This window comes from Streptomyces sp. NPDC031340 (genome assembly GCF_055569945.1).
In genome coordinates, this window is sequence record NZ_JBVIIE010000020.1 from 1 (window position 1) to 111,976 (window position 111,976).

The following is a 111,976-nucleotide window of genomic DNA, read 5'->3' on the forward strand; positions in this document are numbered from 1 at the left end:
CCCCCCCCCCCCCCCCCCCCCCCCCCCCCCCCCCCCCCCCCCCCCCCCCCCCCCCCCCCCCCCCCCCCCCCCCCCCCCCCCCCCCCCCCCCGCGGTGCGTCTCAGCAGGAATCGACGATCGCGGGTAGCAGACAGGAAGGCAAGGTGGGCGGTGTCGAGCCCGATCGAACCGACGGCCGTGAAGGAACGCGAGGAGTCCGATTCCGGTCCGCCGCGGGAACGCCATGGTGAATCCGGTCCGCCCGGGAAAGGGCTCATGCGTGTCCGCGTGCTGAAATCCGCGCTGCACACGACCGTGATCCTTTGTCTGGCAGCGACTTTGACCCACATCGTTCTCGTGTTTCTCCACGTGGCGCCCTCCAACCCCGTCTCGAGGAGGTACAAGCCGCAAGTCGACGCATGGGTTTATCCGTTTTTCGAGCAGAATTGGCGGCTCTTCGCCCCCAACCCCGATTCCGTCAACCGGCAGATCCTGGCGAGAACCGCGCACACCGGCCCTCATGACTCGATGCAGGTCAGCCCGTGGTTCGACCTGACCGCCGTGGACGATGCCGCGGTCGAACACCAGGTGTTTCCGAGCCACACGGCCCAGAACCTCCTACGCCGGGCCTGGACCTCTTACGTCGAAACGCACGGGGAGAACGACACGGCGCGCTCGGAACGGGCCGTGATGATGCAGGAGTATCTGAGCAATATCGCCGCGGACCGTGTCGTCGGACATCGCAACGGCCGCAAGATCGACTTCATTCAGCTTCGGGTCGTCACGCTGCCTGTCACCGCGCCCGGCGCCGACGCCGGAGACCGCCCGCCCACACCGGTCGAGAACCGGCTCCTGCCCTGGTGGAAGGTGAGTCGTCATGGCGCATGAGCGGACACGCACGGAACGACGCCGACTCCGCGTGCGCGGCGATTCTCCGTGGTCCCCCTGGTCACCCGGGTCCTTCTGGTCGCTCGTCACCGACCGGCCGGTTGCCCTGTACGCCACATCGGTGCTGCGCATCGGCTACGGGCTGCTCTATCTGGTCTTCCTTCTGCGCGAGTTCCCGCACCGCGGCGAGATCTGGGGTCCGGACGCCGCGTGGACCCCCGCCTTGGCGGCGCGGCTCTTCGATCAGACGGGCTGGTACAGCTTCCTGATCCTGTCGGACAGCCGCGCCTACTTCGAACTGTGCTATGCGGGTGCTCTCGTAACGTCTGCCCTGTTCATGCTGGGCTGGCGGACGCGGGCCACATCCGTGCTGTTCGCGGTCGTGGTGACCTCGTTCCATGCGCGATCGATCTTCATGACGGACGGGGGCGACAACCTGGTCCTGCTGATGTCCCTCTATCTCGTACTCACCGCGTGCGGTCGCCGCTGGTCCCTGGACGCACGCAGGACGCGGCGCAGGACGGCTCACGCGGCTGACGCGCCGGAGCGGTTGCAGAGCTCTTCTCTGATGGAGATCCGCGCCGCCCGCGACACCCTGACGACGGTGGTGCACAACTGCGGGGTGTTCGTCATCGCGGCCCAGGTCTGCTTCCTGTACGGATCGGCCGGCCTGTACAAGGTCCAGGGCTCGTTGTGGGCCGACGGCACTGCACTGCACTACGTCCTGAACCTCGAACTCTTCCAGCCCTGGCCCGCGCTCTCCCACTTCTTGGACCGGTTCCCGATCGGGATCGCGGTCATCAGCTACCTGACCGTCCTCACACAGGTCGCTTTCCCGTTCGTGCTGTTCGGCAGGCTCAAGTACCCAGTCCTCGTCATGCTGCTGAGCATGCACGCAGGCATCGCGGTGCTTCTGGGGCTGCCGGTGTTCTCGGGCGCGATGATCATTGCGGACGCCGTGTTCCTGCCCGACCGCTTCTACACCCGCCTGCCCCGTCTGGGACGCCGTACGGCACGGCGGTTCGGTGTGCGGCTGCCGACGCCCCGCGAAGGATCGGGAGCCGGATCGGTACCCCCGCAGCTTCAGGCCGGAGGCCTCCGGTCTGAAGCTGCGCAATTTCGTTCCCGGCGGTGACGCGTCGTCTGGGCCGGCTCATGACGGCGGGCCGGGAGACGAGGACGCTCGATGCGGAGATGGGGACGCCGGACCGGGAGACTTCGCGCGTCTCCCGGTCCGGCGGGCGGTTCGGTGGGGTCGTGAGCGGGGCTACGACGACGTGGCGAGCGCCTCGCGCTTGCTGCTCAGCCGCTGGCGGACCAGGGCCACCGCCACGACGCCCGCCGCCACCGCCGTGGACAGCACCACCTGGTCGCGGCCGCCGCCCTCCGCGGTGTCGGTCAGCATGTAGACCAGGACGAAGGTGATCAGGGCGATGGTGGCCCAGGTCAGGTAGGGGTACAGCCACATCCTGACGACCAGCTTCTCCGGCGACTCACGCTGGATGATCTTCCGCATCCGCAGCTGCGAGAAGCAGATCACCAGCCACACGAACAGGGCGATCGCACCGGAGGAGTTGAGCAGGAACTGGAAGACGGTGTCCGGCCACAGGTAGTTGAAGGCGACCGCGACGAAGCCGAAGACCACCGAGGCCAGGATGGCCGTGCGCGGCACGCCGCGGCCCGTGGTCCGCCCGAAGGAGGCCGGGGCGTCGTTGCGGGCGCCGAGCGAGAAGGCCATGCGCGAGGCCGTGTAGAGGCCGGAGTTGAGACAGGACAGCACCGAGGTCAGCACGATGGCGTTCATGATCTGCGCGGCGTGCGGGATGCCGATGGAGCTCAGGGCCGCGACGTAGGAGCCGTCCTTGAGGATCGCCGGGTCGTCCCAGCGCAGCAGGGACACCACGATCAGGATCGAGCCCAGGTAGAACACCGCGATCCGCCAGATCACGCTGTTGGTGGCCTTGGTCACCGCGCCCCGCGGATCGGCGGACTCGCCGGCCGCCAGGGTGACGATCTCGCTGCCCATGAAGGAGAAGACCACCATCAGCACGCCGGTGAGGATCGCTCCCGGCCCGTGCGGCAGGAAACCGCCGTGTGCGGTGAGGTACGAGAAGCCGGACGCCGGGTGGTCGGAGCCGGGCAGCAGGCCGAAGATCGCGAGGCCGCCCAGCACGATGAACGCGGCGATGGCGACGACCTTGATGCCGGCGAACCAGAACTCGAACTCGCCGTAGGAGCTGACCGAGGCCAGGTTGCTGGCGGTCAGGACCAGCATGACGATCAGGGCCCAGCCCCACTGCGGGACCGCGGGCACCCAGCCGGTGAGGATCTTGGCGCCGGCGGTGGCCTCGACGGCGAGCACCACGACCCAGAAGAACCAGTACAGCCAGCCGATGCTGAACCCGGCCCAGCGGCCCAGCGCGCGGTCCGCGTAGGCGGAGAACGAACCGGAGGTCGGGTTGGCGGCGGCCATCTCGCCCAGCATCCGCATGACCAGGACGACGAGGACGCCGACGAGCGCGTAGGAGATCAGGATGCCGGGGCCCGCGGCGGCGATGCCGGAGCCGGAGCCGACGAACAGGCCGGCGCCGATGACACCGCCGATGGCGATCATCGACAGGTGGCGGTTCTTCAGGCCCGCCTGCAGGCCCGAGCCGCCGGCCGGGGCCCCCTCGGCGGTGGTCGCGCTGGTGGTCGCGGTGGCGGTGGCGGTGGTCTCGGGGGGTGCGGCGGAGACCGGAGGACGTGTGGTCATTCGACATCCAGGAGGGGAGTGCGGAAGAGGACATGCATCGGCGAGCACGGGTGCACGGGCCGCCCGGTGGTCACCGAAGGGGGACGAGCCTCGCGTCCCGGAAATTAGTTCAGTACGATCTAAAAGAACAAGACTTGTTTAAGTGTTCACCATGCTCTATTTTACGTGCCACGCGGAGACCCCCCTTCCGTGATGACGGTCACCGCGCCGTCACCACGGCCTCCTCCTCCGTCTTCTGTCTTCCGCCCCCGTGGGAGCCCCCCATGAACCACCGCGCCGCATGGTCGCGGCAGCCACCGGTGCGGGCGGCGTCGCCGCGGACCGTGACGCCGTTCAGCAGGCCGTTAGGGTGGCGTCGTGGTGAATCCAGGGGGCAAGTTCGGGCCCTACAGCCAGCCGGGGCCGACGCGTCCCGGCCAGGTCGCCGCGGTGCGGGACGTGCGTGTCCTGCCCGGCAGCGGTCAGACGGGGGCGGAACTCGTCCGCTCGCGGATCGCGCTGCGGGTGCGCCTGACGTCCGTCTCGCCGGGGGACCGACTGCCGGACGCCGGCGTGCTGGCCGAGGAGCTGGGGATCAGTGAGATCACCGTGCGCCGCGCGCTGGAGGCGATGTGCCAGGACGGCCTGCTCGACCGCCGGCGCGGCCGGGCGGGCGGCACCTTCGTCGCGCCGGAGTGGCACACGGTCGTCGCCGTGCTGCACGACCCCGAGGAGGCGGACTCGCTCGAGGCGTTCCACCAACTGCTCGAGTGCGGGCTCGTGGCGCGCGGCGTCGGCGAGGTCCCGGCCGACGGCCTCGACGGGCTGCGGGCGCTGGTCGACGAGATGGACCTGGCCGGCGATCCGGAACGGCTGCTGGAGCTTGAGGCCCGTTTCCACCTCGGTCTCGCGGAGGTGCTCGGCGGCGCCGGGATCCGCGAGTTCGCCGCAGACCTGCTCGGCCGCCTGTGCCTGCTGATGCCCGCCCCGACGGCCGACGCGGTACGGGCGCGGAACCGCTGCCACGCCGACCTGCTCGCCGAGCTGGAACGCGGCGCGATGGACCCGGCGGTACGGGCGGTGAAGGCGCACCGCCTGGCCCACACCGGCCGCATGCACCACGAAGACCACACCGGCCGCGCCCACCACGAAACCCACACCGACCGCGCCCTCTGACTCCCCTTCTCCGTCCTGCAATCCGCCGTTCCCCCCGTCCCCCGTCACCGACTGCCAGCACCCCGCTCGTCCCGCGTCATCGCACCGCAGAAGGAGTCGCCGTCATGCCCGATCACGGAGCGGCCGGTCCCCAGCCGACGTCGGGTCCCGTCCGCGGCGCCCCCCAGCGGCTGCGCGGCGGGGTGCTCGGCATGGCGGACATCGCCGCCGCCACGATGGCCAACGTCGGCCCGGCCATGAGCTTCTTCTTCGGCTTCGCCTTCCTGGGCACCACCGCGGGCATCGCCTCCCCGCTCACGATCGTGGCGGCGGGCGTCGCGGTCGCGCTGCTGGGCAACACGCTCGCCGAGTTCTCCCGCGCGCACCCGTCGGCGGGCAGCTTCATCACCTTCGTCGGCAAGTCCTTCGGGCCGGTCAGCGCGGTGACCACGGCGCTGCTGGCCGGGCTGGGCTACATCATCGGGATGGCCGCCGTGATCGCCATCTCGGGCGGGTTCGTGCAGATCACCCTGGAGCACTACACGGGTGTCGAGCTGCCGTGGATCATCTGGACACTGGTGCTGACCGGCGTATCGGTGGGGCTGATGCTGCGCGGGGTGGTGGTCTCCACGAAGTGGGCGGGCTACTTCTTCGGCGTGGAGATGCTGGTGCTGGTCGTCGTCTCGGTCGCGGCGATCGTCGAGCACCACGGCAGCCTGTCCGCCGCCCCGTTCCTGCCGGGCCGTATCAGTCACGGCCTGAGCGGTCTGGCGGCCGGTTTCCCGCTGGCGGTGTACCTGTTCATCGGCTGGGAGAACTCGGCGGCGCTCGCGGAGGAGACGGAGAATCCGCGGCGCAACGTCGGCCGCGCCGTGTTCTTCTCCATCGCGGTCATGACGGTGAGCTACATCCTCTTCTCCTACGCCACCGTGACCGGCTTCGACTACGACATGGCCAAGCTCGGCGAGGCCGGCATCCCCTTCATCGACATCGCCCAGCAGACGCTCGGGGCGCTCGCGTTCGTGGCCTACATCGGGGGCCTCACCTCGACCCTCGGCGTGCTGATCGCCGGCATCAACTCCCAGGCCCGCCTGATCTTCAACGCCGGGCGCGAGGGGCTGCTGCCGGCGTTCTTCGGGTACGTGCACCCGATCCGCCGTACGCCCAACAACGCGATCGTCACCTTCACCGCCACCGCGCTGGTGATCATCGGCGGCTGGGGGCTGGGGCATCTGCTCGGCTCCGGCGGCTCGATGGACCCCGTGGTCTTCTTCACCGAGTCCTCCAGCCTGGGCTCCATCCTGATCCTGCTGGTCTACCTGGCGTCCAACATCGCCCTGCCGCTGTACTACCGCCGGTACCGTCCGCAGGAGTTCCGCACCGTCCGGCACCTGGTGCTGCCCGGCATCGGCGTCCTGGCCATCCTGGTGCCGCTCTACTACCTGGCCAAGCCCGGACAGCCGGCGCCCTACAGCTGGTTCCCGTACGCGGCGCTGGCCGCCCTGCTCGCCGCCGTCGCCTACGCCACCCTCCTGGTCCGCCGCGACCCGGGCCTCGCCGAGCGGGTCGGCTCCGTGGTCGCCGACGCGGAGTGAGTCCGCGGTCGGCGGGAGCCGGGCCCTGCCGTTCGGACCACCCCGGCGCCGCGGGCGCTACGCCGGCTGCGGCCGCGGGACGCGCCGACGGGCGGACGACGCCAGCGCCAGGGTCGTCGCGGCCGACGCCGTCGCCGTGAGGGTCATCGCCGTGGCGGGGGAGGTGAGCTGGGCCAGGGTGCCTGCCAGGGCCGCGCCCACGCCCTGGAGGGTGAGCATGCCCGACGAGTGCAGGCCGAGCGCGTGGCCGGAGAGTCCGTCCGGGGTCAGCGCCAGCAGGCGTTCCTGCTGGACCAGGCTCGCGCCGAAGCCGACCGAGGCCACGGCGACCGCGACGGCGCCGACCGGGACGGCCGGGCGGAGGGCGAACAGCAGGTACGGCGCGGCCAGCAGCAGGAGCAGCGGGGTGGCCAGTCGTTGCCGGACCGGGGCCGGCACCAGCCGGCCGATCGTCACGTCGCCGGCCAGCATGCCCAGCGCCGCGCAGGCGAACAGGGTGCCGGCCGCGTCGGGGGCGTAGGACACGTAGAGCGATTCGCAGCCGACGACCAGGCCGTTGGGAATCCACAGGCCGAGGTAGGTGAGGCGGCGCGGGCGGTCGGCGAGCAGCAGCCGGTTGGCGCGCCAGGTGGCGGAGACGGACGGGCGCCCGGCGGACCGGGGCGGGCGGCGGGTCAGGCCCAGCCGCGTGCCGGCGGCCGCCGACAGGTACAGCGCCGTCGCCAGGAGCAGGCAGGCGCGCGGGGACAGCGCCGCGGTGAGGACGCCGCCGGTCGCGTAACCGCCGATCTGCGTCAGCCCGTTGCTCATGTTGAAGACCGAACGCCCCGGCAGGTAGCCGTCCTCGGGGAGGATCTCGTTCAGCAGTCCCCAGCGCGTTCCGCCGCCCAGCGAGGCGGCCAGGCCCTGCACCAGGACGACGGCGAAGACGCCCCACATCGGCAGTCCGGGCAGCGCCAGTACGGCCGTGCCGGCCGCGAAGACCAGGGCGACGCCGGTCAGCGTCCGCCGCGGCGGCAGCCGGTCGGCGCCGGACAGCAGGACGGTCGCGCCCAGCACCTGGGCCAGCGACGGGCCGAACATGCTCAGCGCCGACAGCAACGGGGAGCCGCTCGCCCGGTACACGAGCGTGCCGAGCGCGAGTCCGCCCACCGTCTGGGCCGCGGTGTGGGCGGCGGCGGTCAGGAAGAGGGGCGTGAACTCCGGGGTGCGGAAAAGGTCCTGGTAGCTGCGCATGCACGGAGTCTGGGAAGGCCGCGGGAGCCCCGGTTATTGTTTCGCGCGAGAGCGAAAGGTCGCGGGGGCGGAAGGCCGCGAGAGCGAAAGGCCGCAGGAGCGGAAGACCGCAGGACGACGAAACGTCGCGGGGGCGGACGACCGCCGTGGCGAGAGGCCGCGGGGGCGGAAGGGCACGGCGGGAAGGTTCGCGGGGGCGCATGGGCTGGTGGCAGATCAACGCCGACACGCTCGCCCGCAGCCGCTTCGTCCTCTCCCCCTTCGCCGAGACCCTCGCCGCCCTGAAGCTGCTGCACGCAGCGACGCCGGCCCACCCCGGCGAGCTGGCCTGGCTGCGGGCCCACCTGCCCGGCTACCGCGGGCTGCTGGCCGCCGACCCGGTCACCGCGCGGCTGGTGCGCACCGGGGTGGGCACCATCTGGAACGCCGACTTCCTCACCCCCACCCCGCTGGACGGGGAGAGCTTCGAGCAGGCCGTCGCACGGGTGCGCGCGACCGGCGCCGACCGGGCCCGCGCCGACCTCGCCGTCTCCCTGACCGGCGAACCGCTCCCGGCCGAGCTGCACCGCGACGACCTGCCCGAACGTGCGGCGCGGGTGCTGGAGTACGTGTGGTCCGAGACCGTACGGCCGTACTGGGACCGGCGCCGGCGCGTCCTGGAGGCCGATGTCGTCGCGCGCACCGCGCAGGTCAGCCGGGGCGGCTGGGCGGCGGTGCTGGACGAGCTGCGGCCGGGGCGGACCCGGTGGCTCGGCGAGAACCGGCTGCAGGTCAATCCGCTGGAGTTCCCGCCGCGCGACCTGTCCGGCGCCGAGCTGGTCTTCGTGCCGGTCACCCCGCAGCGCGTGGGCTGGGTGTCCTGGCAGGAGCACGAGCGGTACGCCGTCGTCTACGCGTGCCGGGGCGCCCTGGCCGGCGGTCCGCGCGGGGTCGTGCCGGAGCCGCTCGGCGCGCTGCTCGGCACCGCGCGCGCCGCGGTCCTCGTCCTGCTCGGCAGCCCCCTGAGCACGACCCAGCTGACCGCCGTCACCGGGCAGGGGCTCGGCTCGGTCGGACGGCACCTGAAGGTGCTGCTCCAGGCGGGCCTGGTGGAGCGGCGGCGGGCCGGGCGGTCGGTGCTGTACTCGCGCACCGCGGCGGGGGACGTCCTCGTGCGGGCGGGAAACACGGCGTCCGCGGACGGGAGTTAGGCTCCGGTCATGACGACTGCAGACAGCAACGGCGCCGCTCCCCTCGACGTGGAGATCGGCGCCCTCCAGGGCGGCAGCGCAGACCTGGCCCGGTACAAGGGCCAGGTGGTGCTGATCGTGAACGTGGCCTCCAAGTGCGGGCTGACCCCGCAGTACGGCGGTCTTGAGCGCCTCCACGAGCGCTACGCCGGGCAGGGCTTCACCGTTCTCGGCGTGCCGTGCAACCAGTTCCTGGGCCAGGAGCCCGGCAGCGCCGACGAGATCGCCGAGTTCTGCTCCGCCACCTACGGCGTGACCTTCCCGATGACGGAGAAGGTCGAGGTGAACGGCGAGGGCCGGCACACGCTGTACGACCGCCTGGTCGGCTTCGCCGACGCCGAGGGGCACAGCGGCGACATCCGCTGGAACTTCGAGAAGTTCCTGGTCGGCCGGGACGGCGAGGTCGTCGCCCGCTTCTCCCCGCGCACCGAGCCGGACGCGGCGGAGGTCGTGACGGCGATCGAGGCCCAGCTGGCCGGTTGACCTTGCCCGTGGGCCAGGCCCGGCCTCGGCCCGCGGCCCTCACCGGGGGCCGCGGGCCTCACCGGGGGCCGCGGGCCTCACCGGGGGCCGCGGGGCTCACTTGAGTTCGTCCGGGCAGGGCGTCCCCCGCGGCAGCTGGTAGGGGGCGCCCAGCCGGTAGGTGCCCGCCTTCGGGGCGACCAGGATCGTCCACTTGTCGCCCTTGTCGTCCTCCTCGGTCTGCATCAGGCAGCCGTTGACGTTGTCGAACGTCTTCGGCGTGCCGTCGGCGCGGTGCTTGGAGGCGTCCGTCTCCTGCGGGGGCTTGACGCCCTTGCCCTCGGCGTCGACCAGGCCGAGCCACGGCGAGTAGGGGACGCGGATCAGGACGCGGCCGGGCTGTTTCACCTCGATGGTCAGCTCGCCCTGGTCGGCGCGGTCGACGGTGGCGGGCGGGTCGGCGAGCGGGGTGGGGTCGGTGACGCGGAACAGCTGCCAGTTGGCGTCGCCCCAGATCTGCTTCAGGTACGGCATGCCCCGCTGGACGAGTTCGCGCTCGCGTTCGCCGCCGTCGCCGTCGGGCTCGTCCTTGGGCAGCACGACGAAGTGGACCGCCCAGCGCTGCAGCCACTCGTGGTAGTTGGCCGAGTTGAGGGTGTCGTCGTAGAAGAGCGGGTTGCGTTCCATGTCGGCCTGGCGGTTCCAGCCGCGGGCCAGGTTGACGTACGGGGCGAGCGCGGAGGCCTCGCGGTGGGAGCGGGCGGGGACCACCTCGACCCGGCCCTTCTCGGCGCCGACCTTCTGCAGCTCGTTCACCAGCGGGGCCAGCTCGCGGGCCCAGGACGCGGTGGGGGTGGTGTGGACGACGTCGTCGACCGACTTGAAGCCGATCCAGAGGACGAAGCCGCAGGCGGCCAGCACGGTCAGGTACCAGGTGCGCGTGCGGGGGGTGTGGAAGGGCAGGGCCGCCACCAGCACCACGCCCGCGAACAGCATCGCCAGCCGGGTGATGTTGGAGCCGATCTGCGAGCTGACCAGCCACACCCCGACGACGGCGAGGCCGTACACCGCGGACGTCAGGCGGACCGTCATCCACTCCCTGGGGACGAGGGCGAAGACCAGGACGGCGTACAGCAGGGGCAGGACGACCGAGCCGAAGGTCATCGGCTGGGTCCCGGAGAACGGGAACAGCCACGCCGACACGGCCACCACCGCGGCCGGGGCCAGGCCGAGCGCCCACGCGCCGGGGCGGCGCTTCTGCAGGAACAGCGCGACCGCCACCAGCCCCACGAACAGGCCGGCCACCGGCGACGACATGGTGGCCAGGGCGGCCAGCGGCGCCGCGCACAGGGCCTTCGCCCAACGCGCGTAGCGCCAGCGGTGGGGCCAGCAGTGCACGACGGCGACCGCGCCCAGCGCGAACACCGTGCCCAGTCCGAAGGTCACGCGTCCGGAGGCGGCGTTGCACAGGAACGCGAAGACGCCCGCCAGCGACGCCCACAGCGGGTTGCGGACGGACCTGCTGCGGATGAGGATCATCGTGAGCAGCCCGGCGGACACGGTTCCCGCGATCATCATGGTCGTCCGGACGCCGAGGACCGACATCAGGTACGGCGAGACCACGCTGTAGGACACCGGGTGCATGCCGCCGTACCAGGCCAGGTTGTACGCCGAGTCGGGGTGCCGGCCGACGAACTCCGCCCAGGCGTCCTGCGCCGCGAGATCACCGCCGCTGTTCGCGAACGTGAAGAACCAGACGACGTGCAGGATGCCCGACAGGGCGGTGAACGACAGCGCCGGGTGGCGCAGGACACGCTCGCGCAGGACGAGGACGGCGCGCATCAGGCGGCCCGTCTCCTCCCGGCGACGACCGTCACCGGGCGCGTCGGCGCGCGGCGCGGGTACGCGTATTCGCGGGCCGGTCCCCGGTCCCTGATCGGCGTCGTCGGCGCGTGTCGGCTCCGCAGTGGCCACCTGAAGGCACTCCCCGTGGTGTCCCGTCCTGTGTTCCGGGGCACGTGCCGTCGCCCGCCCGTTCCCGGCCGCGTTCCCGGGGGTTTCCCGGCCGCGCCCCGCCGGCGGCGGCCTGCCCCGTCTCGTGACGCTAGCACGCACCCCGTCGGCAGGCGCCCGGGCGGGCGGCGCCGACGGGGCGCGGACGTGCGTCTCCGGCGTGGTTCAGGCGATGCGGGTCAGCTTGTCCGTGAAGCCGGGTTCGGTGAGGTCCTTCTGCAGGGCGACGGGCACCTTGACCGCGCCGGCCGTTCCGCCGTCGCCCACGGTGAGCGTGCCCACCTTGGTGCCGGCCTTCGCGGTGCGCGGCAGGTCGTCGGCGGCGAAGGACAGCTTCACCTCCAGGCCGGACCAGCCGACCGCGGTGACGTCCTTGGTGATGACGACCGGCGTGTGGCCGCCGAGACCGTCGTCCACGTACCCGACGACGTCGCCCTTCTTCAGGATCGTGGCCGACTTCAGCGCGCCCTGGGCGGCCCTGATCAGTTTGTCGCCCGCGTCGAGAGCGCCGCTGATGATGGTGTTGTCCGAACCGCCGGGCCCCTGGCTGAGGACGGCACCGACGATGGTCCGGGTCTCGCCGCCGACCTGCTTGACCGCGGCGAAGACGAGGTTGCCGCCGGCCGCCGTGGTGGTGCCGGTCTTGATGCCGATGACGTTGTTGTAGCCGACCAGACGGTTCCAGTTGCTGTGCTTGGTGCCCTTGTAGTCGGTGTACTCCATCATCCTGGCGATCTCCCGGAAGGACGCGTCCTTCATCGCGGCCTTCGCCAGTTTCACCTGGTCCACGGCGGTGGACACCGTCGTCTTCTGCAGGCCGGACGGGTCGGTGTACGTCGTGTTGGTCATGCCGAGGTCCTTGGCGGTGGCGTTCATCTTGCTCACGAACGCCTTCTCCGAGCCTGCGTCCCAGCGGGCCAGGAGGCGGGCGACGTTGTTGGCGGACGCGAGGAGTACGCCTTCCAGGGCCTCCTTCTCGGTGATGGTGTCGTTCGCCTTGACCTCGACCGTCGACTCGCCGTCGGCGGTGGCCTGGTCCTGGGCCGTCTGGTCCACCTTGATCTTCTCGCCGTCACCGCTCTTGAGCGGATGGTCCCGGAGGATCAGGTAGGCCGTCATGACCTTGGCGACGCTCGCGATGGGCACCGGCTTCTGCTGCCCCGACGAGCCGAACGACCCGATCCCCTGCACGTCGAGCGCGCCCTGGCCGTCGGCAGGCCAGGGGATGTCGGTCTTGGCCCCGTCGAAGGTGTACGACTCGTCGGCGGTCAGGGTGAGGGCGGGCGTCGGCAGCGGGCGTACAGCCTGCACGATCGCAAAGACGATCACCAGGAGCAGGACCAGCGGAGTCCAGATCTTGACCCGGCGCACGACCGTCCGGACCGGGGTCTGCGGCGGCGGCGGGGTGTTCGTCAGTTCCGCGAGCAGGTCGAGCGGGGGCTTCGGCGGCAGCGGCTGCTGGGTGGTGCGCTCGGGGCCGACCTGGGGGACGAACGCGGTGGCGTCCGCCGGGGACGTCGGCTTCCTCGTCGCGGGGTCGTCGAGGGGCTTGAGCGCGACGAACCTGCTGGTGCGCTCGGGGTCGCCCGCAGGGGCCTCGGGCCGGGGGGTCTCGGGGGCCTTGGGGGGCTCCGGGGTTCCGGTCGGGGCGGCCTTGGCGGCGCCGCCCAGCTTCAGCATGGTGGTGGGCTGGTCGACCTGGAACTTGGGGCGCTTGAAGATGGCGGTCGGCTGGTCCACGGGCTCGGCCTGGGCCTCGCCCTGACCGTCGCCGTCGCTCTCGTCCTCGCCGTCGCTCTCGGCGTCGTCACCGGCGGGCTCGGACGCGTCGGCGGGGGCGGGGGACTCGGCGCGTGCCGGCGCTTCGCCGTCGGCCGCCGGACCGTCCGGCTCCTCGTCGGCGGCGGCCTCGGACGCGTCGGTCGCCGCGGGCTCGTCGTCCTCGGCGCCGGCGTCGGCCGCGTCGGTCGCCCCGTCCGCGTCGGTCACCTCGTCCGCGTTCGCGTCGGATTCCGGCTCCGCGGCCTCGGCGCGGTCCTCAGCGGCCTCGGGGGCGTCTTCCGGGGCCGTGGAGGCGTCCTCCGCGCGGTCCGGGGCGTCCGAGGCTTCCTGGGCGCCCTGGGCGCTTCCGGAGCCCGCCGGCCGGACCCAGGCAGCCACGGCCGCTCGCACCCCCGCGTCGCCTCCCGTCCGGCCGTCGCCCGCGTCGGCGTCGGCTACGCCCTCGGTGTCGGTGTCGGCGCGGCTGTCGCCGCCCTCGTCCGCCCCGGTCTCCTCACGCTCCCCGCTCTTCCCGGTCTCCGCGGCGCCCGCGCCCCGGTCCCGGGCCGGTACCGAGAACGTCCGGGTCGCCGTGTCCGCGTCGGCACGGGAGGCCGCCCCGTCCTGAGCCGGCCCCTCGTCGGTCTCCTCGGCCGCCCCGGCCTCCCCGGCGTCCGTCGCCACGTCCCGTACCGAGAACACCCGAGTGGCCGTGTCCACGCCGCCGCGGGGCTCGGACGGCGTCTCCCTGTCGCGGGACACCGCCAGCCGCGGGTCACGCTCGGCGCGCTCCCCCGACCTGGCTTCGGGAACCGGACCCGCGCTCCCCGACGTCGGTTCTGCCGACGACTCGCGCTGCTTCGACCTGTCGGGGGACTCGCCCGCCACCGATGCCTCCTCCATCTGCCGCACGCCCCGCGTGCTGCTGCCGAACCGTGAACCGCCGCCCCGAACACCGCTCCTGCGCGCTGTCCGAACCATGTACCAGTGTCCTGTGTGCGGGCTTGGCCCCCGTGGTAGACGAGAACGACATACCTGCCGGTTCCCTTACAAAGAGGTCACGCACCCTCGACAGACCAATGTGAGAGGGGTCACCCTGTCATTCATCCACGCGGGGAGGCATGGATGGGCAGGAGCCGCAGAACACTTCCGGAGGAGCTTCTGCTGCTGGCATTGGACCCGGCCACGGGTACCACTGCACAGCCGCAGTCGCTCGACCTCGGTCTGGCCGGAGCACAGCTAGTGGAGCTGGCGCTGGCCGGACGGATAGCCCCAGACGGGGATCGTATCGCCGTGGTGGTCCCACGGCCGACAGGAGATCCAACACTGGACTGCGCGTTGGAGTTGCTGCGAAGGCGCGGCGCTCCGGTGCGTGCCGTCCACTGGATCGGCGGGCCGCGTCTCGGGCTCCGCCAGGTCTACCTCTCGCATCTGGAGCGGTGCGGCATGGTCGCCGCCGTGCCGGGTCAGATGTGCGGGGTGCTGCCGACAACTCGCTACCAGGCGACGGACAACGAGATCAGCCGGGAGATCAGAGCCCGGCTGGATTCCGCGATCCGCACCGGTGTGCCGCCGGACCCGCGGACCGCGGCGCTCGCCGCACTGGCGCACGCGGTGGGCCTCGGCAAGCACCTGTACCCGGGCAACGAGGGACGCTCCTCTCGCTCCCGGCTCAGGGACCTGATCCGGCACGACCCCATGGGCGGACTCGTGGCGCACGCCGTGATGGACGTCCAGAACGGCGTGGGCGCCCAGCCGCGCCGCAGTCCGGCCCCGGCGCCGGCGCCGGCCGGCCGTCAGCCGGCCGGTCCCGTCAGGGCCGCGCCGGAACCCGCCCGCGGTGTGCCGATGCAGCCGCGCCACGGTTCCATGGCGCGCGTCGTGGCGCACTGAGCTCCGCCCCTCACCGGGCACACGCGCCGCACCGACGCACGACCGACCGCACGACCGACCGCTCGACACCGCAGCACCCACCGCACCGCCGCAGCACTCGCAGGCCCCACAGCCGCACCTGAGTCCCCAGACCCGGTCCGGGAGCCGCTGGTTCGCGCGGGGCCGCGGGACCGTGCGCCGTCCGTCCGCCCGGACGCCGGCGCCACGGTTCCGCGGCCCCGCGCGGCCGTCTTCCCGGCCGCCCTGGCGGCCCGGCCGCGCGAACCCGCGGGCGCCGCGCCGCGAACTGGCGTGCGTCCTGCGCATATCCGCGGTTCGCCAGCGGTAGAAAGCACCTTGGTGGCAGTCTGCTCAACAGCAGATACGCAAAGTGGCTAGTCGAAGCACGCAGCCGGAGGTGCACGTCCGTGGCGTCCAATGTCAATCCCACCGTCCGGCGACGCCGGCTGGGCCAGGAACTGCGCCGGCTCCGCGAGCTCAAGGGCATGACGGCCGAGGAAGTGGCGGAGCGGCTGCTGGTGTCGCAGTCGAAGATCAGCCGGCTGGAGAACGGGCGGCGCAGCATCAGCCAGCGCGACGTCCGCGACCTGTGCGGGGTCTACGAGGTCGAGGACCACCGGATCGTCGACTCGCTGATGCAGATGGCCAAGGACTCCCGCCAGCAGGGCTGGTGGCACTCCTTCGGCGACATCCCCTACAGCGTCTACATCGGGCTGGAGACCGACGCGGCCAGCCTGCGGGTGTACGACCCCCAGGTCGTCCCCGGCCTGCTGCAGACCCGGCAGTACGCCGAGTCGCTGATCGCGGGCGCGCTGCCGGAGACCGCGGCCGCCGACGTCGAGAAGCGCGTGCAGGTGCGGCTGCGCCGGCAGGATCGCATCACCGCCCCGGAGAACCCGTTGCGGCTGTGGACGGTGATGGACGAGGGCGCGCTGCGCCGGGTGGTCGGCAACCGCTCGGTGATGCGGGACCAGTTGGAGCACCTCGTCGAGCAGTCCCGGCTGCCGCACGTCACCGTGCAGGTCATCCCCTTCGAAATGGGCGCCCACCCGGGTCTGAACGGCCAGTACGCGATCCTGGAGTTCCCGGACGCGGCCGACTCCAGCGTCGTCTACATCGAGGGCGTCACCAGCGACCTGTACCTGGAGAAGGCGAACGACGTCCAGAAGTACAGCGTGATGTACGAGCACCTCAGGGCGCAGGCCCTGAACCCGGACCAGTCACGCCAGTTGATCGCGGACATCGCGAAGGAGTACGCCCGCTGACACCGGTTCTGGACGAAAGCCGCCGCACAGTACACCGGTCCTGGGGCATATCGGAAGACCGCGTGGAATATGCCATCCAGTCGAGTGAATAGTCTCCTCGGATGCCGGAATGGGCGAGTAGCGTCGATCACGCCAACCGAGCAATGAGGCTGGCGCAAGCCGCGCTGCGGTTCACCGATGGACACGTCGTGCGGTGACAGCAACTCAACAACTGGCATTGCGGAGCAGAAATGGCAATTCGACAGGGCGCCACGGACACGTGGACCAAGTCCTCGTACTCCACGGGAAACGGCGCATGCGTCGAGATCAAGTCACCGGTTCTCGCGGCGATGGCCGTGCGGGACTCCAAGATTCCCGACGGCCCCGTCCTGGGCTTCCCGGCCGACGTGTGGAACGCCTTCGTCACGTCGATCAAGGCGTAGGGGGAGGATCTTTCTGATCCTCCGCCGACTCACCGAACACAACTTCACAAGCACCACACTCAGCACCACAGGCACCAAAAGCAGTACGAGCAGCACCTGAAAGAGCCCTCTCGACCAGTTCGCCGTCCTTGCCGAGGGGGCTCGGCTGGTGACCGGAGAGCCTCCGGGCCCCTCCGACGCCCTCAGCGCAGCCGGTCGACGTACGTGTCCGTCCCCGGCACCGTCGGGACGAACGGCGCCACCAGCCCGCACCCCTCTTCCGATCTGACGGTACGTCAGCTACACCGGCCCCATGGCAGACGACACGACGCACGCAGACGAGAGCCACAGCCGCCGGTACGCCGAACTGGCAGCCGTCGGCCCCTACGGAGCCGACCTCGGGCATGCGCTCATCACCATGGTCGAGCCGCACCCCGGCCGGGAGCGCGAATACAATCGCTGGTACGAAGACGACCACTTCATCTCCGGCGCGATGGCCATGCCGTGGATGTACGCCGGGCGCCGCTGGGTCGCCACGCGGGACCTGCAGCTACTGCGCTATCCCCAGACCTCCGCCGTCGCCCAGCCGGTGACAGCCGGGTGCTACATATCCGTCTACTGGATGACCGCCGGCCGGTACGCCGACCACATGCGGTGGACCGTCGGCATCAACAAGCGCCTCAACCGCGACCACCGCGTCTTCCAGGACCGCACGCATGTCTTCACGGCCTTCCAGGACCACGCGACGACGGTCTACCGCGACGGTGATGAGGGCCCGCGTGACATCCACGCCCTCGACCACCCCTACGCCGGGCTGGTCCTCCAGGTCATCGACGCCGGCTCCCCCGCCGGGCGCGAGGACCTGCTCGCGTGGCTTCGTGACGACCACCTTCCGAAACGGCTGGCGGGCTCACCCGCGGCCATGGTGACTCTCTTCACGCCGACGCCCCTCCCCCTGGACCGCATGACCTACGTCAGACAGGTCGAGGGCATCGGAACCCGGCTGACCCTGCTGTGGTTCCTCCAGCACGACCCCCGCGACACCTGGCGCGAGCACTTCGCGGACCTGGATACGGCAGTGGCCGCTTCGGGGCTGGGCGCTGTGCAACTCGTCGCACCGTTCATCCCCACGGTGCCCGGAACGGACCGGTACGTGGACGAGCTGCGGTGAGCCATCCGTAGCCAGGCGCCCCCGCGCCCGTCGGCGGGCCAGGCAGGGGCGACCGTCGTGCTCGGCGAGTCGCCCGGCGGCCTCCTCGCGGACCTGGTGGGGCGTCCATGACGCCACGGCACAGCACCCCATCATGCCGGCGGCCCGCGAGCGGCGACGCCTCCCTCCGCAGGAGGGCGGGAACGGAACCGGACGAGATCGTGGACGGCCCGCACCGCGCCGGCGAGGTCCAGGGCGGGCCGCCGCCGCACCCTTGGCGTCGTGCCCCACCTGCCCGGCCCGGATGCGCAGCGGCCTGTGTCGGCTGTCAGGCGGAGCCGTCTCCGGTGCCGGGTCCGGATTCCAGACGCTTCAACCAGGCGTCGAGGTGGGGACAGGTGACGCGCAAGGCGTCCAGGCCGAGAAGCCCGATGGCATCGGGGCCGTCCACGACCTTGCGGTAGGCGGGATGGGCTCTCAGGATCCGCTTGGACGGCGCTGTGTCGGGACCGTCGTTGACGAGTTCCGGGCCGCCCGCCGCATCGACATGGGAGCGCAGAACGTCCGCCAGCCTGGGCGACGTGACCAGCTCGGCGAGCTCGTTCGCGGCGGCGAGCACCCACGCTTCCGTCTCGTGCAGGACGAGGAAGGGCAGGAACCGCTGGTCACCGATGACCCGCGCCATCGCCTCCTCGACATGACCGACCCGGGCGTACGCGTCACCGGCCGGGGCGTCGGAAAGTCCGGGGGTGTCGGAGGGCAGCCCGTACAGGTCGAGCATCGTGGTCACAGTGTCGACGGCCGAGTTCCGCAGCAGCGCCCGGATATCGTGCTCGATCTTGGGCCATCTGCTCACCCCTCCCTTGTCGTGCGGCCGGCCGGCGGCTCGCCGGGTCTTGAGCGCGACCGGGGTGACCCAGACGTCACGCACGATCAGTTCCGGTTGGAGGACCTGCTGCACCAGGCGCTCCTCCGTCGCACCCTCCACCAGTACGTGAACCTGACGCATCGCCTCGACCTCACCGCTCCCGCTCGGGCCGGGGACGACCGCCCAGCAGGTTCTTCAGCCACAGGTCACCGAGCGAGTAGCTGTCGAGCCAGGCTGCCAGTGCCTCAGGATCGGGCCGGTGCAGCCTCGTCGAGCCGTCCACGCGTTCCGCTACGACGAGTTCGTCCAGCCCGAACTGGTCGACCAGGGTGACGGACTGGGTGGCGGCGAGGATCTGGCTGTGGGTGGAGGCCGACCGGAACAGTTCCGCCAGAACGGTGATCGCGAAGGGGTGCAGGCCCAGCTCGGGTTCGTCGAGCACGAGCAACGCGGGCGGTCTCGGCTGGAGCAGGAGGACGACAAGGCAGATGAAACGCAGCGTGCCGTCGGACAACGCGTCGGCCGGGAACACCGTGTCGGACCCGAACTGCTTCCAGCGCAGCAACACGCGTGCCGCCGCGTCCTCGGTGAGGACGAATTCGCGGAAGAAGGGCGCGACAGAACGGACCGTACGCACGATCTGCTTGTACTCCGCCGGGTGCTCCTCACGCAGGCGCAGCAGGAACGCGGCGAGGTTGCGTGCGTCCGGGTGCAGGACCTCCGTGTCGGAGGAGTAACCCGGCTGCTTCACCGGAGCGCCGGGAGTCGTGTCATGGAAGTGGTAGACGCGGCAGCCCCGCAGTATCTCCAGCGTGTGACGGGCCACGTCGGCGGGACCGGACGGTCCTTCTTCCGCGACCTGGGCGAGTTTCGACTCGCTGTGGCCCCGCCCGATCTCCTGCTTCAGTGGCTGCTCATGACGCGCCGTGTCGTCGAACTCCACCAGCTCACGGCCGAAGACCAGTTCCCCCCGATGCGAGGGGACCAGGGTCGCCTCGTAGGCGTTCACGAGATCACTGTCGTCGGCCTCCACCCGCAGCCCGATCCCCGCGGATCCCTTTGCCACGTCGTGAAGCATGGCCACGGCTCCGCCACGCAGCCCGACCTCCATGCCCAGCTCGCCCTCGGCGATGCGCCCGAGCAACTCGACGGCTTCGATGAAGTTGGTCTTGCCCGCGCCGTTGGGGCCGACGAGCACAGTGACCGGCCCCAGGGCCAGCTCGACCTGTTGGATCGACTTGTAGCCGCTGACGGAGATGCGCCGAACCCTGCGTGACATGGTCATCAATGTATCGAGCCATCGGGGTCGGACACCGGCGCGTGGGTTCGACGCCCGGTGTGGTGGGCGGGTGGCGATCAGCGGTCCGCCCAGGGCAGTACCGACCTGACCCACGCGGCCGCCTGCTGCGGCGACGCGTGCGTGTCGACACCGAGGACGTGGATGCTCCCGAGCAGGCCCCGCACTCCACTGACCTGGAGGACTCGGCGGGAGTGCCCGCCGGGAGACGGATGGACGATCACTGCACGTGGGTCGGTGCCCGGGGTGTAGCCGGCGCCGTAGGTGAGGAGTTGGTGGATGTCTCCGGCACCGACGCCGTAGCGGTCGTAGCGCTTGTACTTGGCGTCCACCGGAAGCAGGGTGCGCGCGGCCGGGTCAGGCCCGGGGAGGCTGAGCAGGACATCCGGCCGGAAGGCCGAGGTACTGCCGTGGTCACCCCGCACGGTGATGCCCGTGGCGCCGCTACTGGGGACGGCCCGTCCGCCGTGCGGGGCGGCGGCCTCGATGGCCAGACGCCGGACGACGGCCTCCCAGAGAGCGGGCATGGCCAGCAGCAGGCCGTCCGCCGTCATGCCGTCGTCGGTGAGGAGATCGGTCACGCCTCCTCCTCGTAGCAGCAGGCGGGCCCAGGTGTGTGCTGCGCGGTAGCGGGCGTTCACGATCCCGACGGTCGCGTCGGCCTTGAGCCGCCACCCGGCCGGGGTCTGGTCCAGGCTGAGGCAACCGCGCGCCTGGAGGGCGCGCAGCCGCTCGACGTCCCGGGGGGTGAGCTGGTCGGCGCCCAGCAGTTCGGCTCCGTACTCCGCGAGCCGGACTTCGGTGCGGTCAGGCATCGGGGCCCGGTGCGCCGCTGGTGAACTCGGTCGCGAGCGCAGCGGCGAGGTCCTGGGGCGACATCAGCGCGGGGCGTCCGGTGTCGGCGTCGACGAGGCTGCCGAGGATGCGGTGCAGCAGGTCGGCACGGCCGAGGCAGTAGTCCTCCAGGAGCGGGATCACCTCATGGTGGAAGGCGGCGGCCAGGTCGTCCTCGGTGGCGATCGGTTCACCGCCCCGCAGCAGGTAGGCGTGCCCTATCTGGTGGTCGGCGTCGAGGTGACGGGCGATACGGGTGTTGAGGGACTCGAAGAACTCCGCCAGGTCCAGGGGGCCGACAGTGCCGGAGACGGCGTCCGGGTCGGGGCCGACCGGGAGGAAGGCGAAGCGGCGGCGTACGGCGGCGTCCAGGTGGCTGATACTGCGGTCCGCCGTGTTCATGGTCCCGATGACCCGCACGTTCGGCGGCACGGAGAAGGTGCGCCTGCTGACGGACAGCGCGAGGGGCAGTCCGCGCTTGTCGAGTTCGAGCAGCGTGACCAACTCACCGAAGATGCGGGGCAGATCACCCCGATTGATCTCGTCGATGATCAGCAGGAACTTCTCGTCCGGGCGTTCGGTGGCCTGGGCGCACAGGGTGTGGAACACGCCGTCGGCGAGGGCAAGGGTCAGCCCGGGGCCGGTGGCACTCAGGTCCGGCTTGAAGCCCTCTACGAAGTCCTCGTAACCGTAGGACGGATGGAAGGTCACCAGCTGGATGCGGTCGTCGTCCCGCAGCATCTCGGTCTGAGCCTCGGCTCGCTGGTCCGGCGTCGAGTTGAGCGCGTCCGCACGACCGGCGAGGGCGAGGGCGGCACCGAGTGCGAGCCGGGTCTTGCCGGTGCCGGGAGGGCCGTGCAGGATCACCTGGCCCTTGCGCTGCAGCGCATCCAGTACGCCCGTGACATCCTCCGGCAAGGGGCCGGGGCCATCGGTGTACGACTCCTCGGAGTCCGTGCCGGGCTCGGCTGGGCCGGTGGCGAGCCGGGCGAAGAACGTCGGCTGCACCTTGGCGAACGTGGACCGCCAGCCGGGCTGGGGCTCCGGCAGCTTCCGTGTGTGGGAGACGTCCCAGGAGACCGGGACGACATGCCGGTATTCGGGGCGGTCGGCGTCGAAGCGGTAACTCCCGCTGACGGTCCCGGTGGCGAGGACCTCGTCCATACCGCGGTTGGCCACGATCCGGTCCCCCGCCTCCAGGTCCCGGAACGCCAGCAGCCGCCGGGCCAGCGTCAGGCTGCCGCCGCTGCTGCGCGGCCAGGCGCTCGCCGCGGTGATCCAGGCGCTGGGCGGCACCTGGGACACCGAACGTGCCGTACTGGCCCTACGAGTCGCCGGGTACCGGCCGACGGACCATGAAGCCGCGGCCAAGGAGGCCCGCCGCAACCTGCGCGAGCTCGCCCAGGACGGTGTGATCGTGAGGCCGGACCCGGATCAGGCCGTGTATCGGCCGGCGTAGTCGCAGCCGCAGGGCTTCGACACTGACACGTCAAGGGAGGGCGGGCTCCCGGAAGCCGTTCGCGGTGGCCGGTCAGCCACTCGCCGCACACCCGCCGACGGGGAGAGGCGCGTACACGTCGCTGCGGGTGTCCTCGGCCATGGGCGCTCCCCTTCCGTCCTTCTGCCGACGCCCCTACTCTGACGCTCCGTCAGATAAGGCGCCAGACCCGGGAGGCACCGGATGTCACTGCTCGCGGGCAAGACCGTCGTCGTGTCGGGAGTCGGCGCCGGGCTCGGCCGTCAGGTCGCGGCGGCGGTCGTGCGCGACGGCGGGAACGCCGTGCTCGGCGCGCGCACCGAGGCGAACCTCGCCGAGAGCGCCGCGGACGTGGACCCGGGCGGGACGCACACGGCGTACCGGGCGGCCGACATCACCGACGAGGCGCAGTGCGCGGCGCTGGCGGCGCTCGCGCGGGAGCGGTTCGGCCGGATCGACGCGGTGATCCATGTGGCCGCCCTCGACCGCCACTTCGGCGGGCTGGAGGACGCGGACTTCGCGGCCTGGCAGGCCGTCCTGGACGTGAACCTGCTGGGGACGCTGCGGATGACGCGGGCGTGTCTGCCGGCCCTGAAGGAGCGCGGCGGCGCGGTGGTGTTCATCGGGACCCAGTCGTCGGTGGCCGCGCCGACGCAGGTGCGGCAGGCGGCGTACGCGGCCTCGAAGGGGGCGCTGACGAGTGCGATGTACTCGCTGGCCCGCGAGCTCGGCCCGCACCGGATCCGGGTCAACACCGTGCTGCCGGGCTGGATGTGGGGGCCGCCGGTGCGGGCGTTCGTGCGGTCGACGGCGCGGGCCGAAGGGGTGCCGGACGACGAGGTGCTGGCCCGGCTGACGGAGCGGACGGCGCTGCCCGACCTCGCGACGGACGGGGACGTGGCGGACGCGGCGGTGTTCCTGGCCTCGGACCGGGCGCGGGCGATCACCGGGCAGTCGCTGCTCGTCAACGCCGGGGAGCTGATGCGCTGACGCCGGGGAGCCGATGCGCCGAGCACCCTCCCCCCGTCGGGATCCAGCCAAGATCAACGTTCATATAGATGAACTCAGGTCAACTCGCAGAACATTTTTGCCTGCTCTTGACCTGCTGCTCGCTTGTCGTGTCCGCGTGACCGAACCCACGATGAGCGGGCACTTCGCGGCCTCTCGCGGCCTGCCACGCCCCTACCCCGCTCAGGCGAAGTGCCAACCAGCTGAGCGGAGTTCACAAGGCGGACCCTGGAAGGGGGCACATGAACAGTCTCGACTGGGCCGTGCTCATCGGCTACTTCGGCGTGATGGTGGCCATCGGCGTCTGGTCGCACAAACGCGTGGACAGCGTCGGCGACTTCTTCACCGCGGGCGGGAAGATGCCGTGGTGGCTGTCCGGCATCTCGCACCACATGTCGGGCTACAGCGCGGTGATGTTCACCGGCTACGCGGGCATCGCCTACACCTACGGCGTGACGTCCTTCGTGACGTGGTCCTTCCCGATCGCGCTGGGCATCGCCATCGGCTCGAAACTGTTCGCGCCACGGATCAACCGGCTGCGCTCAAGGCTGCACGTCGCCTCGCCGCTGGAGTACCTGAAGAACCGCTACGACCTCAAGACGCAGCAGGCGCTGGCCTGGTCCGGGATGCTGCTGAAGATCGTGGACGTCGGCGCGAAGTGGGCGGCCATCGCTACGCTGCTGTCGGTCTTCACGGGCATCAGCCTGAACCAGGGCATCCTGATCACGGGCGCGATCACCGCCGTGTACTGCACGATCGGCGGCCTGTGGGCGGACGCGCTGACCGAACTGGGCCAGTTCATCATCCAGTTGCTGGCCGGCATCTCGATGTTCGTCGCGGTCGTGCTGAAGCTGAACGACAAGGGCATCGGCTTCCTCGGCGCCTGGGACGAACCCGCCCTGCACGGGCACGGGAAGCCGCTGGTCGGCCCGTACGGCACGGTGTTCCTGCTGGCCTTCCTGTTCATCAAGCTCTTCGAGTACAACGGCGGCATGCTCAACCAGGCCCAGCGCTACATGGCGACGGGCAGCGCACGCGAGGCCGAGCGGTCGGCGCGGCTGTCGGCGGTGCTGTGGCTGGTCTGGCCGGTCGTGCTGTTCTTCCCGATGTGGATGTCGCCGCTGCTGGTGCACGCGCAGAAGCCGGACGGCTCCGACTCCTACGGCCTGATGACCGAACAGCTCCTGCCGCACGGCCTGTTGGGCCTGGTCATCGTCGGCTTCTTCTCGCACACCATGGCCATGTGCTCCTCCGACGCCAACGCGATCGCGGCCGTGTTCACCCGGGACTGCGCGCCCGTGCTGTCGGCCAGGGCCCGGCAGTGGAGCGAGCGGTCGGGCCTGATCGCGGCCCGCGTGGCCACGGTCGTCTTCCTCGGACTGTCGATGGCGGCCGCCACACAGGTCAACTCGCCGACGTTCAAGGACATCATCACGGTCGTCATCAAGTGGGTCGCGGGCCTGATGGGCCCGATGGCCATCCCGATGATGCTCGGCCTGCTGCGGCCCTTCCGGCGCTCCGGGCCGACCGCCGCGCTCACCAGCTGGGCGATGGGCCTGCTGGCGTTCTGGCTGGTCAACTACCCGATCAACTGGAACGTCGACGGCGGCGTGCCGCTCCAGTACCAGGTCTCGATCCCGCTCGCGGTCTCCCTGGTCCTGTACATCCTCATCGGCTACCTGAAACCGGAGGACACCCCGGCCCGGCTCGCGATCATCGACCGGGTCAACTCGGACGGGGACGCGGCCGCCGCGGCCGTACCGGCGCCGGTGGGCGCGGGCGAGGGCGAGGACGCGGTGAGCAGGACGGCGGTGAAGGACTGAGCGGGGCCGGACCCGGCTGACGGGCCTACGCCCGCGGGTACCGGGCCAGCCAGCCGGGGGACGAGCCGGCCGGGCCGTGCAGGGCGGGGCCCTGGGTCATCTCCATGGCGAAGTCGTCCGCCAGCTCCAGGATCGTGGGACGGCCCTCCAGCTCGGCCAGCCAGGCCGGCGGGAGGGCCGTCTCGCCGTGCAGGGCGCCCAGCAGTCCGCCGGTCATGGCGCCGGTCGCCCCGGAGGGGCCGTCGTGGTTGACCGCCAGGCACAGGCCGTGCCGGACGTCCTCCCCGACCAGCGCGCAGTACACGGAGGCGGACAGCACCCCCTCCGCCGTACCGTCCGCGGCCAGTTCGGCCACCCGCGCCGGGGCGGGCATGCCCTGGCGGACCGCGCCGAGCGCGTGCTGCAGCGCGTCGGACACCGGCTGGTGCCCGGGCCGCACGGACAGCAGCGCGAGCGCCCGCTGCACCGCCCCGTCGAGGCTGTCGCCGCGGGCCAGCCCGTGCACGATCACGGCGTAGGCGCCGGCCGCCAGGACGGCCGTCGGATGGCCGTGGGTGTGCGCGGCGCACTCCACGGCGAGCTGCACGACCAGTTGCGGCTCCCAGCCCACGAGCAGCCCGAACGGCGCGGAACGCGCGGCCGCCTCGGGTCCCGGCGAGTCCGGGTTCTTCGGCGCCTCCAGCGTGCCCATCCGGTCGTCGCCGAGCCCCATCAGCAGCGTCCGGGTCGGCGCCCGGCGCGCGTACAGCCACTCCTCCCGCGCCAGCCAGCCGTCCTCCGCGCGGCGCAGGTCGGGCCCCCAGTCGCGCTGGGTGGCCGCCCAGCGCAGGTACGCCCGGTGCAGGTCGGTCGGCGGGTGCCAGGCGCCGGTGTCGCGGCGCACCTGGGCGCGGATCAGCCCGTCGACGGAGAACAGGGTCAGCTGCGTGAGGTGGGTGACGGTGCCGCGCCGCCCGTGGCCGGGGGCGAGGTCGAAGAGGCCGTCCGGCCCGAACGCCGCACGGATCTCCTCGATGCCGAGCCGGTCGACGGGCGAGCCCAGCGCGTCGCCGACCGCCACCCCGAGCAGCGCCCCGCGCACCCGGCTGCGGAAGTCCTGCTGCTCGGTACGGCCCCAGACGGCGCCGGCTGTAGCACCCACCAAGACCTCCCCGCCCGTTACCCGCCCGTACGGCTCGTCACTGTAATCGAACGGGAACGGTCGGTTGAGGTCGCGCGGCGGTCCGCGCACCGCCGTACCGGGAGCGGCCGGGGCGGCCGGGGCGGTCCCTGGTGGAGTGCTTCCGCGGCGCGCGGCGTCCGCGTGCACGCCGAGCCGGGCCGGGACGGCCGCCCGCCGCCGTTCTGGCTCGATGTGTACGGGAGACGGCGGGCGCGGGTGGGAAGGAGACCCGCATGTCCGCAACCGCAAGCGCAACCCCCGCCGCACGGGCGCTCACCCTCACCGCCGCTCTCCTCACCGGGACGGTGGCGCTCTGCACGGCGCTCGTCGCGTTCGGCAACATCACGGACTTCGGCACCAACCGGCAGTTCGTGCGGCACGTGCTGGCCATGGACACCACGTTCAAGGACGACGACCTGATGTGGCGGGCGATCACCGGCCACGGGGTCCAGGACGCCGTGTACGTCGCGATCATCGTGTGGGAGACCGCCGCCGCGCTGGTCCTGATCGTCGGCACGTGGTTCTGGGCGCGGCGGGACCACGACCGTGCGCGGCGGATCTCCACCTACGGTCTGCTGATGCTGATGCTGCTGTTCGGCGCCGGGTTCGTCGCGGTCGGCGGGGAGTGGTTCGCGATGTGGCAGTCGGAGGACTGGAACGGGCTGACGGCCGCGACCCGGGTGTTCCTGATCAGCGGGGTCGTGCTGCTGGTGATCCACCTGCCGTCCGGCGGCCGGGAGGCTACTCGACGACCGTGACCCTGGTGCCCGCCGAGCCGAACGTCCAGAGGGCCGCGCCGTCCGCCGTGCGCATCCGGATGCCGCCGGTCTGCGCGCCCGACGCGGGCGGCGGCGAGGAACCGTCCACCGCGTTGGAGAAGGCGATGTCGACGCCGGACTCGACGGCGAAGTACATGATGTGCTCGATCTTCACGCCGTCCGAGCCGGTGATGACGCCCCGGGTGCGCAGACCGACCGTGTAGCTGCCGGGTTCGGGGCTCACCGTGCCGGGCCACACCGCGAACGTGCGGCGCGGCGCGTCGCTCGCGTCGACCAGCCAGACCCGCTTGTCGCCGAGGGAGTAGACGATCCGGCGGCCGGTGCCGGAGCCGTCCGGCACCGCGGTCGGCGCCGCGGAGGCGGTCGGGGTGGCGGTGGGGTGCGCCTTGGCCGACGCCGAGGCGGTCGGCCGTGCGTCCGCCGCGGCCGACGGATGCGCGCCGCGGTCCGCCTGTACGGTCAGGGCGGCGACCACGGCTATCGCTCCCACCGTCAGACCGGTCACCCAGACCTTCGGGGCTGGCACGGGCACGCATCTCCTCAGCTACGGATCCCCCCTCGCACGAGGGTCGGATCATCGTACCGGCCCCTTCGGTGCCCGCTGTTCAGTCCAGCACCGGCAGCAGTTCGGGCAGGTGGCCGTCCGAGGCGGCGGCCGCCCGCTGCCGCTCCTCCGGGACCTCCCCGTACAGCGTGGTGCGGGGACGGGCCGGGCGGCCCGCCGCCTCCGCCACCGCGATCAGGTCCCGCACCGACTTGTAGGAGCCGTACGACGAGCCCGCCATGCGCGAGATGGTCTCCTCCATCAGGGTGCCGCCCAGGTCGTTCGCGCCGGAGCGGAGCATCTCCGCCGCGCCCTCGGCGCCGAGCTTCACCCAGCTGGTCTGGATGTTGGGGATCCAGGGGTGGAGCAGGAGGCGGGCCATGGCGTTCACCGCGCGGTTGTCCCGCATCGACGGGCCGGGGCGGGCGATGCCCGCCAGGTACACCGGCGCGTTGGTGTGGATGAAGGGGAGCGTCACGAACTCCGTGAAGCCGCCGGTGCGCTGCTGGATGCCGGCCAGGGTGCGCAGGTGGCCGAGCCAGTGCCGCGGCTGGTCCACGTGCCCGTACATCATCGTCGAGGACGAGCGGATGCCCAGCTCGTGCGCGGTGGTGATCACCTCGATCCAGGTCGCCGTCGGCAGCTTGCCCTTGGTGAGCACCCAGCGGACCTCGTCGTCGAGGATCTCCGCCGCGGTGCCGGGGATCGAGTCGAGGCCGGCCTCCTTCGCGGCCGTGAGCCACTCGCGGATCGACAGGCCCGTCCGGGTCGCTCCGTTGACGACCTCCATCGGGGAGAAGGCGTGCACGTGCATGCCCGGGACGCGTTCCTTGACCGCCTTCGCGATGTCGAAGTACGCGGTGCCGGGCAGGTCGGGGTGGATGCCGCCCTGCATGCAGACCTCCACCGCGCCCACCTCCCACGCCTGCTGCGCCCGGTCCGCGACCTGCTGGAGGGAGAGCGTGTAGGCGTCGGCGTCCGTGCGGCGCTGCGCGAAGGCGCAGAAGCGGCAGCCGGTGTAGCAGACGTTGGTGAAGTTGATGTTGCGGGTGACGATGTACGTCACCTCGTCGCCGACCGCCGAGGCGCGCACGTCGTCCGCGACCCGGCACAGCGCGTCCAGCGCGGGGCCGTCCGCGTGCAGCAGGGCGAGGGCCTCCGTGTCCGTCAGCCGCGTCGGGTCGTCGGCCGCCGTCGCCAGCGCCGCCCGCACGTCGGTGTCGATGCGCTCCGGCACCATCCCGGGCGCGGCCGCCTCGCGCAGGGCGCCCCAGTCGCCGTACACCTCGTCGAAGTCCTCGCGGCGGTCGGCGCTGCGGCCCTCGGTGTCGATGGACGCGTGCAGGTCGGTGCGCCCGGAGGAGACGAACGCCTCCTCCGGCTCCTGCCACGGCAGTCCCGCCGGGAGTGCCTCCGGGCGGGCCAGACCGGTCTCCGGGTCGGCCAGCGCCCGCACGTGCGGGAGCAGCCGCGGGTCCAGCCAGGGCTCGCCGCGCCGCACGAACTCCGGGTAGACGCAGAGCCGTTCCCGCAGCTCGAAACCGGCCGCCGCGGAGCGCCGGGTCAGCTCCTCGATCTGCGGCCAGGGGCGTTCGGGGTTGACGTGGTCGATGGTGAGCGGGCTGACCCCGCCCCAGTCGTCGATGCCGGCGGCGATGAGGCGCTCGTACTCGCCGTCGACCAGGTTGGGCGGCGCCTGCAGGCAGGCCGCCGGGCCCATGATGTGCCGGGCCACGGCGACCGTGGCGACCAGTTCGTCCAGCTCGGCGTCGGGCATGCCGCGCATCGCGGTGTCCGGCTTGGCACGGAAGTTCTGGATGATCAGTTCCTGGATGCCGTGGTAGGCGCGGGAGACCTTCCGCAGCGCGAACAGCGACTCGGCCCGCTCCTCGTACGTCTCGCCGATGCCGATGAGGACGCCGGAGGTGAAGGGGACCGAGGAGCGGCCGGCGTCCTCCAGGACGCGCAGCCGCACGGCCGGCTCCTTGTCCGGGGAGCCGTGGTGGGGGCCGCCGGGCTCGGACCACAGGCGGGTCGCCGTGGTCTCCAGCATCATGCCCATGCTCGGCGCGACGGGCTTCAGGCGCTGGAGGTCGGTCCACGACATGACGCCGGGGTTGAGGTGGGGCAGCAGGCCCGTCTCCTCCAGGATGCGGATGGAGATCGCGCGGACGTAGGCGATGGTGTCGTCGTAGCCGTGCGCGTCGAGCCACTCGCGCGCCTCGGGCCAGCGGTCCTCGGGCTTGTCGCCGAGGGTGATCAGGGCTTCCTTGCAGCCGAGGGCGGCGCCCTTGCGGGCGACGTCGAGCACCTCGTCCGGGGACATGAACATCCCGTGCCCGGCGCGCCGCAGCTTGCCGGGCACGGTGACGAACGTGCAGTAGTGGCACTTGTCCCGGCACAGCCGGGTGAGGGGCACGAAGACGCTCTTCGAGTACGTGATGACGCCGGGCCGGCCCGCCGCCTCGAGCCCCGCGTCGCGGACCCGGCCGGCCGACGCGGCCAGGTCCTCGAGGGCCTCGCCGCGGGCCTGGAGCAGCACGGCCGCCTCGGAGACGTCCAGGGCGACACCGTCCCGGGCGCGTTTCAGGGCGCGCCGCATGGAGTTCTCGGTGGGGCCGCCGGTTCCGGTCGCGGAAGTCGTCATCCCCCGAGGATACGGAGGGGCCTCCGCTGTTCAGCGGGGGCGGGGGCAGTACCCGTCGGTCACAAATGCGCCGCGTACCCGTCCAGCGCCCGGAGGACCTCCGCCTCCCCCGCCGGCGGCAGCTGCACCACCACCTCCTCGATGCCGAGGTCCGCGTAGTGCGCGAGCTTGCCCGGGGTGGGGTGGACGACGTACGGGACGACCTGGAGGGCGGCCGGGTCGCGGCCGGCGTCGGCCCAGGCGGACCGCAGCGCGGGCAGTGACTCGGACAGGCCGCGCCCGCCGATGGGCAGCCACCCGTCGGCGTACTCGCAGATGTGCGCGAAGAGCTTCGGGCCGGCCGCCCCGCCGACGAGCGTACGCGGGCCGGTGACCGGGCCGCGCGGCTCCCGCACCGGCTTGGGGTACGCGAAGGAGGCCCGCACGCTGCCGAACTCCCCCTCGTACGCGGTCGGTTCGGGCGCCCACAGGGCCCGCATCAGGGCCATCCGGTCGCGCACCAGCTCCCGCCGCGTACGCCACTCCACCCCGTGGTCGGCGGCCTCCTCGACGTTCCAGCCGAAGCCGAGACCGAGGGTGAACCGGCCGCCGGACAGGTGGTCCAGGGTCGCGATCCGCTTGGCCAGGTCGATGGGGTCGTGCTGGGCGACCAGCGTGATGCCGGTGCCCAGGCCCAGGCGCTCGGTCACCGCCGCCGCCTGGCCCAGGGCGACGAACGGGTCGAGGGTGCGGCCGTACTCGGGCGGCAGCTCGCCACCCGCCGGGTAGGGGGTGGTCCGCTCTACGGGGATGTGGGTGTGCTCGGGCAGGTACAGCCCGGCGAACCCGCGCTGCTCGAGCTCGCGGGCGAGCCGGACGGGGGCGATGGTCTCGTCGGTGAGGAAGATCGTGACGGCGATACGCATGCGGTATCTGTACCGGCGCACGACCCGGATGTCGATACCGACCGGTCGGCTTCGGCGGGGCGCGGGTCGCGGGGCGCGGGTCGCGAGTCGCGGGTCGCGAGTCGCGGGTCGCGGGTCACGGGTCACGGGTCACGGAGGTGGGCGGCCTGCGGTGGACATACATCGTCTGCGAGCACGACCAGGCGCTGCCGCCACAGGCCCAAGAGGCACTGGCCACCCGCTCCGGCGAGGTACACCGGCTCGCGAGCAGCCACTCCCCGTTCCTGTCCAGGCCGCAAGAGCTGGGCCGCCCTCCTCGCGGGAATCGCCCTCGGATCGGCAGGCTGAGCCCCGATCGCCGCCCGGCCCGGCCACCGCCTGCGCCGCAGGGAATGCCGCCCGCTGGTCCGCCAGGCCTCATCGAGGGCCGTGGACCGACGGGCTGTCTCCGCGCACGGCCTCCACCAGCCGCGCGTGCAGTCCCACCGGTGCCGTGAGGAAGCTGTCGGAACTCGCAGTCCAGGGACGGCCCTCGGCGTCCGTGACCAGGGCACCCGCCTCGCGGGCCACCAGCGCGCCCGGCAGGAGATTGGCGGCGTCGCGGCCGAACTGCCAGAAGGCGTCGAGGCGTCCGGCCGCTGTATCGGCGATCTGCCACGAGGTGGGACCCAGATTGCGTACCGCACCCACGTACGGCAGCACGGCGGCGAGCGACCGTCCGGCCTCCCTGGCGGCCTTGGGCTGCCGGGTGATGAACGGCGGATGGCTGGTCGCCACGACGGCGACGGCCGGGTCGGTCTTGGCCGACGGCGTGATCGGCCGCCCGTTGCGGGTGGCGCCGGCTCCGAGGGCGGCGAGGTAGGTCTCTCCCAGCAACGGCGCGTGCAGGGCGGCCGCCACCGGCTCGCTGTCCCGGACCAGCGCCAGGCTCACGCAGAACTGCGGCAGGTCCTGCAGGAACTGCACCGCGCCGTCCACGACGTCGACGACCCACAGCTCGCCGTCGGGCAGTACGGCGAGGCCGTCCAGTTCGTCCGCCCAGGCGACTCCGGGCCGCAGTGCGTCCAGGTGCCGCCGCATCACGGCGGCCGTCGGCGCCTCCAACGCCCCATAGGTGGAGGCCAGTTCGTCGAGTGAGGTAACGGGCGCCGGGCGTGGGGTGGCCAACAGCAGCTCACCCACCTCCTGCGCGGCGGCGGCCATGGGCGCGAGCAGGTTCTCGTAGGTCATCTTCGGCTCCAGTGCGTGAATCGGTCGACACGTCGATCCTCCGTCGCGCCGGCGCCGTACCTCCCTCCAGAGAGTCTGTGTGAGCGATACTGCCAATCATGGCCCTCCGAACGGCGGATTCCGCCCTCGACGAGCGCGATCAGCTGCTGATCGCGGCGCTGCAGTGCGACGGACGCCTGACCGCCGAGCGGGCCGGTGAGGTCCTCGGAATGAGCCCGCGCACGGTGCACCGGCGCTGGCAGGCGCTGATCGCCGACGGGACCTGCCGGGTGATCGCCCCGCGCGCCAGACACGACTCGGTCGGCGCGCTGTTTCTGCGGATCCGAGTGCTCGGCGGCAAGCTCGACGCGCTCACGGCGGCCCTGGCAGCCCGTTCCGATGTCCCGTTCATCGATGTGTCGGCGTCCGGCGACGAGATCCTCGCCGTCTCGTGGACGCTGCCGGGAACCCGGGACAATTTGGTGTTCCGAGACCTGCCCGCGACCCGGGCCGTGACGTCCGTGGCGGCGGACACCGTCCTGCATGTGTTCGCCGAGGCCTCCGACTGGCGGCACGCGGTCCTCAGCGACGCCGAACGCGCCGCGCTGACACCGGTACGCCCGTCAGGAGCCGCCCCGGCGGGAACGCCGGACGACATCGACCGCGGCATCCTCGCCGTGCTGGAGGAGGACGCCAGGACACCGGCGGCGGCCGTCGCCCTGCGCACCGGCCACCCGGACTCCACCGTCCGGCGCCGCATCGCCCGGCTCACCGAGACCGGCCGACTCCTCACCCAGGTCGTGGTCGACCCGAAGCGGCTGGGACTCCTCATCGACGCCAACGTCATGGTGCGCGTCGCCCCCTCCCGCCTCGACACGGTGGGGCGCGCCCTGGCGGAACACCCCGCCGTGCACGGCGCGTTCGCCACCACGGGCCCGTCCAACCTGCACATCGCGATCTGGGTACGCGACCTGGAGCACCTCTACCGGTTCATCACCCAGGACCTCGGCAGTCTGGGAGTTGACGGCGCGGAGACCGTCATCGTCGGCCACGCGGTCAAACGCCCGGGGAAGGGGCCAGGCGGCCGGGTCGGATGAGCCAGGCGGTGGCAATCAGCACGCCGGAGCGCTTCCTGGTGCCGCACGCCCAGGAAGACAGGTCGCCGAACATCCACGGTCCGGATCTCCGGCAGCGGCATCGCTCCGTCTCCCGGTACGGCACCGGTCACCATGCCGCCGTCCCGGCTCCGCACTCGGCCCACAGCAGCTTGCCGGCGCTCGACGCGTCCGGCCTGCGCAGCACCGTCGCGCCCCACGCGTCCGCGCAGGCCCGCACCAGGGGCAGGCCGCGGCCGTGCTCGGCGTCCGGTGCGGGTAGTGGGGCGCCCGGGTTCGAGAAGCCGGGCGGGACACGGGGGTCGGTGTCCCATACGGCCACGCGGAGGCGACCGGGCTCGGCGCAGCGGAGCCGGAGGGCGTACGGGCCCTTGGTGTGGCAGTGGGAGTTGGCCAGCAGTTCCGCCGCCACCAGCTCGGCGGTGGGGGTGAGTTCGGGCATCTCGTGCGCGGCCAGAATCAGCCTGAGCGCGCCCCGCGCGATTCCCGGTGCGCGCGGATCGTGCGGAAGATGCAGGGTGTAGTTCCAGGACGGGGATACGGTGGCCAACGGAATTCTCCGGTCTCTGAGGGGAGTTGAACGGGTGCCTGGTGTCTCTGCCGCGGCGTCCCGCGGTGCGCTTCCGGGCGGGCTCCTGAGGATCAAAATAGAGGCTCGGCAAATGTCATTTGCGGGATCCGGAGATACCCCGCACTACTTCCCTCGCGTGAGTGACCCGCTAATGGAACACACGTTCAGGAGGAGCGCACATGCCCGCAAGACCGCCGATGACGGCCCGCCGTCTCCGGCTCGCCGTGGAGCTGCGCAAGATGCGCGAGCGCGCGGGCATGACCGCCACGGAGGCCGCTCGCGCGCTCGGCACGAGCCAAGGGCAGCTCAGCAACGTGGAGTCGGGCAGATTCGGAGTCAGTCCGCAGCGCATCCGGGCCCTGGCCCACATCTACTCCTGCCCTGACCAGGCGTTCATCGCCGCCCTGATCGACCTGGCGACCGACAGGACACCCGGCTGGTGGGAGTCGTACCGCGAGGTCCTGCCCTGCGGCTTCCTGGATCTCGCCGAACTGGAGCACCACGCCATCGCCGTACGCACCGCGTACACGTCGCACATGCCGGGGCTGCTCCAGACCGCCGACCACGCGCGTGAGATCTTCCGGCACGTCATCCCCGCACCCACCCCACCCGAGGTCGAGCACCGCGTCTCACACCGGATCAAACGGCAGGGTGTGCTGTACGGCGCCGACCCGACCCCGTACCGCACCACCGTGCACGAGGCCGCCCTGCACATGCGCGTCGGCGGCCGGAGCGTGGCTCGCGCCCAACTGCGTCATCTGCTCGACATGAGCGAGCGGGAGCACATCACCCTCCGCGTACTCCCCTTCGACGTCGGGGCGTTCCCGGGATCAGGCCAGTCCATCAACTACCTGTACGGTGCCGTCCCGCAGCTCGACACCGCTCAACTCGACCAGTTCCACGGGCCGGTCCTCCTCGACGCCGAAGCTCTTCTGGACAAGTACCGGAACCTGCTCGACATCGTGGAAGCCATCGCCCTCACTCCAGAGAAGTCCCGGGATCTGATCCATTCGATCGCCCAGAACCTGTGAAGGAGCCGAGACATGTCCCCGTACCGCTGGCAGAAGTCGTCCTACTGCCAGGAAGGCGATGCCTGTGTCCATATATCCGCCACCCCGGCTGCCATACACCTCACCGACCGCGCCGCCCCGCCCCGCCCCGTGCTCACCACCAGCCCCGCCGCCTTCGCCGCGCTGCTCCGGGCGGTGAAGACCCGCGCGCCCCTGATACCCGTCACCGGGCGGTGATGTCGGCGACGACCGCCGCGTGGTCGGAGGGCCAGACGCCGTCGACCGGGGCGTGGCCGGCCCGCCGCGCGTGCCGTACGGCGCCGATGCCGTCGGGGCCGGCGGGCGCGCCGACGTGGACGTAGTCGATACGGATGCCGGGGCTGGACTCGACGTACGGGTTGCCCGCGCCCCAGGTCACGCACGGGGCGGCGGGGTCGGCGTGGTCCCAGGCGTCGGTGAAGACCTGGCCGGGCACGGCGGGCGCTGCGCCGCGGCCGGTGAAGCGGCGGATCTCGGCGGAGTCGGACGGGGCATTGAAGTCGCCGGTGACGACGGGCGGGAAGCCGGTGCCTGCGCGGTGGTCGGCGACGAAGCGGGCCAGGGCGGTGACCTGGTCGCCGCGCACGGCCGAGGCGTCCCGGCCGGACGTCAGGTGCACGGTGAAGAAGGGCACCTCGTGGCCGGGGGCGGCCAGCCGGGCGTACAGGGCGAGTCGGCCGTCGTCGACCTCCTCGGGGGCCGGCAGGCGCAGCACCGCGCGGTCCACGACCGGCCAGCGGCTGAGCACCGCGTTGCCGACCTCGACGCCGGTTCGGCCGATGCGCCGCTGCCAGCGGTCGGAGGCGGGCGAGGCGGCCCAGGTCCAGTGCAGGCCGAGTTCGCCGGCCAGCCACTCGGCGAGGTTCTCGCCGTCGGCGGCCCACACCTCCTGGAGTCCCACCACGTCCGGCCGCAGTTCCCGCAGCACCGTGCGGATCGCCTTCCGCCGCTCCGCCCAGGGGCCGAAGCGCCACCACAGGTTCCAGGTCACGACCCGCATGGGCGCACCGTCTCTCGTACAGGAACGTTCGCGGTGCCGCGAACCGTTCGAGTGTTCGTCGAGAGACATTGAAGAACACCGTCGCCGCCGCACGAGAGGAGATCCGAAAACCATGCCCCGCGACGCCGAGACGAAGTACCGGACCGTCCGCGCCTTCCAGCGCAGGCTCAACGCCGTGATGCGCCGGATGCCGGGCCAGACCCTGCTGGAGACCACGGGCCGCGTCTCCGGCCTGCCCCGCCACACCCCGGTCGGCGGCCGCCGGGTCGGTGACGCGTTCTGGCTGGTGTCGGAGTTCGGGGAGCGGTCCCAGTACGTGCGCAACATCAAGGCCGATCCGCGGGTGCGGGTGCGTATCCGAGGCCGCTGGCACACCGGCACCGCCCACCTCCTGCCCGACGACGACACCGCCGCCCGCCTGCGCGCCCTGCCCCGGCTCAACAGCGCGGTGGTGAGCACGGTCGGGGTGGGGCAGCTGACTGTGCGAGTCGATCTGGACGGGTGAACGGCGGAGGCGGGGCACGCCTTCCCGCCCTGTCGGCCTGAGCCTGACCAGCGAACCGGGCACGTCGGCGTCGTCGGCCAGGCACCTCACCGAGGCGCGGTCAGCGGACGTCGAACGAGTGGGTGGAGTACCCGTTGGTGGCATTGCAGGCGACGAGCCTGGCGTATGCGTTGGCTCCGGTGCCGTAGGGGTTCAGGCACTTGTTGTGCGCCTGGTTCTTCAGCAGGCACCGGCTGGGCTTGCTGGAGTCCTCCAGGGAGAAGACCTGCGAGAACTCCTTCTGGCAGCTCATCGGCGACTGCACACCGTCCATACCCGACCCCGACGCCGAGCAACTAGCGGCAGCACTGACGAACCGTCTGGCCGCAGGGATACTGGCGACGGTGATTGAATTTGCCGAACAGCTGTCGTGGGCGCTCTATCGACTGGATCGCAAGGAGTACGGGCACGACCTGTCGAGCGACGCCTTCCTCTACACACGGGCAGCCGTCGTGGCCGCCGGCCGTGAAACCTACGAAGCAGTGCTCCGCGATCCGCAGCTTTTCGTCCCCTAAAAAATAGACGCCTTACCTGCAGCAGGCCGCCGAGGAGAAATGCCCAGAGCAAGCTGGTCGACACCACTCATCCCCAGGCCTCCGCCCACGCGGTCGAAGCGGCCCGGAAGATCACGGTGTGCTTCTGAAGCGGGACGTCGCAGATGTGGCGGCCAGGTGTTCGCCCGCTGACGGGCCGGGGATCTTCGACGACTGATCTCACATGGAGCACGACACCGGCGCAGCACTGCGCGACGCCGTCACCCCATGCCCGGATCTTCGCCTTCGCTCCCGGCAAGTCCACTGCCATGGAGCATGGTTGACGGGCAAACAGCTGACGTCGGCAGTCGCATATGTGGTCTACTCGGCTCTTGTGATGAACGTTGGGGAACAACGACTGTTCCACTTCACGCACGTGCGCAACCTGCCTGACATCCTCGCCGAGAAGCAGTTGGTCTCGGACACCGTCATGCAGAGCCGAGGGGGCGTGCTGAAGGAGTGCGGAGACAGGGCGGTCAAAGCCGAACGGCGGTCGCGACAGATCACTGTCCCGCCGTACGGCTGTCCAGCTGACTACGTCCCGTTCTACTTCGCCCCGCGCTCTCCCATGCTCTACGTGATCAGCCGGGGCGGCGTGGACACCTACCAGGACGGGCAGCCTCCACTCGTCTACCTGGTCACGTCCGTCGACGGTGTCATGGAGTCCCACAGGCCCTACGTGTTCAGCGACGGCAACTGTGCAAACGCGATCACCAGGCACTTCACCGACTTGAGCATGATGCCGAGCGTTGTCGACTGGGAGATCATGGCCGCGCGGTACTGGAACAACACGGCCGACGACGGAGATCGCATGCGCCGGCGCATGGCGGAGCTACTGGTGCATGAGTATCTGCCCGTGACTGCTGTGCATGAGGTGGCGACTTACGATCATGACCACGCTCAGCAAGTGCGACACCTGCTGCGGGAGGCAGGGGCGGAGCTTCCGGTGAGTGTCAGACCTGAGTGGTACTACTGACCTAGCGGTAACGAACGAGCCCCGAGGAAGGACAGCGATGATCACGCGCGGCACCGGCAACCTGCTTCTGGCGGATGTCGATGCCCTTGTTAACACGGTCAATACCGTGGGCGTCATGGGCAAGGGCATCGCCTTGCAGTTCAAGCGGGCCTATCCGGAGAACTTCAAGGACTACAAGGCGTCCTGCGATCGTGGCGACGTCATGGTCGGCCGGATGCACGTACACGAGGTCGAGCAAGTGGGCGGCCCAAGGTTCATCGTCAACTTCCCGACCAAGCGCCACTGGCGCGCACCGTCGCGGATCGAGGACATTGCCTCGGGGCTCGTAGCACTGCGGGACGAAATCGTTGAGCGTGGGATCAAATCCATCGCAGTGCCACCCCTGGGTTGCGGAAATGGCGGACTTTCCTGGCGTGACGTCGAGCCAATGATCCGTCAAACCCTGGGGACTATTCCCGGGGTCGAAGTCCGTATTTACGAGCCATCTGGAGCACCTAACGCTTCATCGATGCCGAACGCCACTCAGGCACCCGCGATGACGCGTGAACGCGCAGCTTTTCTCGCTGCGCTCGATCGGTACATCAGAAGTGGGATTTCACGCGGCCTCGCTTTTGAACCACGAGTTTCCCTCCTGGAAGCGCACAAAGTCGCCTACCTTCTGCAGAAGCTTCACCTGACACTGGGGCTTCAGTTCGAGAAGGGTATCTACGGCCCGTACTCGCAGCCTCTCGACAGGGCAGTCTCCGCGATGGAAGGTCACTTCGTCACGGGTTTCGGCGACGGCACCAGCGGAGCCCAGGCAGTTCTGGAGCTCAACAAGGACTCCGTCAACGAAGCTGAGCAGTTCTTGAAACAGTACCCAGAGTTCGAAGCAATCGCGACCAGGTTCGCAACTCTGACAGCGGGCTTCGAAGACGCATTCGGCATGGAACTCTTGAGCACCGTTCTCTTCGCTGCGGAAGAACTGGTGACGCCGCCGCCAAGCCCCGAATCGGTAACGGCATGCATCAGGGCGTGGAATCACCGGAAAGAGCGCCTATTCACGGAGACCCATGTCCAGACGGCGTGGCAACGCCTGTCCGAGGCCGGACTGGTGTAAAGGCTTGGGGCGTCCCGGGCACGGGCGCACGGCTGTGGCGCCCGCTCAGCGCGGCCAGACGATGGTCTGCACCTCCCCGTAGGCGTGCAGGGCGTAGGAGCCGACGTCGCGGCCTACACCGCTCTTCGGCCGCCGGGCCGGTGACGCGTTCTGGCTGGTGTCGGAGTTCGGGGAGCGGTCCCAGTACGTGCGCAACATCAAGGCCGATCCGCGGGTCCGGGTGCGCGTCCGAGGCCGCTGGCACACCGGGACCGCCCACCTCCTGCCCGACGACGACACCACCGCCCGCCTGCGGGCCCTGCCCCGGCTCAACAGCGCGGTGGTGAGCACGGTCGGGGTGGGGCAGCTGACGGTGCGGGTCGACCTGGACTGATGAACAGCGGCAGTAGGACGAGACTCCGGGTGCGCCGGCACCCCGGGACGTTGAGCTGACGCAGCAGATCAGGGTTGTGCGCGAGCGGTCCCACGGAACCTACGGGCCCCCCGCGTCCACGCCGTTCATCAGCGCGAGGGCGGCGGCTGCAGACGCCGCAGGATGGCCCGGCTCATGCACCTGGCCGGTCTGGCCGACCGGCACCAACCCGACCCTATGGCGGTCGCACCCGCTGGTGCGACGAGGCCACCCTCATGGCCTGACCACCACACCGATGGTGTCCGTCAAAACGGAACGAGCTCAGTACCTCAGCTTGGGAAGCTGCGATCACTCGAGGGCGAATAGGGCGCTGACCCGGGCGGTCCGCCGGTCCCCGGCTGCTGCGGGCTCGGCTGCTCTCACCGTGGATCCCTGTCGTTCCCCGCTCGAGCTGGTGCGCTTGTGGTGCGGCCGTGGTGCGTAGTCACGGCCGCGACCTTTTGATCCGTAGGCTCTGGAAAGGTCGGCCAAGCGGGGTGCTTCGTGGCTACTGGGGCTGAGGCCTCCCGACAGCACTGCCGTGAGGCCCCCTGCTCTGGCCTCATATGGCGTCGATCTGCCAAGCGACCACGCCGGTCGCTCCCTCGGCACCGTCAACGTCGACGCGGACCACCTTGTCCACCCTGATCCGCTGCTGAACCACCGACCCATCACACGGCACGTCGGCCGCAGTCCCGATGCTCGGGGGCTCGAACCTCAGCTTCGCGCTGCCGTGGCCCACGCACACCAAGTTGAGCCTGTAGCTCTTGCCCTTGGTCAGGACAGGCTCGGTGTGGATACCGTCGGTCACACGTTCGACGCCAGCCTCAACCAGCTTCCCGTCATGAACGGCGGCGAGAGCGGCCTGGGCCTGCTCGGTCAGTGTCTTCTGAGACGGCTCGGTTGCCGTTCGTGTCGAGCTCGGCGCAGACGACGGTGGAGAATTCGCATCCTTGTCCCCATTGCCGCCGGACGCCGTGCACGCCGCGAGCAGGAACGCTGCCATCAAGACGACGCCCCCGCCGAGCCGTGTCGTCCGTGGGCTCGAATGAGTCATGTCGCGGTTTCCCAGTACTTCCAACCGGTCTCGGACGTGGGCAGGGTTGCCGTGCCGTGGCCGATCTCGACGCCGTTGCAGCCATTACCAGAGGATCGGTACTTCTTCCACGTCACCTTGTAACCCCACGAACCGTACTGCAAATGACCGTACTTGTTCCGGGAAATTTCGTGGGTGTAGGTGTGCCCCGTCGAGACCGAGACACTCCCAGCGATCTTGTAGGTGATGGACGACTTGGCCGCCGCGATGACCAGATTGGCCTCGCCCGAGATCGTGCCCGACACCTCGGCTGTGATCGTCCCCGACTTGGTCACGCTGACACTCATGGTTCCCCCCGGACCGTCCTTGTACTTGGTCCCGTTCCACCATGACGGCACGTGGTAGTTCTTTTTCGACGTGATGCTGACCCATGTCGACGGGCCGTCACATCGCTGTGGCGTTACCGTGTGAACCGGCTGCTCCGTGTCCTCCTCCCAGCCCTGCCTGTCGTTGATGTCCGTCGTCTGATCAGCAGATACGGCTGTGTCGTCAGCTGGTACTTCCGTAGCGGCAGCAGCGCCTGCAGCTCCGAAGCAGAGAAGCAGCGCAGCGATGGCAACGCTGGTCGAAGCGCGCCTTAAGCTGATGCCCATGTGACACCTTTCCGGTGGACCGCCCCCGTGGCGATCAAGTTCTTGGACACTACGTTTAGGCATGCACGCGACAAGCGGGTAATCGATGTTCTGAGCGAGATTTGAGATCCAAATCGTTGCTCCGCCGGCCTCCACCCCGAGACAGCGCCGCGGAGCCGACCGCCCCAACCGCGACGCACACCCTTCTATGGTCGGGCGGACGAGGAGTGGCGCGTACGGGTGGAGTGGTTCCGGGAGGGCACCTCCCTGCGCGTGGCGGTGCACAATTCCTGATTCTCGGCGGGGGTTCGCCTGCGTCGGCAGGATGTCACCGGCGCGCACGGGCGGGGGCTGCTGTCGGGGCGCGTTGCGGCTGCACAGCACCCACGAACCTCCGGCGCCAGGCCCCTCCATCGTCCGGTCAGAGCCTCGTAGCGCACTTGCCACCCACTATGCCATTTTTAATGGCATAATCGGGGTGTGGCTGATGACGACGTTGACTTCCCGCCCGGCGACGGCCCCACCAGTGGCATCTCCGTCACACTGACCGCGGGAACCCTGCAGGCGATCCGTGAGCGGGTCGGCAAGCGGGGCGTCTCGGCGTACCTGGAGAAGGCGGCCCAGCGGCAGATCGAGCGGGACAACCTGGACGAGCTGATCGCGGACTTCGACAGGATGCATGGCCCGGCCGACCCCGAGGCCGTAGCGGCCAAGCGTGCCCGGCTGACCGGCAGTGCTTCACATGCCGGGGCGGCTGCGTGAGCGGTGTCCTGGTCCTGGACAGCGAGGGGCTGGCGAAGGCCGTACAGCGTGATCGGGAAATCCACGAGTGGCTGACGGCGGCTCGCGACGCGGACCTGCCCGTGATCACCTCGGCAGCGGTGCTGGTCGAGGTGATCCACCCGAAGATCAACGAAGCCGCACTGAAGTGGACCCTGTCCCGCCTGAGTGTCGAGCCGGTGACCCAGGCCGTCGCGCAATCCGCTGCCGCTTTGCTGCGTGCAGCGGGACTGCACGGCCACAAATACGCAATCGACGCCATGCTGTGCGCGACCGCCTTGCAGCATCCCGGCCGAGTGACGATCCTGACTTCCGATGTGGAAGACATCGGGCTGCTCACTGCCGGGCATCCACGTGTGAGTTCGGAGAAGGTCTGAGCCAAGGCGCCGTCATGGCGTGGGTGTCTGTGGCTCCAGCGGACGCCCAAGTCGGTACGCGGTGTCAGCTCCGTTGAGGTGCGCGTACGTGACCACCGCGCGGCACGGTTCTCTTGATCCACTCCCCGCTCACTCCTCGGGGGCTCAGCCGAACAGCTCCAGTCCGTTCCAGCTGCGTTCGCCGCCCGTCGCCCACGCATCGAGTAGACGCCGGGCCTCGGTCTCGGGGGCGGCCAGCCAGACAGTCTGTGAGCCGCCGTGTGTCGGAGCGCCGGCCTCGTCCCAGTCGACCCGGCCCTCGCTGCAGCATGCGCACAGCATGTGGAAGCTGCTCGCCGGCTCGGCGCCGAAGTCCTGTGCGAAGAACGAGGCCACCAGGGCGTCGACGTCGGATGCATCCGCTGCGTGCACGGTCGCATGCAGCGTCGGCAGAGAAGAAGCCTCGAAGAGCAGCAACTCGTCGAAGACAGCGACGCTCTGGCCGTCGTACGTCCGCTCGCCGGTCGGCTCACCATCGTGCACGACGATCTCGCCGAAGCGACGGCCTTTCGTGGCGGGCACGTTCATCACGCGTCCTCGCGTCGGGCAGAGTCGCTGGATCCAGACCACCTCGCGCTCGCCGCCCGTGTCCAGTCGCACGCACGCCGGGCCGAAGGAGCCGTCGATCTCTCCCTCGCCCTCCGGCATCGGGATCCCGAAGCCCTCCCAAGCGTCACGGGCGGTCGCCCAATCACGCTGGATCGTGGCAGCGATCCCCAGGTTCCAGAACGCCGGGTCCTGCTCGCCGCGCGGCGAGCGGGCGGCAGCCTCACGGCCGAGTTCGTAAGCCTTTGCCCAGTTACGCAGAAACTTGTACGCCAGCGCCGCGTCGTACCACCACACCGCGCTGGGGCCCTCGTCCGGATAGTGAGCAAGGATCCGCTCGTACAGCTCGGCGGAACGCAGCCACTCCTCCGCATCCCACATCTCACGAGCCCGTTCCAGCAACTGCTTCGCCTCGGACTTCTCCACGCCCCTGCCCCTCCCTCTGACCAGGGAGGGAGTTTCGCACGACGACTGAAGGGTGCTGGAAAGGGGTGTCGAAACGGTTGCGTCCAGGGGAGTGGTGTACGGGTTCGGCCTGATCCGGAGCCATCGAGTGAGTACGGGGAGGTTCAGGCTGGGACTGAGGGAGTAGTCATGCCCAAGAAGGCTGCGCAGGACTGGGGGCCCTGGAGCAGGAGCTGTACGCGGCCGGCGTGGAACCTGCCGAGGTGGAAGCAGGGTCTCGCCGGTTTCTCGCCGAGGCACGTGGCCACCGGCTCGCCGAGGCACGCAAACGCTTGGGGCTGACCCAGCCGGATGGGGCGTCCCGGATGGGGGTCAGCGTCGCCCGCGTCTCCCAGATCGAACACGGCGAGGTCGCCACCATGGACGTCATCGCCCGCTACGCGGAGGCGCTCGGCGGAGACTGGATCTGGTCCCGGACCAGGGGGTCGTTCATCTGCGGACACCCCCGTGTCGGCTCGAAGGCTGTGAGTGGGCAGGTGGTAACCCGTAGCCTGGGATGAGCAGCAGTACGGAGCCTGACCCCAGCGGAGGGGATGCCGATGACCACAGCCTCCAGTGGTGTGCCGCACTCGTCGCCGCCCCCGGCGTCGCACCCACTGCGGACCATCCGCGACATCCGGGAGTCCTTGCCCGAGGACCAGCGTCAGCACTTTGACGCAGAGCTCGCTGATACGGAGCTCGAGGCGCTGCCAGAAATGCTGCAACGCTGGGTGACCTTGAGCAACGACGGGTTCGAGGAATTCTTGCTCTCCCGGCCCTTCGAGGATCTGGAGTTCGGTGCCCGTTCCTACGACGAGCACGCGGATGCCGAGTGATACCTGTTCGACACCAATGTCGTGGCTGAGCTCACGACCCGGGCGCATCCTGATCCTCGCGTACTGGCCTGGTTTCGGTCCACAGCCCGTCCCAACCGCTTCCTGAGCGTGATCACCGTGGCTGAGATCGAGGCCGGAGTCGCCGCCACCCCCGATCCTGTACGGCAGGCCCGCTACGCCCGTGCGCTTGCTGCCGTACGGCACGAGTACAGCGACCGGATCGCGCCGATCGGCGAGCGGGAAGCGGCCGCCTACCTCGCCATCCACAAGACGCTCAAGGCCGCCGGTACCAGCATCGACCCGCCGGACGCACTGATCGCCGCCACAGCCTTGGCCAATGGCTGGACGGTAGCCACCCGCAACATCAAACACATGGCCAGAACCGGGGCCCTGGTGGTCAACCCATGGGAGCAGCGACTGTAGGCGACAGCCTCTGTCGTTCGCCGACGTTGATGTCGACGATGCCCCTCGCCGCCGGGTGCGGTCTGGGCCAGCCCGCATGCGGGTAGCTCAGCGTCCGGCGGCGATCCGCGTGCGGGCTGTGGCACCCGGTTCACCCCGGCCAGACGATCGTCTGTACCTCCCCGTAGGCGTGCAGGGCGTAGGGGCCGACGTCGCGGCCGATGCCGCTCTTCCTGAAGCCGCCGAAGGGGGCCTCCATGTTGCGGGCGACGGTGTTCACGCCGACGCCGCCCGCGCGCAGGCGTGCGGCCACCCGGAAGGCCCTCGCGACGTCGCCGGACCAGACGTAGTCGATCAGGCCGTAGTCGCTGTCGTCGGCGAGGGCGACGGCCTCGTCCTCGTCGTCGAAGGGGACGACCACGACGACCGGGCCGAAGATCTCCTCGCGGGCCACCCGCATGTCGTTGGTGCAGTCGGCCAGGAGGGTGGGGGCTACGTAGAAACCCCGGTCGAGTGGGGGGCGTTGGCCGCCGGTGAGGAGTGCCGCGCCTTCCTTGCGGCCGAGTTCGATGTACGACTCCACTCGGTCCCGGTGGGCCGCCGAGATGACCGGGCCGACGACCGTGTCCGGCTGCCTCGGGTCGCCGATCTTCAAGCGGCGGGCGTAGGAGGCGAGTTGCTCGACCAGTCGGTCGTAGATGCCGCGCTGCGCCAGTACTCGCGTCGGGGCCGTGCAGATCTGGCCGGTGTAGAAGGAGAAGGTGGTGCCGATGCCGGCGACCGCCGAGCGGAGGTCCGCGTCGTCGAAGACGAGGGCCGCGCCCTTGCCGCCCAGTTCCATCAACTGGCGTTTCATGTCACGGCCGCACACCTCGGCGATGCGCTGTCCGACGGCGGTGGAGCCGGTGAAGCTCACCATGTCGACGTCGGGCGACTCCACCGCCGCCTCGCCGACCGAGACCGACCGGCCGGAGACCACGTTCACCACCCCGCGCGGCACGCCCGCCGCCTGAAGCGCCTCCGCCATCCGGTACACCGACAGCGGGTCCTGCGGGGCCGGTTTCACCACCACCGTGTTGCCCATGGCGAGGGCCGGGGCGACCTTGCCGGCCGGGTTGGCCCAGGGGTTGTTGTACGAGGTGATGCAGGTGACGACGCCGACGGGCCGGCGTGCCGCGAGCGCGCCGGTGACGCCCGCCCTGCCCAGCGGGCCGGCCTCGTCGATCTGCGGCGGGATCGCCCACTCGTGGGGTTCCACGCGCGCGTACCGGCGGAAGCGGGCGGCGGCGACGCCGACCTGCATGGCCCGCGCCGTCGCGGTCGTCGCCCCGGTCTCCGCCTGCGCCAGCCGCGCGTACGGCTCCCGGTGGGCGCGGATGGCGTCCGCCGCCCGCGCCAGCACCGCCGCCCGCTGCTCGGGCGGGGTGCGTGACCACGGCCCGAAGGCCTCGCGGGCCGCCGCGCAGGCCGCGCGCACCTGGTCCCGCGAGGCCTCGGGGGCCCAGCCGACGGTCTCCTCGGTCGCCGGGTCGACGACCGCGTAGTGGCCGCCGTCCGGCTCCACCCACTCGCCGCCGACGAACAGCCGCTGCCCGTCGCTCGGCCGGCGTTCACCGTCGCTCACCTGGTGCTCACCGTCGCTCACCTGGTGCTCACCGTCCTGGTGTCCCGCCCGGACCGCAGCACCCGGCCGGGCACCGCGCCGCTGACCTGGTCGTCCCGGATCGCCTCGACGCCGTTGACCCACACCGCCCGCACGCCGAGCGCCCGGGAGTCCAGCCGCGGGCTGTCGCCCGGCAGGTCGTGCACCAGGGTGGCCGGGGCCGCGTCGATCCGGTCGGGGTCGAACAGCACCAGGTCCGCGTGGAAGCCCTCCTGGATCCGGCCTCGCTCGCGCAGCCCGAACAGCCGTGCCGGGTCGTCCGTCAGCATCTTCACGGCCTGCTCCAGGCCGGCCAGCTTCCGCCCGCGCAGGCAGTCCCCGAGGAAGCGGGTGGTGTACGGCGCCCCGCACATGCGGTCCAGGTGCGCGCCCGCGTCGGACCCGCCGAGCAGGACGTCCTCGTGCCGCCAGGTCTCGGCGCGCAGCGCCCAGGAGGCGGGGTCGTTGTCGGTGGGCATGGGCCACAGGACGGTGCGGAGCTCGTCGGCGGCGCAGATCTCGACCAGGCAGTGGAACGGGTCCTGGCCGCGTTCCGCCGCGATGTCCTTCACCACCCGGCCGGTCAGGCCCTCGTTGCGCGTGCTGTAGGTGTCCCCGATGACGTACCGGCCGAAGTTCGCGAGCCGCCGGAAGACGCCCGCCTCCTTGGACTCGGCGCGGCGCAGCATCTCGGCGCGGACGCCGGGATCGCGCAGCCTCTCGATCCGCTCGGGCACGGGCAGGCCCAGGATCGGCCCCCACCCGGGGATGAGGTTGAGCGCGCAGAACGTGCCGAGCGACATGTTCATCGGTGTGAGGATCGGCATGGTGAGAGCCACGACCCGGCCGCCCGCCTTGCGGGCCCGCTCGCTCGCCAGCAGTTGCCGGGGCACGCGTTCCGGGACGGCGGCGTCGACGGTCAGGACGTTCCAGTTCAGGGGGCGTCCCGCGGTGGCGCTCAGCTCGACGAACAGGTCGATCTCCGCGTCGCTGAACTGGTCCAGGCAGCCGGCCACGATCGCCTCGATCTGGGTGCCCTCGTGCTCGCCGACGGCGCCGGCCAGGGCCAGCAGTTCCGCGGGCTCCGCGTGCCGGGAGGCGACCGGCCGGCCGTCGCCGTCGGAGTGGGTGGACGACTGGGTGGTGGACAGGCCCCAGGCGCCCGCGTCCATGGCCTCGTGCAGCAGCCGGACCATGGCGTCGAGCTGCTCCGGGGTGGGTCGCCCGCCGACCGCGTCCGGGCCCATCACGTACCGGCGCAGCGCGCAGTGGCCCGCCATGAACCCCGCGTTGACGGCGATCCGCCCCTCCAGCGCGTCCAGGTACTCCCCGAAGGAGTGCCAGTTCCAGGGCGCCCCCTCCTCCAGGGCGACCAGCGACATGCCCTCGACCTTGGACATCATGCGGCGCGTGTAGTCGGCGTCGCCGGGGCGGGCGGGGTTCAGCGGGGCCAGCGTGAAACCGCAGTTGCCGGCGGCGACGGTGGTCACCCCGTGGTTGAGGGACGGGGTGGCGTAGGGGTCCCAGAACAGCTGGGCGTCGTAGTGGGTGTGGGGGTCGACGAAGCCGGGGGCGAGGACCAGGCCGGTGGCGTCCTCGCGGGTGCGCGACTCCTCGGTGACCCGGCCGACGACGGCGATACGGCCGTCCCGGATGCCGAGGTCGGCGGTGCGGGCGGGCGCGCCGGTGCCGTCGACGACGGTCGCGCCCGTGATGACGTGATCGAGCATGGGGCTCCCCTCCCGGGTCCGGGCGCTCAGGCTCCCTGGCGGAACCGGGTGGTCCGGTGCACCGGATCCGTGTCGATCTTCGGGATGACGTGCTCCCCGATCAGCCGGATGGTCTGCAGCGTCTCCTCCTTCGGCACCCCCACCGGCAGGCCGAAGGACAGCTGGTCCGCGCCCGCCTGCTCCCAGCGCTTGCACTGCCTGAGCACCTCGTCCGGGTCGCCGCAGATCAGCAGCTCCTCCTCGATGAGGATCTCGACGAACTCGGGGGTGTACGGCGGCAGCGTCTCGGGCCACACCGGGAAGCCCTCGGGCCGCGGGAAGGTGTCGTGGTAGCGGAAGACCAGCGAGGGCAGGTAGTGCAGGCCGCCGTTGACCGCGATCTCGATCGCCTCCGCGTGGGTGGGCGCGCAGATCGCGGTGGTCGTCACCATCACGTTGTCGTTGACGAAGTCGCCGACCGGCTCGGCGTTCACGACCGCCGTCTTGTACTGCTCCAGCACCCACTCCATGTCGGACACCTTCTGGATGCTGAAGCCCAGCACCCCGAGACCCTTGCGGGCGGCCATCGCGTACGAGGGCGGCGACCCGGCGGCGTACCACATCGCGGGGTGGGAGCTGCCGTACGGCTTGGGCAGGATCTTGCGCGGCGGGAGCTGCCAGTGCTTGCCCTGGAAGCCGGCGTACTCGTCCTGGAGCCACATCTTGGGGAACTCGGCGATGGTCTCCTCCCAGATCTCCTTGGTGTGGTTCATGTCCGTGATGCCGGGGAGGAAGCCGAGGATCTCGTGGCTGCCCGCGCCGCGCCCGCTGCCGAACTCGAAGCGGCCCTCGCTGAGGTGGTCGAGCATGGCGACCTTCTCGGCGACCTTCACGGGGTGGTTGACCTGGGCGAGCGGGTTGAAGATGCCCGAGCCGAGGTGGATGCGCTCGGTGGCGTGGGCGAGGTAGCCGAGGAAGACGTCATTGGCGGAGAGGTGCGAGTACTCCTCCAGGAAGTGGTGCTCGGACGCCCAGGCGTACTTGAAGCCCGACCGGTCCGCCTCGATGACGTACTCGGTCTCCTCCATCAGCGCCTTGTGCTCGGCCAGCGGGTCGGTCTCGGCGCGCTTGCCCACGTATCCCTGTACAAAGAGCCCGAATTCCAAGGCGGGTCACCGTCCTCGTTCTCCTGAGACTTTTCTGACGTACCGTCAGATGATGGGCCGACTGTGGCACCGGCCGGGTGCGCCGTCAATAGCTGACGGTCAGTCAGATACTGCGGTCAGACGATGCTCACCCCGGCCAGCCAGCCCCCGTCGATCACGAACGGCTGCCCGGTGACGTACGAGGAGTCGTCGCAGGTGAGGAACAGGGCGAGGCGGGCCACCTCCTCCGGCCGCCCGATGCGGCCGAGCGGCACCAGCCCCCGGTAGAGCTGGTCCAGGGCCTCGGCGGTCTCCCGCGGATCGGCCTCCGGGTCCAGCCGGGCCGGGTTGGACATCGCCGTGTCGACGGCGCCGGGGCACACGGCGTTGACCCGGATGCCCCGGCGGGCCAGCTCCAGCGCCGCGACGCGGGTCAGCCCGAGGATCGCGTGCTTGGTCGCGGCGTACGCGCCGACGGCCGCCATGCCGGCCAGCGCCGTGTAGGACGCGGTGTTGACGATCGTGCCGCCGTCCTCCATCACCGGCGCGACCGTCCTGATCCCCAGGAAGCAGCCGACCTGGTTGACCCGGACGACCTGCATGAACTCGTCCAGGGGGGTGTCGACGAGGGAGTTGAAGCGCAGGATGCCGGCGTTGTTGACCAGCCCGTCGACGCGGCCGTACGCCTCCCGCGCGACCGCCACGGCCGACCGCCACTGCTCCTCCTCGCCCACGTCCAGGTGGACGTACCGGGCGCCGATCTCCTTCGCGAGCGCCTCGCCCTGGTCGTCGAGGACGTCGGCGAGGACCACCTCGGCGCCCTCCGCCCGGAACAGCCGGGCCTCCTGCTCGCCCTGCCCGCGGGCCGCGCCGGTGACGATCACGACGCGTCCGTCCAGCTTGCCCATGCCGTTTCTCCTCTGTGGGTGACTACAGGTGGGGGGCGATGTCGGCGGCGAACGCCGCCATCTGGTCGGTGAGTTCGGCGCGGTCGCGGCAGCGGAACCGCACCTGGATCTGGTGCACGCCCATCGCGCGGTAGGCGCGCAGCGACTCGGCGAGCGCCTCCGCGGGCCCGGTGAGGGTGCGCCGCCCGACGTCCCAGGCGGGCGTGCCGACGTACAGGGGCTCGGTGAGGGCGCCGACGGTGAAGGGCTCCTCGATGCCCGCCCCGTCGCGCAGCCGCCGCAGCTCGGCGATCTGCGCGGGCAGCCGCTCGCGCGGGTCGCCCTGCGGCAGCCAGCCGTCGCCCCTGAGGGCGGCCCGGCGCACCGCGGCGGGCGAGGAGCCGCCGACCCAGAGCGGGATGCGGTCCTGCACCGGCCGGGGACGCTGGCCGAGGCCCTCGAAGTCGTAGCGCTTGCCGTGGTGTTCGGGGAACTCCTGCGGGCCGAGCGCGGCGCGCAGGGCGTCCACGCACTCGTCCAGCACGGCGCCGCGCCGGGCGAAGTCCACTCCGAGCGCCTCGAACTCCTCCCGCACGTGCCCGGCCCCGACCCCGAGGATCAGCCGGCCGCCGCTGAGCCGGTCGAGGGTGGCGTACTGCTTGGCGGTCAGCAGGGGGTGCCGCAGGCCGACGACGGCGACGTGGCTGAGCAGCCGCACGCGCTCGGTCACGCCCGCCAGGAAGGCGAGGGTGGCGACGGGGTCGTACCAGGTCGTGCCCATGGCGTCGGCCAGCCGGCGCGGGACGGCGACGTGGTCGCAGCAGGCGAGGTAGGCGAAGCCGGTCCGGTCGGCGACGCGGGCGATCTCGACGAGGTCCGTGGGGCCGGCGTCCGCCTCCCACGGCTCGGCGTAGAGGGTGCTCAGCGACTGGACGGGCAACTGCATGCCGTACGCCAAGGCGGGCGCGGGGGCCGGGGCGGGTGCGGGGGCGGGGGCCGGGACGGGGGCGGGGGCCGGGACGGGGGCCGGGACGGGGACGGGGGCGGTCACCGCCACAGCCCCTCGGGGGTGAGGCCCAGCAGCTCGATCGCGTTGCGGCGGACGATCCGCTCGACGACGTCGGCCTCCAGGTGCCCCATCTGCGCCTCGCCGACCTCCCGCGACTTCGGCCAGGTGGAGTCGGAGTGCGGGTAGTCGGTCTCGTACAGGACGTTGGCGACGCCGATGGAGTCGAGGTTGCGCAGGCCGAAGGCGTCGTCGAAGAAGCAGCCGTACACGTGCCCGGCGAACAGCTCGGAGGGCGGCCGGCGCACCTTGTCGGCGACGCCGCCCCAGCCGCGGTTCTCCTCCCACACCACGTCGGCGCGTTCGAGGATGTACGGGATCCACCCGATCTGCCCCTCGGCGTACATGACTTTCAGCCCGGGGAACCGCTCGAACTTCCCGCTCATCAGCCAGTCGACCATCGAGAAGCAGCAGTTGGCGAAGGTGATGGTGGACCCGACGGCGGGCGGGGCGTCCTTGGAGGTGGACGGCATGCGGCTGCTGGAGCCGATGTGCATGGCGACGACGGTGCCGGTCTCGGCGCAGGCGGCGAGGAAGGGGTCCCAGTCGTCGGTGTGCACGGACGGCAGGCCCAGGTGCGGCGGTATCTCGGAGAACGCGACGGCGCGCACGCCGCGTTCGGCGTTGCGCCGGACCTCGCGGGCGGCGAGTTCGGCGTCCCACAGCGGGACGATGGTGAGCGGGATCAGCCGGCCGTGCGCCTCGGGCCCGCACCACTCCTCCACCATCCAGTCGTTGTAGGCGCGCACGCACAGCAGCGCGAGCTCCCGGTCCGCCGCCTCGGTGAAGGTCTGGCCGCAGAAGCGGGGGAAGGTGGGGAAGCAGAGGGCGGACTGGACGTGGTTGACGTCCATGTCCGCCAGGCGCCGCGGCACGTCGTAGGAGCCGGGCCGCATCTGCTCGTAGGTGATGACCTCGAGCCTGATCTCGTCCCGGTCGTAGCCGACCGCCGTGTCCAGCCGGGTCAGCGGGCGGTGCAGGTCCTCGTAGACCCACCAGTCGCCGAGCGGGCCGTCGTCGCCCGGTGCGCCCATCACCGGTTTGAACCGGCCGCCGAGGAAGGTCATGTCCTTCAGCGGCGCCCGCACGATCCGCGGCCCGGTGTCCCGGTACTTCGCCGGCAGGCGGTCCCGCCAGACGTCCGGCGGCTCCACGGTGTGGTCGTCGACGGAGATGATCAGGGGGAATTCGGCTTGGGTGTCCCTGGCGGTCTGGGTGTCCATGGCGGCCACCGTAGCGCCGATCTGACGGTCCGTCAGCTATACCGGAGGCGGTTCTCGTGCTCGGGTCTGTGCGGAAGCGTGCGTGGCGACTGTGAGGGGATTGTGGTGTCCGTGCGGTCGTCTGTGACGGGCCTCTCCTCGGCTGCCACATCCGGCGTGGACAAGGCAGACTGACCGGGTTGTCAACAAGTCGAGGGGGACGGCGATGGACGGTGTACCGGGGGTGCCGGGGGTGCCGGAGCAGGGGCGCCCCGGGCCCACGGCGAAGCCCGCGGCGCCTGCGGAGGCCGGGAAGCCTGCGGCACCGGCGGAGCCCGCGGCGCCCGCGGAGCCCGCGGAGCCGGCAGCGGCCGCGGAGCTGCGTTTCGGCGTGCTCGGACCGGTGCGCGCCCGGCGGGGCGGGGAACCGGTCGGCACCGGCTCCCCGCAGCAACGCGCGCTGCTTGCGGCCCTGTTGCTGCGGGAGGGGCGGACGGCCACCGCGGCCGAGCTGATCGACGCGCTGTGGGGCGAGGAGCCGCCATCGCAGGCGCTGGCGGCGGTGCGGACGTACGCCTCACGGCTGCGCAAGGCGTTCGGGCCCGGCGTGCTGGTCAGCGAGTCGGGCGGCTACGCGGTGCGCGGCCTCGGCGAGGGCGCGCTGGACCTGGCGGTGGCGCAGGACCTGGCGGCCGAGGCGGAGAAGGCCCGCGCCGCCGGGGACCTGGGCCGGGCCCGCGAGGGGCTGAACCGGGCGCTCGCCCTGTGGGACGGGGAGCCCCTGGCGGGCGTACCGGGGCCGTACGCGGAGGCGCAGCGGGTCCGCCTGGAGGAGTGGCGGCTGCAACTCCTCGAAACCCGGCTGGACATGGACCTGGAGCAGGGCTGCCACGCGGAGGCGGTCTCGGAGCTGACCGCGCTGACCGCGGCGCACCCGCTGCGCGAACGGCTGCGCGAGCTGCTGATGCTGGCGCTGTACCGCAGCGGACGCCAGGCGGAGGCGCTGGCGGTGTACGCGGACACCCGGCGGCTGCTGGCCGACGAACTCGGCGTCGACCCGCGCCCCGGCCTGCGCGCGCTCCAGCAGCGCATCCTGCGTGCCGACCCGGGCCTGGCGGAGGCGCCGGCCCCCGCCCCCGAGCCCGCCGCCGCGCCTGTCCGCCCGGCGCAACTGCCCGCCACGGTGCCCGACTTCACCGGCCGGGCGGCGTTCGTGAGGGAACTCGGCGAGGTGCTGGCCTCGGACGGGGGCCGGGTGATGGCGGTGTCGGCGCTGGCCGGCATCGGCGGCGTGGGCAAGACGACGCTCGCGGTGCACGTGGCGCACCAGGCGCGGACCGCGTTCCCCGACGGCCAGCTCTACGTCGACCTGCAGGGCGCGGGCCAGCGGGCCGCGGAGCCGGAGACGGTGCTGGGTTCCTTCCTCAAGGCGCTCGGCACGCCCGACTCGGCGATCCCGGACTCCCTCGACGAGCGGGCGGCCCTGTACCGCTCCGTGCTGGACGGCCGCCGGGTGCTGGTGCTGCTGGACAACGCGCGGGACGCGGCGCAGGTACGGCCCCTGCTGCCCGGCACCGAGGGCTGCGCGGCCCTCGTCACCTCGCGGGTGCGGATGGTCGACCTGGCCGGGGCGCACCTGGTGGACCTGGACGTGATGGCGCCGGACGAGGCGCTGCAGTTGTTCACCAGGATCGTCGGCGAGGAACGGGTGGCGTCCGAGCGCGAGGCGGCGCTGGACGTGGTGGCGGCGTGCGGCTTCCTGCCGCTGGCGATCCGGATCGCGGCGTCCCGGCTGGCGGCGCGCCGGACGTGGACGGTGTCCGTGCTGGCGGCCAAGCTGGCCGACGAGCGGCGCCGGCTGGACGAGCTCCAGGCGGGCGACCTGGCGGTCAAGGCGACCTTCGAACTCGGCTACGGCCAGCTGGAGCCGGCCCAGGCCCGCGCGTTCCGGCTGCTGGGCCTGGCGGACGGCCCGGACGTCTCCCTGGCGGCCGCCGCGGCCGTCCTGGACCTGCCGCCGCAGGAGACGGAGGACCTGCTGGAGTCGCTGGTCGACACGTCCCTGCTGGAGTCGGCGGCGCCCGGCCGCTACCGCTACCACGATCTCGTACGCCTCTACGCGCGTGCGTGCGCGGAGCGCGACGAACAGCCGCCCAGCGAGCGTGAGGCGGCGCTGTCCCGGCTGCTGGACTTCTACCTGGCGACGGCGGCCGCGGTGTACCTGATCGAGCGGCCCGGGGACCGGCTGGTGGACCACCTGGAACGGGCCGGCCGGCCGGGGCTGTCCTTCGCGGACCGGCACGCGGCGCAGGACTGGCTGTACTCGGAGGCGGTGTCGCTGCTGGCCTGCGTGCGGCAGTCGGCGCGGCCGAAGACGGTCCGGCGCGCCGTGGACGTCCTGTGGGCGGCCTGCGATTTGGCGGAGTCGGGCACCAACTCCCGGGAGTACGAGGCGGTCGCGGCCCGGCTGCGGGAGGTGGCGCAGGAGGCCGGGGACCGGCGCGCGGAGGGGCGGGCGTACATGGCGCTGGCCTTCGTGCACCACATCTCCGGCACCCGGTTCGACGAGGCGGGCCGGGAGGCGGACCGGGCGACCGAGCTCGCCGAGGCGGCCGGCGATCCGCTCACCAGCTGCTGGTCGTCGAACGCCAGCGGCGCGATCGCGATGTACCAGAGCCGGTACGCGGACAGCGAGCGGCACTTCACCCGCGCGCTGGACAACTTCCGCGCCGTGGGCGACCGTCCGGGTGAGGCGAGCGCCCTGTGCAACCTCTCGCGCACCCACCTGGCCACCGGCCGCACCGACAGCGCGGTGGCGCTGGCCCGGCAGGGCACGGAGATGTACGACGACATGGGGCACGCGCTGAAGGGGGCGAACGGCCGGTACGCCCTGGGTCTGGCGCTCACCAGCAGCGGGCGGCTGGCGGAGGCGACCGAGTGCCTCGAGCAGGCGCTGCGGGTGTTCCGGGACAGCCGGCAGCGGCTGTGGGAGGGCATGACCGTCTTCCGCCTCGCGGAGCTGGACCTCACGGCCCGTCGTCCGGCGCGGGCGGCGGTGCACGCGGAGACCGCGCTGACGCTGCTGCGCGGGGTCGGCGGGGAATGGCGGCGCGGCAACGTCCTCACGGTGCTGGGGCGTGCCCTCAGCGGCATCGGGCAGCGCGACCGGGCCCAGGTGTGCTGGCAGGAGGCCCTGGAGATCTTCGACGCCCTGCAGGCGCCGGAGGCGGACGAGGTACGGGGTCTGCTGCGGCCGACTCCGGTCGCCTGAACCGGCGTTCATCGTTCGTTTATCGCGACCGGGCAGTCTCGTATCTGTCGGGCCGTCGCGTCGGGGGGCAGGCGGAACGGCACCGGCCGGTCCCTTTAGGGTGACCCGGCCGACGGGATCCGTCCGGCAGCCCGTGGGGGAGCCGCCGGACGGATCCCGTCCCTCAACCGAACCGAACCGCACTGCCAGGAAAGAGGGTTGCCATGAGCGACCAGAACAGCACGGACAACATCCACGTCACGGACGAGCCCCTGACCACCAGCACCAAGGACACGGGCACGGCCGGCACGGACAACATCCACGTCACCGACGAGCCCCTGACCACGGCCACGAAGGACACGGGCACGGCCACCACGGACAACATCCACGTCACCGACGAACCGGCCTGACCCCCCGCCCCGCGCGGGACCCGGCCACGGCGGCACGGAGGGGAGCCGCGGGCGGCCTGCCGGCCGGGGGGACGGACCGGTACGACGGCACGGCGGGCAGGGCGGGGACGGGTACCGCCGGTACCGGCCGCGGCCGCTCCAGCCCGGCTGGTGTGGCCAGCACGGCCGACGGACCGGTAGCACCGGTGGGGGCCCCGCTGCGGGCGGCCGCGACCGGCACGGCTGCCACGCTCCGGCCAGGGCCGGTGCGGCGGCGCGACCGGTGGGCGCCGGGCCGTCCGGAGGCGGCTGGAGGTGCCGCCGCGACCGATGCGGTCCGTGTCGGCCGGAGCGCCGCTACGACCGACACGGCCGAAGCCGCGAGGGCGACCGGCGAGGGGGACGCCGCGCCCGACACGCCCGGCGCTACCCGCGCGGGCCCGCCTGGCCAGGGCCGCCCGACAGGCCGGGGTGGGTGGGGCCGTGTGGCCGAGGTGGTGCGGCAGGCCGGGAAGGGGCGCCGCAGCGGCGGTGCCGGCCCGGCCGGGGGGACGGACCGGCACCGCCGCTGCGGCGGTACGGCCAGAGCGCCGCTACCGCCGACACGGCCGAAGCCGCGAGGGCGACCGGCGAGGGGGACGCCGCGCCCGACACGGCCGGTGCCACCCGCGCGGGCCGGCCTGGCACGGGCGGACCGGCGCGACCGGCGAGGGCCGACAGGCCAGTGCGGGCCAGCACAGCCGGGGACGGGCCGACAGGCCGAGGCGGGGCCGACAGGCCGAGGCGGGGCCGACAGGCCGAGGCGGGGCCGACAGGCCGAGGGGGTCGGCGCGCCGGCCGGCTGGTCGGAGCGACGGGGGACGACCGGCGGGCCGGGGCGGGGTCAGGTGTTGTCCTGGCCGCGCAGCTCCCGCTTGAGTACCTTGCCGCTCGCGTTCCGGGGGAGGCCGGGGACGAAGCGGATCTGGCGGGGGACCTTGTAGTTGGCCATTTCGCGGCGGGACCAGGCGATCAGGTCGTCGGCGGTCAGCGGGGAGCCGGGGCTGCGCACCACGTAGGCCCGGCCGACCTCGCCCAGGCGGGCGTCGGGGACGCCGATCACCGCGGCGTCGGCCACCTCCGGGTGCAGGCACAGCCGTTGCTCGATCTCCGCCGGGTAGGCGTTGAAACCGCCGACGACGAACATGTCCTTGACGCGGTCGGTGATGCGCAGGTTGCCCGTCTCGTCCAGCACTCCCACGTCGCCGGTGCGCAGCCAGCCGTCCGGCGTGAACGCCTCGGCGGTGGCGGCCTCGTCCTCGAAGTAGCCGCGCATCACGTTGAACCCGCGGACCAGGACCTCGCCGGGGCGGCCGGCCGGCAGCGGCGCGCCGTCCGCGTCGACCACCCGCACCGAGGTGCCGGGGATCGCCCGCCCCGACGTCGACGCGATCACCGAGGGCGCGTCGCCGCGACGGCACATCGTGACGATGCCGCTCGCCTCCGACAGGCCGTAGGCGGTGAGGACCGTGCCGACGCCCAGTTCGTCGCGCAGCCGCTCCACCAGGCGCAGCGGCACCACCGCCGCCCCGGTGACCACCAGGCGCAGGGTGGACAGGTCGTGGGCGTCCCGCGCCGGGTGGTCGAGGAGCGACTGGTGCAGGGTCGGCGGGCCGGGCAGCACCGACACCCGCTCCGCGGCGATGTTCGCCAGCACCGTGCCGGCGTCGAACACCGGCTGCGGGATCATCGTCGCGCCCCGCATCAGGCACGCGATCACGCCCGCCTTGTAGCCGAAGGTGTGGAAGAACGGGTTCACGATAAGGTAGCGGTCGCCGCGGCGCAGGCCCGCCAGGTCCGCCCACACCTCGTAGGCCCGCAGGGTCTGCGCGTGGGTGATCACCGCGCCCTTGGGGCGGCCGGTGGTGCCGGACGTGAAGACGATGTCCGAGGGCAGGTCGCCGCCGATCCGCGCGGCACGGGCCCGCACCTCGCCCGCCCCCACCCCCTCCCCGGCGGCCAGGAAGTCCTTCCAGGTCGTGAATCCGGCCGGCGTGTCGTCCGCGAAGACCACCACCCGCTCCAGCGACGGCAGTCCGGGCAGCGGGCCGGTCCCGTCGCCCTCCCCCGCCGCCCGCCGCAGCGACGCCACGTACGAGGTCCCCAAGAAGGTCCCCGTCACCAGCAGCAGCCGCGCCCGCGACCGCGCCAGCACGTACGCCGCCTCCGCGCCCTTGAAGCGGGTGTTCAGCGGAACCAGCACCGCACCCGCCGACACCGCGCCCAGCGCGGCCACCATCCACTCCAGCGAGTTCGGCGCCCAGACGGCCACCCGGTCGCCGGGCGAGACCCCGGCCGCCATGCAGGCCGCCGCCGCGCGCTCCACGCGGGCGCCGAGATCGGCGTACGACACCCGGGTGCGGCCGTCGACGACCGCCTCGGTGTCCGCGTACCGCTCGGCCGCCGAGCGGACCAGACCCGGGACGGAGCCCCACTCCACGTCACCGCGCACGACCGGCCTCCAGCTCACTCTCACCCGGTAGCTGACTGTCCGTCAGATTAGCGCTAACCTGACGGACTGTCAGCCGACCTCGGCACGGGGAGGTACGTCCACGCATGGCAGGACTCCGGGAGTTCAAGGACGCCACCGCGATCGTCGGCATCGGGCAGACCGCGTTCGCGAAACACCTCGCCGAGGACGAGCGCACGCTCGCCTGCCGGGCCGTCCTCGCCGCCCTCGACGACGCCGGCATCGATCCCGGCGAGGTCGACGCGCTCGCCTCCTACACGATGGAGGAGACCGACGAGGTGGAGCTGGCGAAGTCGGCCGGCTTCGGCGACCTCACCTTCTTCAGCAAGGTCGGCTACGGCGGCGGCGGATCCTGCGCCACCGTGGCGCACCTCGCGGCCGCGATCGCCGCCGGGCAGGCCACCGTCGGGGTCGCCTGGCGCTCACGCAAGCGCGGCAGCGGCCCCCGGCCGTGGACCGACACCGTCCGCCAACTGCCCACGCCCGCCCAGTGGACCCGCCCCTCCGGGCTGCTGCGGCCGGTGGACGAGATCGCCGTGCTGGCCCGCCGCTACATGCACGAGTACGGCGCCACCCGCGACCACCTCTTCAACGTCGCCCTCGCCTGCCGCAACCGGGCCAACCAGAACCCCGCCGCGGTCATGTACGACCGGCCGCTGACCCGCGAGATGTACATGACGTCGAGGTGGATCAGCGAGCCGCTGTGCCTGTTCGACAACTGCCTGGAGACGGACGGGGCGCTGGCCTGCGTCGTCACCTCCGCCGAGCGCGCCCGCGACTGCCGCCGGCGGCCGGTGTACGTGCACTCCGCCGCCCAGGGCCTGCCCGCCCAGCACCACGGCATGGTCAACTACTGGTGCGACGACCCCCTCACCGGCCCCGCCTGGACCGCCGCCCGGCACCTGTTCAAGCACGCCGACCTCACGCCCCAGGACGTGGACGTCGCCCAGATCTACGACGCGTTCACGGTGCTGATCCCACTCTCCCTGGAGGGCTACGGCTTCTGCGGCCGCGGCGAGGGCGGCGCGTTCACCGAGCAGGGCGCGCTGGAGATCGGCGGACGGCTGCCGCTGAACACGTCGGGCGGCGGGCTCTCCGAGGCGTACGTCCACGGGTTCAACCTCATCACCGAGGGCGTCAAGCAGCTGCGCGGCACGAGCACCGCGCAGGTGCCGGGCGCCGCGACCTGCCTGGTCACCGCCGGTGAAGGGGTCCCCACCTCCGCCCTGCTGCTGAGGAGTTGAGCGCCGGATGACGCTGACCCCGGTCCCCGACGCCGACGGCGCCCCCTTCTGGGAGTACGCCCGCCGCGGCGAGCTGCGCGTGCAGACCTGCGCCGACTGCGGCGAGCCGCGCTTCCCGCCCCGCCCGTGCTGTCCGCACTGCCGGTCGTTCGCCGCCGAGTGGCGTCCGACGGACGGCCGCGGACGCGTCTGGTCCTACGTGGTCCCCCACCCGCCCCTGCTGCCCGCCTACGCCGAGCAGGCGCCGTACACCGTGGTCGTCGTCGAGCTCGACGACGCTCCCCGCGTCCGGCTGGTCGGCAACCTGGTCGCCGCGGCCGGGGCGCGGCTCGACTCGGTGCCGCGCGAACGGGTCCGGATCGGGGCGAGGGTGCGGGCGGTCTTCACGGACGCCGGTCTGCCGCAGTGGGTCCTGGAGCGCCCGTGACGCCGCCGACACCGCATACGGCGCCTGCGACGCCTGCGACGCCTGCGACGCCTGCGACGCCTGCGACGCCTGCGACGGTGACCGTCTCGGCCGACGCGGACACCGGCGTCGCGGTCGTCACCCTCGACCGCCCCGGCCGGCTCAACGCCATCGACCTGCGGATGCGGGACGAGCTGCGCTCGGTCTGGCGCCGGCTGCGCTTCGACGGCACCGTGCGCGCCGTCGTCCTCACCGGCGCCGGCGAACGCGCCTTCTGCACCGGGCTGGACCGGGACGCGGTGGTGCCGCAGCCGGACTCGCCCTACATGACCGACGATCCGCTGCTGCGCGTCGGGCCCAAGTCCAACGACCTGTGGAAGCCGGTCGTCGCCGCCGTGCGGGGCATGGCCTGCGGGGGCGCCTTCTACCTCCTGGGCGAGGCGGACTTCGTCGTCGCCGACCCGACGGCCACCTTCTTCGACCCGCACACGTCGTACGGGATGGTCAGCGCCTACGAGTCGGTGCTGCTGGCGCAGCGGATGCCGTACGGGGAGGTCGCGCGGATGATGCTCATGGGGACCGCGGAACGGATCGGCGCCCGCCGCGCCCACGAGATCGGCCTGGTCTCCGAGGTCACCGAGCCCGGCGGAGCGCTGGCCGCGGCCACCGCGTGCGCCACGGTGATCGCCGGGTATCCCGCCGCGGGCGTACAGGGCACCGTACGGGCCCTGTGGGCCGCCCGGGAGGCCGCGCTCGCCGCCGGGTTCGCCCAGTCCCCACACCTGATCGCCCTGGGCAACCTGCCGCCCGGCCGACAGGCGGAACTCTTCAGCGCCCGCGCCCGGGACTTCCACGTTCGCTGACCCCGGCCGATCGACCGGCCGGACCCGTGGTCCGCAGGCCGGCCTGCCACACCTGCCGCAGCCGTCCCGCGCGCCCGGCGAAGGGCCGCGCGGGCGCCACGTACCCCGTTGGCACCGTCGCGTCACCAGGCGGCCGGCCGGGCCACGGGACGCCGGGCAGACCACCGGACCTGCCGGAACCTGCTGATGCGCCGCCGCCGGCACCCGGCGAGGGCCGCGGACCGTCGTCACCGGGGTCCTCAGAAGCCGGGCGACCGGTCAGGTGCCCGGCGGAGTGACGGCACTCGTCGCGACGGCGGGTGCTGGGGCCGAGGGGGTCGGAGGGTCTCGGGTGGCAGGTGGTGTGCACCGGGCGTAGCGTCTGGGGCGTGAGCGGTGACGACGCCACCGCGGACCCCCGCTCCCGGCAGCGACGGCCGCCGTCCGGAACTCCTTCCGTGCGCCCGGCACGACGGCCGTCCCCGGGCGCTGCCCGGTACCGCCACACAGGTTCCGCGCCGGGCCCGGCCGGGCACAGCCCGGCACCGCGTCACGCGGTCCGGGTGCTCGTCGCCGCCCCGCCCAGTACCCGGTCACGCGGTCCGCGCGTACCCGTCACCGCCCGGCCGGGCCCGGCACCGCGTCACGCGGTCCGCGTCCACCCGTCGCCGTCCCCGCCCCGGCCAGTACCGCGTCACGCGGTCCGCGCGTACCCTCCCGCCCGGCCGGGCCCGGTACCGCGTCACGTGGTGCGTGCCGTGCCCGTGCCCTTCTCCGCGTCCAGGGCGTACACGCACCGGTCCTTGCTGCAGGCGTACACCACCCCGTCCTTGACGACCGGGGAGCCGGTGATCTCGCCGCCGGTGGCCAGCTTCCAGCGCAGCCGTCCGTCGTCGGCCTTCAGGGTGTACAGCAGGTGGTCCGTCGAGCCGAAGTGGATGCGGCCCTCGGCCACCGCCGGGGCGCCCACGATGTCGCCGCCCGCCTGGAAGCGCCACTTGGGCGTGCCGGTGACGGCGTCCAGCGTGTAGAGCCCCTTGCCGCTGCCGACGTGCACGTGCCCGGCGGCCACCAGGACCGGCTCGGTCGACGTGCGTGACTCGGTGGCGATGCGCCAGCGGTCGCGTCCGTCGGTGGCGTCCAGGGCGTACACGGTGCCGAGGTAGTCGGCGAGGTAGATGCCGCCGCCGGTCACCGCGGGGCCCGGCGCGAAGGCGGGCGGGCAGAGGAAGACCGCAGGGGCCTCGAAGTGCCAGCGGACGTGCCCGCTCGCCACGTCCAGGGCCAGCACGCGGGTGCCGGCCGACACGTACACGTAGCCGTCCGGCGCGTGCGTCAGCCGCAGCGGCACGCCCCCGCAGGAGGCCGCGTCGCCGATCGGGTACGACCAGCGCTCGTCGCCGGTGCGCGCGTCGAGGGCGCGCAGCCGGGCGTCCTGCCAGACGTACACGGTGCCCTCGTGCACCGCGGGGCCGGCCTCCGGGGTCTCGAAGTCGGTCTGCGCCCCGCTGATCTCCCACAGCTTCTGCCCGTTGGAGGCCTCCCACGCCTGGACGCCGCCGCCCCGGGTGCCGGTGACGACGGTGCCGCGGTCGGCGTGCAGGGAGTACACCCAGGCGTCGGTGCTCAGCCGCCACAGGTCGGCGCCCTCCCGGCACTCCAGGGCGAACAGGGTCGGCCCGTCGGAGGCGTGGATACGGCCGTCCGCGACCGCCATCGACCAGGCGACGTCCCGCGTCTTGAAGCGGCGGCGGCCGGTGGCCACGTCGAGGGCGTGCACCTCGAAGGAGGTGACGTAGACGAGGTCGCCGAAGACGGACGGGGTCCCCCACACGTCGTTGGACATGCGGAAACGCCAGGGGCGCCAGCCGGCCGCGGTCTCCGGCGGCGCGGGCGGCGGCGCCGGCACGGCGGGGTCGGCGCCGCCCACGCCGGGGCGGGCCTTGGTCCAGGTGGCGGCCAGGGCGGCCTCCGGCGGCGGCGCCTTCACGGCGGCGGCGCGCACGTCGGAGACCCGCGGTCCGGGGCCGATGGGCACCGGGGCGCCGGCCAGCCGGACGGGGCCGGTGTCCGGGGCGCCGACCGGCGCCGGCACCACCGGGTCGTGCGGGGGCGGGGGCGGCACGGGGGCGACCCGGCCGCCGCCGCGTCCGGCGCCCGGTCCGGGCTTCACCGCCGGGCGGCCGCCTCGGCGGGTCTCGATCAGGCCGACCGCCCGCTCGGGCAGCCACGCGGACGCCGTGCCGCTGTCGTCGGAGCCGGAACCGAAGAGGTGGGGCGCGAGCTGGGCCTGGAGGTCGGCCGGGTTGGGCCGGGCGGTGGCGTCCATCTGCATGCAGGACTCGATGAGCGGGCGCAGCTCGTCCGGGAGGCCCTCCAGGTCCGGGCCCTCGCGCAGCAGCATGAAGACCGTCTCGACCGGGTTGGCGCCGTGGTAGGGCGGGTGCCCGGTGGCGGCGAAGACCAGCATCGAGCCGAGCGAGAACACGTCGCTCGCGCCGGTCACGCTCCGGGAGTCCTTGGCCTGCTCCGGGGACATGTAGGCGGGCGTGCCGACGGCGACGTTCGTCATCGTCAAACGGGTGTTCGAGACGCCGGAGGCGATACCGAAGTCGATCACCCGCGGGCCGTCCTCGACGACCAGGACGTTCGAGGGCTTGAGGTCGCGGTGGACGAGGCCGGCGCCGTGGATCGACTGGAGCGCCTCGGCGACGCCCGCGGCCAGCCAGCGCACCGCCTGGGCCGGGAGCGGCCCGCACTCGTTGACTATCTCCTCCAGGGAGGGCGCGGGGACGTACGCGGTGGCCAGCCACGGCACGGCCGCCCGGGGGTCGGCGTCGACGACGGCCGCCGTGTAGAAGCCGGAGACCGCCCGCGCGGCCTCCACCTCGCGCGTGAAGCGCACCCTGAACAGCTGGTCCTCGGCGAGCTCCGTGCGCACCGTCTTGATCGCCACGCGTCGGCCGGACGCCGAGCGCGCGAGATAGACCAGCCCCATGCCGCCGGCGCCCAGCCGTCCCAGCACCTCGAACGGCCCGATCCTCCGCGGATCGTGCTGCGTCAGCTGATCCACCACTTGCCTGCCACCTCCCCGTACGAGCCGCGCCACCGACATGTTCACGCGACCGAAGTGCAGCGTCTCACCACCGCACCGCCATGGCGGCACGCACCCCGATTCTTCCTGCCCGGGGCACTGGTTGCGAACCCGGGGTCGAAGCGGGGTGTCTCCCCCCATACCGGACGGAAATCCGCCGGTCAGCGTTGCAGCAGCGCGAACGACGCCCCCTGATTGTCGGTGACGACGGCGACCAGTCCGTACGAGGTGGAGAACGGCGGCGCCTGCACCCGCCCGCCGAGCCGGTGCACCGCCTCCAGCGCGGCCACGCAGTCCTCGACCGCGAAGTGGACGAGGAAGTGGGGCGGCATCTCGGCGGGGAAGACGTCGGAGACGGCGGCGCGGCCGAAGTCGGGCCGGGCGCCGGGCCCGAACAGGGCGTCGTGGAAGAGGCCGCCGTAGAAGCCGTTGGCGCGCTCGGTGTCGCGGGCGTACAGCTCCGCCCAGGCGAACGTGCCCGGCTCGTGCCGCCTGCCGAAACCGGCGTGGCGGCCCGGCTGCCACAGGCCGAACACGGCCCCCTCGGCATCGGTGACCAGCGCCGCCGTGCCCAGGTCGCCGACCGGGACGGGCACGACGACGACCTGCCCGCCGGCGTCCCGGACGCGGCGGGCGAGTGCTTCCGCGTCCGGGGTGGCGAAGTACACCGTCCAGACGGTGGGCATCCGCCCGTCGGTCTTGTGCGCGAGCGCGGCGACGGGGGCGCCGTCCTTCAGCGCCCAGGTGGACGCCCCGTACGACTCCTCGAAGGTCCACCCGAAGAGTTCACCGTAGAAGCGCTTGCCCGCCTCGACGTCGGGAAGCTGGGCGTCCACCCAGCACGGGACGCCCTCTGCGTATGCGGATGCCCTGTTTTCGGCCATGCGGCAAACGTAGCGGCGACGCACGCACCGCGCAGACCAGGCGCACCCGTCTCTTATCACCCGGGCACCCCATTTGCAGTCGGCCGAATCGCGCTCCCATCACCCCTCGGTAAGCTGACGACATGACAGGACAAGTGCGTACCGTCGACGGCCGCGTGGCCGGCCGGCGTGGGCAGGCGACCCGGCAGAAGCTGCTCGACTGCCTCAGCGAGATGCTCAGCTCCTCCCCCTACCGGGACGTCAAGGTCATCGATGTCGCCCGGAAGGCCGGTACGTCGCCCGCGACCTTTTACCAGTACTTCCCGGACGTCGAGGGCGCCGTCCTGGAGATCGCCGAGCAAATGGCCGCCGACGGGGCCGGATTGACCGAGCTGCTCGAGGGCCGCTCGTGGACCGGCAAGGCGGGCTGGCAGACCGCCCAGGAACTCGTCGACGGGTTTCTGGAGTTCTGGCGCAAGCACGACGCGATCCTGCGCGTCGTCGATCTCGGGGCGGCCGAGGGCGACAAGCGGTTCTACAAGATCCGCATGAAGATCCTGAACTCGGTGAACAACTCCCTCGCGGACGCCGTCGCCGGGCTGCAGGCCAAGGGCCGCGTCGACAAGGACGTGAACCCGGCCGCCGTGGCGGGTTCGCTGGTGGCGATGCTGGCGGCCGTGGCCTCGCACCAGAAGGGTTTCACCTCCTGGGGCGTCAAGCAGGCCGAACTGAAGCCCAACCTGGCGCTGTTGGTGCACCTGGGCGTGACCGGCCGGAAGCCGACGAGGTAGTTCCCGCGGTCTTCAGGTTTCCGAAGTTTCCCCAGATGCCGAAGTTCAAGAAGCTCCCGAAGTTCGGGAAGCTCCTGAAGTTCCGGAAGTTTCCAAAGTTTCCGAAGTTGTCAAAATTGCCATAGTTCTTCTGACGTCCTGTCCGGCAGGCGGCGGTTCACGGGAGTGAGCCGCCGCCTGCCTTGCTGTGCGGGCGCCCCACGACCCGCGGCTCGCGGCGCCGCGGGGAAGCGCGCTAAGCGTCCCGCCGGACGAGCCGGAACAGCCGGATCTCCCGCTCCACCCGCGCCTGGTACGCGGCGTACGGCGGCCACAGGGCCACTGCCGCCCGCCAGGCCGCCGCCCGCTCCTCACCCTCCAGCAGCAGCGCCGTCACCGGGATGTCCCGGCCCCGGAAGCTGATCTCGGCGTCCGGGTGGGCGAGGAGGTTGTGGGTCCAGGCCGGATGGCCGGGGCGGCCGAAGTTGGAGCCGACGAGGAGCCAGCCGCGCCCGCCTTCCTCCGGCACGCAGGCGAGCGGGGTGCGGCGGGGCAGGCCGCTGCGCGCGCCCCTCGCGGTCAGTACGACGCCCGGCAGCATCAGCGCGCTCAGCAGCACCCGGCCGCGGGTGAGCCGGTGGACGGCCCGGTCGAGCCGCGGGACGACGTGCGGGGCCACCCGGGCGAAGCCCCGGGTCGCGGACACCTTCTGCACGATCCGCTCGACGCTCACACCGTCACCCGCCCCTGCTCGTAACTCTGCTCGTGCCCCTGCTCGAAGAGGTGCGCCGCGTCGGCGGCGTGCGCCCGCAGCCGGTGCACCGGCCCGAACAGCAGCTCGTCGCCCCAGGCGCGCTTGAAGTACAGGTGCGCGTCGTCCTCCCAGGTGAAACCGATCCCGCCGTGCAGCTGGATCCCGTCGGCGGCCGCGGCGCGCAGCGCCTCCAGTCCCTGCGCGAGGGCGAGGGCGCCGGCCCGCTCCCCGTGCGCGGCGGCCCAGGCCGCGTAGTACGCCGCCGAGCGCGCCGCCTGGACCTTGACGTACACGTCGGCCAGCCGGTGCTTGACCGCCTGGAAGGAGCCGATGGCCCGGCCGAACTGCTCGCGCCGCTTCACGTACTCCACGGTCCGCTCCAGCGCCCGGTCGGCGGCTCCGACGGCCTCGCACGCCAGGACGGCCGCGGCGGCGTCGCCGACGGCGGCCAGGGCGGCGAGAACCGCGCCGCGCTCGTCCTCCGCGTCCCCGCCCAGCAGCTCCGCCGCCACGTCCCGCAGCTCCAGGCGGGCCTGCGGCCGGGTCGTGTCCAGGGCGGTCTGCCGTACCCGGACGAGCCCGCCGGCGTCCCCGCGCACCAGGAACAGCAGGGTGCGCGACCGGGCGAAGCCGCCGGTGTGCGCGGCGACCAGCAGCAGGCCGGCGCTGTGCCCGTCGAGCACCTGCTCGGCCTGCCCGTACAGCCGCCAGCTCTCCCCCGCCCGCCGGGCCTGCACACCCCCGGCCCGTCCGCCGCCGGCCCAGTCGCCGCCGTTGCCGCCGGTCAGCGCGAGCGCGGTGGCGAGGCGGGGGCCGGGCACCGCGAGGGCGGCGGTGAGCTCGCCGGAGGCGATGCGGGGCAGCAGCCGGGCGCGCTGGGCCGCGGTGCCGAGGGCGAGCAGCAGCGGCGCGGCGAGGACGGCGGTGGCCGTCAGCGGCGACGGCGCGAGCACCCGGCCGGTCTCCTCGCAGGCCAGGGCGAGCTCGGTGACCGTGCAGCCGGCCCCGCCGTGGGCCTCCGGGAGCGCGAGGCCGGGCAGGCCGAGCTGTGCGGCGAGGGCGGTCCACAGCAGCGGGTCGTGGCCCGCCGGGGTGTCGACGGCCGCGCGCAGCTCCGGTGACCGGCATCGCTTGCGGAGCAGTTCGCGCAGGGTGCGGCGGATGTCGTCCTGCTCGGCGGTGAACGTTGCGTCCATGACCCTTCCCTCCGCATCTGACGGTCCGTCATATTAGGAGGGCCGGACCCAGATGCCCAGGGGGAGGAGAACGCGGATGGCTCGCGGCAGCAGCCGGAACGTCGCCGTGGTGGGCGTGGCCCTCGCCGACTGCGGGCGGCTCGACGCCACCACCCCCTACGCCCTGCACGCGCAGGCGGCCCGCCGCGCGCTGGCGGACGCCGGGCTGGAGCGCCGCCATGTCGACGGGTTCGCCTCGGCGGGCCTGGGCACGCTCGCCCCCGTCGAGGTCGCCGAGTACCTGGGCCTGCGCCCGACCTGGGTCGACTCCACCTCCGTCGGCGGTTCCACCTGGGAGGTCATGGCCGCCCACGCGGCGGACGCGATCGCCGCGGGTCATGCGAACGCCGTCCTGCTGGCCTACGGCTCGACCGCCCGCGCCGACGTCCGCGCGGGCCGCCGGACCGGCGACCTCGCCTTCGGCTCGCGCGGCCCGCTGCAGTTCGAGGTCCCCTACGGCCACACACTGATCGCCAAGTACGCGATGGCGGCCCGCCGCCACATGATCGAACACGGCACGACGATCGAGCAGTTGGCGTCGGTCGCCGTGCAGGCGCGGGCCAACGCGGCCCTCAACCCGGAGGCGATGTTCCGGGACCCGATCACCGTGGACGAAGTGCTCTCCGGCCCGATGATCGCCGACCCGTTCACCAAGCTGCACTGCTGCCTCCGCTCCGACGGGGGCGCGGCGGTGCTGCTCGCCGCCGAGGAGTACGTACGGGACTGCCGCGGCGCCCCGGTGTGGGTGCTGGGCACCGGGGAGCACGTCTCGCACGCCGCGATGTCCGAGTGGCCCGACTTCACGGTCTCCCCGGCGGCGGTGAGCGGCCGGCTGGCGTTCGGGCGGGCGGGGGTGCGGCCGCGGGAGATGGATTTCGCCGAGATCTACGACGCGTTCACGTACATGACGCTGGTGACCCTGGAGGACCTCGGCTTCTGCGCGAAGGGCGAGGGCGGGGCGTTCGTGGGGAAGGACCGGCTCAGGGTGGAGGGCGGCGAGCTGCCGGTGAACACGGACGGGGGCGGCCTGTCGGCCCAGCACCCCGGCATGCGCGGCCTGTTCCTGCTGGTCGAGGCGGTACGGCAGCTCCGGGGCGAGGCGGGCGCCCGGCAGGTGCGCGCCCGCGACGGCGGCGTCCCCCGCCTGGGCGTGGCCTCCGGCACCGGGGGCTGGTTCTGCTCGTCGGGGACGGTGGTGCTGGGCCGGGACTGAGCCGGGACGCTCTCACGGATGTCATGGCGACGGGCATCACAGAGCCGCCGTTCGACAGCCAGGGCCGCTGCTCGATCTCTCAGCCAGTGCCGAGATACCGCCGGTCGCCGAGAAAGCCGACGACCCGGTCAGGCACTCGCGAGAGCGGAGTCGAAGTTAACGCTTGCATTAACATGGGGCTCGTGGCTCAATGGGAAGTGGTCCTCGTCGCGGAGGTCGCGGCGTGGTTCGAGGCGCTGGCTGCCGGAGGACTGGGACAGCGCCGAACAGGTGGAAGACGCCATCGACATGCTGGCGGCCGTGGGCCCGACGCTCGGTCGTCCGCTGGTTGACCGGATCAAGGGTGCCGAGAACCATCGTTTGAAGGAACTGAGACCGGGTTCGTCCGGGACCAGCGAGATTCGGATCCTCTTCGCTTTTGATCCGGTGCGCCGGGCCGTGCTGCTGGTGGCCGGCGACAAGGCCGGAAACTGGCAGCGCTGGTACGACGTCAACATCCCGATCGCCGAGGAGCGCTACCGGGCGCACGTGACTGATCTTGAAACCAGGGAGTACGAATGAGCACAGTCAGCTGGGAGGAGACCAAGCGCAAGGCACGTGAGCGGCGCGAGGCCGCTGGACTGCCGGTGCGTTCGACTCAGGAGAAGCAGGCAGCCATGGACAGGCTGACCGCGGAGGTGCGCGCTCACAAGCTGGCGGAGGTCCGACGCGAACAGGCGCTGACCCAGCGCCAGGTCGCCGCTTCCATGGGAGTCTCGGCACCTCGCGTCTCCGCGATCGAGCACGGCGAGCTGGACCGGGCCGAGGTGGCGACACTCCGAGCTTATGTGGAAGCGCTGGGTGGCCGGCTGCGTATAGTCGCGGACTTCGGAGACGCCGAATACACCGTGGCCTGAGCCCGAGGGCACGCACCGGCGCTGTAGTCGGCATTTGCGGTCAGGTGGTGACGGCGACTGGGGCACATTCGACTGAGCCGGGTCACCGGGTCACGGTGACCGTGGCCCGGTTGTCGGACGGGTCGGGGTCGTGGCGGCCGGTCCGCGGCCTGGCGTCGCGCAGGCGCACGCTGCCGGTTCCCGGCTCGCCCAGGCTCACTGCCCTTCGCGGCGAGCGGCACGACACCCCGGGTGCCCGCCAGGCCGAGGCCGGTGCCCGTGACGTCGCAGGTGACATGGGTGGCACCGCCCGCGCAGTCCGGGCCGCTCCCGTCCAGCCGGACGACGCCCTCGGACCCCGGCGCGACGTCCACGGTCAGCCGCCCGGTGCCGGGACGGGCGTACGGGCTGCCGCCGTCGACCGACAGCGGGAACCGCTTCTCGCCGCCGTGCGCGCGAAGGTAGAAGACGTCGGGCGCGGAGAGCGCCATCGGCTCGCTGCCACCGCACGCGGTGAGGGTCCCCAGCAGAAGGACCCCGGCGAGCAGATGCCCCGACGCCGCCCGGCCGGTTCGTTCGTGTCGCAGCTCCCCCGCCCCCTCTCGACGCCCCCGGAGTCCAACGTACTGCCGTACTGCCGGACTGCCGGACGAGGGCGCGGGGGGGCGCTGTCGCGGCGGCGGGTGATACTCGGCGTATGGCATCGGATCTTCACGGGCTGCTGAGGTCGCTGCGGGTTTGGGACCCGGAGGTCACCGAGTTGCGGCCGTTCGACCCGGCGGCCGCGCCCGCGGAGCCCCTGGCGCTGTTCACGGAGTGGTTCGCGGAGGCGGTGGCGGCCGGGCAGGCCGAGCCGCACACGATGTCGCTGGCGACGTCGGACGCGGAGGGCCGCCCGGACGTGCGGATCGTGATGCTGCACGGCGCGGACGCGGACGGCTGGTCGTTCGCGACCCACGCGACCAGCCGCAAGGGCGGACACCTGGCGGCCCGGCCGTACGCGGCGCTCACCTTCTACTGGCCGGTGCTGGGCCGCCAGGTGCGGGTGCGCGGCCCGGTCACCGCCGCGCCGGCCGAGGAGTCCCAGGGCGACCTGCACGCCCGCTCGACGGGCGCCTTGGCCGCCGCGCTGACCGGTCGCCAGAGCGAAGTCCTGGGCTCGGTGGAGGAGTTGGCGCGGGCGTCGGAGGCGGCGTGGGACCGGGCCCAGCGTGAGCCGGACGCGCCGGTGCCGACCTGGACCCTGTACCACCTGCGCCCGGACTCCGCGGAGTTCTTCCAGGGCGACGAACGCCGCCGCCACGTCCGCCTCAACTATCGCCGCACGCAGGCAGGTTGGGTGCAGGAGCTGCTGTGGCCGTGAGCCGGATCCAGGCGTCCCGGTCAGACGGGCACGACGAGGAGCGTGCTGTCCAAGCCCTTGAAGTCCGCTGCATTGCGCGTGAAAAGCGGCATGCCCCTCACTGAGGCGATCGCAGCGATCATCAGATCCACGCGGCGCGGACGAGGGTCTCTGCCGGCCGTGATGGTCAGTGCGACGAGGGTGCCGTACCTGGAGGCAGCGTCTCCGTCGAACGGCAGAGGCTCGAAGTCGGCGACCGCAGCACCGAGCTTCTCCATGCGCGCCGCCCGCGCGGCCGGGTCCCTCGCCATAGCCACCCCTTGCTGCAGTTCCGCGAACGTGACGGCGGTCAGTTCGGGCATGAGCGGAAGGCTCTGCGGGCTGAGCAGGTCCAGATCGATGTAGGCGCACGTGTCAAGAACGCCCGCAGGGTGCCGGTCAGCCACGCGAGCGCTCCCATGGATCGTCGTCGAGACGCTCCTCGCTGCCGAAGAACTCGTCGGCCTCGGCACGCATCTGCGCGTGGTCCACCCGCGGCAGCCTCTTGTGCTTGGCCACGAGTTCGTCGGCGCTGAGCCGGCGTCGACGCGCCAGCGGACGCAGTTCGGCGACCTCTATGCCGTTGCGGGTGATGTGGTAGGTCTCTCCCGCCTCGACCGCGTCCATGACCGCGGCGGAGTGATTCCGGAACTCGCGCTGCGTGATCGTCCTCATAGACCCAGTGTAGCCTCATGTAGCCCGTCGTGTCTCATGGCGCTACGGCAACGGCGTCCGTCGCCAGACGGCCATGCAGGTGGACGTCCCGGAAGGCGTCGCGGCGGTTCGCCTCGAACATCGCGCCGCGCAGGGTGCCCTCGTAGCGGAAGCCGCAGCGTTCGGCGACGCGGCAGGAGGCGTCGTGGCCGACGGCGTGGCCGAGTTCGAGGCGGTGCAGGCCGAAGCCGGTCAGGGCCCAGCGGGCGGCCACGGTGAGGGCGCCGGTGGCGACGCCCCGCCCGCGGGCCTCGGGCAGCACCCAGTAGCCGACGCGGGCGATGGGCATCGCGGGGTGGACGACTTCGACGCTGATGTGGCCGAGCAGTGTGCCGGTCTCCGCGTCGGTGACGCAGTACGACGCCGCACTGCCCTCCGCCGCGGCCTGCGTCTTGGCGCGCAGCGACTCACGGGCGCTGTCGACGTCCGTGACCGCTCTGAGGGGGGTGTTCCAGCGCACGAAATCCGGGTCGGTGAGCCCGCGCAGCCAGGCGGCGACGTCGGTGTCGGAGTCCGGGTCCCACGGGCGCAGCAGGAGACCGTGGCCGCGCAGGGCGGGAAACGGGCCGGTGAAAGGCTGGGCGGTGTGCTGGTCGGCGCGGTGCTGGTCGGCGTGGTGCATCCGCCCATTCAATCCGCTGCGGCCGCCCCGCGCGGCCGGAATATCGGTACGCCGTCCCGGAACACGGCCTCCAGGTCCAGGCCGGCCCGCAGTTCGTCCGCCGCGCACTCGACGACCTCGGTCATCATCCGCGGCCCTTCGGCGAGGTCGACGACGGCGGCGACGTAGGGCGTGCGGGCACCGAAGGGCGGCAGGTCGTTGCGGTGGACGACGGACCAGGTGTAGAGCACCGCGCGGCCGCTCGCCGGTTCCCAGGTCACGTCCTCGCTCCAGCAGTGCGGGCAGAACTCGCGCGGGTAGTGGTGGGCCCGCCCGCACGCCCCGCAGCGGCGGATCAGCAGCCTGCCCCCGGCCGCCGCGTCCCAGTACGTCCGCGTGAACGGGTCTGCCTCCGGGACGTCGAAGCGGGCGGCCGTCACCGGAACAGTCCCAGCGCGCTGTCGACGGACCAGGTCTGCCAGGACATGCCGAACAACGCGACGGCGGAGATCAGCGCCATCATCACGTTCTGCCCCTGCTCGGCCCAGTCGTGGATCATGAGCGTGAAGTAGAGCGCGTTGAGGGCCAGGCCGCCGGCCAGCGCGACCGGGGTGAGGAAGCCGGCGACCAGTCCGAGCCCCAGGGCCAGCTCCGCGTACACGACGACGTACGCCATGGTCCGCGGCCGCGGGGCGACCACGGCGTCGAAGCCGGTCCGCACGGCGCTCCAGCGGTGCCGCGCGGCGACGTCCGCGGCCCAGGCGATGCCGGTGCCGCGCTCGAACCAGCCCTTCTTGTCCTTGTGCCGCCAGCTCTCCAGCCACCACAGGCCGAGTCCGACGCGCAGCACGGCCAGCCACTCGGCGCCGTCGAGCCAGATCGTGTCCATGGATCTGACGGTACGTCAGATCGGGCTTTCCGAGAAGCCGTTGGATCCCCTTGGGGGTCTGTATCCCGCCTGTGAATCTGTGCATCGGCCATGAATGCGCGCAGATTGTTGGCAATCTTGTCCACACTGTCGCTACCTTCGCAGGCGCAAGCAGACGCAAGCAGACGTAAGCAGGCGCAAGCCCAGCCATCGAGGGAGTCGAGAATCGTGAAGCACAGGGCAGTCAAGCGCAGGACCGTCGTGATGGGCATCGGCGCCACCGCGGGCGTCGCCGCGGTCGGCGGCGTCACCCTCAGCGCCCAGGCGTCGAGCGGCACGGGGTCGTCGTCCTCCTCGGGCGCCCTGGTCTTCGACCCGGACGCCTACACCGAGCTGACCACCACCGTCACCGACACCGACGGCGACGAGCACCAGGTGACCTACCGCTTCTGGAAGGCCCTCACCTACGTAGCCCGGCCGGTCGACGAGAAGTACCAGTCGCTGAACGTCAGCGTGCCGGTGGAGGTCGACGGCAAGGCGGTCGACGCCACCGACGCGCCGATCCTCTTCGCGAACTCCGTCGGCGGTTACATGCCGTCCTCGGTCGCCGACGCGACCGGGATCGGCGGCGGGGGCATGGGCGGGGGCGGCATGCCCGGCGGCGGCCCCTCCGGCAGCGCCGCGCCCAGCCCCTCGGCCTCCGACACGAGCGGCAACGGCAACGCCAACGGCAACACCAACGCCACCGGCGGCGCCCTGGACACCAACCAGAAGCTGGCCCTGCTCGCCGGGTACGTCGTCGTCGAGCCCGGCGCCCGCGGCCGTACCCTCACGAACTCCGCCGGCGAGTACTACGGCACCGCTCCCGCCGCGATCGTCGACCTGAAGGCAGCGGTGCGGTACGTGAAGGCCAACAGGGGCCGCATCCCCGGCGACGTCGACCGGATCGTGTCCGCGGGCACCAGCGCGGGCGGCGCGCTGTCGGCGCTGCTGGGCGCCTCCGGCGACAGCCCGGCCTACGCGAAGTACCTGAAGGAGCTGGGCGCGGCGGACGCCTCCGACGCGGTGTTCGCGGTCGGCGCGTGGTGCCCGATCACGGACCTGGAGCACGCCGACGGCGCCTACGAGTGGAACTGGGGCGCCAACGGCCTGAGCACCGGCGAGCAGGTCGACCGGGCGGTGTCCAAGGCGCTGACCGCGCAGTTCGCCGAGTACCAGGCGGGGCTGCGGCTGCGCGGCCTGAACGGCCAAGGCCCGCTCACCGCCCGCAACTACGACGACTACCTGGTCGAGCAGTACCTGCGGCCGTCCGCCACGACGTACCTCGCCGCCCTGTCGGACGCCGACCGCGAGGCCTACCTGGCCGCCAACCCCTTCATCACCTGGAAGAACGGCAAGGCCTCCTTCACCTGGGAGGACTTCCTCGCGCACGTGGGCGCCCGGAAGAAGAACACGCCGGCCTTCGACGCGTTCGACCTGTCCACGGGCGAGAACAACGAGTTCGGCGCGGGCACCACCGAGGCCCGCCACTTCACGGCGTACGGCGCGAAGAACGACACCACGGGCCTGAGCACCAAGCGCGTCGCGAGCGACATCCCCGAGAAGCTGAACCTGATGAACCCGATGCACCACCTCGTGGAGAAGGTCAACGCCGGCCGGGCCCGGCGCTGGTGGATCCGCCTGGGCACCAAGGACTCCGACACCTCGCTCACGGTCTCCGCGAACCTCGCCGCCGCCGCGCACGCCCTCGGCGACGACGTGAACCACCTCTACTACTGGGACCAGGGCCACGGCGCGAACACCGACCCGGGCGACTTCATCGCCTGGATCGCCAAGGTGACCGGCCACAAGGCTCGGTAGACGGCGACCGGGTGGGACGTACCGGATCCCCGGAACGGCCACAATCACGTGAAGTACGCCACACGTCCCACCCGCTCCTCCCCCACACGTGATCAATCCGCAACCAATTCCGGTCTTGACCGAGACCCAACAAACTGATGCGTGGTTACGCTCGCGCTCATGGCCGACTCCACACCGATCGCAAGCCCCGCGGGTCACCCCGTCTACGTCGTCGGCGGCGGGCCCGGCGGGCTCTCCGTCGCGTACGCGCTGCGCGCGCGGGGCGTCCGTGCCGTCGTGCTGGAGAAGTCCGACCGGGTCGGGGCGTCCTGGCGGCGCCACTACGACCGTCTGCACCTGCACACCACCCGGCGTCTGTCCGCGCTGCCGGGGCTGCCGATGCCGCGCCGGTTCGGGCGCTGGGTGTCCCGCGACGACGTGGTGCGCTACCTGGAGAAGTACGCCGAGCACCACGAGCTGGAGATCGTCACCGGCGTCGAGGTGTCCCGGATCGAGCGCGCCCCTGACGGCGCCGGCTGGCTGCTGCACGCCACCGGCGGGCGCGAGCTGACCGGCGCGGCGGTGGTCGTCGCCACCGGCTTCAACCACACCCCGCGCATCCCCGCCTGGCCCGGCCGCGAGACGTACGGCGGGGAGCTGCTGCACGCGTCGCGGTACCGCAACGCCGAGCCGTACGCCGGCCGGGACGTCCTCGTCGTCGGCTCCGGCAACACCGGCGCCGAGATCGCCGTCGACCTGACGGAGGGCGGCGCCTCGCGGGTGCGGCTGTCCGTGCGGACGGCCCCGCACATCGTGCGCCGCTCGACGGCCGGCTGGCCCACCCAGTACACCAGCGTGCTGGTACGGCGGCTGCCGACCGGGCTGGTCGACCGGCTGGCCCGGCCGGTGGCGAAGCTGAGCGTGCCGGACCTGACGGCGCGGGGGCTGCCGCGTCCGGACACCGGTCTCTACAGCAGGGTCAAGCAGGGGGCGATCCCGATTCTGGACGTCGGTCTCGTCGACGCCGTGCGCAAGGGGCGCGTCGAGGTGGTGGCCGCCGTCGACTCCTTCGAGGGGGACGAGGTCGTCCTCGCCGACGGTACCCGCGTCACGCCGGACGCCGTGATCGCCGCCACCGGGTACGTCCGCGCCCTGGAGGGCATCGTCGGCCACCTCGGCGTGCTCGACGCGCGCGGCAGGCCGGTGACGCACGGCGGCCGCTGCCCCGAGAACGCGCCCGGCCTGTACTTCACCGGCTTCACCAACCCCATCAGCGGCATGTTCCGCGAGATGGCCCTCGACGCCGTCAAGATCGCCAAGGCCGTCACCCGGACCGCCGGCGCCCGCGCCTCCCGACTGCCGTCCTGACAACGCCCCGGACAGGGGTGGATCAGCGGGCCGGGATCGGCTGGGTGAGGTTCAGCGGGTTGCCATCGGGGTCCTGGACGTGGGCGACGCGCTGTCCCCACGGCATGTCGTTGGGGCCGCCGCGGACCGAGCCGCCCAGCGCCTCCACCCGGCCGAGCATCTCGTCGACGTCGTCGACACCGATGCTGAGCAGGATCCGCGGTGCCGCCCCGGTCTCCGGGTCCGCATCGGCCACCAGCCCGAGGTCGGTGTCGCCGATGCGCAGGCCGACGTAGAAGACCGGGCCTTCGGCCGGCACCCGGAGGATCTCCTCGGCGCCGAACAATTCCGTGTAGAAGCCGAGCAGGACGTCGTGGTCGGCAGTGATGATCACCGGCTGGATGGTGGACATGGCGCTCCTGTCGAGAACGGTAGTGACGTTGGACAGACCGTTCGAGGACGGTGAACTCATCGGCGGAACCGGCGTCCGGGGCGCCCCGCGGCGGGGCCCCCGGTGCCGCCATGGCACTGAAGCCCAACTCTCCTACGTGCGGCTTTCCTTACTCCTGAGTCAGATGTTGGCGCAGAGCTGTACCGCGCCGTCGCGCCGGGCCAGAATGTGAGCGCTGTTCACCTTTTGGGTTCCGGCTCCACCCACCTCTCGCTCATGACGGAGGACGCACGTGGCACGTGAAAGACAGCTTCCCCGGCTCTCCCTGCTCTCCCGGCGCTCCCTGCTCGGCGGTGCCGCCGCGGCGGCGGGCGCCGTCACCCTCACCGGCACCGCGGCCGTCGGCACGGCGTCCGCGGCCGGCCGGGACGTGGACGTCTGCGTCGTCGGCGGCGGCCTCGCCGGGCTGACCGCGGCCCGCGACCTGGTGGCCGGCGGCAGCACCGTCGCCGTCCTGGAGGCCCGCGACCGGGTCGGCGGCCGGATCGTGGGCCTGCCCCTGCCGGGCGGCGGTGTCACGGAGGGCGGCGCGGAGTTCATCGGCCCCACCCAGGACCGCATCAAGGCGCTGGCCGACTCGCTGGGCGTGGCGACCTTCCCCACCTACAACACCGGCAAGAACCTGCTGTACAAGGACGGCACGAAGACGCCCTACGCCACCGACGGGCTGCTCGGCGCGGTCCCGCCCGTGGACGCGGCCGGACTCGCCAACGCCGCGATCGTGCAGGCCGCGCTCGACGACATGGCCAAGAAGGTGCCGATCGACGCGCCGTGGACCGCGCCCAAGGCCGCCGAGTGGGACCGGCAGACCTTCGAGAGCTGGCTGAACGCCAACGCCGTCGTCCCGTCCGCCAAGTTCCTCCTCGACGTGGCGACCACGTCGATCTTCTCGGCGCAGCCCCGCGAGCTGTCCCTGCTCTACGTCCTGTACTACATCGCCGCCGCCGGCAACGAGTCCACCGCCGGCACCCTGGAGCGCCTCACCGACACCGCGAAGGGCGCCCAGGAGTCCCGTTTCGTGGGCGGCTCCCAGCAGGTGCCGGTGAAGCTGGCCGCCACCCTCGGCGACCGGGTGGTGCTGAGCGCGCCGGTGCGCTCGATCGCGCGGTCGGGCGCCCGGTACGTGGTGACCGCGGACGGGATCACGGTGACCGCGAAGAAGGTCGTCGTCGCGCTGCCGCCGCCGCTGGCCGCCCGCATCGCCTACGACCCGCTGCTGCCGGCCGCCCGCGACCAGCTCACCCAGCGGATGCCGATGGGCTCGATCGGCAAGGCCATCGCCGTCTACGACACCCCCTTCTGGCGCGCCGCCGGCCTCAACGGCCAGGTCGTCAGCGACTCGGGCGTGGTCCGCTCGACGTTCGACAACTCGCCCCCCGACGCCTCCTACGGCGCCCTGATGGGCTTCATCGAGGCCGACGAGATGCGGGCGTACGACGCGGCGAGCGTGGACGAGGTCAAGGCGGCCGTGCTGAAGGACTACGCCGTCTACTTCGGCGACAAGGCCAAGTCGCCCACCGCCTTCGTGCTCCAGCGCTGGGACAACGAGGGCTTCTCGCGCGGCGGCCCGGTCGCCTACGCGCCGCCCGGGGTGCTGACGGAGTACGGGGCCGCGCTGCGGGAGCCGGCCGGCGGCATCCACTGGGCGGGGACCGAGACCTCCACGTACTGGACCGGGTTCATGGACGGCGCGGTGCGCTCGGGCGAGCGGGTGGCCAAGGAGGTGCTGGCGGCGCTGTGAGGCCCGGCCGGGCGTGAGCGGGGACGGCGGGCGTGAGCACGGGCCGGCCGGACACTGCGCGGAACGGCGGGGCCGCACCCGGGACGGCAGCGCCCGCGCCTGGGGGCGGGAGGGCTCGCAGCAGGACGGCAGGGCTCGGAGCGGGACGGCGGGGCTCGGAGCGGGACGGCGGGGCACGAACGCGGAGTCGCCGGACTGAGCCGGGGACGGCGGGCACGAGCGCGGAGCCGCCGGACTGAGCCGGGGACGGGTGGGCCCGGAGCGAGGCGACAAGGCTCGGAGCGGGACAGCCGGGCGCGAGCGCGGAGCTGCGGGCCTGAGCCGGGGACGGCGGAGCCCGATCCGGGGACCGGAGGCGTGAACGGAGCCCGCGCCCGGAACCGGAGGCGTGAACGGAGCCCACCGGGCCCGAGCCGGGGCCGCCAGGCCCAGGCCGGGGACGGCCGGGCGCGGGCGCCGGGCAGTCGGGCCCGCGTCGGCGAGAGCGCGGCCCGGCAAGGAACGCCGGGCTTTGCCTGCACGGCCGTTCCTGACACGGCGTCAGTTCAGTAATCTGACAGAGCGTCAGTTATTGCTGTCACACAGGAGCGGGCGGACAGATGCTTGGATCGACCCACGGCACCCTCACCACCGACTCCCGCCGGGCCCGGGTCATCGCCTGCGGCGAGCAGCCCGGACCCGCCGTCCACGGCCGGCCGGCCGAGGCGGACGACCTCGACGTCAGCGGCCGGCCCCTGTACGCGGGCGTCCCCGACCTGGACCGCTTCTTCCGCCCCGAGTCCGTCGCCGTGATCGGCGCCTCGGACGCCGAGGGGCGGCCCAACACCGGCATCACCCGGCAGCTGGTGGGCTGGACCGAGCGGGTGGGCGCCCGGCTGCACCCGGTGCATCCGCGCCGCCCGTCCGTGTTCGGCATCCCCTGCTCCGCGTCCGTCGCCGACCTGCCCGAACAGGTCGACGTCGCCGTGGTGCTGGTCGCCGACCCGCTCCCCGTGGTCGAGCAACTCGCTGCGGCCAAGGCCAGGTTCGCGGTCGTCTTCGCCTCCGGGTTCGCCGAGACCGGCGCGCGGGGCGCGGCCGCGCAGGAGCGCCTGGCCGCCGCCGTCGCGCAGTCCGGCATGCGGCTGCTGGGGCCCAACACCAACCTCAACGCCTTCGAACGGTTCCGGGACGACCTCGACGGCCCCGCCATCGCGCTGATCACCCAGTCCGGGCACCAGGGCCGCCCCGTCTTCGCGCTCCAGGAACTCGGCATCCGGCTCTCCCACTGGGCGCCCACCGGCAACGAGGCCGACCTGGAGACCGCCGACTTCGTCTCCTACTTCGCCGAGCGGCCCGAGGTCGGCGCCATCGCCGCCTACGTCGAGGGCCTGAAGGACGGCCGTTCCTTCCTGCTCGCCGCCGACCGGGCCGCCCGGCGCGGGGTGCCGGTGGTCGCCGTCAAGGTGGGCCGCACCGAGGCCGGCGCCCGCACGGCCGCCTCGCACACCGGCAAGCTGACCGGCGCGGACGCGGTGGTGGACGCGGCGATGCGGCAGTTCGGCGTGATCCGGGTGGACGGCCTCGACGAACTCCAGGACACCGCCGCCCTGCTGGCCCGGGCCCGGCCGCCCCGCGCCGACGGCGTCGTCGTCTGCTCCATCTCCGGCGGCACCGGCGCGCACGTCGCCGACCTGGCGGCCGCCGCCGGGCTCAGGCTGCCGGTGCTGTCCGAGGCCCGGCAGGCCGAGCTGCACCAGTGGATCCCCGACTACCTGAACGTGGCCAACCCCGTGGACAACGGCGGCCACCCCGTCGGCGACCACCGCGGACGGAAGATCATCGACGCGCTCCTCGCCGACCCCGAGGTGGGGGTGCTGATCTGCCCGGTCACCGGGCCGTTCCCGCCGCTCAGCGACAAGCTGGTGCGGGACCTGGTGGACGCGGCCGAGGAGACGGACAAGCTGGTGTGCGTGGTGTGGGGGTCGCCGGTCGGCACCGAGCCGGCGTACCGGGAGGTGCTGCTCGGCTCCTCCCGGGTGGCGACCTTCCGCACCGTCGCCAACTGCGTCAGCGCGGTGCGCGCCTACCTCGGCCACCACCGCTTCACCGCCGGCTACCGCTCCCCCTTCGACGCGGCCCCGCGCACCCCGTCGCCGTCCTTCCGCAAGGCGCGGGCGCTGCTGCGGCCCGGCGAGCAGCTCAGCGAGCACGCGGCCAAGCAGCTGCTGCGGGCGTACGGCATCCGGGTGCCGCGCGAGCAGCTGGTGACCAGCGCGGCGGCGGCCGTACGGGCGGCCGGGCTGGTCGGCTACCCGGTGGTGATGAAGGCGTCCGGCGCGCGGATCGCGCACAAGACGGAGCTCGGCCTGGTCAAGATCGGGCTCACCTCGGCCAGCCAGGTCCGGGACGCCTACCGCGAGCTGACCGACATCGCCCGCTACGAGGGCGTCGCGCTGGACGGCGTACTGGTGTGCCAGATGGTGGAGCGGGGCGTCGAGATGGTCGTCGGCGTCACGCACGACGAGCTGTTCGGGCCGACCGTGACGGTCGGGCTGGGCGGCGTGCTGGTCGAGGTGTTGCGCGACGCGGCCGTGCGGGTGCCGCCGTTCGGGGAGGAGCAGGCCCGGGAGATGCTCGACGAGCTGCGCGGGCGGGCCCTGCTCGACGGGGTGCGCGGGCGTCCCCCGGCCGACCTCGACGCGCTGGTGGAGGTGGTCCTGCGGGTGCAGCGGATGGCGCTGGAGCTCGGTGACGACATCGCGGAGCTCGACGTCAACCCGCTGATGGTGCTGGAACGCGGGCAGGGCGCGGTGGCCCTCGACGCGCTGGTGGTGTGCCGTTGAGCGCCCCGGTACGGCACGAGGTGCACGGGCAGGTCGCCCACCTCACCCTCGACCGGCCCGAGGCCCTCAACGCCCTCACGCCCGAGGCGCGCGACCGCGTCGTCGCGCTGCTGGACGACGCCTCCGCCGACCCCGCCGTACGGGCCGTCGTCCTCACCGGCGCCGGGCCCGGCTTCTGCGCGGGGGCGGACCTGCGCGGCGGCACGGCGGACGGCGAGCGGCTCCCCGGCGACGTCGCCCGCGTCCTGCGGCTGGGCGCGCAGCGCCTGATCTCCGCGGTGCTGGACTGCGAGAAGCCGGTGATCGCCGCCGTCAACGGCACGGCGGCCGGGCTCGGCGCCCATCTGGCGTTCGCCTGCGACCTGGTGCTGGCCGCGGAGTCGGCGCGGTTCATCGAGGTGTTCGTGCGCCGGGGACTGGTCCCGGACGGCGGGGGCGCCTACCTGCTGCCCCGTCTGATCGGCCCGCAGCGGGCCAAGGAGCTGATGTTCTTCGGCGACGCGCTCAGCGCCACCGACGCCGCACGCCTCGGCCTGGTCAACCGGGTCGTCCCCGACGGCGAGCTGGACGCGACGGCCCGCGCCTGGGCCGCCCGCCTCGCCGCCGGACCGACCCGCGCGCTCGCCCTGACCAAGCAGCTCGTCAACGCCTCCCTGGACGCCGACCGCGCCTCCGCCTTCGCCGCCGAGGCCGCCGCGCAGGAGATCAACATGACCACGCGGGACGCGCGGGAAGGCGTACGGAGCTTCGTGGAGCGCAGAACCCCCGAGTACCGGGGGCGTTGAGGGGGCGCCGACCCTTCCCATCTGACGTGCCGTCAGCTTCAATGGCCGGTGTGATGGGACACGCAGGGGCGGCCGCGGCCGCCGTCCGCTACCTCCGGTCGGCCGGGGCTCCGGCCCCCGTGGAGGCGCTGCCGCGCCCCGAGCTGCGCTGCGTCCGCGAGGACGAACGCGCGCCGGTGGACCCGGCCGCGTTCCGCCGCGTCCTCGGGCACTTCGCGACGGGCGTGACCGTGATCACCGCCCCCGCCGCCGACGGCGAGGACGGCCCGGCCGGCTTCGCCTGCCAGTCCTTCTCGTCCCTCTCCCTGGACCCGCCGCTGGTCGCCTTCATGGTCGGCCGCGCGTCGACGACCTGGCCGCGCATCGCCCGCGCGGGCGTCTTCTGCGTCAACGTCCTCGCCGCCCAGCAGGCCGGCCTGTGCCGCGCCTTCGCGGTGAGCGGCGCGGACAAGTTCGCGGGCGTGCCGTACGACGCGGCCCCCTTCTCCGGCTCCCCGCGCCTGCCGGACACCCTGGCCTGGATCGACTGCGCCGTCCACGCGGTCCACACCGGCGGCGACCACCTGATCGTGGTGGGCCGGGTGGAGACCCTGGGGACGGACGACGGGGACGGCGCGCCGTTGCTGTTCCACCGGGGACGGTTCCTGTGACCGGGCACGCACGCCCGTGATCCGTGGCGCATCATCGAAAGCGCCCGCGGCAGGCATCCCGAAAGGCCCGGAACGCCATGCGCTTCACCGCTGAGTCGTCATCCGAAGGCGTCCGCGAACAGCTCTTCCGCCTCGGCGACGTCCCTGGCGTGTTGTGGACTCCGCGAGGCGCCGACGGGATCCGCCCCCTGATCGCGATGGGGCACGGCGGCGGTCAGCACAAGAAGGCCCCCGACATCGTGGACCGTGCGCGCCGTTTGGTGGCCGAGTGCGGTTTCGCGGTGGTGGCGGTCGACGCGCCCAGCCACGGCGACCGGCCGGAACACGAGGAGTTCACCCGGATCGCGACCGAGTACGAGGCCCGGCTCGACGCCGGTGAGGAACCGGCCCCGCTGATCGCCGGCTTCCAGGCGCTCATTGCCCGCGAGATCGTGCCGGAATGGCAGACGGTCCTCGACGCGGTCCAGCAGCTCGGTCATGTCGGCAGTGGCCCGGTCGGCTACTGGGGTGTGTCGCTGGGCTGCGTGATCGGTGTCCCGCTCATCGCCGCCGAGCCCCGGGTCCGGGCGGCCGTGCTGGGCCTGGGCGGTGCCGAGGTGCCGGCCGAGACCGCCGCCCGGATCACCGTCCCGGTGGAGTTCCTCGTGCAGTGGGACGATGAGCGAGTGCCCCGGAGCCGGAGCCTGGCACTGTTCGACGCCTTCGCCTCGGCCGAGAAGACCCTGCACGCCAACCCCGGCAAGCACGGTGAGGTCCCGGCCTTCGAGACGGACAGCATGCTCCGGTTCTTCGCCCGGCACCTCGGGGCTAGGACGGCACGGCCGCGAGTTCTGCCGCCGGGGTGATCGGCCGGCGGCGGATCACCAGGGCCATCAGGGCCGCCGCCGCGCACAGGGCGCCCGAGGCGTACCAGACCATGTCGTAGGAGCCGAAGACGTCGCGGGCGACGCCGCCGAGGAAGGCCACCAGGGCGGCGCCGACCTGGTGGGAGGCGAGGACCCAGCCGAAGACGATCGCGCTGTCGTCGCCGTAGTGGGCGCGGCACAGGGCGATGGTGGGCGGGACGGTGGCGACCCAGTCGAGGCCGTAGAAGACGATGAAGAACAGCATCGGCGGATGCACCGACGGGGCCAGCAGCATCGGCAGGAACAGCAGCGAGACGCCGCGCAGGGCGTAGTACACCGCGAGCAGGCGGCGCGGCTCGAAGCGGTCGGTGAACCAGCCGGAGGCGATCGTGCCGACGACGTCGAACACGCCGATCACCGCCAGCAGCGAGGCCGCCGCCGTGACCGGCATCCCGTGGTCGTGGGCGGCGGGCACGAAGTGGGTCTGGACCAGGCCGTTGGTGGACGCGCCGCAGATCGCGAAGGTGCCGGCGAGCAGCCAGAAGGTGCCGGTGCGGACGGCCCTGGACAGCACGGCGACCGCGCGGCGGGCGGCGCCGGGGACCGGCGGCGGCTTGGGCACGAAGGCGGTCGCGCCGTACGGCGCCAGCCCCACGTCGGCCGGGTGGTCGCGCAGCAGCAGCCAGACGAACGGCACGACCGCGAGCGCGGCGAGGGCCACCGTGACGGCCGCCGGGCGCCAGTCGTGCGTCTCGACGATCCAGGACAGCAGCGGCAGGAAGATCAGCTGCCCGGACGCCGACGCGGCGGTGAGGATGCCGGTGACCAGGCCGCGGCGCTCGGTGAACCAGCGGTTGGTGACCGTGGCGGCGAACGCCAGCGCCATCGAGCCGGTGCCGAGACCCACCAGCAGACCCCAGCACAGCAGCAGCTGCCAGGCCGCCGTCATCCACACGGTCAGGCCCGAACCGACCGCGATCACGGTGAGAGCGGCCGCGACCACCCGCCGGATGCCGAAGCGGTCCATCAGCGCCGCCGCGAACGGGGCGGTGAGGCCGTACAGCGCGAGGTTGACGGAGACGGCGGCGCCGATCGTGCCGCGCGACCAGCCGAACTCCTGGTGCAGCGGGTCGATGAGCAGTCCGGGGAGCGAGCGGAAGGCCGCCGCCCCGATGATCGTCACGAAGGTGACGGCGGCGACGAACCACGCACGGTGGACTCGCGGCTTCCGGGGCGGGCGGGCTTCCTCCAGGGCGGCTGCGGCTGCGGCGGCTGCGGCTTCGGTTGTCTGGCTCACGCAACAGAGCATCCGTCACGGTCGGGGCTCGATCGAGTGGCCCGGAGGACAGTGTTCGCTAGGATCGGGCCATGAGCCGTGAGCCGGACTTCCGCCCGCACCGCGTCGTCGTCCTCGCCCTGGACGGCCTGCTCCCCTTCGAGCTGGGCATACCGCACCGCATCTTCGGCCGCCCCAGGGACAGCCGCGGCCGGCCGCTGTACGAGGTCGTGACCTGCTCGGTCCGGCCACCGGGCCCGGTGCGCACGGACGCCGACTTCGCGATCACGGTGGAGCACGGGCCGGAGGCGCTGGCGACCGCGGACACCGTCGTCGTCCCCGCCTCCTACGAACTCGGCCCGGTCTTCGAGCAGGGCGTGCTCACCGAGGAGCTGGCCGCCGCGCTCGCGCACATCCGGCCGGGCACCCGGCTGACCTCCATCTGCACCGGCGTGTTCGTGCTGGCCGCCGCAGGCTTCCTCGACGGCAGGCGCGCCACCACCCACTGGGCGGAGACCGAGCACCTGCGACGCCTCTTCCCGAAGATCGACGTCGATCCGGACGTGCTGTTCGTCGACGACGGCGACGTGCTGACCTCGGCCGGCGTCGCGGCCGGCATCGACCTGTGCCTGCACATCGTGCGCCGCGACCACGGCACCGCCGTCGCCAACGAGATCGCCCGCCGCACGGTCGTACCGCCGCACCGCGACGGCGGGCAGGCGCAGTACATCCAGCGGCCGGTGCCCGACCCGCAGCAGGCCACCACGACCGCGGCCCGCGCCTGGGCGCTGGGACGGCTGCACGAGCCGATCCAGCTGCGGGACATGGCGGAGCGGGAGTCCATGTCGGTACGCACCTTCACCCGGCGCTTCCGCGAGGAGGTCGGCGTCAGCCCCGGCCAGTGGCTCACCCAGCAGCGCGTGGAGCGGGCCCGGCACCTGCTGGAGACCACCGACCGGTCGGTGGACCGGATCGCGAGGGACGCCGGCTTCGGCACGGCCCAGTCGATGCGCCAGCACCTGCAGACGGCGCTCGGGGTGACGCCGACGGCGTACCGGCGCACCTTCCGCGCCGGCGCGCGAACGTGGGGCCGTGGGGCCGTGGGGCCCCGGAGGGAACGCGTCAGAAGGTGAGGACGGCGCGTGCGACGCGGCCCGCCTCCGCGTCCGCCCGCGCCTTGTCGAAGTCCGCGACCGGGTACGTCGCCGTCACCAGCTCGTCCAGCAGCAGCCGGCCCGCCCGGTACAGCTCGGCGTACAGGGCGATGTCCCGCTGCGGGCGCGAGGAGCCGTAGCGGCAGCCGAGGATCGACTTGTCCAGGTAGAGGGAGGAGACCCGGAAGGACGCCTCCGCGGTCGCCGGGGGCACGCCGAGCAGGACGGCCTGCCCGTGCCGGTCCAGCAGGTCGACGGCCTGCCGGATCAGCTCCACCCGGCCGACGCACTCGAAGGCGTGGTCCGCGCCGGACGGCAGGACCTCCCGCACGTCGCGCGCCGACGTCAGGAAGTGCGTCGCCCCGAACCGCCGGGCCACCGCCTCCTTCGCCGGGTTGGCGTCGACCGCGACGATGGTCAGCGCGCCCGCGAGCCGGGCGCCCTGGATGACGTTCAGGCCGATGCCGCCCGTGCCGATGACCAGCACGCGCTCCCCGCGGTCCACCCGCGCCCGGTTGAGCACGGCGCCGACGCCCGTGAGGACCCCGCACCCGATCAGCGCGGCGGACGGCAGCGGGACGTCCGCCGGGATGCGCACCGCCTGCACGGCCTTCACCACGGTCCGCTCCGCGAACGCCGAGTCCGCGGCGAACTGGTACACCGGCCGCCCGCCCCGCGTGAACGGCCGCCCCGGCCGCCCGATCGCCTGCCGGCACATCGTCGGCCGCCCCCGGTCGCACTCGGCGCAGGTGCCGCAACTGGCCAGCGTGGACAGGGCCACGTGGTCGCCGGGCGCGACATGGGTGACCCCGGCGCCCACCGCCTCCACCACCCCGGCGCCCTCGTGCCCGAGCACCACCGGGACGGGGAAGGGGATGGTCCCGTCCACCACGGACAGGTCGCTGTGGCACAGCCCGGCCGCCTTCACCGCCACCAGCACCTCGCCGGGGCCGGGATCGCGCACCTCCAGGTCGTCGACGACCTCGGTCCGTTTCCCGTCGAACACCACCGCGCGCATCACTCGCCTCCCTTGGGCTCCCTGGGCAGGCCGAGCACCCGCTCGGCGATGATCGTGCGCTGGACCTGGTCCGAGCCGCCGTAGACGGTGTCGGCCCGGGAGAACAGGAACAGGTGCTGCGCCGCGTCGAGTTCGTACGGCGCCGACGGCGACCAGTCGGCCGGTCCGGCGCCCGCCGCCGCCCCGCGCACCAGCACGGCGAGCTCGCCGAGCCGCCGGTGCCAGCCCGCCCACAGCAGCTTGGCCACGCTCGGCGCGCCCGGCACGTCCGAACGCCCGAGCGTGCGAAGCGCGTTGCAGCGCATGGCGCGCAACTCCGCCCACTGCGCCACCAGCCGGTCGCGCAGGACCGGGTCGCGCACCGCGCCGGTCCGTACGGCCGCCCGGACGACGTCGGCCAGTTCCTCGGCGAAGCCGATCTGCTGGGCCAGCGTGGACACCCCCCGCTCGAACCCGAGCAGGCTCATCGCGACCCGCCAGCCGTCGCCCTCGCCGCCGACGACGTGTTCCACGCGCGCGCGTGCGCCGTCGAAGAAGACCTCGTTGAAGTCGCTGGTGCCGGTGAGCTGGCGGATGGGCCGCACCTCGATCCGCCCCGGCTGGTCCATCCGCAGCAGCAGGAAGCTCAGTCCGTGGTGGCGGCGGGAGCCGGGCTCGGTGCGGGCCAGCACGAAGCACCAGTCCGCCTCGTGCGCCAGCGACGTCCAGATCTTCTGCCCGGTGACCCGGTAGTCGCCGTCGGGGGTGCGTACGGCCGCGGTGCGCACCCCGGCGAGGTCGGAGCCCGCGCCGGGTTCGCTGTAGCCCTGGCACCACAGTTCCTCGCCGGCCGCGATCGGCGGGAGGAAGCGGGCCTTCTGCTCGGGTGTGCCGTGGGCGAGCAGGGTGGGGGCGAGGAGGTTCTCGCCGATGTGCCCGGAACGCGGCGGTGCGGACGAGCGGGCGTACTCCTCGGCCCAGGCGACCTGCCGGGTGAGGCCGGCGGTGCGGTTGCCGTAGCCGGACTCGGGCCAGCCGAGCCCGATCCAGCCCGCCTTGCCGAGGGTGCGTTCCCAGGCGCGGCGGTCGGCGGTGTCCGAGGCGTGCGCGGCGTGCGCGGCGAGCCAGGCCCGGGCCTCGGCCCGGAACGCCTCGTCCTCGGCGGTGAATCCGAAGTCCACGACGCTCTCCCCTCTCAGGTCTTGGGCTCGCAGGTCTTGGCCCCTCTGGTGCCGGGCCTCTCAGTGGTTGGGCCGGTCCCCGCGCGCCGCCGCCTGCTCCATCTCCTCCAGCTGTCGCAGCATCGGCATCGGGTCCACCCCGACCGTCCCCGGCAGGAACCGCGCGATCGTCTGCGGCGTCCATCCGCCGTCGGCGTACGCGGCCCGCAGTTCCCTCGGCTGCGCCCACACCGCGATCTTGGAGCCGGCGACCGTGTAGACCTGGCCGGTGATCCGCTGCTCCTTCGCCTCGTCCGACAGCAGGTAGACGACCAGCGCGGCCACGTCCTCCGGCTCCCCGATCTCCGCCAGTCGCATCGGGACGCCGGCCGACATCCGGGTACGGGCGACAGGCGCCACCGCGTTCGCGGTCACCCCGTACTTGTGCAGGCCCAGGGCGGCGCTGCGCACCAGCGAGATGATCCCGCCCTTGGCGGCGCTGTAGTTGGCCTGCGACACCGAACCCTGGTGGTTGCCGCTGGTGAACCCGATCAGCGTCCCCGCCCGCTGCCGGCGCATCACCGCCGAGGCGGCCCGGAACACGGTGAACGTGCCCTTGAGGTGGGTGGCGACCACCGGGTCCCACTCCTGCTCGGACATGTTGAACAGCATCCGCTCGCGCAGGATCCCGGCGACGCAGACGACACCGTCGAGCCGCCCGTACGACTCCAGCGCCGCGTCCACGATCCGCTGTCCGCCGGTCATGGTGGACACGTCGTCGGCCACCGCGACCGCCTCGCCGCCCGCGGCCTCGATCTCCTTGACGACCGCCTCGGCGACCGCGCTGCCCGGGGACGCGCCGTCGACCGAGACGCCGTAGTCGTTGACGACGACCTTCGCGCCCTCGGCCGCCGCGGCCAGCGCCACCGCCCGGCCGATGCCCCGTCCGGCGCCCGTCACGGCGACGGCCTTGCCTGCCAAGAAGTTCCCCACGCCGGCCCCTTCCCGCGGTTTCTGACGGACCGTTAGATTTTATGTCCCGCCAGACATCAGGAGACAAGCCCCGGGGAGGGCCGATGTCGTTGCCGGCCGAGTTCCACGAGATCGCGAAGCGCGTGAACAACTGGGGGCGCTGGGGGCCCGACGACGAGATCGGCACCCTCAACCTGATCACCGACGAGGTGGTCCGGGAGGCCGCCGCCACCGTCCGCACCGGCCGCCGGGTCCCGCTCGCGCTGCCGCTGCGGCAGGACGGCGTGCAGACCGGGGTGATCCCGGGGCGGGTCAACCCGCTGCACACGATGGTGCAGATCAACCAGGAGCTGTTCGGGCCGGGCACGGTGGCGTGCAGCGACGACGCCGTGACCATGGGGCTCCAGGCCGCCACCCACTGGGACGCGCTGACCCACGTCTCCCACTCGGGGAAGCTCTACAACGGCCGCCCCGCCGGCACGGTCACCGCGCACGGGGGCGCCGAGTTCGGCGGCATCGACAAGGCGCGGCACGTGGTCTCGCGCGGGGTGCTCCTTGACGTGGCCCGCGCGCGGGGCGTCGACCGATTGGCGGGCGGGCACCCGGTCACGCCGGAGGACCTGGAGGCCGCGGAGGACCTCGCCGGGACGCGGGTGCGGGCCGGCGACGTCGTGCTGGTGCGGACCGGGCAGATCCAGGCCTATCTCGCCGGGGACCGGGAGGCGTACGGCTATCCGTCGCCGGGGCTGTCGGTGCGCACGCCGGAGTGGTTCCACGCGCGCGATGTGGCCGCCGTGGCGAACGACACCCTCACCTTCGAGATCTTCCCGCCCGAGATCGAGGACCTGTGGCTGCCCGTGCACGCGCTCGACCTCGTGGAGATGGGGATGCTCCAGGGCCAGAACTGGAACCTCGAAGAGTTGTCCACAGCCTGTGGAGAAAGCGGCCGGTACGCGTTCCTGCTGTCGGCGATGCCCGAGCCGTTCGTCGGCGCGACGGGGACCCCGGTGGCACCGGTCGCCGTCCTGTGAGCCGCGGATGCCGGAGAGGCGGAGACGCCGGAGGACCGTGCAGGCCGGAGACGCGCAGACACCGACGGGCCGTGCAGGCCGGGGATGCGTAGACACCGACGGGCCGTGCAGGCCGGGGATGCGTAAACGCCGGAGGGTCGCGGATGCCGAAGATGCGTAGACACCGGAGGGCCGCGGACACCGGAGAGGCGTGAACGCCTCCGGTTCACGCATGCGGTGGATTCGCGTATGCCGTCGCGCCATGGCGCCGCCGGAGACGGTCGGACGGCGGTGCGCCCCGCCCGCCCCGAGCACGGCGCCGCGCACCGCCATCCGACTGCGGCGGACCCGTTCCGGCCCTCCTGGCCCCGAGGGAACGGACGCCGCGTCACGACCCACGCTCGCCGAGGGCTCCCGTCACCGGAGCCCTCGCCGTCCCCTCGCGGCGAATCGCTGAACTCAAGGGTGATCAATCGGACAGGACACGTCAACAGTCGGTGCAGGATTCCTCACTTATGCCCGCTTTGTCGCGGACGCGCACGGAAGCACGTCCCGGCGCACCGCGCCCTCACCGACCGGCTCTGACAGCGGTTTCTGCGCCCTCTGCGCCAGGGCTGACGGACCACCGGCGGACGGGAGCGGGTCACACCGCCTCGAAGGCCAGCCCGTCGTACGCCGACGCGCCGCTCCCGCAGCCGGTCGCGCCCTGCCCGGTGCGCTCGCAGCGGTCGAGTTCGCACCAGATGCGCTTGCCGGACCCCTCGGGGTTCCAGCCCCAGCGGTCGGCCAGGCCGTCGACCAGGGCGAGCCCGCGCCCGCCGGTGGTGTCGCCGTCCAGACATCGGGGCACCGGGGCCCGGTCGCTGGCGTCGGCCACCTCGACGCGGACGGTGGCGGTCCCGGCCACCGCGCCCGCCAGGGACAGCCGCAGCACCGCCGGACAGCCGGTGTGCACCACGGCGTTGGTGACCAGCTCCGAGACGAGCAGCACCAGCGTCTCGGCGAGCGGTTCGTCTTCCTGTATGCCGGACCCGGCCAGGCGCGACCGCGCCCACCGCCGGGCGCGCCCGACCTCTGCGGGGTCGGGCCGGATCTCCAACTGCACTTGAAGCACCTGCACCGCTCACACCATCCGAACCGGCGGACACCTGACCTCGGGCCGCGCGCACGCCGCGACGAGGGCCACGATCGTAGCCATTTTCTGCATGGCCGGGACAACGGCCGGCGCAGAGCCCAGAGCAAGGGTCACGGAACGTGAATCCCTTACGAGACAGCTTGGTTGACGTACAGTCACCTCAACAAGCGCTTCGGGCATATTCCAGCGCGAAGGAGTACCCGTGCGGCATACTGTGCGACGCTCGCGGCGACGAGTCGAACAGGCTTGATCCAGCCTCGCCATGGGGGCGAAACCGGGCCGGCCCGTCCTCGGAACCACTCGCATTCCACAGAAGGTACCGGAGCACGGCGGTGACTCCGGGAGGTGACGGGACACTCTTCGGACACAACCCGGCATCAACGCTCCGTAATTCCGGTATGCCACGATCCGCGACATCCATGTCGGTCGCGCGGGCGATGCCCCAGGACGACGTCGTTCAGGCCGTCAGATCGGCCGCGAGCAGCTCCTCACACTCCGTCACGCCGCCGCCACGCTGCGCCCGCACCCACGCCCGCTTCAGGTGCAGGTGCACCTCGGACTCCCAGGTGAAGCCCATGCCGCCGTGCACCTGGAGGCAGTCGCGGGCGCCGCGCACGGCGGCCTCGTCGGCCAGCAGCCGGGCCGCGGCGACGTCGGCCGGGTCGGCGGTGACAGCGGCCGCGTAGACCGCGGTCCGGGCCACCTCGGCGCGCACCAGCAGATCGGCGCACAGGTGCTTGACGGCCTGGAAGGCCCCGATCGGCCTCCCGAACTGCTCACGGGTCCGGGCGTGTTGCGCGGCCAGCTCGCACACGCGTGTGGCGGTGCCCAGTTGTTCGGCCGCGGTGAGCAGAACGCCCACCGGATCGGTCGCGGTCGTCGCCGCGCCGGGGACCCGGTGCAGCGGCGTCAGCGGGTCGACCGACCGCAGCGGTACGGCCTTCGCGGCGTCGCCGCGGACGGTGTCCGCCTCGCTGAGCCATTCCACCAGCCCGCCGTCGACGGCCGCGACGACCGTCTCGCCGGTGGCCGCGCCCGGCACCTCCCGCGCCGCGAGGTGGGTGGCCATCAGCGGCCCGGGCAGCAGCACCCGGCCCGCCTCCTCGAACGCCAGCACCGCCTCGGGCAGCCCGAGCCCGACCCCGCCCTCCTCCTCCGGCACCCGCAGCGCGAAGAACCCGGCCGCCCCCAACTCCCGCCACAGCGCCCGGTCGAGCCGCCCTCCCCCCTCGACGGCCCGCCACAACGCCTCACTTCCGAAGCACCGCCCGAGCACCTGCCGCACCCCGTCCCGCAGGGCCCGTTGCTCCTCACCGACCCGGAACCGCACGCCGCGCCACCCCCTTCACCGCCCGTTCGTCACCGGAATCACCCCGTCACCGCCCGTCACCGCCCCTTCGGCAGTCCCAGGACGCGTTCCGCCACGATGTTGCGCTGGATCTGCGAGGTGCCGGCCGCGATGGTGTACGACAGGGAGGTCAGCCGGTCGAGGACCCACGGCTGCTCCAGGTCCAGCGCGTCGGGGCCCAGCACGTCGGCCGCGGTGTCGTAGAGGTCCTGGCGGGCGTGCGAGTACCGCAGTTTGAAGACCGAGCCGCCGACTCCCGGGACGCCTCCGCGTTCCTCCGCCTCGCTCACGTTCCACTGCGCCAGCCGCCACAGCGCGCGGAACTCGGCGTTCAGCGCGCCGAGCCTGCGCCGCAGCACCGGATCGTCCCAGCGCCCGTTGCGGCGGGCCTCGGCGGCGAGTTCGCCGAGGACGCGGCGGCAGGCCACCACCTCGCCGGCGAAGGCCGTGCCGCGCTCGAAGGACAGCGTCACCATCGTCACGCGCCAGCCGTCGTTCTCGTCGCCCACCCGGTCGGCCACCGGCACCCGCACCTCGTCGAGGAACACCTCGGCGAACTCCGCCGAGCCGGCCAGGGTGCGCAGCGGCCGTACGGTGATGCCCGGGGCGTCCATCGGCATCGCCAGCCAGGTGATGCCCCGGTGCCTGGGCGCCGTGGCGTCCGTGCGCACCAACAGCTCGCACCAGTCGGCCACTTCGGCGTGCGAGGTCCAGATCTTGGAGCCGCTCACCACGTAGGCGTCGCCGTCCCGCCACGCGCGCGTGCGCAGCGCCGCGAGGTCGGAACCGGCGTCCGGTTCGCTGAAGCCCTGGCACCAGACCTCCTCGCCGCGCAGGATCGGCGGCAGCCAGCGCTCCCGCTGTGCGGGGGTGCCCTCGGCGGCGATGGTCGGGCCGGCGTGCAGCAGCCCGACGAAGTTCGCCCCCACGTAGGGCGCGCCCGCCTTCTCGGTCTCCTCCAGGAAGATCAGCCGCAGGGTCGGCGAGGCGTCCCAGTGCACGCCGGCGTACCCGGCGTCGTACAGCATCCGCTGCCAGCCGAGGTCGTAGGCGCGGCGGGCCGGCCAGTCCCGCGGCGACGGCCTGGGCGGCAGGGCGGGCAGCGCCTCGGCCAGCCACTTGCGCAGCCGGGCCCGGAAGTCCTCCTCCTCCGGCGTGTACGTCAGGTCCATCAGCGGTCGAGGTCCAGGCCGAGCATGCGGATCGCGTTGCCCCGCATCAGCTTGTGGACCGTCTCCGCGTCGAGGCCCTGCACGTGCTCCAGGGCGACCTCCCTGGTGTGCGGGAAGGTGGAGTCGACGTGCGGGTAGTCGGTCTCGAAGGTGGCGTTGTCGCGGCCCACCACGTCCAGCGAGGCGACCCCGTGCTTGTCCCGGAAGAAGCAGCAGAAGATCTGCCGGTAGTAGTACGCCGACGGCGGCTCCGGGATCAGGTCCCGCACCCCGCCCCAGGCTCGGTGCTCCCGCCAGACGTCGTCGGCGCGCTCCAGGGCGTACGGGATCCAGCCCATCTGCCCTTCCGAGTAGGCGAGTTTGAGGGTGGGGAAGCGCACCAGGACCCCGCTGAAGAGGAAGTCCATCATCGACGCCATGGCGTTGTTGAAGCTCAGGGACGCCTGGACGGCGGGCGGGGCGTCCGGGGAGGCGGCCGGCATCTGCGACGACGACCCGATGTGCATGTTGACGACCGTCCCCGTCTCCTGGCAGGCCGCGAAGAACGGGTCCCAGTACCCGGAGTGGATGGAGGGCAGGCCCAGGTGGGTGGGAATCTCGGAGAAGGTGACGGCCCGCACCCCGCGTGCGGCGTTGCGCCGGATCTCGGCGACCGCGAGTTCCACGTCCCACAGCGGGATCAGGCACAGCGGGATGAGCCGGCCGCCGCTGTCGCCGCACCACTCCTCCACCATCCAGTCGTTGTAGGCGCGCACGCAGGCCAGCGCGACCTCCTTGTCGTGCGCCTCGGCGAAGGTCTGGCCGCAGAAGCGCGGGAAGGTCGGGAAGCAGAGGCTGGCCTCGACGTGGTTGAGGTCCATGTCGGCGAGCCGTTCCTTCGGGTCCCAGCAGCCGCGCCGCATCTCCGCGCGCGTGATGCCCTCCAGCGTCATCTCGTCGCGGTCGAATCCGACGGCGGCGATGTTGCGCTTGTACGGGAACTGCAGGTCCTCGTAGATCCACCAGTCGGTGGGCGGGCCGTCCGGGTCCATGGTGATCCGGTACTTGCCGCCGACGTAGGCGAGTTCCCCGATCCCGGCGGTGACGGGCCGCGGGCCGCGGTCGCGGTACTTGCGCGGCAGCCAGGTCTCGAAGAGGTGGGCCGGCTCGATCACGTGATCGTCGACGCTGATGATGCGGGGCAGTTCGCCCGGGTCGGTCATGATCCCCTCCGGCTGGCACGGGCCATGTTTTCTGATGGAGCGTCAGATTGTTGTTGTCCAGCAGGCTAGCCCCGCCCCCCTGGACCGACAAGGCGCCCGGCCCTACGCTCTGCCCACGATCTGACGATCCGTCAGCTCTCTGTCGAAGGGGGAGCCGCTGTGAACGACACCGCCCACGCGCTCGGCGCGTCCCGCACCCTGTGGGAACTGGTCACCCGCCGCGCCGCCCGCACCCCCCGCCGCCCGGTCCTCCTCCAGGGCGAGCGCTCCCTGAGCTTCGGCGAGCTGCACGACCGCGCCGAGCGCATCGCGGCCGGCCTGTACGACATGGGCGTGCGCCCCGGCACGGTGGTCGCCTGGCAGCTGCCCACCCGCGTCGAGACGGTCCTGCTCTCCCTGGCGCTGGCCCGGCTCGGCGCCGTGCAGACCCCGCTCATCCCCTTCTACCGGGACCGGGAGGTCGGCTTCGCGCTGCGCGAGGTGAGGGCCGAGTTCTTCGCCGTGCCCGGCGAGTGGCGCGGCTTCGACCACACGGCGATGGCACGGCGGCTGGGCGCGCGGGGCGTCTTCGAGGCGTACGACCGGCTGCCCGACGGCGATCCGTCCGTGCTGCCCGCCCCGCCCGCCGACGGCACCTCGGTGCGCTGGATCTACTGGACCTCGGGGACGACCTCCGCGCCCAAGGGCGTGCTGCACACGGACCGCTCACTGATCGCGGGCGGCTCCTGCCTGGCGCACGCGCTGCGCCTGTCCGCCGCCGACGTGGGGTCGGTCGCCTTCCCCTACGCCCACATCGGCGGGCCCGACTACCTGGTGATGCTGCTGCTGTACGGCTTCCCGGCGGTGCTGCTGGAGCACTTCGCGCTGCCGGACGCGCTGGCGGAGTACCGCAGGCACGGGGTGACGGTGGCGGGCGGGTCGACGGCGTTCTACTCGATGTTCCTCGCCGAGCAGCGCGCACGGCCCGGCGAGAAGGTGGTCCCGACGCTGCGGCTGCTCGCGGGCGGCGGGGCGCCGAAGCCGCCCGAGGTGTACCGCGCCGTGGTGCGCGAGATGGGCGTCCAGCTCACCCACGGATACGGCATGACCGAGGTGCCGATGATCACCATGGGCTCGCCGGACGACACCCCGGAGAACCTGGCGACGACGGAGGGACGGCCGCCGGAGGGCATGGAGATACGGATCGTGGACGGGGAGGTCCGGCTGCGCGGCGAGGCCGTGTGCCGGGGCTACCTGGACCCGGCGCAGACGGCCGAGGCCTTCGACGAGGAGGGGTTCCTGCGCACCGGCGACCTGGGGCGGCTGACGCCGAGCGGGCACCTGGTGCTCACCGGGCGGCTGAAGGACGTGATCATCCGCAAGGGCGAGAACATCTCGGCGAAGGAGATCGAGGACCTGCTGGCCGCGCACCCGGCCGTCGCCGACGTGGCGGTGATCGGGCTGCCGGACGCGGAGCGCGGCGAACTGGTGTGCGCGGTGGTCGAGCGGCCTCCGGGGGCCGGGGAGCTGACCCTGGAGACGGTGACGTCGTACCTGCGCGCGCAGGGGCTGTCGGTGCACAAGCTGCCGGAGCGGCTGGAGGTGGTGGACGCCCTGCCGCGCGGCGAGACCCTGCGCAAGGTGCTCAAGTACGTCCTGCGCGAGCGTTACTCGGGGACGGTGAAGTAGCGGGCGAACGCGGGCACGATCTCCGCCTCGCCCACCTTGCCGTCGCCGTCGGCGTCCAGGGCGGCGGCGAGCGTCTGCGCGACGTCCTGCGGCACGCCGAGGACCCGCAGCACGCGTGCGGTGTCCGCGACGGCGGCCATGCCGTCGCCGTCCGTGTCGGCGACGGCGAGGGCCGCGTGCAGGAAGGGGCGGGCGATCTCGGCGAAGCGCTCCGGCCTGTCGTGCAGGACCTTGACCGCGATGCCCACGAATTCGTCCCGGGTGATGCGCTGGTCGCCGTCCCGGTCGGCCATGCCGGCCATGCCCTGCCAGAACGCCTCGGCGCCCGCGTACAGGGCCTGGCCCTTGTCCGACCTGGCCGCCGTGCCGAACTCCGCGAGCAGCGCCTTGGCCGCCGTGCTGAAGTCCTCCCGGTCGATGTAGCCGTTGCCGTCCTGGTCGAAGACGGTGAACCGGCCTGCGATCCTGCGCTCGTACTCGCTGCTGACCATGTCTTCCTCGAGCCGCCTCACGTCGTGTCGGGGTGCTTCCGCACGGAGCGTACGACGCGGCGGCCCCGCGGAGCGCGGAAAAGCGTCGCCTGTGCCAAGACCGGGGGAATTCCGGGACAACGGTGTGGCACGACGGCGATGCTCGCCGGCGCGGTTCCCGGGCGCGGAGGCCGGCGCGGTTCCCGGGCGCGGAGGCCGGCCCGGCTCCTCGGGCGCGGGGGCCGGGCCCGGAGGGCAGCGGCTCCTCCTCCGGGGGGCTCAGGCGGACAGCGGGCCGGCGTCCTCGGCGACGGCCTCGTCCAGGTCGGTGTAGACGTCGAACAGGCGGCGCACCCCCAGGGCGCCGAGGACGCGGCTGACGTGCGACCCCTCGGCCGCCCCCCGGGCCGGCAGCACCAGGCGCAGGCTGCCCCGGCAGGAGCGGATCAGGCGGCGGGCGGCGATGAGCACGCCGACGCCGCTGGAGTCGCAGAAGAAGACCTCCGAGAGGTCCAGGACGAGGCTGTGGCGGCCGTCGGCCACCACGTCGTGCACCCGCTGCCGCAGCGCCGGCGACGTCAGCAGGTCCAGTTCGCCCGACACGTGGAGCACGGCCCAGTCGCCCTGCTCGCCATGGGTCACACAGAACGCCACCACCACGCCCTTCGCTCACCGGGGCCTCCACAACCGGAACCCGCCCCTACGTTTCCCCGCCGCCCCTGCCCAGCGGCCGTTCCCTCAAACGCCGACGGAGAAACGGAAACCGATCGAAGCAGGCTTGTTTTAGTCGCCTTCGAACTTGTTCGATCAGAAGCGAACTCGGGTATGCGAAGGTCGTCCATTACCACCCGGGGCCCCGCAGGGTGCGCACTTTGTCACAAAGGGGCGTGCGTCGTCCGATGTGCCGACTACATTCGAGGCGACGGTGGCCGCAGGCTGGGGAGACCGACGGGCGGGGGTGAGGGGCCGCATGGCGAAGAGGGACGTACCGCCCCGCTGGGACCGCAGGATGCAGCAGCGCCTCGCGCACGGGGAGGCGGCGGCCCTCGGCGAGCTCTACGACCGCTTCGCCTCCCTGGTGCACGGCCTGGCCCACCGCGTCCTCGGCGACGAGCACGCCGCCGACGCCGTCACCCGCGATGTCTTCGTGCACGTCTGGGAGCATCCCGAGGACTACGACCCCCGGCAGGGCCCGCTGCGCACCTGGCTCGCCGCGCTCACCCACCGCCTCGCCGTGCGGCGGCTGCGCGCCACCGAGACCGCCGCCCTGGCCGCGGACGGCGGCTCGGCCGAGGAACTGGAACACCGGGTGCGGCACGCCTCGGTCGCCGCCCGCGCCGACTACATCGTGCAGTCGATGCCGGCCCCGCTGCGCTCCGCCCTGGAGCTCGCCTACTTCCAGCGCCGCGACTACCGCCAGACCGCCGCCGACCTCGGCGTCACCGAGGACGAGGCGCGCCGCCGGCTCCGCCTGGGCCTGCAACTGCTGTCCACCGCCCACGACGCGGGCGCACCGGGAGCACCGCCCGGACACGGGGGTGCGGCGTGAACAACGCGGGTGACGCGGGCGACGCGGACCGCTTCGAGGCGTACGGCGAGGACGGGCGGCACGGGGGACACCCGGCACCCGACGACTCCGACGACGGCCGGCGCGACCCGCGCCGACCGGGCCCGCCCGGCCCACCGGCCCCGGACGATGCCCGGGGTGCGGGCGGCGAGGGGCCGGGCGGCTCGTCGGGTTCCGGCGGGCCGGGCGGAACCGGCGGAACCGCGCGCGGGGGCGGTCCCGGCCCCGGCCGGCCGCCCCGCATCCCGATGCCCCGCGTCTCCGTCGAGGACGGCGGCGGACCGCTGCCCGCGATCGGGGCCCGGCCGGAGCCGGCGCCGCGACCGGCCCCGCCGGTCCTGCCGGTCCTGGAGCACCGGGTGCTGAAGGCGCTCCTCGGGGCGTGGGCGCTGGCGGCCTGTTCGGCGGAGGAGACCGCGGCCGTCGAGGAGCACCTCGGCGACTGCGGCCCCTGCGCGGACGAGGCGCTGCGGCTGCGCGAGGCGGTCGGCCTGCTGCACCCGCCGGAAAGCCTCGACCTGGACCCGGCGCTGCGCACCCGCGTCCTGGAGCGCTGCCTGGACCGGCGCCCGCCGCGCGTGCCGGTGCCGGACTGGGCCGCCCCGTACGACGCCGAGACGGCCCGGCTGGACGCCCTGCTGCAGGACATCGGGGACGCCGAGTGGCACGCGCCCGTGCGGCTGCGCTGGTTCGAGGGCGACGGCGCGACGAGCCGTCGTACGACCGTCGCCGGGGTGATCGCGCATCTGCTGGCGGTCGACGGGCTGGTCGCGGTCGCGGTGGGCCTCGACGACCCGCTCGGGGAGGCCGGGCCCGGCGCGGCCACGCCCGCGGCCCGCACCGAGGCGTACTGGCGCGCCGTCGGAGCACACGCCCCGCCGACCCGGGCCGTGCGGGCGCCGTGGCGGGCGCAGAGCCACGACCTGGTGCGCACGGTGTCGTTCGCCGGCGGCCCGGACGGCGCGGCCCCGCCGGTCGCGTACGGCGGCTTCGAACTGCCGCTGCCGGACGCCATGGTGGACCGCGCCTTCGAGTGCTGGGTGCACGCGGAGGACATCGCGGAGGCGGTGGACTACCCGTACGAGCCGCCCTCCCCGCGCCATCTCCACCGCATGATCGACCTCGCGGCCCGCATGCTGCCGGCCGCGCTGGCGGTGCGGCGGCGGGAGGGGCAGGCCGCGCCCGGCCGGGGCCGGCACCTCGTCCCGGCCGGAGCGCCGGGCCGCAGTCTGCGGCTGGAGATCGAGGGCTCGGGCGGCGGCGAGTGGCTGATCCCGCTGGACTCCCCCGGCGCGCAGGGCTCCGCGGAGCACGAGGTGGCCCATGTCGCCCTGGACGGCGTGGAGTTCTGCCGACTGGCCGCGGGCCGGGTGCCGCCGCGGGAGGCGGCGGCCGGGCAGCTGGGCGACCGGGAGGCGATCCGGGACGTACTGTCCGCCGCGGCGGCCCTGAGCCGCATGTAGGGGCGGCCCGGCGCCCGTTGCGCGCGGCGCGAACGAACGAGCCCCCGTCCCACGTTCCGTGGGGCGGGGGCTCGCATTCAGAGCGCCGGGCAGGCCTTGCACCTGCATTTCCCCGCAGGAAGCGGGGCGTCTTTCCTTGGACCACCAACGCACGTCCGGTTGTTCGCAGTTGCGGCGACCGGCCTGAGAACGACTATACCGTGATCGCGGACCGGATCGCACATCGGCGACGTCCCTCAGGGATCACGCTCCTCAGGCGAAGACGACCGTGCGCCGCCCGTTGAGCAGGATCCTGCGCTCGGCGTGCCACTTGACCGCGCGGGCCAGCGCCTGGCACTCCACGTCCCGCCCGATCGCGACGAGCTGATCCGGCGTCACGTCGTGCCCGACCCGCTCGACCTCCTGCTCGATGATCGGCCCCTCGTCGAGGTCGGCGGTGACGTAGTGCGCGGTCGCCCCGATCAGCTTCACCCCGCGCGCATGCGCCTGGTGATAGGGCTTGGCGCCCTTGAAGCTCGGCAGGAAGGAGTGGTGGATGTTGATGATCCGGCCGCTGAGCTGCTTGCACAGGTCGTCCGAGAGCACCTGCATGTAGCGGGCGAGGACGACGAGCTCCACCCGCTCCTCACGGACGATCTCCAGCAGCCGCGCCTCGGCGTCCGCCTTGGTGTCCCTCGTCACCGGGATGTGGTGGAAGGGGATGTTGTACGAGGCTACGAGCTCGGCGAAGTCGGTGTGGTTGGACACCACGGCGGCGATCTCCACCGGCAGCGCCCCGGTCCGCGCGCGGAACAGCAGGTCGTTCAGGCAGTGCCCGAACCTGCTGACCATCAGGACGATGCGCATCCGGTCGTCGGCCCGGTTTATCTGCCAGTCCATGTGGAAGGAGTCGCCGATCGCCGCGAAGCTCGCCCGCAGCTTCTGCACGGTCACCGGCGCCTCGGCCGAGAAGTGCACCCGCATGAAGAACAGCCCGGTGTCCTGGTCGCCGAACTGCTGGCTGTCCACGATGTTGCAGCCGGTCATGAACAGGTAGCTGGACACGGCGTGCACGATGCCCTGCTTGTCCGGGCAGGAGAGCGTGAGGACGTACTGGTCGGCCGGGGCCGCGGCGGGGGTGGACTGCTCGCTCATGCAGGACAGGGTCCCATATTCGCGGGCGCGGACGGGTCGCCGTCCGTCACGCGGACCGGGTCATGATCCGCAGCACCTCGAGGGTGCGCGGCGGCGTGTCCGGGTCCTCGCCGTCGGCCACGGCCATCCGCACGTGCGCGTCCCGCGCCGCCCGCACCGCCTCCGGCCACGCCTGGTTCTCCAGATAGGCCGAGACCGGCGCGTCGGGTCCGACCTGGTGCATGATCCGCAGCACGCGCAGCACGGCGGTGTCGACGAGGGCCGCCTCCTGGGAGTCCCGGAAGATCGTGCCGACGTACTTCTCGGCGGACCAGTTGTCCAGCCAGGTGTCCTCGACCAGGCGGTACACGGCGTCGGTGACGTCCCCGTACCCGTCCACGCCGGCCAGCCAGACGTCCCGCTGGAACGCCGGGTCGGAGAGCATGTGCAGCGCGGAGCGCACATTGCTGCGCCAGCGCCACCACGGCATGTCGTTGAGTGGCATGCCGCCCATGGTGGAGGAGCGACGGGCGCGACGGGAAGAGTTATCCGGACCTTGCACGGTCACCGATCGTACGTTCTCCGCCACGAGGGCCTCGCCGGCCCCCGCAATTCACCCGCATGTCACCGATCAATAACCGTAGGTCACCCTGCACTTGGGAGTGTGACGGAACCGTGTGTGTACATGACCGGCAGGCGAACCGACCGCAGCACCTCCCGACCTACGCTCAACCGGCCCGTCAGAGCCGCCGTCCTCTCGGTGGGGGCTCTGGCCGTGTGCGCCTCGATCGCCGTCGGGTGCGGGGTGGTCCCCGGCACCGCGGGGGGATCCGGGGACGAAACGATCACCGTCATGACCTGGGCCCCGCAGGACACCGACGCCACCAACAAGCCCGGCATGCCCGCCTTCGCGCAGGCCTACGCCCGCTGGGTCAACGCCCGGGGCGGCATCGCCGGGCGCAAGCTGCGGGTGCTGACCTGCAACGACCACAACGACAGCGTGGCGGCCGCGAAGTGCTCCCGGATCGCGGTCAAGCGGAAGGTGGTCGCGGTCGTCGGCTCCTACAGCCAGCACAGCGACTCCTTCCTGCCGTCCCTGGAGGCCGCCGGCATCCCGTACATCGGCGGATACGGGCTCAGCGGCGGCGAGTTCACCAGCCCGCTGTCCTACCCCGTCAACGGCGGGCAGCCCACCCTGCTGGCCGGCCTGGGCAAGGAACTCGCCGCGAGCTGCGGCTCGGTGGTGCTGGTACGGCCCGACAACATCGCGGGCGACGCGCTGCCGGCGATGCTCGACTCCGGCCTGAAGGCGGGCGGGCACGCGGCCTCGATCGACCAGCAGGCGGCCGAGGACGCCACCGAGTACGAGGAGCAGGCGCGGCGGGCGGTGGCCGCCTCGGCCGGCGACACGGCGAAGAAGGGCTGCGTGATCCCCGCCCTCGGCGGCCGCACCAGCACCTTCATGGACTCCTTCCGGCGCGCCCGCGAGAACGCCCCGGGGGTGAAGACGGCGGCCGTGCTGGGCAGCGTGGACCAGACGGAGATCAACGAGTCCGGCGGCCGGTCGGGGCCCTACGAGGGGTCGTACATCACCGGCTGGTACCCGGCATCGAGCGATCCGCGCTGGGACGGGATGAAGAAGGTGATCAGCGAGGAGGCGTTCGGCGACAACCGCATCGACGCGGCCGACGCAGGCGTGCAGACCACCTGGATCGCCTACACCGTGTTCCGCAAGACCGTGGAGTCGCTGGGCGGCGGCAACGTGACCTCCGACACCGTACGGCGGGCCCTCGACCACGGGCTGAAGGTCACCACGGGCGGACTCACCCCGCCGCTGGAGTGGGAGCAGCAGGGCCCGCTCGCCGCCATCGGCCTGTCCCGGCTGGTCAACGACGAGGTGACGCTGCAGGTCGTGCGGCAGGGCCAGCTGGTGCCCGCCAAGAAGGGCTTCCTGAACGTCACCGGGACCCTGGAGAACGCGGACGTGAGCTGAGCCGCCGCCCGGCTCACGTCCCCGGCCCGCCTCCCGGCGGGTCACAGCTGGGTCGGCTGGCGCTGCGTCAGTCCGTAGGTCTTGGCGATCGCGTTCCACAGCTGGGCGGCCTTGGCCTTCTGGACGGTGGCGGTGCTGCTCGCCCGGTTGCCGGCCAGGGTCTGCCCGGTGGTGCGGGCCTGCCCCTTGCGGCAGCCCTTCTTGCCGCCGACCTGGTCGGCCCAGGCCGCGTAGTGGTTGTCGGCCGAGGCGGACGCCTGCCACGCCTTGGTGAGCGCGGTGGTCAGCTCGGCGTGGTTCGGCAGCTTGTCGACGGACAGTCCGGACAGGCGGGTGACCAGCTCGGTGCGCTGCTTGGCCGCGGCCCTGAGGTCCGAGGCAGCCTGTCCCAGGTTGTCGCAGGCCCGTACGTCGCCCACGGCCGCGATCACCGACGCCCGGCTGTCGCCGCTGTCGGCCAGCAGCTGGTCCAGGGCGGTCGCCTGCTGCTTCGCCGGGTCGGCGGAGGGGGAGGCGGAGGCGGAGCCCTCGGTCGCGGGGGCGGTGGCCGAGACGTTCTGGTTGCCGGCCTTGTCGTCGTCGCCCCCGCCGCCGAGCAGCGCCCCGGCGCCGACGCCGAGGACGACGATGCCGACACCGACGGCGGCGATCAGCGGCACCCGCGAGCCGCTCCGCCCGCCACGGCCGCCGCGGCCCCCACCCCCGCCGTCGCCCCGCCTGCCGCTGCCGGCGTCGCCGGGTGGCCCGTACGAGGGCCGGTCGTACGACGGCGCGGGCGCCTGCTGCGGGCCGACGCGCGGGAGTTGCTGGGTGGACCCGGCGGCGCTCTCGCCGCCCGGCGCGCCGCGGAAGAGGTTGTCGAACTCGGCGGGCGGCTGCCGGTCTGCGCCGCCCTGCGTCCCGTACGGAGCGCCGGGGGCCTGGCCGCTCACCGGCGGCAGGTACTGGGTGGCCTCGGACGCGGACGGGGACGCGGCGCCGGTGTGGCCCGGGTACTGGGTGCCGCCGCCCGGTCCGTGCGGCGGCGTGTCCGCGCCCACGGGCGGGAGGAACTGCGTCGCACCCTCGTCGGCGGCGGGCGGTATGTGCGGTATGTACTGGGTCGCGCCCTCGTCCGGGGCGGCGACGGGCGGTATGTACTGGGTGGCGCCGTCGGCGCCGGGCGCGGCGACGGGCGGGAGGTACTGGGTGGCGCCCTCGTCGGCGGCGGGCGAGCCGTAGGCCGGGCCGGGAGCGCCGTACGCGTGCGGGTTCTCCGGCGGCAGCGGGGCGCCCGGCGCAGGCTGCGGCGGCGTGTACGGCGGGTACCCGTAGGCGGCCGCCGGGGCGCCCTCCGGGGGCAGCGGCTGGGACGCGCCGCCCGGCGCCTGCTGCGCTCCGTCCCACTGGTCGGGCGCGTCCCACTGCTGCGTGAGCGGCTCCGCCCAGCCCTGGCCCTGCTGCGGGGCCTGGCTCTGCTGCGGGGCCTGGCCCTGCTGCTGGTCGGGGCCCCACGGGGTGCCCCAGGCCTGGCCGCCGGCCGGGGCGGCCGGGGCGGGCGGTTCCGTGCGGGGGCCGGCGTGGCCCGGCGCGGCGCCGGCCCGGCGGCCGGAGCCGGGGTCTGCGGGGTGGCCGCCGTGCGGGCCGGCCGGCGCGGAGGCGAACCCGCCCGTCCCGCCCGGCAGCACGGGCTCGCCGCCGTCGGAGGGCAGCACGATGCCTTCGCGCGCCTGGCGCAGCGAGGGCTCCTCGCCCTGTCCACTCTGCGTCACCGGGACTCCTACCAATGGGGGACCTTGTGCGTCGTCGGCTCACGCTACCGGGTCCCCCGAGCCGGGTGCCACGCAGCTCAGGACGTCGCCTCCTTCCCGGTGACCGGCGCGACGGGGCGCCTCCGCGGCTCCCCGCGCCCGCCCTCCCGCGCCGGTTCCCGCACGTCAACCGGGCGTTTTACGAGGGTTCACCGGCCGGGCGGCGCGGGTGCTCACGCCGCCGCCCGCACGCCCAGCCGCGCTCCGAACTCCCGCACCACCGACTCCTGCCCGTACGGCTCCAGCCGCTGCTGGAGGTCCTCCAGGTACTCCGCGCCCCGGTCCGAGCGCAGCGTCTCCAGCAACTCCACCGCCTTCAGACCGGTGTTGCAGGCCTGCTCGATCTCCCGCTGCTGGACCTGCGCGGTGGCCAGCAGCACGTAGCCGATGGCCCGGCGGCGGGCCTTCGTCGCGGGCAGGCCGGCCAGCGCCTCCTCGGCGCACCGGGCCGCCGCCTCGCTCTGCCCGAGGTCGCGGTGGCAGTGCGCCAACTCGTCGGCGAGGTACGCCTCGTCGAAGTGCGCGATCCACTCCGGGTCGTCCCCGGAGGCGGGGTCGGCGGACTCCAGCGCGGTGACCGCGCGACCGGACGCCGTCTGCGCGGCGCGCACGTCGCCCAGCAACGCGTGCCCGCGCGCCTCCGCCGCGTGGAACATCGCCTCCGCGCGCGGTGTGACGCGCCCGCGCGCGCCTTCCTGCGCCGCCCGGGCCAACTGCGCGATCTCGCGCGGGTTCCCGAGCTGCGCGGCGAGGTGGCTCATGGAGGCGGCGAGCACGTACCCGCCGTATCCGCGGTCGCCGGCCGCCTGGGCCAGCCGCAGCGCCTGGATGTAGTACCGCTGGGCGAGGCCCGGCTGTCCGGTGTCGACGGCCATGTACCCGGCGAGCTCGGTCAGCCGGGCGACCGCGGCGAACAACTCCCGTCCCACCGCCTCCCGGTAGGAACCGGCCAGCAGCCCGGAGACGACGCTGTTGAGGTAGTGCACGACGACCGGGCGCACGTGCCCGCTGCCGTACTGGTGGTCGAGGTCGACGAGCGCCTGCGTCATGGCCCGCACGGCGGCCACGTCGGACGGTCCGACCCGCGGGCCCGCCGAGCGCGCCACCTGCGCGTCCGGCGTGGAGATCAGCCAGTCGCGGCTCGGTTCGACCAGCGCGGACGCGGCCACGGACGAGCCGGACAGGAAGTCCCGGCGCCCCACGTCGCTGCGCCACAGCTCGCAGACCTGCTCGATGGCGCCGAGCACCGTCGGCGAGAACTGCAGTCCCACCCCGGAGGCGAGGTTCTTGCCGTTGGCCATGCCGATCTCGTCGATCGTGACCGTGCGGCCGAGTTTGCGGCCCAGTGCCTCCGCGATGACGGCCGGGGCCCGCCCGCGCGGCTGCTGTCCGCGCAGCCAGCGGGCCACGGACGTCTTGTCGTAACGCAGGTCGAGACCGTGCTCGGCGCCGCACATGTTGACCCGGCGGGCGAGCCCGGCGTTCGAGCACCCCGCCTCCTGGATGAGCGCCTGCAACCGTTCGTTCGGCTGCCGCGCGACGAGCGGCCTTGCGGCCATGGCGTACCCCCTGTGGCTGCGGTGCCTGCCCACGCACCGAGTTGGCGTGCCTTCCGTGACCGCACCCCTTCGCCACCCGCCGTCCCGGAGGCGACGAAGAGATCCGGCCGTGAAGATCAATGCCCCGCGGACATGCACGGAATGCGAGTCATGCGAGGATTCCTGAGGATTGCCGGGGAAGGTCGGAGCCGACCCCCCTCGTGGCTACCCAGCCACGCCGCGCTTCCTCCCACGCGCCCCCGCACGTGCCTCCATGCGCCCCGCCGGCCGAGCCGATGCCCCTCCCCCGCGCGCGTGACTCCCGTAACTCCAGGTTGATGCGGTAGTTGTGTGCATCGTGGAAGATACGATCGTGGGCACCGAAGCCGTTCAGATTCCTCTGCAGCGTGGCGCATCGCTGCTGGAGACCGCCGTCAGTTACGCCGAGGAGCGCCACTGGGACGTCTTCCCCGGCACCTGGCTGGAAGCCGTCGACGGGGTGCAGTACTGCTCCTGCGGCGACACCGGGTGCGCCCTGCCCGGCGCGCACCCGGCGCGCGAGGACTGGGCTACGCAGGCGACGGGCAGCGCCACCGTCGCGCGGCGGCTGTGGTCGCAGCAGCCGACGGCATCGATCCTGCTGCCGACGGGCCGCGCGTTCGACACGGTGTCCGTGCCGGAGACGGCCGGGTTCCTGGCGCTGGCCCGCATGAAGCGGATGGAACTGACTCTGGGCCCGGTGACGTTGACGCCGGACCGGCGGATGCACTTCTTCGTGCTGGCGGGCGGGGCGGCGAAGGCGCCGGACCTGGTGCGCAAGCTGGGGTGGGCGCCGTCCTCCCTCGACCTGGTCACGCTCGGCGAGGGGGCCTACGTCGCCGCGCCGCCCACCAGGTACGGCTCCCGCGGGGCCGTGCAGTGGGCCTGCCGGCCCTCGGCCGCGAACCGCTGGCTGCCGGACGTGGAGGAGCTGATCCCCCCGCTCGCCTACGCCTGCTTCCGGGACCGCTGACCCTGCTGCCCGACGGGGCAACCCCTAGGGTTGCCCCATGACGGAGGGAACCGGGGTCGCGAAGGCCGCCGTACGGGTGCGCGGGCTGTGGAAGCGTTTCGGGCAGCAGGTCGCCGTCGCGGGGATCGATCTGGACCTTCCCGCAGGGAAGTTCATAGGGCTCGTCGGGCCGAACGGGGCCGGGAAGACCACCACCTTGTCGATGGTCACCGGGCTGCTGCGGCCGGACCAGGGAAGCGTCGAGGTCGTCGGGCACGACCTGTGGCGGGACCCGGTGGCGGTGAAGGCGCGGATCGGGGTGCTGCCGGAGGGGCTGCGCCTCTTCGAACGGCTGTCGGGGCGTGAACTGCTGGTCTACTCGGGGCGGTTGCGCGGGCTGCCCGGAGCCGAGGTGGACAAGCGGGCCACCCAGCTCCTGGACGTGCTGGACCTGTCCGGCGCCCAGCACAAGCTCGTCGTCGACTACTCGACCGGCATGCGCAAGAAGATCGGCCTCGCGGCGGCGCTGCTGCACAATCCCGAAGTCCTCTTCCTGGACGAGCCGTTCGAGGGCGTCGACCCGGTGTCCGCGCAGACCATCCGGGGCGTGCTCGAGCGGTACACGGCCTCGGGCGCCACGGTCGTCTTCTCCTCGCACGTGATGGAGCTGGTGGAGTCGCTGTGCGACTGGGTCGCCGTGATGGCCGCCGGCCGCATCCGCGCCCAGGGCACCCTCGCCGAGGTGCGCGGCGACGCGCCGTCGCTGCAGCGGGCGTTCCTCGAACTCGTCGGCGCGGGCGGCCGTGACGCCGGCTCCGACCTGGACTGGCTGGGCGGCGGGGCGCGATGACGGGCGAGCCGGTCACGCGGGACGTCACCGCCGTCGTCGTACGGCTGAAGCTGTCGCTGCTGCGGGGCGGGCTGCGGCAGTCCGGCGGGCGGCGGGCCGCCTACATCGTGTCGGCCGTGGTCGTGCTCCTCTTCGGCGCCCTGCAACTGGCCGGGCTGATCGCGCTGCACGGGCGCGCGCACGCCGGGTCCGTGGTGGTGCCGCTGGTGGCGGTGGTGGCGCTGGGCTGGGCGGTGATGCCGCTGTTCTTCCCCGGCGGCGACGAGACCCTCGACCCGACCCGGCTGGTGATGCTGCCGCTGCGGCCCCGGCCGCTGGTGCGGGCGCTGCTGGCGGCCTCGCTGGTCGGCATCGGCCCGCTGTTCACGCTGTGTCTGCTGGCCGGTTCGGTGATCGCGGTGGCGCACGGCGGGGCGGCGTACGCCGTCGGCGCCGTCGCCGTCGTGCTCGCGCTGCTGGTGTGCGTGGCGCTGGCGCGGGCCGTGGCCGCCGCCAACGTCCGCCTGCTGACCAGCCGCAAGGGCCGGGATCTGGCGGTGCTCAGCGGACTGGTCATCGCCGTCGGCGCGCAGCTGGTCAACTTCGGCGCGCAGCGGCTCGGTTCGGCCGGGCTCGCGCAGCTCGACCCGGTGGCGGACGTGCTGCGCTGGCTGCCGCCCGCCTCCGCGGTCGCCGCCGTGGCCTCGGCCGACGACGGGTCGTACGGCGTCGCGGCCGTCCAACTCGCGCTGAGCGCGGCGGCTTTGGTGGCGCTGCTCGCGGTGTGGTCCCGGCATCTGACCCGGCTGATGACCTCGCCCGACGGCTCCACCCTCCAGGCCGCGGAGCCCGCCGCCCGTCAGCGCGCCTCGGCCGGGCCGGTCCGGCTGCTGCCTGCCGGGCGCACCGGCACGGTCATGGAGCGCAGCCTGCGGTACGTCTGGCGCGACCCCAAGACCAAGGCCGCCTGGGTGACCTCGCTCGCCATCGGCCTGATCGTGCCGGTGTTCAACGCCCTGCAGGGCACCGGCTCGGTCTACTTCGCCTGCTTCGCCGCCGGGATGCTCGGCATCCAGATGTACAACCAGTTCGGTCAGGACACCTCGGCGTTCTGGATGGTCGCGATGACCATCTCGTCCGCGCAGGACGCCTACGTCGAGCTGCGCGGGCGGGCGCTCGCCCTGCTGGCGGTCACCCTGCCGTACGCGGTGCTGGTGACCGTCCTGACGACCGCGATGCTCGGCGACTGGCCCCGGCTGCCGGAGGTGCTCGGGCTGTCCTTCGCGCTGCTGGGCGCGATGCTGGGGACCGGCGCGTGGGCCTCGGCCCGCTTCCCGTACTCCATCCCGCAGGAGGGCTACAAGAACGTCGCCCCCGGGCAGGCGGGGCTCGCCTGGATCTCGATCTTCGGCGGCATGGTCGCGGCGGCCCTGCTGTGCTCCCCCGTCGTCGCGGCCGCGGTCTGGGCGAACGTGGCGCGCGACGGGGACGACTTCGGCTGGCTGCTGCTGCCCGTGGGCGCCCTGTACGGAGCGGGCGTCGCCGCGGCCGGCCTCCGCCTCGCGGCCCCACGCACGGCGGCCCGGCTGCCGGAGATCCTGACCGCGGTGAGCAAGGGCTGAGCAACGCCGCAGCCGCCGGGCCGGGCTCCCGCCTCGGGACGCCGGTCCCGGCTCCCGCCCAGGGGCGCCGGGGCACGGCCCGTGGAGAGGCGCTGCGGGGGCCGGGGCACGGCCAGCGGAGAGGCGCTGCGGGGGCCGGGGCACGGCCCGTGGAGAGGCGCCGCAGACGCCGGGGCACGACTCGCCGAGAGACGCCGCAGACGCCGGGACAGCGCCCGCCCAGGGGGGCCTCGGACGCCGCTCAGGCTTCCGCCGAGAGGCCGCAGGCGCCGGGCCACCATTTCCCCCAGAGACGCCGCGGCGTCGGGGCGGCGTTCGCCCAGAGGGGCCGCGGGCGGCGGGTCGGCGTCCCCCGAAGGGCGCGCAGGCGCCGGGGCGCCGGCGCCGACGGGCGGCTGCGGACGCCGCGGGCCGCTTTCGCCGGGAGGGGCCGCAGGCGCCGGGCCATCATTTCCCCCAGAGACGCCGCGGACACCGGGGCAGCGCCCGCCCAGAGGGGCCGCGGGCGCCCGGTCACGGGGTGCCGGGGGACGCCGCGGCGTCGGGTCGGCGTTCGCCGAGGGGCGCCGCGGGGTCGGGTCAGGGTTGGCTGAGGACGCCGTCCAGGAACGGTTCGATCGCCGCGCGCCAGGCCTCCGGCTGGTCGTAGTGGACGAGGTGGCCGGCGTCGGCCACCTCGGCGTACTGGCCGCGGGGCAGCACGCGGACCATCTCCTGGGCCTCGGCGCGGCCGAGTTCGCCGTCGAGGCCGCGGACGACCAGTGCGGGGCACCGGACCTGGGCCAGCTCCTCCCAGTGCGCGTCGTACACCCAGGTCTCGCGGGACTTCAGCATCTGCTCGGGGTCGAAGACGGGCCGCCAGCCGTCCGGGCCCTCGTGCATCACCTCGGCGTAGAACTCGCCGCGGGCCGGGTTGGGGCGCTCAACCCAGGGGTCGTCCTCGCCGAACCACTTGCGGACGTCGGCGAGTGTGGCGAACGGCGTCGGCCAGGCCTTGAACCAGTCCTCCCACTCGCGCTGCGAGGCGGCCCCGAGCGCGGAGGCCCGCATGTCACAGATGATCAGCCCGTGGACCAGGTCGGGGCGCTTGGCGGCGAGCTGCCACGCCGTCAGGGCGCCCATGGCGTGCCCGATGAGGACCGCCGGGGCGAGGCCCAGCTGCTCGAGGGCGGCCTCGACGTCGCCGACGTAGGCCTCGCGGGTGAAGGCCGCCTTCGGCGGCTTCTCGCTCTGGCCGTGGCCGCGCTGGTCCAGCGCGACCGCGCGGTGGCGGCCGGACAGCCAGCGGGCGGTGGACGCCCAGTGCGAGGCACGGCCCATCAGTCCGTGCAGTAACAGCACACCGGGCGTGCGTTCGGTACTGCCCGGTGGGTCGGTCCGGCCGGGCGGCCCCGCCTGCTGCGGTACGAGGGCCGCCGGGTCGCTCTTGGGTGGATCGCCGAACTCCCAGGCCGCGAGACGGACGCCGCCCGTCCCGGTCACGTCGATGCGCCGCACCACTGGTCCTGGCACCCCCCTAGCTCCGCTCGGACCGCTCGCTCACGCGCGAGCCGGACGGTCCTGTGCACCGTGTCGCACCGTGTCCTGCCGTTGCCGTGCAGCTGCCTTCGTGCACGCGGCTGTCGCGTGCACTCGTGCACCCCCTAGATGAAGCGCACGTTCCGCATGATCCGTCACCGCAGACTATCGAATACCTATTC

101 protein-coding genes and 3 pseudogenes are annotated in these 111,976 nt (G+C 72.7%); 53 read left to right on the top strand and 51 right to left on the bottom strand.

Annotated features, from left to right (window positions below; genetic code table 11):
- The first annotated feature begins 256 nt into the window (after positions 1 to 256).
- The gene (locus ACZ5GT_RS17420) at positions 257 to 868 is read left to right on the top strand and encodes a DUF5819 family protein (RefSeq protein WP_469024218.1); all 612 of its coding nucleotides are present in this window, start codon (positions 257 to 259) and stop codon (positions 866 to 868) included.
- A complete protein-coding gene (locus ACZ5GT_RS17425) occupies positions 858 to 2,003 on the top strand; it encodes an HTTM domain-containing protein (RefSeq protein ID WP_469023750.1) in 1,146 nt (381 codons plus the stop codon). Before ACZ5GT_RS17420 ends, ACZ5GT_RS17425 begins: the two co-directional genes overlap by 11 nt.
- Positions 2,004 to 2,135: 132 nt before the next feature.
- Here ACZ5GT_RS17425 and ACZ5GT_RS17430 read toward each other — a convergent pair whose 3' ends face one another.
- Entirely contained in the window at positions 2,136 to 3,623 is a 1,488-nt protein-coding gene (locus ACZ5GT_RS17430; protein ID WP_469023754.1) for an amino acid permease, read from the bottom strand.
- 357 nt (positions 3,624 to 3,980) lie between these two features.
- Between ACZ5GT_RS17430 and ACZ5GT_RS17435 the strand changes: the two genes are divergently transcribed.
- Both ACZ5GT_RS17435 and ACZ5GT_RS17440 read left to right on the top strand, forming a co-directional pair.
- Positions 3,981 to 4,778: a FadR/GntR family transcriptional regulator gene (locus ACZ5GT_RS17435; RefSeq protein WP_469023757.1), complete on the top strand. Its 798-nt coding sequence runs from the start codon at positions 3,981 to 3,983 to the stop codon at positions 4,776 to 4,778.
- A 104-nt stretch (positions 4,779 to 4,882) separates the two neighbouring features.
- Entirely contained in the window at positions 4,883 to 6,352 is a 1,470-nt protein-coding gene (locus ACZ5GT_RS17440) for an APC family permease (protein WP_469023760.1), read from the top strand.
- Positions 6,353 to 6,409: 57 nt separating this feature from the next.
- Here ACZ5GT_RS17440 and ACZ5GT_RS17445 read toward each other — a convergent pair whose 3' ends face one another.
- On the bottom strand, positions 6,410 to 7,588 hold the full coding sequence (locus ACZ5GT_RS17445; RefSeq protein ID WP_469023763.1) for an MFS transporter: 1,179 nt from the start codon (positions 7,586 to 7,588) through the stop codon (positions 6,410 to 6,412).
- Positions 7,589 to 7,788: 200 nt separating this feature from the next.
- On the opposite strand from ACZ5GT_RS17445, the gene ACZ5GT_RS17450 reads away from it, so the two are divergent.
- Positions 7,789 to 8,778, top strand: a complete 990-nt coding sequence (locus ACZ5GT_RS17450) for an ArsR/SmtB family transcription factor (RefSeq protein WP_469023767.1) — start codon at positions 7,789 to 7,791, stop codon at positions 8,776 to 8,778.
- A gap of 9 nt (positions 8,779 to 8,787) precedes the next feature.
- Positions 8,788 to 9,300, top strand: coding sequence for a glutathione peroxidase (locus ACZ5GT_RS17455; protein WP_469023774.1), 513 nt, complete (start codon positions 8,788 to 8,790; stop codon positions 9,298 to 9,300).
- A gap of 96 nt (positions 9,301 to 9,396) precedes the next feature.
- Here the strand turns inward: ACZ5GT_RS17455 and ACZ5GT_RS17460 are convergent, their stop codons facing one another.
- Together ACZ5GT_RS17460 and ACZ5GT_RS17465 are read right to left on the bottom strand one after the other, a co-directional pair.
- Complete coding sequence (locus ACZ5GT_RS17460; RefSeq protein ID WP_469023779.1) at positions 9,397 to 11,253, bottom strand: MFS transporter; 1,857 nt, start codon at positions 11,251 to 11,253, stop codon at positions 9,397 to 9,399.
- A 204-nt stretch (positions 11,254 to 11,457) separates the two neighbouring features.
- On the bottom strand, positions 11,458 to 13,956 hold the full coding sequence (locus ACZ5GT_RS17465; protein WP_469024222.1) for a D-alanyl-D-alanine carboxypeptidase: 2,499 nt from the start codon (positions 13,954 to 13,956) through the stop codon (positions 11,458 to 11,460).
- A 222-nt stretch (positions 13,957 to 14,178) separates the two neighbouring features.
- On the opposite strand from ACZ5GT_RS17465, the gene ACZ5GT_RS17470 reads away from it, so the two are divergent.
- The 4 genes from ACZ5GT_RS17470 to ACZ5GT_RS17485 all read left to right on the top strand — a co-directional run bounded on the left by ACZ5GT_RS17470 (position 14,179) and on the right by ACZ5GT_RS17485 (position 17,783).
- Positions 14,179 to 14,946 (top strand): GOLPH3/VPS74 family protein, encoded by a 768-nt coding sequence (locus ACZ5GT_RS17470; protein ID WP_469023783.1) that lies wholly within the window; start codon positions 14,179 to 14,181, stop codon positions 14,944 to 14,946.
- 407 nt (positions 14,947 to 15,353) lie between these two features.
- On the top strand, positions 15,354 to 16,211 hold the full coding sequence (locus ACZ5GT_RS17475) for a helix-turn-helix domain-containing protein (RefSeq protein ID WP_469023786.1): 858 nt from the start codon (positions 15,354 to 15,356) through the stop codon (positions 16,209 to 16,211).
- A gap of 230 nt (positions 16,212 to 16,441) precedes the next feature.
- Positions 16,442 to 16,633, top strand: coding sequence for a DUF397 domain-containing protein (locus tag ACZ5GT_RS17480; RefSeq protein WP_398277095.1), 192 nt, complete (start codon positions 16,442 to 16,444; stop codon positions 16,631 to 16,633).
- A gap of 292 nt (positions 16,634 to 16,925) precedes the next feature.
- On the top strand, positions 16,926 to 17,783 hold the full coding sequence (locus tag ACZ5GT_RS17485; RefSeq protein ID WP_469023790.1) for a hypothetical protein: 858 nt from the start codon (positions 16,926 to 16,928) through the stop codon (positions 17,781 to 17,783).
- A 307-nt stretch (positions 17,784 to 18,090) separates the two neighbouring features.
- Here the strand turns inward: ACZ5GT_RS17485 and ACZ5GT_RS17490 are convergent, their stop codons facing one another.
- The 4 genes from ACZ5GT_RS17490 to ACZ5GT_RS17505 form a co-directional block, all read right to left on the bottom strand.
- Positions 18,091 to 18,771 carry a DUF4276 family protein gene (locus ACZ5GT_RS17490; protein WP_469023793.1) on the bottom strand — a complete coding sequence of 227 codons (681 nt, stop codon included), beginning with the start codon at positions 18,769 to 18,771 and terminating at the stop codon, positions 18,091 to 18,093.
- Positions 18,772 to 18,781: 10 nt separating this feature from the next.
- A complete protein-coding gene (locus ACZ5GT_RS17495; RefSeq protein ID WP_469023796.1) occupies positions 18,782 to 19,909 on the bottom strand; it encodes an AAA family ATPase in 1,128 nt (375 codons plus the stop codon).
- A 77-nt stretch (positions 19,910 to 19,986) separates the two neighbouring features.
- Complete coding sequence (locus tag ACZ5GT_RS17500) at positions 19,987 to 20,742, bottom strand: 5-methylcytosine restriction system specificity protein McrC (RefSeq protein ID WP_469023800.1); 756 nt, start codon at positions 20,740 to 20,742, stop codon at positions 19,987 to 19,989.
- Positions 20,735 to 22,066 (bottom strand): AAA family ATPase, encoded by a 1,332-nt coding sequence (locus ACZ5GT_RS17505; protein WP_469023803.1) that lies wholly within the window; start codon positions 22,064 to 22,066, stop codon positions 20,735 to 20,737. Before ACZ5GT_RS17505 ends, ACZ5GT_RS17500 begins: the two co-directional genes overlap by 8 nt.
- Before the next feature lie 376 nt (positions 22,067 to 22,442).
- Between ACZ5GT_RS17505 and ACZ5GT_RS17510 the strand changes: the two genes are divergently transcribed.
- Positions 22,443 to 23,228: an SDR family oxidoreductase gene (locus ACZ5GT_RS17510; protein ID WP_469023808.1), complete on the top strand. Its 786-nt coding sequence runs from the start codon at positions 22,443 to 22,445 to the stop codon at positions 23,226 to 23,228.
- A gap of 260 nt (positions 23,229 to 23,488) precedes the next feature.
- Positions 23,489 to 25,069 carry a sodium:solute symporter family protein gene (locus tag ACZ5GT_RS17515; RefSeq protein WP_469023811.1) on the top strand — a complete coding sequence of 527 codons (1,581 nt, stop codon included), beginning with the start codon at positions 23,489 to 23,491 and terminating at the stop codon, positions 25,067 to 25,069.
- Positions 25,070 to 25,094: 25 nt separating this feature from the next.
- Here ACZ5GT_RS17515 and ACZ5GT_RS17520 read toward each other — a convergent pair whose 3' ends face one another.
- Complete coding sequence (locus ACZ5GT_RS17520) at positions 25,095 to 26,210, bottom strand: ADP-ribosylglycohydrolase family protein (protein ID WP_469023815.1); 1,116 nt, start codon at positions 26,208 to 26,210, stop codon at positions 25,095 to 25,097.
- A 254-nt stretch (positions 26,211 to 26,464) separates the two neighbouring features.
- Between ACZ5GT_RS17520 and ACZ5GT_RS17525 the strand changes: the two genes are divergently transcribed.
- Positions 26,465 to 26,989 (top strand): DUF2165 domain-containing protein, encoded by a 525-nt coding sequence (locus ACZ5GT_RS17525; RefSeq protein ID WP_469023820.1) that lies wholly within the window; start codon positions 26,465 to 26,467, stop codon positions 26,987 to 26,989.
- Here the strand turns inward: ACZ5GT_RS17525 and ACZ5GT_RS17530 are convergent.
- The 4 genes from ACZ5GT_RS17530 to ACZ5GT_RS17545 all read right to left on the bottom strand — a co-directional run bounded on the left by ACZ5GT_RS17530 (position 26,973) and on the right by ACZ5GT_RS17545 (position 32,315).
- The gene (locus ACZ5GT_RS17530) at positions 26,973 to 27,536 is read right to left on the bottom strand and encodes a hypothetical protein (RefSeq protein WP_469023826.1); all 564 of its coding nucleotides are present in this window, start codon (positions 27,534 to 27,536) and stop codon (positions 26,973 to 26,975) included. The two genes, ACZ5GT_RS17525 and ACZ5GT_RS17530, sit on opposite strands and share 17 nt — an antisense overlap.
- A gap of 79 nt (positions 27,537 to 27,615) precedes the next feature.
- The gene (locus tag ACZ5GT_RS17535; protein ID WP_469023831.1) at positions 27,616 to 30,201 is read right to left on the bottom strand and encodes a bifunctional FO biosynthesis protein CofGH; all 2,586 of its coding nucleotides are present in this window, start codon (positions 30,199 to 30,201) and stop codon (positions 27,616 to 27,618) included.
- A gap of 59 nt (positions 30,202 to 30,260) precedes the next feature.
- The gene (locus ACZ5GT_RS17540) at positions 30,261 to 31,106 is read right to left on the bottom strand and encodes an LLM class F420-dependent oxidoreductase (protein ID WP_469023837.1); all 846 of its coding nucleotides are present in this window, start codon (positions 31,104 to 31,106) and stop codon (positions 30,261 to 30,263) included.
- A gap of 396 nt (positions 31,107 to 31,502) precedes the next feature.
- Entirely contained in the window at positions 31,503 to 32,315 is an 813-nt protein-coding gene (locus ACZ5GT_RS17545) for an inositol monophosphatase family protein (protein ID WP_469023840.1), read from the bottom strand.
- Positions 32,316 to 32,413: 98 nt separating this feature from the next.
- Here ACZ5GT_RS17545 and ACZ5GT_RS17550 point away from each other — a divergent pair, with 98 nt between their 5' ends.
- Positions 32,414 to 33,391: an AsnC family transcriptional regulator gene (locus tag ACZ5GT_RS17550; protein ID WP_469023843.1), complete on the top strand. Its 978-nt coding sequence runs from the start codon at positions 32,414 to 32,416 to the stop codon at positions 33,389 to 33,391.
- Between the two features lie 127 nt (positions 33,392 to 33,518).
- Here the strand turns inward: ACZ5GT_RS17550 and ACZ5GT_RS17555 are convergent, their stop codons facing one another.
- Positions 33,519 to 33,959: an ATP-binding protein gene (locus ACZ5GT_RS17555; protein ID WP_469023846.1), complete on the bottom strand. Its 441-nt coding sequence runs from the start codon at positions 33,957 to 33,959 to the stop codon at positions 33,519 to 33,521.
- Between the two features lie 200 nt (positions 33,960 to 34,159).
- On the opposite strand from ACZ5GT_RS17555, the gene ACZ5GT_RS17560 reads away from it, so the two are divergent.
- Positions 34,160 to 35,011: a helix-turn-helix domain-containing protein gene (locus ACZ5GT_RS17560; RefSeq protein ID WP_469023849.1), complete on the top strand. Its 852-nt coding sequence runs from the start codon at positions 34,160 to 34,162 to the stop codon at positions 35,009 to 35,011.
- A gap of 12 nt (positions 35,012 to 35,023) precedes the next feature.
- Entirely contained in the window at positions 35,024 to 35,227 is a 204-nt protein-coding gene (locus ACZ5GT_RS17565) for a DUF397 domain-containing protein (RefSeq protein WP_324783320.1), read from the top strand.
- Here the strand turns inward: ACZ5GT_RS17565 and ACZ5GT_RS17570 are convergent.
- Positions 35,214 to 36,029, bottom strand: a complete 816-nt coding sequence (locus ACZ5GT_RS17570; RefSeq protein ID WP_469023853.1) for an endonuclease/exonuclease/phosphatase family protein — start codon at positions 36,027 to 36,029, stop codon at positions 35,214 to 35,216. The two genes, ACZ5GT_RS17565 and ACZ5GT_RS17570, sit on opposite strands and share 14 nt — an antisense overlap.
- 112 nt (positions 36,030 to 36,141) lie before the next feature.
- Between ACZ5GT_RS17570 and ACZ5GT_RS17575 the strand changes: the two genes are divergently transcribed.
- Positions 36,142 to 36,534: a nitroreductase/quinone reductase family protein gene (locus tag ACZ5GT_RS17575; protein ID WP_469023856.1), complete on the top strand. Its 393-nt coding sequence runs from the start codon at positions 36,142 to 36,144 to the stop codon at positions 36,532 to 36,534.
- A gap of 100 nt (positions 36,535 to 36,634) precedes the next feature.
- Here ACZ5GT_RS17575 and ACZ5GT_RS17580 read toward each other — a convergent pair whose 3' ends face one another.
- Positions 36,635 to 36,847, bottom strand: coding sequence for a hypothetical protein (locus ACZ5GT_RS17580; RefSeq protein ID WP_469024275.1), 213 nt, complete (start codon positions 36,845 to 36,847; stop codon positions 36,635 to 36,637).
- On the opposite strand from ACZ5GT_RS17580, the gene ACZ5GT_RS17585 reads away from it, so the two are divergent.
- The 4 genes and pseudogenes from ACZ5GT_RS17585 to ACZ5GT_RS17600 form a co-directional block, all read left to right on the top strand.
- The gene (locus ACZ5GT_RS17585) at positions 36,774 to 37,088 is read left to right on the top strand and encodes a DUF4240 domain-containing protein (protein WP_469023859.1); all 315 of its coding nucleotides are present in this window, start codon (positions 36,774 to 36,776) and stop codon (positions 37,086 to 37,088) included. The two genes, ACZ5GT_RS17580 and ACZ5GT_RS17585, sit on opposite strands and share 74 nt — an antisense overlap.
- A 298-nt stretch (positions 37,089 to 37,386) precedes the next feature.
- Positions 37,387 to 38,082: a type II toxin-antitoxin system toxin DNA ADP-ribosyl transferase DarT gene (darT, locus tag ACZ5GT_RS17590; RefSeq protein WP_469023862.1), complete on the top strand. Its 696-nt coding sequence runs from the start codon at positions 37,387 to 37,389 to the stop codon at positions 38,080 to 38,082.
- Between the two features lie 37 nt (positions 38,083 to 38,119).
- Complete coding sequence (darG, locus tag ACZ5GT_RS17595; RefSeq protein WP_469023867.1) at positions 38,120 to 39,181, top strand: type II toxin-antitoxin system antitoxin DNA ADP-ribosyl glycohydrolase DarG; 1,062 nt, start codon at positions 38,120 to 38,122, stop codon at positions 39,179 to 39,181.
- 109 nt (positions 39,182 to 39,290) lie between these two features.
- Positions 39,291 to 39,554 (top strand): annotated as a pseudogene (locus ACZ5GT_RS17600) (nitroreductase/quinone reductase family protein); the annotation flags it as partial.
- 580 nt (positions 39,555 to 40,134) lie between these two features.
- On the opposite strand, the gene ACZ5GT_RS17605 reads toward ACZ5GT_RS17600, so the two are convergent.
- Positions 40,135 to 40,578, bottom strand: coding sequence for a hypothetical protein (locus ACZ5GT_RS17605; RefSeq protein WP_469023876.1), 444 nt, complete (start codon positions 40,576 to 40,578; stop codon positions 40,135 to 40,137).
- A gap of 47 nt (positions 40,579 to 40,625) precedes the next feature.
- Entirely contained in the window at positions 40,626 to 41,261 is a 636-nt protein-coding gene (locus tag ACZ5GT_RS17610) for a hypothetical protein (protein ID WP_469023886.1), read from the bottom strand.
- Positions 41,262 to 41,447: 186 nt separating this feature from the next.
- Here ACZ5GT_RS17610 and ACZ5GT_RS17615 point away from each other — a divergent pair.
- From ACZ5GT_RS17615 to ACZ5GT_RS17625, 3 genes and pseudogenes are all read left to right on the top strand, one after another.
- Positions 41,448 to 41,597 (top strand): annotated as a pseudogene (locus tag ACZ5GT_RS17615) (ATP-binding protein); the annotation flags it as partial.
- 123 nt (positions 41,598 to 41,720) lie between these two features.
- Entirely contained in the window at positions 41,721 to 42,002 is a 282-nt protein-coding gene (locus ACZ5GT_RS17620; protein ID WP_469023893.1) for a hypothetical protein, read from the top strand.
- Positions 41,999 to 42,397: a PIN domain-containing protein gene (locus ACZ5GT_RS17625; protein WP_469023899.1), complete on the top strand. Its 399-nt coding sequence runs from the start codon at positions 41,999 to 42,001 to the stop codon at positions 42,395 to 42,397. The genes ACZ5GT_RS17620 and ACZ5GT_RS17625 overlap by 4 nt, the downstream gene beginning before the upstream one ends.
- A gap of 144 nt (positions 42,398 to 42,541) precedes the next feature.
- Here ACZ5GT_RS17625 and ACZ5GT_RS17630 read toward each other — a convergent pair whose 3' ends face one another.
- Positions 42,542 to 43,408, bottom strand: coding sequence for a tetratricopeptide repeat protein (locus tag ACZ5GT_RS17630; RefSeq protein ID WP_469023905.1), 867 nt, complete (start codon positions 43,406 to 43,408; stop codon positions 42,542 to 42,544).
- A gap of 242 nt (positions 43,409 to 43,650) precedes the next feature.
- Here ACZ5GT_RS17630 and ACZ5GT_RS17635 point away from each other — a divergent pair, with 242 nt between their 5' ends.
- Genes ACZ5GT_RS17635 through ACZ5GT_RS17645 form a run of 3 tightly spaced genes read left to right on the top strand, consistent with a single transcriptional unit; the run spans position 43,651 to position 44,685 of the window.
- Complete coding sequence (locus ACZ5GT_RS17635; protein ID WP_469023909.1) at positions 43,651 to 43,947, top strand: helix-turn-helix domain-containing protein; 297 nt, start codon at positions 43,651 to 43,653, stop codon at positions 43,945 to 43,947.
- A gap of 39 nt (positions 43,948 to 43,986) precedes the next feature.
- Positions 43,987 to 44,262 carry a hypothetical protein gene (locus ACZ5GT_RS17640; RefSeq protein WP_469023912.1) on the top strand — a complete coding sequence of 92 codons (276 nt, stop codon included), beginning with the start codon at positions 43,987 to 43,989 and terminating at the stop codon, positions 44,260 to 44,262.
- Positions 44,263 to 44,265: 3 nt separating this feature from the next.
- The gene (locus ACZ5GT_RS17645) at positions 44,266 to 44,685 is read left to right on the top strand and encodes a PIN domain-containing protein (protein WP_469024227.1); all 420 of its coding nucleotides are present in this window, start codon (positions 44,266 to 44,268) and stop codon (positions 44,683 to 44,685) included.
- Between the two features lie 130 nt (positions 44,686 to 44,815).
- Here ACZ5GT_RS17645 and ACZ5GT_RS17650 read toward each other — a convergent pair whose 3' ends face one another.
- From ACZ5GT_RS17650 to ACZ5GT_RS17675, 6 genes are all read right to left on the bottom strand, one after another.
- Positions 44,816 to 46,309, bottom strand: coding sequence for an aldehyde dehydrogenase family protein (locus ACZ5GT_RS17650; protein WP_469023915.1), 1,494 nt, complete (start codon positions 46,307 to 46,309; stop codon positions 44,816 to 44,818).
- The gene (locus ACZ5GT_RS17655; RefSeq protein ID WP_469024232.1) at positions 46,306 to 48,066 is read right to left on the bottom strand and encodes an N-acyl-D-amino-acid deacylase family protein; all 1,761 of its coding nucleotides are present in this window, start codon (positions 48,064 to 48,066) and stop codon (positions 46,306 to 46,308) included. The genes ACZ5GT_RS17650 and ACZ5GT_RS17655 overlap by 4 nt, the downstream gene beginning before the upstream one ends.
- Entirely contained in the window at positions 48,063 to 49,181 is a 1,119-nt protein-coding gene (locus tag ACZ5GT_RS17660; RefSeq protein WP_469023918.1) for an LLM class flavin-dependent oxidoreductase, read from the bottom strand. Before ACZ5GT_RS17660 ends, ACZ5GT_RS17655 begins: the two co-directional genes overlap by 4 nt.
- A gap of 116 nt (positions 49,182 to 49,297) precedes the next feature.
- Positions 49,298 to 50,068: an SDR family NAD(P)-dependent oxidoreductase gene (locus tag ACZ5GT_RS17665; RefSeq protein WP_469023921.1), complete on the bottom strand. Its 771-nt coding sequence runs from the start codon at positions 50,066 to 50,068 to the stop codon at positions 49,298 to 49,300.
- A 22-nt stretch (positions 50,069 to 50,090) separates the two neighbouring features.
- The gene (locus ACZ5GT_RS17670) at positions 50,091 to 50,993 is read right to left on the bottom strand and encodes an LLM class F420-dependent oxidoreductase (RefSeq protein WP_469024236.1); all 903 of its coding nucleotides are present in this window, start codon (positions 50,991 to 50,993) and stop codon (positions 50,091 to 50,093) included.
- Positions 50,994 to 51,094: 101 nt separating this feature from the next.
- Positions 51,095 to 52,336, bottom strand: coding sequence for an amidohydrolase family protein (locus ACZ5GT_RS17675; protein WP_469023925.1), 1,242 nt, complete (start codon positions 52,334 to 52,336; stop codon positions 51,095 to 51,097).
- 205 nt (positions 52,337 to 52,541) lie between these two features.
- Between ACZ5GT_RS17675 and afsR the strand changes: the two genes are divergently transcribed.
- Positions 52,542 to 55,586 carry an SARP-family global regulator AfsR gene (afsR, locus tag ACZ5GT_RS17680; protein WP_469023930.1) on the top strand — a complete coding sequence of 1,015 codons (3,045 nt, stop codon included), beginning with the start codon at positions 52,542 to 52,544 and terminating at the stop codon, positions 55,584 to 55,586.
- Positions 55,587 to 55,789: 203 nt separating this feature from the next.
- Positions 55,790 to 55,975: a hypothetical protein gene (locus tag ACZ5GT_RS17685; protein WP_324783332.1), complete on the top strand. Its 186-nt coding sequence runs from the start codon at positions 55,790 to 55,792 to the stop codon at positions 55,973 to 55,975.
- Positions 55,976 to 56,837: 862 nt separating this feature from the next.
- Here the strand turns inward: ACZ5GT_RS17685 and ACZ5GT_RS17690 are convergent.
- Entirely contained in the window at positions 56,838 to 58,445 is a 1,608-nt protein-coding gene (locus ACZ5GT_RS17690; RefSeq protein ID WP_469024240.1) for a FadD3 family acyl-CoA ligase, read from the bottom strand.
- Positions 58,446 to 58,549: 104 nt separating this feature from the next.
- Here ACZ5GT_RS17690 and ACZ5GT_RS17695 point away from each other — a divergent pair, with 104 nt between their 5' ends.
- The 3 genes from ACZ5GT_RS17695 to ACZ5GT_RS17705 all read left to right on the top strand — a co-directional run bounded on the left by ACZ5GT_RS17695 (position 58,550) and on the right by ACZ5GT_RS17705 (position 60,976).
- Positions 58,550 to 59,707, top strand: coding sequence for a lipid-transfer protein (locus ACZ5GT_RS17695; protein WP_469023941.1), 1,158 nt, complete (start codon positions 58,550 to 58,552; stop codon positions 59,705 to 59,707).
- 7 nt (positions 59,708 to 59,714) lie between these two features.
- Complete coding sequence (locus ACZ5GT_RS17700; RefSeq protein ID WP_469023946.1) at positions 59,715 to 60,134, top strand: Zn-ribbon domain-containing OB-fold protein; 420 nt, start codon at positions 59,715 to 59,717, stop codon at positions 60,132 to 60,134.
- Positions 60,135 to 60,211: 77 nt separating this feature from the next.
- Entirely contained in the window at positions 60,212 to 60,976 is a 765-nt protein-coding gene (locus ACZ5GT_RS17705; protein WP_469023948.1) for an enoyl-CoA hydratase/isomerase family protein, read from the top strand.
- Positions 60,977 to 61,697: 721 nt separating this feature from the next.
- Here the strand turns inward: ACZ5GT_RS17705 and ACZ5GT_RS17710 are convergent.
- Together ACZ5GT_RS17710 and kbpA are read right to left on the bottom strand one after the other, a co-directional pair.
- Entirely contained in the window at positions 61,698 to 64,031 is a 2,334-nt protein-coding gene (locus ACZ5GT_RS17710; RefSeq protein ID WP_469023951.1) for an outer membrane protein assembly factor BamB family protein, read from the bottom strand.
- A gap of 179 nt (positions 64,032 to 64,210) precedes the next feature.
- Positions 64,211 to 64,933 (bottom strand): AfsK-binding protein KbpA, encoded by a 723-nt coding sequence (gene kbpA / locus ACZ5GT_RS17715; RefSeq protein ID WP_469023957.1) that lies wholly within the window; start codon positions 64,931 to 64,933, stop codon positions 64,211 to 64,213.
- A 134-nt stretch (positions 64,934 to 65,067) separates the two neighbouring features.
- Between kbpA and ACZ5GT_RS17720 the strand changes: the two genes are divergently transcribed.
- Positions 65,068 to 65,703 carry a TetR family transcriptional regulator gene (locus tag ACZ5GT_RS17720; protein ID WP_469024243.1) on the top strand — a complete coding sequence of 212 codons (636 nt, stop codon included), beginning with the start codon at positions 65,068 to 65,070 and terminating at the stop codon, positions 65,701 to 65,703.
- A 235-nt stretch (positions 65,704 to 65,938) separates the two neighbouring features.
- Here the strand turns inward: ACZ5GT_RS17720 and ACZ5GT_RS17725 are convergent, their stop codons facing one another.
- Both ACZ5GT_RS17725 and ACZ5GT_RS17730 read right to left on the bottom strand, forming a co-directional pair.
- Complete coding sequence (locus ACZ5GT_RS17725) at positions 65,939 to 66,415, bottom strand: nitroreductase family deazaflavin-dependent oxidoreductase (RefSeq protein WP_469023964.1); 477 nt, start codon at positions 66,413 to 66,415, stop codon at positions 65,939 to 65,941.
- A complete protein-coding gene (locus tag ACZ5GT_RS17730; RefSeq protein ID WP_469023971.1) occupies positions 66,412 to 67,632 on the bottom strand; it encodes an acyl-CoA dehydrogenase family protein in 1,221 nt (406 codons plus the stop codon). Before ACZ5GT_RS17730 ends, ACZ5GT_RS17725 begins: the two co-directional genes overlap by 4 nt.
- Before the next feature lie 76 nt (positions 67,633 to 67,708).
- Between ACZ5GT_RS17730 and ACZ5GT_RS17735 the strand changes: the two genes are divergently transcribed.
- From ACZ5GT_RS17735 to ACZ5GT_RS17750, 4 genes and pseudogenes are all read left to right on the top strand, one after another.
- Complete coding sequence (locus ACZ5GT_RS17735) at positions 67,709 to 68,884, top strand: thiolase C-terminal domain-containing protein (protein ID WP_469023977.1); 1,176 nt, start codon at positions 67,709 to 67,711, stop codon at positions 68,882 to 68,884.
- 173 nt (positions 68,885 to 69,057) lie between these two features.
- A pseudogene (locus ACZ5GT_RS17740) lies at positions 69,058 to 69,445 on the top strand (type II toxin-antitoxin system RelE/ParE family toxin).
- Positions 69,442 to 69,780, top strand: coding sequence for an XRE family transcriptional regulator (locus ACZ5GT_RS17745; protein WP_469023983.1), 339 nt, complete (start codon positions 69,442 to 69,444; stop codon positions 69,778 to 69,780). Before ACZ5GT_RS17740 ends, ACZ5GT_RS17745 begins: the two are co-directional and overlap by 4 nt.
- 676 nt (positions 69,781 to 70,456) lie before the next feature.
- Positions 70,457 to 71,122 (top strand): pyridoxine/pyridoxamine 5'-phosphate oxidase, encoded by a 666-nt coding sequence (locus ACZ5GT_RS17750; RefSeq protein ID WP_469023989.1) that lies wholly within the window; start codon positions 70,457 to 70,459, stop codon positions 71,120 to 71,122.
- 20 nt (positions 71,123 to 71,142) lie between these two features.
- On the opposite strand, the gene ACZ5GT_RS17755 is transcribed toward ACZ5GT_RS17750, so the two are convergent.
- The 5 genes from ACZ5GT_RS17755 to ACZ5GT_RS17775 all read right to left on the bottom strand — a co-directional run bounded on the left by ACZ5GT_RS17755 (position 71,143) and on the right by ACZ5GT_RS17775 (position 73,344).
- On the bottom strand, positions 71,143 to 71,463 hold the full coding sequence (locus tag ACZ5GT_RS17755; protein WP_469023995.1) for a PIN domain-containing protein: 321 nt from the start codon (positions 71,461 to 71,463) through the stop codon (positions 71,143 to 71,145).
- Positions 71,464 to 71,539: 76 nt separating this feature from the next.
- Positions 71,540 to 71,815, bottom strand: coding sequence for a type II toxin-antitoxin system Phd/YefM family antitoxin (locus ACZ5GT_RS17760; RefSeq protein WP_469024000.1), 276 nt, complete (start codon positions 71,813 to 71,815; stop codon positions 71,540 to 71,542).
- 34 nt (positions 71,816 to 71,849) lie between these two features.
- The gene (locus ACZ5GT_RS17765; protein ID WP_469024008.1) at positions 71,850 to 72,476 is read right to left on the bottom strand and encodes a GNAT family N-acetyltransferase; all 627 of its coding nucleotides are present in this window, start codon (positions 72,474 to 72,476) and stop codon (positions 71,850 to 71,852) included.
- A gap of 8 nt (positions 72,477 to 72,484) precedes the next feature.
- Positions 72,485 to 72,895, bottom strand: coding sequence for a Zn-ribbon domain-containing OB-fold protein (locus tag ACZ5GT_RS17770; protein WP_469024013.1), 411 nt, complete (start codon positions 72,893 to 72,895; stop codon positions 72,485 to 72,487).
- Positions 72,892 to 73,344: a DoxX family protein gene (locus ACZ5GT_RS17775; protein ID WP_469024019.1), complete on the bottom strand. Its 453-nt coding sequence runs from the start codon at positions 73,342 to 73,344 to the stop codon at positions 72,892 to 72,894. The genes ACZ5GT_RS17770 and ACZ5GT_RS17775 overlap by 4 nt, the downstream gene beginning before the upstream one ends.
- A 243-nt stretch (positions 73,345 to 73,587) precedes the next feature.
- On the opposite strand from ACZ5GT_RS17775, the gene ACZ5GT_RS17780 reads away from it, so the two are divergent.
- Positions 73,588 to 75,183, top strand: coding sequence for a subtype B tannase (locus ACZ5GT_RS17780; RefSeq protein WP_469024246.1), 1,596 nt, complete (start codon positions 73,588 to 73,590; stop codon positions 75,181 to 75,183).
- Positions 75,184 to 75,342: 159 nt separating this feature from the next.
- Positions 75,343 to 76,530, top strand: coding sequence for a flavin-containing monooxygenase (locus tag ACZ5GT_RS17785; RefSeq protein ID WP_469024026.1), 1,188 nt, complete (start codon positions 75,343 to 75,345; stop codon positions 76,528 to 76,530).
- Between the two features lie 22 nt (positions 76,531 to 76,552).
- Here the strand turns inward: ACZ5GT_RS17785 and ACZ5GT_RS17790 are convergent, their stop codons facing one another.
- The gene (locus ACZ5GT_RS17790) at positions 76,553 to 76,921 is read right to left on the bottom strand and encodes a VOC family protein (protein ID WP_469024029.1); all 369 of its coding nucleotides are present in this window, start codon (positions 76,919 to 76,921) and stop codon (positions 76,553 to 76,555) included.
- Between the two features lie 271 nt (positions 76,922 to 77,192).
- On the opposite strand from ACZ5GT_RS17790, the gene ACZ5GT_RS17795 reads away from it, so the two are divergent.
- From ACZ5GT_RS17795 to ACZ5GT_RS17815, 5 genes are all read left to right on the top strand, one after another.
- Positions 77,193 to 78,701, top strand: coding sequence for a flavin monoamine oxidase family protein (locus ACZ5GT_RS17795; RefSeq protein ID WP_469024034.1), 1,509 nt, complete (start codon positions 77,193 to 77,195; stop codon positions 78,699 to 78,701).
- Positions 78,702 to 79,300: 599 nt separating this feature from the next.
- Positions 79,301 to 81,526, top strand: a complete 2,226-nt coding sequence (locus tag ACZ5GT_RS17800; protein WP_469024039.1) for an acetate--CoA ligase family protein — start codon at positions 79,301 to 79,303, stop codon at positions 81,524 to 81,526.
- A complete protein-coding gene (locus ACZ5GT_RS17805) occupies positions 81,517 to 82,311 on the top strand; it encodes an enoyl-CoA hydratase/isomerase family protein (protein WP_469024042.1) in 795 nt (264 codons plus the stop codon). Before ACZ5GT_RS17800 ends, ACZ5GT_RS17805 begins: the two co-directional genes overlap by 10 nt.
- 53 nt (positions 82,312 to 82,364) lie before the next feature.
- Entirely contained in the window at positions 82,365 to 82,961 is a 597-nt protein-coding gene (locus ACZ5GT_RS17810; RefSeq protein ID WP_469024249.1) for a flavin reductase family protein, read from the top strand.
- Between the two features lie 77 nt (positions 82,962 to 83,038).
- Complete coding sequence (locus ACZ5GT_RS17815; RefSeq protein ID WP_469024048.1) at positions 83,039 to 83,806, top strand: dienelactone hydrolase family protein; 768 nt, start codon at positions 83,039 to 83,041, stop codon at positions 83,804 to 83,806.
- Here ACZ5GT_RS17815 and ACZ5GT_RS17820 read toward each other — a convergent pair.
- Complete coding sequence (locus ACZ5GT_RS17820; RefSeq protein ID WP_469024052.1) at positions 83,769 to 85,103, bottom strand: MFS transporter; 1,335 nt, start codon at positions 85,101 to 85,103, stop codon at positions 83,769 to 83,771. The genes ACZ5GT_RS17815 and ACZ5GT_RS17820 overlap by 38 nt on opposite strands.
- A gap of 71 nt (positions 85,104 to 85,174) precedes the next feature.
- Here ACZ5GT_RS17820 and ACZ5GT_RS17825 point away from each other — a divergent pair, with 71 nt between their 5' ends.
- On the top strand, positions 85,175 to 86,215 hold the full coding sequence (locus ACZ5GT_RS17825) for a GlxA family transcriptional regulator (protein ID WP_469024057.1): 1,041 nt from the start codon (positions 85,175 to 85,177) through the stop codon (positions 86,213 to 86,215).
- On the opposite strand, the gene ACZ5GT_RS17830 is transcribed toward ACZ5GT_RS17825, so the two are convergent.
- From ACZ5GT_RS17830 to ACZ5GT_RS17840, 3 genes are read right to left on the bottom strand one after another with little or no spacing between them, the layout of a single operon-like run.
- Positions 86,205 to 87,254 carry a Zn-dependent alcohol dehydrogenase gene (locus tag ACZ5GT_RS17830; RefSeq protein WP_469024060.1) on the bottom strand — a complete coding sequence of 350 codons (1,050 nt, stop codon included), beginning with the start codon at positions 87,252 to 87,254 and terminating at the stop codon, positions 86,205 to 86,207. The genes ACZ5GT_RS17825 and ACZ5GT_RS17830 overlap by 11 nt on opposite strands.
- Positions 87,254 to 88,414, bottom strand: coding sequence for an acyl-CoA dehydrogenase family protein (locus tag ACZ5GT_RS17835; protein ID WP_469024063.1), 1,161 nt, complete (start codon positions 88,412 to 88,414; stop codon positions 87,254 to 87,256). The genes ACZ5GT_RS17830 and ACZ5GT_RS17835 overlap by 1 nt, the downstream gene beginning before the upstream one ends.
- A 60-nt stretch (positions 88,415 to 88,474) precedes the next feature.
- A complete protein-coding gene (locus ACZ5GT_RS17840) occupies positions 88,475 to 89,386 on the bottom strand; it encodes an SDR family NAD(P)-dependent oxidoreductase (protein ID WP_469024066.1) in 912 nt (303 codons plus the stop codon).
- An 83-nt stretch (positions 89,387 to 89,469) separates the two neighbouring features.
- Here ACZ5GT_RS17840 and ACZ5GT_RS17845 point away from each other — a divergent pair, with 83 nt between their 5' ends.
- The gene (locus tag ACZ5GT_RS17845) at positions 89,470 to 90,396 is read left to right on the top strand and encodes a cyclase family protein (protein WP_469024069.1); all 927 of its coding nucleotides are present in this window, start codon (positions 89,470 to 89,472) and stop codon (positions 90,394 to 90,396) included.
- Between the two features lie 622 nt (positions 90,397 to 91,018).
- Here ACZ5GT_RS17845 and ACZ5GT_RS17850 read toward each other — a convergent pair.
- The 4 genes from ACZ5GT_RS17850 to ACZ5GT_RS17865 all read right to left on the bottom strand — a co-directional run bounded on the left by ACZ5GT_RS17850 (position 91,019) and on the right by ACZ5GT_RS17865 (position 95,232).
- Complete coding sequence (locus tag ACZ5GT_RS17850) at positions 91,019 to 91,480, bottom strand: ATP-binding protein (protein WP_469024252.1); 462 nt, start codon at positions 91,478 to 91,480, stop codon at positions 91,019 to 91,021.
- 487 nt (positions 91,481 to 91,967) lie between these two features.
- A complete protein-coding gene (locus ACZ5GT_RS17855) occupies positions 91,968 to 92,840 on the bottom strand; it encodes an acyl-CoA dehydrogenase family protein (protein ID WP_469024072.1) in 873 nt (290 codons plus the stop codon).
- Positions 92,841 to 92,896: 56 nt separating this feature from the next.
- A complete protein-coding gene (locus ACZ5GT_RS17860) occupies positions 92,897 to 94,030 on the bottom strand; it encodes an acyl-CoA dehydrogenase family protein (RefSeq protein WP_469024077.1) in 1,134 nt (377 codons plus the stop codon).
- Complete coding sequence (locus tag ACZ5GT_RS17865; protein WP_469024080.1) at positions 94,030 to 95,232, bottom strand: amidohydrolase family protein; 1,203 nt, start codon at positions 95,230 to 95,232, stop codon at positions 94,030 to 94,032. Before ACZ5GT_RS17865 ends, ACZ5GT_RS17860 begins: the two co-directional genes overlap by 1 nt.
- 159 nt (positions 95,233 to 95,391) lie before the next feature.
- On the opposite strand from ACZ5GT_RS17865, the gene ACZ5GT_RS17870 reads away from it, so the two are divergent.
- The gene (locus ACZ5GT_RS17870) at positions 95,392 to 96,900 is read left to right on the top strand and encodes a class I adenylate-forming enzyme family protein (protein WP_469024083.1); all 1,509 of its coding nucleotides are present in this window, start codon (positions 95,392 to 95,394) and stop codon (positions 96,898 to 96,900) included.
- On the opposite strand, the gene ACZ5GT_RS17875 is transcribed toward ACZ5GT_RS17870, so the two are convergent.
- Positions 96,879 to 97,391, bottom strand: coding sequence for an EF-hand domain-containing protein (locus ACZ5GT_RS17875; protein WP_469024086.1), 513 nt, complete (start codon positions 97,389 to 97,391; stop codon positions 96,879 to 96,881). The two genes, ACZ5GT_RS17870 and ACZ5GT_RS17875, sit on opposite strands and share 22 nt — an antisense overlap.
- A 258-nt stretch (positions 97,392 to 97,649) precedes the next feature.
- Entirely contained in the window at positions 97,650 to 98,030 is a 381-nt protein-coding gene (locus tag ACZ5GT_RS17880) for an STAS domain-containing protein (protein ID WP_324783390.1), read from the bottom strand.
- Positions 98,031 to 98,340: 310 nt separating this feature from the next.
- Between ACZ5GT_RS17880 and ACZ5GT_RS17885 the strand changes: the two genes are divergently transcribed.
- Both ACZ5GT_RS17885 and ACZ5GT_RS17890 read left to right on the top strand, forming a co-directional pair.
- On the top strand, positions 98,341 to 98,919 hold the full coding sequence (locus ACZ5GT_RS17885; RefSeq protein WP_469024093.1) for a sigma-70 family RNA polymerase sigma factor: 579 nt from the start codon (positions 98,341 to 98,343) through the stop codon (positions 98,917 to 98,919).
- Complete coding sequence (locus ACZ5GT_RS17890) at positions 98,916 to 100,400, top strand: zf-HC2 domain-containing protein (RefSeq protein ID WP_469024097.1); 1,485 nt, start codon at positions 98,916 to 98,918, stop codon at positions 100,398 to 100,400. Before ACZ5GT_RS17885 ends, ACZ5GT_RS17890 begins: the two co-directional genes overlap by 4 nt.
- 252 nt (positions 100,401 to 100,652) lie before the next feature.
- Here the strand turns inward: ACZ5GT_RS17890 and purU are convergent, their stop codons facing one another.
- Entirely contained in the window at positions 100,653 to 101,534 is an 882-nt protein-coding gene (gene purU / locus ACZ5GT_RS17895) for a formyltetrahydrofolate deformylase (RefSeq protein ID WP_469024102.1), read from the bottom strand.
- A gap of 46 nt (positions 101,535 to 101,580) precedes the next feature.
- Positions 101,581 to 102,081: an SCO4402 family protein gene (locus ACZ5GT_RS17900; RefSeq protein WP_469024105.1), complete on the bottom strand. Its 501-nt coding sequence runs from the start codon at positions 102,079 to 102,081 to the stop codon at positions 101,581 to 101,583.
- A 117-nt stretch (positions 102,082 to 102,198) separates the two neighbouring features.
- Between ACZ5GT_RS17900 and ACZ5GT_RS17905 the strand changes: the two genes are divergently transcribed.
- Complete coding sequence (locus ACZ5GT_RS17905; RefSeq protein ID WP_469024108.1) at positions 102,199 to 103,506, top strand: ABC transporter substrate-binding protein; 1,308 nt, start codon at positions 102,199 to 102,201, stop codon at positions 103,504 to 103,506.
- 41 nt (positions 103,507 to 103,547) lie between these two features.
- Here the strand turns inward: ACZ5GT_RS17905 and ACZ5GT_RS17910 are convergent, their stop codons facing one another.
- Positions 103,548 to 105,257, bottom strand: a complete 1,710-nt coding sequence (locus ACZ5GT_RS17910; protein WP_469024111.1) for a hypothetical protein — start codon at positions 105,255 to 105,257, stop codon at positions 103,548 to 103,550.
- Positions 105,258 to 105,469: 212 nt separating this feature from the next.
- The gene (locus ACZ5GT_RS17915; RefSeq protein WP_469024114.1) at positions 105,470 to 106,855 is read right to left on the bottom strand and encodes a transcriptional regulator; all 1,386 of its coding nucleotides are present in this window, start codon (positions 106,853 to 106,855) and stop codon (positions 105,470 to 105,472) included.
- A 328-nt stretch (positions 106,856 to 107,183) separates the two neighbouring features.
- Between ACZ5GT_RS17915 and ACZ5GT_RS17920 the strand changes: the two genes are divergently transcribed.
- From ACZ5GT_RS17920 to ACZ5GT_RS17930, 3 genes are read left to right on the top strand one after another with little or no spacing between them, the layout of a single operon-like run.
- On the top strand, positions 107,184 to 107,846 hold the full coding sequence (locus ACZ5GT_RS17920) for a bifunctional DNA primase/polymerase (protein ID WP_469024118.1): 663 nt from the start codon (positions 107,184 to 107,186) through the stop codon (positions 107,844 to 107,846).
- Positions 107,847 to 107,883: 37 nt separating this feature from the next.
- Entirely contained in the window at positions 107,884 to 108,675 is a 792-nt protein-coding gene (locus ACZ5GT_RS17925; RefSeq protein ID WP_469024121.1) for an ABC transporter ATP-binding protein, read from the top strand.
- Positions 108,672 to 110,276: a transporter gene (locus ACZ5GT_RS17930; protein WP_469024124.1), complete on the top strand. Its 1,605-nt coding sequence runs from the start codon at positions 108,672 to 108,674 to the stop codon at positions 110,274 to 110,276. The genes ACZ5GT_RS17925 and ACZ5GT_RS17930 overlap by 4 nt, the downstream gene beginning before the upstream one ends.
- 579 nt (positions 110,277 to 110,855) lie before the next feature.
- On the opposite strand, the gene ACZ5GT_RS17935 is transcribed toward ACZ5GT_RS17930, so the two are convergent.
- Complete coding sequence (locus ACZ5GT_RS17935; protein WP_469024256.1) at positions 110,856 to 111,776, bottom strand: alpha/beta fold hydrolase; 921 nt, start codon at positions 111,774 to 111,776, stop codon at positions 110,856 to 110,858.
- Positions 111,777 to 111,976 lie beyond the last annotated feature (200 nt).

What these genes read in the sequence shown, in the direction of transcription:
- ACZ5GT_RS17565 (WP_324783320.1), top strand. Translation starts at nt 35,024, where the DNA reads ATGTCCCCGTACCGCTGGCAGAAGTCGTCCTACTGCCAGGAAGGCGAT.
- ACZ5GT_RS17420 (WP_469024218.1), top strand. Translation starts at nt 257, where the DNA reads ATGCGTGTCCGCGTGCTGAAATCCGCGCTGCACACGACCGTGATCCTT.
- ACZ5GT_RS17430 (WP_469023754.1), bottom strand. Translation starts at nt 3,623, where the DNA reads ATGACCACACGTCCTCCGGTCTCCGCCGCACCCCCCGAGACCACCGCC.
- ACZ5GT_RS17480 (WP_398277095.1), top strand. Translation starts at nt 16,442, where the DNA reads ATGGCAATTCGACAGGGCGCCACGGACACGTGGACCAAGTCCTCGTAC.
- ACZ5GT_RS17540 (WP_469023837.1), bottom strand. Translation starts at nt 31,106, where the DNA reads ATGCGTATCGCCGTCACGATCTTCCTCACCGACGAGACCATCGCCCCC.
- ACZ5GT_RS17525 (WP_469023820.1), top strand. Translation starts at nt 26,465, where the DNA reads ATGTCCGCAACCGCAAGCGCAACCCCCGCCGCACGGGCGCTCACCCTC.
- ACZ5GT_RS17925 (WP_469024121.1), top strand. Translation starts at nt 107,884, where the DNA reads ATGACGGAGGGAACCGGGGTCGCGAAGGCCGCCGTACGGGTGCGCGGG.
- afsR (WP_469023930.1), top strand. Translation starts at nt 52,542, where the DNA reads ATGGACGGTGTACCGGGGGTGCCGGGGGTGCCGGAGCAGGGGCGCCCC.
- ACZ5GT_RS17745 (WP_469023983.1), top strand. Translation starts at nt 69,442, where the DNA reads ATGAGCACAGTCAGCTGGGAGGAGACCAAGCGCAAGGCACGTGAGCGG.
- ACZ5GT_RS17815 (WP_469024048.1), top strand. Translation starts at nt 83,039, where the DNA reads ATGCGCTTCACCGCTGAGTCGTCATCCGAAGGCGTCCGCGAACAGCTC.
- ACZ5GT_RS17865 (WP_469024080.1), bottom strand. Translation starts at nt 95,232, where the DNA reads ATGACCGACCCGGGCGAACTGCCCCGCATCATCAGCGTCGACGATCAC.
- ACZ5GT_RS17845 (WP_469024069.1), top strand. Translation starts at nt 89,470, where the DNA reads ATGTCGTTGCCGGCCGAGTTCCACGAGATCGCGAAGCGCGTGAACAAC.
- ACZ5GT_RS17915 (WP_469024114.1), bottom strand. Translation starts at nt 106,855, where the DNA reads ATGGCCGCAAGGCCGCTCGTCGCGCGGCAGCCGAACGAACGGTTGCAG.
- ACZ5GT_RS17465 (WP_469024222.1), bottom strand. Translation starts at nt 13,956, where the DNA reads ATGGAGGAGGCATCGGTGGCGGGCGAGTCCCCCGACAGGTCGAAGCAG.
- ACZ5GT_RS17580 (WP_469024275.1), bottom strand. Translation starts at nt 36,847, where the DNA reads ATGGACGGTGTGCAGTCGCCGATGAGCTGCCAGAAGGAGTTCTCGCAG.
- ACZ5GT_RS17535 (WP_469023831.1), bottom strand. Translation starts at nt 30,201, where the DNA reads ATGACGACTTCCGCGACCGGAACCGGCGGCCCCACCGAGAACTCCATG.
- kbpA (WP_469023957.1), bottom strand. Translation starts at nt 64,933, where the DNA reads ATGGCCGAAAACAGGGCATCCGCATACGCAGAGGGCGTCCCGTGCTGG.
- ACZ5GT_RS17700 (WP_469023946.1), top strand. Translation starts at nt 59,715, where the DNA reads ATGACGCTGACCCCGGTCCCCGACGCCGACGGCGCCCCCTTCTGGGAG.
- ACZ5GT_RS17785 (WP_469024026.1), top strand. Translation starts at nt 75,343, where the DNA reads ATGGCCGACTCCACACCGATCGCAAGCCCCGCGGGTCACCCCGTCTAC.
- ACZ5GT_RS17495 (WP_469023796.1), bottom strand. Translation starts at nt 19,909, where the DNA reads ATGTCACGCAGGGTTCGGCGCATCTCCGTCAGCGGCTACAAGTCGATC.
- ACZ5GT_RS17450 (WP_469023767.1), top strand. Translation starts at nt 7,789, where the DNA reads ATGGGCTGGTGGCAGATCAACGCCGACACGCTCGCCCGCAGCCGCTTC.
- ACZ5GT_RS17640 (WP_469023912.1), top strand. Translation starts at nt 43,987, where the DNA reads ATGACCACAGCCTCCAGTGGTGTGCCGCACTCGTCGCCGCCCCCGGCG.
- ACZ5GT_RS17685 (WP_324783332.1), top strand. Translation starts at nt 55,790, where the DNA reads ATGAGCGACCAGAACAGCACGGACAACATCCACGTCACGGACGAGCCC.
- ACZ5GT_RS17775 (WP_469024019.1), bottom strand. Translation starts at nt 73,344, where the DNA reads ATGGACACGATCTGGCTCGACGGCGCCGAGTGGCTGGCCGTGCTGCGC.
- ACZ5GT_RS17545 (WP_469023840.1), bottom strand. Translation starts at nt 32,315, where the DNA reads ATGACCTACGAGAACCTGCTCGCGCCCATGGCCGCCGCCGCGCAGGAG.
- purU (WP_469024102.1), bottom strand. Translation starts at nt 101,534, where the DNA reads ATGAGCGAGCAGTCCACCCCCGCCGCGGCCCCGGCCGACCAGTACGTC.
- ACZ5GT_RS17670 (WP_469024236.1), bottom strand. Translation starts at nt 50,993, where the DNA reads ATGCAGTTGCCCGTCCAGTCGCTGAGCACCCTCTACGCCGAGCCGTGG.
- ACZ5GT_RS17425 (WP_469023750.1), top strand. Translation starts at nt 858, where the DNA reads ATGGCGCATGAGCGGACACGCACGGAACGACGCCGACTCCGCGTGCGC.
- ACZ5GT_RS17470 (WP_469023783.1), top strand. Translation starts at nt 14,179, where the DNA reads ATGGGCAGGAGCCGCAGAACACTTCCGGAGGAGCTTCTGCTGCTGGCA.
- ACZ5GT_RS17570 (WP_469023853.1), bottom strand. Translation starts at nt 36,029, where the DNA reads ATGCGGGTCGTGACCTGGAACCTGTGGTGGCGCTTCGGCCCCTGGGCG.
- ACZ5GT_RS17515 (WP_469023811.1), top strand. Translation starts at nt 23,489, where the DNA reads ATGAACAGTCTCGACTGGGCCGTGCTCATCGGCTACTTCGGCGTGATG.
- ACZ5GT_RS17875 (WP_469024086.1), bottom strand. Translation starts at nt 97,391, where the DNA reads ATGGTCAGCAGCGAGTACGAGCGCAGGATCGCAGGCCGGTTCACCGTC.
- ACZ5GT_RS17885 (WP_469024093.1), top strand. Translation starts at nt 98,341, where the DNA reads ATGGCGAAGAGGGACGTACCGCCCCGCTGGGACCGCAGGATGCAGCAG.
- ACZ5GT_RS17485 (WP_469023790.1), top strand. Translation starts at nt 16,926, where the DNA reads ATGGCAGACGACACGACGCACGCAGACGAGAGCCACAGCCGCCGGTAC.
- ACZ5GT_RS17445 (WP_469023763.1), bottom strand. Translation starts at nt 7,588, where the DNA reads ATGCGCAGCTACCAGGACCTTTTCCGCACCCCGGAGTTCACGCCCCTC.
- ACZ5GT_RS17665 (WP_469023921.1), bottom strand. Translation starts at nt 50,068, where the DNA reads ATGGGCAAGCTGGACGGACGCGTCGTGATCGTCACCGGCGCGGCCCGC.
- ACZ5GT_RS17695 (WP_469023941.1), top strand. Translation starts at nt 58,550, where the DNA reads ATGGCAGGACTCCGGGAGTTCAAGGACGCCACCGCGATCGTCGGCATC.
- ACZ5GT_RS17825 (WP_469024057.1), top strand. Translation starts at nt 85,175, where the DNA reads ATGAGCCGTGAGCCGGACTTCCGCCCGCACCGCGTCGTCGTCCTCGCC.
- ACZ5GT_RS17735 (WP_469023977.1), top strand. Translation starts at nt 67,709, where the DNA reads ATGGCTCGCGGCAGCAGCCGGAACGTCGCCGTGGTGGGCGTGGCCCTC.
- ACZ5GT_RS17760 (WP_469024000.1), bottom strand. Translation starts at nt 71,815, where the DNA reads ATGAGGACGATCACGCAGCGCGAGTTCCGGAATCACTCCGCCGCGGTC.
- ACZ5GT_RS17500 (WP_469023800.1), bottom strand. Translation starts at nt 20,742, where the DNA reads ATGCCTGACCGCACCGAAGTCCGGCTCGCGGAGTACGGAGCCGAACTG.
- ACZ5GT_RS17765 (WP_469024008.1), bottom strand. Translation starts at nt 72,476, where the DNA reads ATGCACCACGCCGACCAGCACCGCGCCGACCAGCACACCGCCCAGCCT.
- ACZ5GT_RS17510 (WP_469023808.1), top strand. Translation starts at nt 22,443, where the DNA reads ATGTCACTGCTCGCGGGCAAGACCGTCGTCGTGTCGGGAGTCGGCGCC.
- ACZ5GT_RS17610 (WP_469023886.1), bottom strand. Translation starts at nt 41,261, where the DNA reads ATGGGCATCAGCTTAAGGCGCGCTTCGACCAGCGTTGCCATCGCTGCG.
- darG (WP_469023867.1), top strand. Translation starts at nt 38,120, where the DNA reads ATGATCACGCGCGGCACCGGCAACCTGCTTCTGGCGGATGTCGATGCC.
- ACZ5GT_RS17455 (WP_469023774.1), top strand. Translation starts at nt 8,788, where the DNA reads ATGACGACTGCAGACAGCAACGGCGCCGCTCCCCTCGACGTGGAGATC.
- ACZ5GT_RS17800 (WP_469024039.1), top strand. Translation starts at nt 79,301, where the DNA reads ATGCTTGGATCGACCCACGGCACCCTCACCACCGACTCCCGCCGGGCC.
- ACZ5GT_RS17560 (WP_469023849.1), top strand. Translation starts at nt 34,160, where the DNA reads ATGCCCGCAAGACCGCCGATGACGGCCCGCCGTCTCCGGCTCGCCGTG.
- ACZ5GT_RS17790 (WP_469024029.1), bottom strand. Translation starts at nt 76,921, where the DNA reads ATGTCCACCATCCAGCCGGTGATCATCACTGCCGACCACGACGTCCTG.
- ACZ5GT_RS17830 (WP_469024060.1), bottom strand. Translation starts at nt 87,254, where the DNA reads ATGCGCGCGGTGGTGTTCGACGGGAAACGGACCGAGGTCGTCGACGAC.
- ACZ5GT_RS17575 (WP_469023856.1), top strand. Translation starts at nt 36,142, where the DNA reads ATGCCCCGCGACGCCGAGACGAAGTACCGGACCGTCCGCGCCTTCCAG.
- ACZ5GT_RS17810 (WP_469024249.1), top strand. Translation starts at nt 82,365, where the DNA reads ATGGGACACGCAGGGGCGGCCGCGGCCGCCGTCCGCTACCTCCGGTCG.
- ACZ5GT_RS17440 (WP_469023760.1), top strand. Translation starts at nt 4,883, where the DNA reads ATGCCCGATCACGGAGCGGCCGGTCCCCAGCCGACGTCGGGTCCCGTC.
- ACZ5GT_RS17905 (WP_469024108.1), top strand. Translation starts at nt 102,199, where the DNA reads ATGACCGGCAGGCGAACCGACCGCAGCACCTCCCGACCTACGCTCAAC.
- ACZ5GT_RS17605 (WP_469023876.1), bottom strand. Translation starts at nt 40,578, where the DNA reads ATGGCAGCGTTCCTGCTCGCGGCGTGCACGGCGTCCGGCGGCAATGGG.
- ACZ5GT_RS17780 (WP_469024246.1), top strand. Translation starts at nt 73,588, where the DNA reads ATGGGCATCGGCGCCACCGCGGGCGTCGCCGCGGTCGGCGGCGTCACC.
- ACZ5GT_RS17675 (WP_469023925.1), bottom strand. Translation starts at nt 52,336, where the DNA reads ATGGACACCCAGACCGCCAGGGACACCCAAGCCGAATTCCCCCTGATC.
- ACZ5GT_RS17755 (WP_469023995.1), bottom strand. Translation starts at nt 71,463, where the DNA reads ATGCCCGAACTGACCGCCGTCACGTTCGCGGAACTGCAGCAAGGGGTG.
- ACZ5GT_RS17930 (WP_469024124.1), top strand. Translation starts at nt 108,672, where the DNA reads ATGACGGGCGAGCCGGTCACGCGGGACGTCACCGCCGTCGTCGTACGG.
- ACZ5GT_RS17730 (WP_469023971.1), bottom strand. Translation starts at nt 67,632, where the DNA reads ATGGACGCAACGTTCACCGCCGAGCAGGACGACATCCGCCGCACCCTG.
- ACZ5GT_RS17490 (WP_469023793.1), bottom strand. Translation starts at nt 18,771, where the DNA reads ATGCGTCAGGTTCACGTACTGGTGGAGGGTGCGACGGAGGAGCGCCTG.
- ACZ5GT_RS17550 (WP_469023843.1), top strand. Translation starts at nt 32,414, where the DNA reads ATGGCCCTCCGAACGGCGGATTCCGCCCTCGACGAGCGCGATCAGCTG.
- ACZ5GT_RS17750 (WP_469023989.1), top strand. Translation starts at nt 70,457, where the DNA reads ATGGCATCGGATCTTCACGGGCTGCTGAGGTCGCTGCGGGTTTGGGAC.
- ACZ5GT_RS17860 (WP_469024077.1), bottom strand. Translation starts at nt 94,030, where the DNA reads ATGGACCTGACGTACACGCCGGAGGAGGAGGACTTCCGGGCCCGGCTG.